Origin of the sequence: Bacillus sp. FJAT-28004, from assembly GCF_001280845.1 — a bacterium.
GTDB lineage: Bacteria > Bacillota > Bacilli > Paenibacillales > Paenibacillaceae > Pristimantibacillus.
In genome coordinates this window covers 1,047,178-1,131,658 of the sequence record NZ_LGHP01000001.1, presented here as the reverse complement: position 1 = coordinate 1,131,658, position 84,481 = coordinate 1,047,178, and the positions used below count along the sequence as shown (strand labels likewise).

74 protein-coding genes, 9 tRNA genes, 1 pseudogene and 1 riboswitch are annotated in these 84,481 nt (G+C 45.4%); of the genes and pseudogenes, 22 read left to right on the top strand and 62 right to left on the bottom strand.

Annotation, left to right across the window (positions count from 1 at the left end):
• Window positions 1–737, bottom strand: a pseudogene (locus tag AC787_RS34045) (hypothetical protein); the annotation flags it as partial.
• A 407-nt stretch (window positions 738–1,144) separates the two neighbouring features.
• Here AC787_RS34045 and AC787_RS04660 point away from each other — a divergent pair.
• Window positions 1,145–1,873, top strand: a complete 729-nt coding sequence (locus AC787_RS04660; RefSeq protein ID WP_054023711.1) for a hypothetical protein — start codon at window positions 1,145–1,147, stop codon at window positions 1,871–1,873.
• A gap of 83 nt (window positions 1,874–1,956) precedes the next feature.
• Here AC787_RS04660 and AC787_RS04655 read toward each other — a convergent pair whose 3' ends face one another.
• The 9 genes from AC787_RS04655 to AC787_RS04615 all read right to left on the bottom strand — a co-directional run bounded on the left by AC787_RS04655 (window position 1,957) and on the right by AC787_RS04615 (window position 10,501).
• Window positions 1,957–2,523, bottom strand: a complete 567-nt coding sequence (locus AC787_RS04655; protein ID WP_054023710.1) for a class I SAM-dependent methyltransferase — start codon at window positions 2,521–2,523, stop codon at window positions 1,957–1,959.
• A 26-nt stretch (window positions 2,524–2,549) separates the two neighbouring features.
• Window positions 2,550–4,091, bottom strand: a complete 1,542-nt coding sequence (locus AC787_RS04650; protein WP_054023709.1) for a UDP-N-acetylglucosamine 2-epimerase — start codon at window positions 4,089–4,091, stop codon at window positions 2,550–2,552.
• Between the two features lie 23 nt (window positions 4,092–4,114).
• Complete coding sequence (locus tag AC787_RS04645; RefSeq protein ID WP_054023708.1) at window positions 4,115–5,086, bottom strand: Gfo/Idh/MocA family oxidoreductase; 972 nt, start codon at window positions 5,084–5,086, stop codon at window positions 4,115–4,117.
• Window positions 5,071–6,051, bottom strand: a complete 981-nt coding sequence (locus AC787_RS04640) for a Gfo/Idh/MocA family oxidoreductase (protein ID WP_054023707.1) — start codon at window positions 6,049–6,051, stop codon at window positions 5,071–5,073. Before AC787_RS04640 ends, AC787_RS04645 begins: the two co-directional genes overlap by 16 nt.
• Window positions 6,052–6,064: 13 nt before the next feature.
• Window positions 6,065–6,889, bottom strand: a complete 825-nt coding sequence (locus AC787_RS04635) for an SDR family oxidoreductase (RefSeq protein WP_054023706.1) — start codon at window positions 6,887–6,889, stop codon at window positions 6,065–6,067.
• Window positions 6,873–7,790, bottom strand: coding sequence for a Gfo/Idh/MocA family protein (locus AC787_RS04630; protein WP_063847575.1), 918 nt, complete (start codon window positions 7,788–7,790; stop codon window positions 6,873–6,875). The genes AC787_RS04635 and AC787_RS04630 overlap by 17 nt, the downstream gene beginning before the upstream one ends.
• Window positions 7,790–8,584 (bottom strand): SDR family oxidoreductase, encoded by a 795-nt coding sequence (locus AC787_RS04625; RefSeq protein ID WP_054023704.1) that lies wholly within the window; start codon window positions 8,582–8,584, stop codon window positions 7,790–7,792. The genes AC787_RS04630 and AC787_RS04625 overlap by 1 nt, the downstream gene beginning before the upstream one ends.
• A complete protein-coding gene (locus tag AC787_RS04620; RefSeq protein WP_054023703.1) occupies window positions 8,577–9,290 on the bottom strand; it encodes a cytidylyltransferase domain-containing protein in 714 nt (237 codons plus the stop codon). The genes AC787_RS04625 and AC787_RS04620 overlap by 8 nt, the downstream gene beginning before the upstream one ends.
• Window positions 9,291–9,775: 485 nt before the next feature.
• Entirely contained in the window at window positions 9,776–10,501 is a 726-nt protein-coding gene (locus tag AC787_RS04615; protein ID WP_054023702.1) for a YhcN/YlaJ family sporulation lipoprotein, read from the bottom strand.
• A gap of 161 nt (window positions 10,502–10,662) precedes the next feature.
• Between AC787_RS04615 and AC787_RS04610 the strand changes: the two genes are divergently transcribed.
• Window positions 10,663–11,670, top strand: coding sequence for a ketoacyl-ACP synthase III (locus AC787_RS04610; protein ID WP_054026902.1), 1,008 nt, complete (start codon window positions 10,663–10,665; stop codon window positions 11,668–11,670).
• Window positions 11,671–11,752: 82 nt separating this feature from the next.
• Here the strand turns inward: AC787_RS04610 and AC787_RS34040 are convergent, their stop codons facing one another.
• From AC787_RS34040 to moaA, 17 genes are all read right to left on the bottom strand, one after another.
• Window positions 11,753–11,929 (bottom strand): hypothetical protein, encoded by a 177-nt coding sequence (locus AC787_RS34040; protein WP_161807514.1) that lies wholly within the window; start codon window positions 11,927–11,929, stop codon window positions 11,753–11,755.
• A 34-nt stretch (window positions 11,930–11,963) separates the two neighbouring features.
• On the bottom strand, window positions 11,964–13,349 hold the full coding sequence (locus tag AC787_RS04605) for a glycosyltransferase family 2 protein (RefSeq protein WP_054023701.1): 1,386 nt from the start codon (window positions 13,347–13,349) through the stop codon (window positions 11,964–11,966).
• A gap of 150 nt (window positions 13,350–13,499) precedes the next feature.
• Window positions 13,500–15,425 (bottom strand): hypothetical protein, encoded by a 1,926-nt coding sequence (locus AC787_RS04600; RefSeq protein ID WP_054023700.1) that lies wholly within the window; start codon window positions 15,423–15,425, stop codon window positions 13,500–13,502.
• 762 nt (window positions 15,426–16,187) lie between these two features.
• On the bottom strand, window positions 16,188–22,904 hold the full coding sequence (locus tag AC787_RS04595; RefSeq protein WP_054023699.1) for a WIAG-tail domain: 6,717 nt from the start codon (window positions 22,902–22,904) through the stop codon (window positions 16,188–16,190).
• A gap of 158 nt (window positions 22,905–23,062) precedes the next feature.
• Window positions 23,063–24,094: a FecCD family ABC transporter permease gene (locus tag AC787_RS04590; RefSeq protein ID WP_054023698.1), complete on the bottom strand. Its 1,032-nt coding sequence runs from the start codon at window positions 24,092–24,094 to the stop codon at window positions 23,063–23,065.
• Window positions 24,095–24,096: 2 nt separating this feature from the next.
• Entirely contained in the window at window positions 24,097–25,137 is a 1,041-nt protein-coding gene (locus AC787_RS04585) for a FecCD family ABC transporter permease (protein ID WP_054023697.1), read from the bottom strand.
• A gap of 182 nt (window positions 25,138–25,319) precedes the next feature.
• Entirely contained in the window at window positions 25,320–26,471 is a 1,152-nt protein-coding gene (thiO, locus tag AC787_RS04580; protein WP_054023696.1) for a glycine oxidase ThiO, read from the bottom strand.
• Complete coding sequence (locus AC787_RS04575; protein WP_054023695.1) at window positions 26,471–27,289, bottom strand: thiazole synthase; 819 nt, start codon at window positions 27,287–27,289, stop codon at window positions 26,471–26,473. The genes thiO and AC787_RS04575 overlap by 1 nt, the downstream gene beginning before the upstream one ends.
• A gap of 5 nt (window positions 27,290–27,294) precedes the next feature.
• On the bottom strand, window positions 27,295–28,149 hold the full coding sequence (gene thiE, locus AC787_RS04570; RefSeq protein ID WP_054023694.1) for a thiamine phosphate synthase: 855 nt from the start codon (window positions 28,147–28,149) through the stop codon (window positions 27,295–27,297).
• Between the two features lie 32 nt (window positions 28,150–28,181).
• The gene (locus AC787_RS04565; RefSeq protein WP_054023693.1) at window positions 28,182–29,261 is read right to left on the bottom strand and encodes a ThiF family adenylyltransferase; all 1,080 of its coding nucleotides are present in this window, start codon (window positions 29,259–29,261) and stop codon (window positions 28,182–28,184) included.
• Complete coding sequence (thiC, locus tag AC787_RS04560) at window positions 29,254–31,074, bottom strand: phosphomethylpyrimidine synthase ThiC (RefSeq protein WP_054023692.1); 1,821 nt, start codon at window positions 31,072–31,074, stop codon at window positions 29,254–29,256. The genes AC787_RS04565 and thiC overlap by 8 nt, the downstream gene beginning before the upstream one ends.
• A 266-nt stretch (window positions 31,075–31,340) precedes the next feature.
• A riboswitch (TPP riboswitch) is annotated at window positions 31,341–31,445 on the bottom strand.
• A 69-nt stretch (window positions 31,446–31,514) separates the two neighbouring features.
• Window positions 31,515–32,546 carry a sporulation integral membrane protein YtvI gene (gene ytvI, locus AC787_RS04550; RefSeq protein WP_054023690.1) on the bottom strand — a complete coding sequence of 344 codons (1,032 nt, stop codon included), beginning with the start codon at window positions 32,544–32,546 and terminating at the stop codon, window positions 31,515–31,517.
• 64 nt (window positions 32,547–32,610) lie between these two features.
• Window positions 32,611–33,750 (bottom strand): radical SAM/CxCxxxxC motif protein YfkAB, encoded by a 1,140-nt coding sequence (yfkAB, locus tag AC787_RS04545; protein ID WP_054023689.1) that lies wholly within the window; start codon window positions 33,748–33,750, stop codon window positions 32,611–32,613.
• Between the two features lie 123 nt (window positions 33,751–33,873).
• Window positions 33,874–34,992: an HD-GYP domain-containing protein gene (locus AC787_RS04540; RefSeq protein WP_054023688.1), complete on the bottom strand. Its 1,119-nt coding sequence runs from the start codon at window positions 34,990–34,992 to the stop codon at window positions 33,874–33,876.
• A 147-nt stretch (window positions 34,993–35,139) separates the two neighbouring features.
• Window positions 35,140–36,588: a bifunctional metallophosphatase/5'-nucleotidase gene (locus tag AC787_RS04535; protein WP_054023687.1), complete on the bottom strand. Its 1,449-nt coding sequence runs from the start codon at window positions 36,586–36,588 to the stop codon at window positions 35,140–35,142.
• Between the two features lie 42 nt (window positions 36,589–36,630).
• The gene (locus tag AC787_RS04530; protein ID WP_054023686.1) at window positions 36,631–37,104 is read right to left on the bottom strand and encodes a hypothetical protein; all 474 of its coding nucleotides are present in this window, start codon (window positions 37,102–37,104) and stop codon (window positions 36,631–36,633) included.
• A 10-nt stretch (window positions 37,105–37,114) separates the two neighbouring features.
• Complete coding sequence (moaA, locus tag AC787_RS04525; RefSeq protein WP_054023685.1) at window positions 37,115–38,116, bottom strand: GTP 3',8-cyclase MoaA; 1,002 nt, start codon at window positions 38,114–38,116, stop codon at window positions 37,115–37,117.
• Between the two features lie 102 nt (window positions 38,117–38,218).
• Here moaA and AC787_RS35155 point away from each other — a divergent pair, with 102 nt between their 5' ends.
• From AC787_RS35155 to AC787_RS04505, 4 genes are all read left to right on the top strand, one after another.
• Entirely contained in the window at window positions 38,219–38,953 is a 735-nt protein-coding gene (locus AC787_RS35155; RefSeq protein WP_054023684.1) for a molybdenum cofactor biosynthesis protein, read from the top strand.
• Window positions 38,954–39,009: 56 nt separating this feature from the next.
• Window positions 39,010–40,086 carry a ThiF family adenylyltransferase gene (locus AC787_RS04515; protein ID WP_235560899.1) on the top strand — a complete coding sequence of 359 codons (1,077 nt, stop codon included), beginning with the start codon at window positions 39,010–39,012 and terminating at the stop codon, window positions 40,084–40,086.
• A 92-nt stretch (window positions 40,087–40,178) separates the two neighbouring features.
• Entirely contained in the window at window positions 40,179–41,234 is a 1,056-nt protein-coding gene (locus tag AC787_RS04510; RefSeq protein WP_054023683.1) for an HD-GYP domain-containing protein, read from the top strand.
• A gap of 163 nt (window positions 41,235–41,397) precedes the next feature.
• Window positions 41,398–42,522, top strand: a complete 1,125-nt coding sequence (locus tag AC787_RS04505; RefSeq protein ID WP_054023682.1) for a hypothetical protein — start codon at window positions 41,398–41,400, stop codon at window positions 42,520–42,522.
• Between the two features lie 164 nt (window positions 42,523–42,686).
• Here AC787_RS04505 and AC787_RS04500 read toward each other — a convergent pair whose 3' ends face one another.
• Window positions 42,687–43,049, bottom strand: a complete 363-nt coding sequence (locus AC787_RS04500) for a YmaF family protein (protein ID WP_054023681.1) — start codon at window positions 43,047–43,049, stop codon at window positions 42,687–42,689.
• 252 nt (window positions 43,050–43,301) lie between these two features.
• Between AC787_RS04500 and AC787_RS35290 the strand changes: the two genes are divergently transcribed.
• On the top strand, window positions 43,302–43,814 hold the full coding sequence (locus AC787_RS35290; protein WP_414730932.1) for a CBO0543 family protein: 513 nt from the start codon (window positions 43,302–43,304) through the stop codon (window positions 43,812–43,814).
• Between the two features lie 129 nt (window positions 43,815–43,943).
• On the top strand, window positions 43,944–44,744 hold the full coding sequence (locus AC787_RS04490; RefSeq protein ID WP_414730931.1) for a DUF2935 domain-containing protein: 801 nt from the start codon (window positions 43,944–43,946) through the stop codon (window positions 44,742–44,744).
• A 371-nt stretch (window positions 44,745–45,115) separates the two neighbouring features.
• On the opposite strand, the gene AC787_RS33655 is transcribed toward AC787_RS04490, so the two are convergent.
• Window positions 45,116–45,334, bottom strand: a complete 219-nt coding sequence (locus AC787_RS33655) for an IS3 family transposase (protein WP_268760186.1) — start codon at window positions 45,332–45,334, stop codon at window positions 45,116–45,118.
• A gap of 54 nt (window positions 45,335–45,388) precedes the next feature.
• A complete protein-coding gene (locus tag AC787_RS33650) occupies window positions 45,389–45,874 on the bottom strand; it encodes an IS3 family transposase (protein ID WP_152970582.1) in 486 nt (161 codons plus the stop codon).
• Window positions 45,875–46,577: 703 nt separating this feature from the next.
• On the opposite strand from AC787_RS33650, the gene yjcZ reads away from it, so the two are divergent.
• The 5 genes from yjcZ to AC787_RS04465 all read left to right on the top strand — a co-directional run bounded on the left by yjcZ (window position 46,578) and on the right by AC787_RS04465 (window position 49,080).
• The gene (gene yjcZ / locus AC787_RS35020; protein ID WP_161807513.1) at window positions 46,578–46,670 is read left to right on the top strand and encodes a sporulation protein YjcZ; all 93 of its coding nucleotides are present in this window, start codon (window positions 46,578–46,580) and stop codon (window positions 46,668–46,670) included.
• Between the two features lie 68 nt (window positions 46,671–46,738).
• A complete protein-coding gene (locus AC787_RS34035; RefSeq protein ID WP_161807512.1) occupies window positions 46,739–46,900 on the top strand; it encodes a hypothetical protein in 162 nt (53 codons plus the stop codon).
• 487 nt (window positions 46,901–47,387) lie between these two features.
• Window positions 47,388–47,711, top strand: coding sequence for a WGxxGxxG family protein (locus AC787_RS33640; RefSeq protein WP_054023677.1), 324 nt, complete (start codon window positions 47,388–47,390; stop codon window positions 47,709–47,711).
• 204 nt (window positions 47,712–47,915) lie between these two features.
• Window positions 47,916–48,434, top strand: a complete 519-nt coding sequence (locus AC787_RS04470) for a DUF3231 family protein (protein ID WP_054023676.1) — start codon at window positions 47,916–47,918, stop codon at window positions 48,432–48,434.
• Window positions 48,435–48,921: 487 nt separating this feature from the next.
• Window positions 48,922–49,080 (top strand): hypothetical protein, encoded by a 159-nt coding sequence (locus tag AC787_RS04465; RefSeq protein WP_054023675.1) that lies wholly within the window; start codon window positions 48,922–48,924, stop codon window positions 49,078–49,080.
• Between the two features lie 227 nt (window positions 49,081–49,307).
• On the opposite strand, the gene AC787_RS04460 is transcribed toward AC787_RS04465, so the two are convergent.
• Together AC787_RS04460 and AC787_RS04455 are read right to left on the bottom strand one after the other, a co-directional pair.
• Complete coding sequence (locus tag AC787_RS04460; protein WP_054023674.1) at window positions 49,308–49,592, bottom strand: hypothetical protein; 285 nt, start codon at window positions 49,590–49,592, stop codon at window positions 49,308–49,310.
• 4 nt (window positions 49,593–49,596) lie between these two features.
• Window positions 49,597–50,562: a DnaD domain-containing protein gene (locus AC787_RS04455; protein ID WP_054023673.1), complete on the bottom strand. Its 966-nt coding sequence runs from the start codon at window positions 50,560–50,562 to the stop codon at window positions 49,597–49,599.
• 320 nt (window positions 50,563–50,882) lie between these two features.
• On the opposite strand from AC787_RS04455, the gene AC787_RS04450 reads away from it, so the two are divergent.
• The 3 genes from AC787_RS04450 to AC787_RS04440 all read left to right on the top strand — a co-directional run bounded on the left by AC787_RS04450 (window position 50,883) and on the right by AC787_RS04440 (window position 52,934).
• Window positions 50,883–51,524: an ImmA/IrrE family metallo-endopeptidase gene (locus tag AC787_RS04450; protein WP_054023672.1), complete on the top strand. Its 642-nt coding sequence runs from the start codon at window positions 50,883–50,885 to the stop codon at window positions 51,522–51,524.
• Window positions 51,499–51,813: a hypothetical protein gene (locus AC787_RS04445; RefSeq protein ID WP_054023671.1), complete on the top strand. Its 315-nt coding sequence runs from the start codon at window positions 51,499–51,501 to the stop codon at window positions 51,811–51,813. The genes AC787_RS04450 and AC787_RS04445 overlap by 26 nt, the downstream gene beginning before the upstream one ends.
• An 80-nt stretch (window positions 51,814–51,893) precedes the next feature.
• Complete coding sequence (locus tag AC787_RS04440; RefSeq protein ID WP_054023670.1) at window positions 51,894–52,934, top strand: tyrosine-type recombinase/integrase; 1,041 nt, start codon at window positions 51,894–51,896, stop codon at window positions 52,932–52,934.
• A gap of 66 nt (window positions 52,935–53,000) precedes the next feature.
• Here AC787_RS04440 and sufB read toward each other — a convergent pair whose 3' ends face one another.
• The 6 genes from sufB to AC787_RS04410 form a co-directional block, all read right to left on the bottom strand.
• On the bottom strand, window positions 53,001–54,398 hold the full coding sequence (gene sufB, locus AC787_RS04435) for a Fe-S cluster assembly protein SufB (RefSeq protein ID WP_054023669.1): 1,398 nt from the start codon (window positions 54,396–54,398) through the stop codon (window positions 53,001–53,003).
• 28 nt (window positions 54,399–54,426) lie between these two features.
• Complete coding sequence (gene sufU, locus AC787_RS04430; protein ID WP_054023668.1) at window positions 54,427–54,858, bottom strand: Fe-S cluster assembly sulfur transfer protein SufU; 432 nt, start codon at window positions 54,856–54,858, stop codon at window positions 54,427–54,429.
• Window positions 54,845–56,071 (bottom strand): cysteine desulfurase, encoded by a 1,227-nt coding sequence (locus AC787_RS04425; RefSeq protein ID WP_054023667.1) that lies wholly within the window; start codon window positions 56,069–56,071, stop codon window positions 54,845–54,847. The genes sufU and AC787_RS04425 overlap by 14 nt, the downstream gene beginning before the upstream one ends.
• Window positions 56,068–57,375: a Fe-S cluster assembly protein SufD gene (gene sufD / locus AC787_RS04420; protein WP_054023666.1), complete on the bottom strand. Its 1,308-nt coding sequence runs from the start codon at window positions 57,373–57,375 to the stop codon at window positions 56,068–56,070. The genes AC787_RS04425 and sufD overlap by 4 nt, the downstream gene beginning before the upstream one ends.
• 21 nt (window positions 57,376–57,396) lie before the next feature.
• Window positions 57,397–58,176 carry a Fe-S cluster assembly ATPase SufC gene (gene sufC, locus AC787_RS04415; RefSeq protein WP_054023665.1) on the bottom strand — a complete coding sequence of 260 codons (780 nt, stop codon included), beginning with the start codon at window positions 58,174–58,176 and terminating at the stop codon, window positions 57,397–57,399.
• A gap of 282 nt (window positions 58,177–58,458) precedes the next feature.
• Window positions 58,459–59,040 carry a DUF1802 family protein gene (locus tag AC787_RS04410; protein WP_054023664.1) on the bottom strand — a complete coding sequence of 194 codons (582 nt, stop codon included), beginning with the start codon at window positions 59,038–59,040 and terminating at the stop codon, window positions 58,459–58,461.
• Window positions 59,041–59,184: 144 nt separating this feature from the next.
• Between AC787_RS04410 and mtnK the strand changes: the two genes are divergently transcribed.
• Window positions 59,185–60,396: an S-methyl-5-thioribose kinase gene (gene mtnK / locus AC787_RS04405; protein WP_054023663.1), complete on the top strand. Its 1,212-nt coding sequence runs from the start codon at window positions 59,185–59,187 to the stop codon at window positions 60,394–60,396.
• Between the two features lie 25 nt (window positions 60,397–60,421).
• A complete protein-coding gene (mtnA, locus tag AC787_RS04400; protein ID WP_054023662.1) occupies window positions 60,422–61,474 on the top strand; it encodes an S-methyl-5-thioribose-1-phosphate isomerase in 1,053 nt (350 codons plus the stop codon).
• A gap of 79 nt (window positions 61,475–61,553) precedes the next feature.
• Here mtnA and AC787_RS04395 read toward each other — a convergent pair whose 3' ends face one another.
• Window positions 61,554–61,859 carry a YunC family protein gene (locus AC787_RS04395; RefSeq protein ID WP_054023661.1) on the bottom strand — a complete coding sequence of 102 codons (306 nt, stop codon included), beginning with the start codon at window positions 61,857–61,859 and terminating at the stop codon, window positions 61,554–61,556.
• A gap of 236 nt (window positions 61,860–62,095) precedes the next feature.
• Here AC787_RS04395 and AC787_RS04390 point away from each other — a divergent pair, with 236 nt between their 5' ends.
• Entirely contained in the window at window positions 62,096–62,587 is a 492-nt protein-coding gene (locus tag AC787_RS04390; RefSeq protein ID WP_054023660.1) for a hypothetical protein, read from the top strand.
• A 60-nt stretch (window positions 62,588–62,647) separates the two neighbouring features.
• Here AC787_RS04390 and AC787_RS04385 read toward each other — a convergent pair whose 3' ends face one another.
• Window positions 62,648–64,549 (bottom strand): putative bifunctional diguanylate cyclase/phosphodiesterase, encoded by a 1,902-nt coding sequence (locus AC787_RS04385; RefSeq protein ID WP_054023659.1) that lies wholly within the window; start codon window positions 64,547–64,549, stop codon window positions 62,648–62,650.
• A 152-nt stretch (window positions 64,550–64,701) separates the two neighbouring features.
• Window positions 64,702–65,082, bottom strand: coding sequence for a DUF423 domain-containing protein (locus AC787_RS04380; protein WP_054023658.1), 381 nt, complete (start codon window positions 65,080–65,082; stop codon window positions 64,702–64,704).
• A 63-nt stretch (window positions 65,083–65,145) separates the two neighbouring features.
• Here AC787_RS04380 and AC787_RS04375 point away from each other — a divergent pair, with 63 nt between their 5' ends.
• Window positions 65,146–65,643, top strand: coding sequence for a hypothetical protein (locus AC787_RS04375; protein ID WP_054023657.1), 498 nt, complete (start codon window positions 65,146–65,148; stop codon window positions 65,641–65,643).
• Between the two features lie 77 nt (window positions 65,644–65,720).
• Here AC787_RS04375 and AC787_RS04370 read toward each other — a convergent pair whose 3' ends face one another.
• Together AC787_RS04370 and AC787_RS04365 are read right to left on the bottom strand one after the other, a co-directional pair.
• Complete coding sequence (locus AC787_RS04370; RefSeq protein ID WP_054023656.1) at window positions 65,721–68,813, bottom strand: AAA family ATPase; 3,093 nt, start codon at window positions 68,811–68,813, stop codon at window positions 65,721–65,723.
• Window positions 68,810–69,976 (bottom strand): exonuclease SbcCD subunit D, encoded by a 1,167-nt coding sequence (locus AC787_RS04365; protein WP_054023655.1) that lies wholly within the window; start codon window positions 69,974–69,976, stop codon window positions 68,810–68,812. Before AC787_RS04365 ends, AC787_RS04370 begins: the two co-directional genes overlap by 4 nt.
• Window positions 69,977–70,191: 215 nt before the next feature.
• Between AC787_RS04365 and AC787_RS04360 the strand changes: the two genes are divergently transcribed.
• Entirely contained in the window at window positions 70,192–71,436 is a 1,245-nt protein-coding gene (locus tag AC787_RS04360) for an MFS transporter (RefSeq protein WP_054023654.1), read from the top strand.
• A 160-nt stretch (window positions 71,437–71,596) separates the two neighbouring features.
• Here AC787_RS04360 and AC787_RS04355 read toward each other — a convergent pair whose 3' ends face one another.
• The 6 genes from AC787_RS04355 to AC787_RS04330 are packed head-to-tail and all read right to left on the bottom strand — an operon-like array spanning window position 71,597 to window position 78,596.
• Window positions 71,597–71,809, bottom strand: a complete 213-nt coding sequence (locus AC787_RS04355; protein WP_054023653.1) for a hypothetical protein — start codon at window positions 71,807–71,809, stop codon at window positions 71,597–71,599.
• A gap of 19 nt (window positions 71,810–71,828) precedes the next feature.
• The gene (gene hydA, locus AC787_RS04350; protein ID WP_054023652.1) at window positions 71,829–73,268 is read right to left on the bottom strand and encodes a dihydropyrimidinase; all 1,440 of its coding nucleotides are present in this window, start codon (window positions 73,266–73,268) and stop codon (window positions 71,829–71,831) included.
• Between the two features lies 1 nt (window position 73,269).
• Window positions 73,270–74,574, bottom strand: coding sequence for an NAD-dependent dihydropyrimidine dehydrogenase subunit PreA (gene preA, locus AC787_RS04345; protein ID WP_054023651.1), 1,305 nt, complete (start codon window positions 74,572–74,574; stop codon window positions 73,270–73,272).
• Entirely contained in the window at window positions 74,567–75,940 is a 1,374-nt protein-coding gene (locus AC787_RS04340; protein ID WP_054023650.1) for an NAD(P)-dependent oxidoreductase, read from the bottom strand. The genes preA and AC787_RS04340 overlap by 8 nt, the downstream gene beginning before the upstream one ends.
• 32 nt (window positions 75,941–75,972) lie before the next feature.
• Complete coding sequence (locus AC787_RS04335; protein ID WP_054023649.1) at window positions 75,973–77,223, bottom strand: M20 family metallo-hydrolase; 1,251 nt, start codon at window positions 77,221–77,223, stop codon at window positions 75,973–75,975.
• 11 nt (window positions 77,224–77,234) lie between these two features.
• On the bottom strand, window positions 77,235–78,596 hold the full coding sequence (locus AC787_RS04330; protein WP_054023648.1) for an aspartate aminotransferase family protein: 1,362 nt from the start codon (window positions 78,594–78,596) through the stop codon (window positions 77,235–77,237).
• 258 nt (window positions 78,597–78,854) lie between these two features.
• Here AC787_RS04330 and yhbH point away from each other — a divergent pair, with 258 nt between their 5' ends.
• Window positions 78,855–80,009, top strand: a complete 1,155-nt coding sequence (gene yhbH, locus AC787_RS04325) for a sporulation protein YhbH (RefSeq protein ID WP_054023647.1) — start codon at window positions 78,855–78,857, stop codon at window positions 80,007–80,009.
• A gap of 79 nt (window positions 80,010–80,088) precedes the next feature.
• Here the strand turns inward: yhbH and AC787_RS04320 are convergent, their stop codons facing one another.
• The 13 genes from AC787_RS04320 to AC787_RS04260 form a co-directional block, all read right to left on the bottom strand.
• Window positions 80,089–81,330 (bottom strand): MFS transporter, encoded by a 1,242-nt coding sequence (locus tag AC787_RS04320; protein ID WP_054023646.1) that lies wholly within the window; start codon window positions 81,328–81,330, stop codon window positions 80,089–80,091.
• 302 nt (window positions 81,331–81,632) lie between these two features.
• On the bottom strand, window positions 81,633–81,947 hold the full coding sequence (locus AC787_RS04315) for a cupin domain-containing protein (RefSeq protein ID WP_054023645.1): 315 nt from the start codon (window positions 81,945–81,947) through the stop codon (window positions 81,633–81,635).
• A 13-nt stretch (window positions 81,948–81,960) separates the two neighbouring features.
• Window positions 81,961–82,149 (bottom strand): hypothetical protein, encoded by a 189-nt coding sequence (locus tag AC787_RS04310; RefSeq protein ID WP_054023644.1) that lies wholly within the window; start codon window positions 82,147–82,149, stop codon window positions 81,961–81,963.
• Window positions 82,150–82,439: 290 nt separating this feature from the next.
• On the bottom strand, window positions 82,440–83,198 hold the full coding sequence (gene pdaA, locus AC787_RS04305) for a delta-lactam-biosynthetic de-N-acetylase (RefSeq protein WP_054026900.1): 759 nt from the start codon (window positions 83,196–83,198) through the stop codon (window positions 82,440–82,442).
• A 178-nt stretch (window positions 83,199–83,376) separates the two neighbouring features.
• Window positions 83,377–83,453, bottom strand: a tRNA-Pro gene (locus AC787_RS04300).
• A gap of 8 nt (window positions 83,454–83,461) precedes the next feature.
• A tRNA-Thr gene (locus tag AC787_RS04295) sits at window positions 83,462–83,537 on the bottom strand.
• Between the two features lie 72 nt (window positions 83,538–83,609).
• Window positions 83,610–83,685 (bottom strand) — tRNA-Thr (locus AC787_RS04290).
• Window positions 83,686–83,759: 74 nt separating this feature from the next.
• Window positions 83,760–83,835: transfer RNA gene (locus AC787_RS04285), tRNA-Thr, on the bottom strand.
• A gap of 32 nt (window positions 83,836–83,867) precedes the next feature.
• Window positions 83,868–83,944: transfer RNA gene (locus tag AC787_RS04280), tRNA-Met, on the bottom strand.
• Between the two features lie 20 nt (window positions 83,945–83,964).
• Window positions 83,965–84,039: transfer RNA gene (locus tag AC787_RS04275), tRNA-Glu, on the bottom strand.
• Between the two features lie 14 nt (window positions 84,040–84,053).
• Window positions 84,054–84,141, bottom strand: a tRNA-Ser gene (locus AC787_RS04270).
• A gap of 5 nt (window positions 84,142–84,146) precedes the next feature.
• Window positions 84,147–84,222 (bottom strand) — tRNA-Asn (locus tag AC787_RS04265).
• Window positions 84,223–84,227: 5 nt separating this feature from the next.
• A tRNA-Ile gene (locus tag AC787_RS04260) sits at window positions 84,228–84,304 on the bottom strand.
• Window positions 84,305–84,481: the final 177 nt, after the last annotated feature.

Here is an 84,481-nt window from a genome sequence, read left to right as displayed (position 1 = left end):
TTCCCGAGGTTCGTATTGCCATTTACAGTCAAGTTGCCCGTGACCGTCTCGTTCCCTGTAACTGTTTCATTCCCGGATACAATCAAATCGGTGCCGACCGTTAGCGGACCGCTGGTGATGACGGTGTCGCCTGCAGCATTCCCGAGGTTTGTATTGCCATTTACAGTCAAGTTGCCCGTGACTGTTTCATTCCCGGATACAATCAAATCGGTGCCGACCGTTAGCGGACCGCTAGTGATTACGGTGTCGCCTGCATCATTCCCGAGGTTCGTATTGCCATTTACAGTCAAGTTGCCCGTGACTGTTTCATTCCCGGATACTATCAGATTGGTGCCAACAGATAGTGGACCGCTAGTGGTGACGGTGTCGCCTGCTGCGTTTCCAAGGGCCGTATTGCCATTTACAGTCAAATTTCCTGCTAGCGTCAAGTCTGGGCCTAACGTTAATCCGCCGTTGATGGTGATGTTGTTAACCGTCGTGTTGCCGCCGACAGCCAAATCACCCGTGATTGTTTCATCCCCCCCGATATTGACATTACCGGGCGCTGTTACCGTGTCAGCCGCCACATTCCCCAAGGTCGTGTTTCCATTCACAGTCACGTTGCCCGTGACCGCCAAATTCCTCCCGATGTTTGTATCGCCTGTAATCGTAGTGACATCGACTGACGAGTTCCCAAGCTTCGTATTCCCACGCACATCTAAAGTATTTGTAATTATTACATTGTCAAATGTAGCCAAACAATCAGCTCCTAACTAATATTATTTAAAATACATACTCGCGCTTCAACCCTTTCTTAAGAATGTATTACAAGTTAAATATACTCAAATATTTAAATAAGTTTACAGATAATTTCAATAATTATAAAAATATACTAGTGTTACTGATTAATGAATCTAGTATTTGGGTACAGCGCAGCATACGACCTAACACGCCTTTCCTTTACCCCATATTCGCCTGCAAGGCAACTGTAACAGGCAGAGCTTGTCTCAAATACACTCGATCCTTTACAGGTAAAAACATAAACCTCACAGAGTACATAAAAAGAGGCATTTCTTACTGGACGCCTCTCTATCACTAGCTGTACGACCCTTTCATATTATAAATAAAGAGGAAACAGCAGCTATGAAAACACAAAGGAGGATGAATGAGACAAATGAATATCCCAACTGGCATGAATGCAATATACAGTAACAGCGAAATCATTCAGGTTGAACTCAAAAAATGCAGGGACTGGCTTTCCTTTTCTTATACAGATGATGGTTGGCATTATCAGTCAGCGTTAATCAGACAGTATATAAACGATCCCACGCTTCAATATTCAAAGTCCATATTGAAACAATACTATGATAGGTTCCAACCCCATTGCTTGCAGGAAATACTATTTGAAAATAGGACGACGGATCTTCCTCCTATTCATAAAGCAGGACCGCCAATGCCTTGGCTCGCGAGCCCTCCTCGATTCGGAAAGATCTACCAACACTACGGGCCAAATACCGATTCTTTCATAAAAAACGAATTTTCCAGAACCATAGATATATTCGAACAATTAAATCAATCAAGCTATCAGCCTGAAAAATATCAGAATGGTTACATTAGAGGTTATTTTTTGAAAAATGGTTCCGATTACCGTTTTATAGTTACGAATGGTCATCACCGTATGGCTGCTCTTGCGATACTTAAGTATGAAACGATAAAAGTGATGATTGATCCAAAAATCTCGAGAGTATGCGATATTCAAGAGGTAAATGCTTGGATTAATGTCCGTAATGGCATTTACCCCCAAAAATTAGCTCTTGATATTTTTAATATACCGTTCACAAAAAATGGTAAAGAGAAGGCGCTATCACTTGGATTATATAGCAAAATATATTAGTTTTTAATCATTTGAACATAAGAAAGCGTTGCAAGGATTTCACTGCTGATCCTTCAGAGTTATCCTTGCGGCGCTTTCTTTGCTTAAGGTCTGTCAAAGACCATTAAAGGTCTCAACGGTCTTTGAATTGTTTCTTCTAACTTCGTATAGGTGAGAATCTGCGGCGATTTCAATTGGAGCATCTGATGAATGCCTTTCGTTCGGTGACCTCTTAATTTATTGCTTGTTTCTTCAATTGCAGGGGGCTCAATGAAAATAATGCGGCCAAGTTTAAAGATCGTATCAATAGCTTCTCTATATTCCTGAAAATGATGAACGATGCTCAATGCAAGCACGACGTCGTAATGTTGGTTGTTGGCCAGCTGCTTTAAATCGTTTGCATTCATAAGCCGTTGAATTAATGTAACATTTTTATTGTTGTTTTTTTCCATAATATCATGTATAAAATCGTTTGCTTCGATCATGGTTACCTTAGCATTGAAATCTTCAGCGATTCGATAGGAGAAATAACCTGCATTCGCCCCGATATCCAGCACAGTAAATGGCTGATCAAGCTTTTTCAAATACGATTTGATATGCTTATACCTATTAGCGCAATCTCTTAGTCCTTTATTCGTTAACCGTCCCTTTATCCAGATATCCTGATACATACCAATCTCCCTTCACTATCCCTATTTCATTTTCTTCTCCGACGTAATTTTCTTTTCCTCGTACGCTTTGGACGTACAGCGCTTGATGTAGAACTTTTTTGTGAAATCAAGTTACGAATCATTTTAAATGCTTCGTCTGCTGGACTTTTAGAAGTCTGAAGCGTATTGCTCAAAAACTGTTTCGATTGCTTCACTAATAGATTTCTGAGAGCTTCGCTGCGTATAAACTTGCTGACATAACTGCTCAATTGCTTGCTGTTTCTCGCAACCAATCCAGCTGAAGCTGTGACGAGATGTTGGTTGAAATCATTGTTGTGGTGATCGTAATTGTAAGGGATCGGTGGCTGCAGCACGATAATGGCTTTGTCCAGCATCGCTGCTTCTATGGCAGTGTTAGAGGATATCGTCATAACGATGTCGGCTGAGCTAAGGGCATCATACAAGCCTGCATCTTTAGAAAGCAGTTTCACCTGGGGAGAAGCGGTATATTTCGAATAGTCAACGGTATCGTTAGGATGAGGTTTTATTAGAAATGTAACAGGCTGCGAATGATTCGAAGCGCTAGAAATCCACCTCATGATTTCGTTGCTTACCGATGCTTCAAATGGCTGGGTCGTATAGAGGACAATTGTATGATTGGTCGGTACATTACTTCTGGCAAGAAATTTCTCTTTCGTGCTGGGCACCTCTTGCTTCGCGTGTTCAAACCTTAAATTACCCGTTATTATTATTTTCCCAGAATGAATGCCTCTCCTTTCAAGCCATTCTTTATAATTTTTACCCCATACAAAGTGATAAGAGGCCCTTGTCGGTATAAGGGAGCGGTCAGCGATTAGCAGTTGGGGAAAGTTTATAAAAGGGAGATTGAATTTATTCGCCAGTAACGCAAACGTCGTGCCGGGATTAACGATTTCCACATGATCGATTAAAACACCTACGGGCTTCTTGCGAATGAGATTTTCTAAAGCGTTGATCGTTTTTATTGACTTCACGGATTGTGCATACAGCCATTTTGAAAACTTCCGTGTTCCGAAAATAGGATGTCCACCGTTTTTAACGGTCAGTTGACGAATGCTGCGCTTTAACTTCCGAGTTATCTTAGGAGAAATTCTCTGTGCTCTAATCGCTTTAATATAATTGAATAGCTTAAAATTGCGAGGAAGTCTTTTCCCTTTTAAAGCCGCACGATCGTGTCGATCGGCAACAACGAGAATAACGGCCTGATTTACCATTTTATCGAGAGCAAAATCGATTAGCTTAGCCGGCATTATCGTTGTTGTACGGCGGCTTACCTTCGAAAGATCCCGTTGGATCTTTGGCTTTCGAAGCAGCGCGGATTGCACATCCCGCATTGTGACGAGCTTATGATTTCCTTTAATTTTGGCAACATATGAAGGACTTGTCATCTGTCCGTTTATAAATTTTTTAATGTAGACATGGAAAGGCCTGATTAAAGTGAGCGGAATCTCGATTCCTTTATGCCTAATCGCATGAAACTGCTCGAAAAACTCCTTCGTTAAACCGTATCTCAGCAAATTATGCGTATTAAGCTTCTCTTCTCCGTACATTTATACACCTTCCTTTCATCCGATTAATCTGAGTTTGCATTGATGATCAGCGAATATATACGTTCCCATCTATCGCATTGTTGTTCTATAGTGACCAAGGAAGCATGGTTGGAATTCTCGAGAAAGGCTTCTGTTTGCCGATAAAGTCCGGGTTTATACATAAGATCCAAATGATCCTCTAGAGAAGCTTGCTCGATAATCGCGCTTCCGATATGCTGAACCTGCAGCTGTTCTAATGGCCTCATGATCAATCGCCGCTCTCGGGTCATCAGCTCGACTCCCCAACGACCCGGTGATTCCCAGTTGGCATGGTACGAGAATAATGCTCCTTTATCCGTACAACCTGAACCGCTGAAAACAGAAGCCGCCGGATGCCAATCAAGACCTCCGGCCGTATAAGCATTCAATTGCCGCGGAATACCTCCTACATAGAATGCTAGATCTACCACATGAGTAGAATTGGCTAGGAACCAATTGTTTTTTACGGCAGGGGTTTTGTCTGACTGGGAAATAGCATGACTCCATTCCGAGAAATCGAAGTGGAACGAGCTTACTCCCTCGTCCTCCTGGATGAATTCAAGCACTTTAAGAGTAGAGGCATAGAACCTTCGGTTATAGCCCACATAAACATCCGCATTTCGCGCTTGAGCATCAATGCGAACCGCTTGCAGCTCGCTCCCATTCAAGCCGCCAGGTTTTTCAAGCAAAATTCTCCTCACTCCATAACTAAGCAGGAGATGCGCAGCAGATGCTAACTCCTCGACCGGGAGTACAACAATAGCCGTATTTGGAACATGTTCCGCATGGGCAAGCCATGTCTCAAATCCGCCGGTTATCGGTTGAATACCAGTCTCTTTCTCGAATTGCGAAGCGGACTGCTTTCCACGACCGATGACAACCATATTGCGACTCATTGCACGCAGAACATTCGCATAAGCTGCCCCCATCCTTCCGGTTCCAACAATTAAAATATCATTGGTCATGTGATTGGACATGTTGTCACCTCATCAGAAGTGATTGATTGATATTTTTCCAAGAGCGCCTTTATAAGTGGAAGATGAAGCTCAGAAGATTTGACGTATGTCGTTAATTCGCAGCTGCCCGTATCAAGAAGCTGCCTTACGACATGATGGGTAAGCTGACTCTGAAGCTTACTCGTGTAACTTAGTTCCTTTATTGCCCAGTTGCAGTCCTCATCTGCTATCCACGCCTTATGCTCAATTGGTCGGATCATGCAATGCATGCTTTCGGTCGAAATATGGATGTGCATGGGTGACTCTCCGGTTTCATAAGACGTCATGCTGATTCGAGCTTTAGCGGACTCTCCCGTTAAAGTTCCTGTAAACTCTATGAATCCGGATCGTTTACTTTCAATAACGTTATCACTTAGCTCATATCCGTTCAGAGAAAAGTGATAACAATTTGTCAAATACGCGAGCAGATCCAAATGATGAATCGCGTTCGAGCCAATGCCCAATTGCGTTCCGTTTACCCGATAATCAACCTTATGTGCCTTGTCTAGCTTTGTTTTTAATTGTTGGAAAAATGACATCATCCGCATCGGGCAATTCACCCAAGCCAAAACATTTTTTTCTCTTAATTTCTCTTCTATCTCTGCGTAATCGCACAGATTTTGGAATAACACTTTTTCTGAAATAATGTACTTCACTTTTTTTTCATTCAATAACTGCTCGATGATAGCTCTTCGTATATGGCTGTTGGTTGCAACGATAACAGCATCCAGTTCATAAGGCAGCTCCGTCATGCTCGTTAAATACTGTATTTCGTGAGCATGGATGGAATCCTTTACCAAATTCATTGATTGTTCAGCGCTCTGCAGTGATTGCAAGGATGGATCCACGACCCAAATCGAAAGCGCTCTGTCCATTAAGGCCAGCGCCTGCAAATGACGACTGCCGATTTGTCCGGCTCCGATGACAACAATGTTAGGATAATTCATACAAATCCCCCATTTACCAAGCGCTTAATCCACCATCGATGATAAAGTTCTGACCCGTGACATAGCTTGAAGCGTCGGATGCCAAGAAAATAAAGGCACCGACAATCTCATCCGGTTTTCCCATTCGGCCGAGAGGCGTCCTTGCTGCATACTTTTGCTGAAATGTTTCGTTTTGCCCGCTCGCGATGCCTCCGGGGGTAATAGCATTAACGCGAATGCCATGGCCTGCCCAATACGTAGCCAAATATCTTGTTAATCCGTATACGGCTGCTTTAGAAGCTGAATAAACGGCTGGAGAATTAATGGACCTCCCCAAAAAGAAAGATCCCTCGTAAATGCGATGGTCAGGTCCAAGCATTCCGTGGATCGAAGCCGTCTGAATAATGGAGCCCCCCGTTTTCTGTTGAATCATATATTTGCCCACCGCTTGCGCCACTAGAAACATCGCGTCAATATTTACGGACATAATTTGCCGCCATTGCTCCAAGGTATACTGCTCGAAAGGAGCAAAAAAGCTCTCCAAATCAGAAGATTTATTTGCTGCATTATTAAGAAGAATATCGATTGAGCCCATGCGATTAAAGATCGTGTCTACCATTCGTTTCACTTCATCCGGCGATGCAATATCACCGCCTAAGCCGATACAAACGGTACCGTAGGTTGCAGTCAACTCGTCTGCAAAAGATGAAGCAGCCTTCTCGTCTAAATCGATAACAGCCACGTTCGCACCGAACTCGGCCAAGCCCGAGCATATCCGTTTTCCAAGAATTCCGAGTCCACCTGTAACGATTGCCGTTTTCCCGTTTAATTCAAACATTGATTTATAATGAGAGTTCATCTAGCCTCACGCTTCTCCTTTCTTGGATGGATCTTCGTCCCGCCGCTAAAATTCGCATGATTGTTATGGTCGTTTCTGCGGGTACTGCCGGCTTCCTCGTTTCAACAGATCGAAAGAAATGCCATAACATCCGGCGGAACATCGAAAAGTTATCTCCGATATGAAATACGTCGTGCTTGCGGCTTCCGTAAACATCAATTTTGAATATCGGGGAAACATCTCCCAGACAGTCTATTTGCAGCAAGAGACCATTGTCGAAGGATACGGTCATTGAAAGATGACCGGCAGGCAGCGCCGTCACCTCATAAGGCGTCGTATCGATCAGCGGAAGAACAGCTTCAAGCATATGCACGCCGTATTTCTCCCAAGAACGAACCACTACGCATCGGATCAGCCTGATCTCCCCATAATCTGGAAGTAAGGCCCGAAGCCCGTCAAGCTCTTGTGCATACCGCATGCCCGAACAGGACATTAACAGTCCGCTCTCCAAATATGGTCGAAGCAGACGAAGTTGCTCCAAATTTGTGGTTAGCGGTTTGTCAACGAATACCGGGATTCCGTACTCCAGGAATGGCAACGCAAATTGATAATGCGATTCCTCGTCGTCTCTTGCTACGATAACCGCGTCTACCTTCCCGAGCATTTCGCGCCAATCGGCAAGACCATTCGGAATAAGACACGACTCGCACAAGCTTTGCGTAAGCTCTGCGTATTGCGACCAAGCATGAGTCACCTTTATGCCCTCAAAGCCGAATTCCGAAGCATCTCGTTTCGCAAGATAGTTATAGATCGGATCCCATCCGGCAGTTGCTAGCTTCGTAGGGTCATACCCATTCACGATAGCCGAGAAAGAGAAAGGATGTCCGTTACCTTCGGATAGTCCGATAACGCCAACCTTCATTACCACACTGTCCAACCCCCGTCGACGCAAACGTTTTGACCGGTCATGTAGCTGGAAGCATTCGAACATAGCAAGGCGACTGCACCTTTAATATCATCAGGGTCTCCGACACGATTCATCGGATTTTTCTCGGATAGGCTCCGAATGAAATCCATATGCTGCTGAGTAACCGGATGAGGGAATGCCCCGGGACTAAGACAGTTGACGCGAATACCGTAAGGAGACAGGAAGCTGGCTAAATATTTGGAAAACTGAATAACACCCGCTTTGGCAGCGCCGTAGCTAGGCGGGTTCGTGAAATGTACGCTGTCATAGATTCGATAATCAGGTGCAACGTGACCGTACATTGATGTGACATTCAAGATGACACCCTTCTTTGCTATTAATCCGGGGAGCGCTTCCTTCACGCATCTGAAGACTGAGGTCATGCTCATCTCAATGTCATACTGCCAATCCGCATCAGAAATCGATTCGAAGGAATTTTTGTTCCCGGACCAGGCATTATTGACGAGAATATCGACACCGTTGTAATCCGAGTTTATCTCTTGAAAGCATTGAATTATGGATTGTTTGTCCATTAAGTCTAACATCATTGCAGTAGCTTTAGCGCCCGTTATGCTGCTCTCGATTTCCTTGCATTTCTCTTCGCATTTCTTCAGATCTCTGCTCGCGATGATGACATGAGCGCCGAGCTCCGCCAGTGTTTCACAGATAGAAGTACCTAAATAACCAGCTCCTCCGGTCACAAGAGCGACTCTATCGCGAAGCGACAACAATTGATAAATGTCAGCCATTGATACTCCCTCTTTTCATGAGCAATTCGGCGAACAGAAAATCGATCTCGTCATCGATGTCAACAGAACGGCTCTTGGGCATCATGACGGCACCGCAACGATCTGACAGGACTGAAATGCTTGATCCTGAAATACTGTCTTTTGTAAATGCGTAAACTGCTCCATTCAATTGGCATGCTTCTGGAAGCTGCTGACGAGGCAGCCACGGAACGGCACCGTCAATGAACAGACTTGGCTTGCTCCCATCCATTTTCCAAGCGCGGAAAGGATGCAAGTCTGCCTCTTTGAATGTCGCGACGGAGCTTAGACCTTTCACCGGATTAGTCAATATAGATAAGCAGACACTAATATCCTCTGGCTTGCGTAGCGGGCAGGTTGGCTCCAAATAAACGATCAGCTCTGCCTGCTCTTTCTCGGCCTTCAATCTCTCCATGCAATATCGGATTACATCGATAGGCAAGGAATCATCCTGCGACAGACGATCCGGTCTCTGCATGACCTCTGCCCCATATTGATGAGCAACAGATGCGATGCTCGCATGATCCGTAGAGACAATCACACGATCGATCTCTTTTGTATCAAACGCTGTTTCGATGGTCCAAGCAATGAGAGGTTTTCCATTCATCATTTTAATATTTTTAAAAGGTATGCTTTTGCTTCCGCCACGGGCTGGAATAAGTGCGACGACTCTTTTATTATGAATCACTAGGCACGCTCCCTCCTTATACCATAAAATTCCAACAGACCTACTTTATAGTATGAGGTAAACGTAGAATGGTTATGGGATAACATCTATCTTTGAGAGTTTTCGTCGTATGAATATGAATTTATTAAAAATAGGACTAGGCATGAGTTCGGTTGCGAGCGGTACATAGGCTCTAGACTGCTATCCGTTCTTCATCTTGCATTGATTATCGTTCCTTGCAATTGGCTGGTACTTGAACGCTCCAAATATCATGATTCTCCGACCAGTCTATTTAAAGTATGTTACATTTTATGTTTGCCTATTTTAATGGGTAACCCCTATTTATGCCTAATTCAGGATACTTCTCATTTGCATAACCTATTGCTCTCTTTTAATAGATTGACAGTCAGATAGACAGATAGATAAGGCCGTCCTAGACATTAAAAAAAACCGGTTCAAGGAGTTGCAGCTCCCAAAACCGGTTTTCGTTTCACTTCATTACCAAATCAGTCGTAAATCATTCGTTTATCTTTGATGCTAAGGCTCTTAAGTTCCTTGTCGCCGGACTTCGCCGGAAATACTCGCTCGGCCATGGAATTAAATTCAGCAATAAAACCTTGGATTGGATGTCCAAGCTTCACATCGTTCATATAAGCATTCATGCGTCCGACAAAATCCGGATTGGCAGATACGTATACATGCTCCACGCTAGGTCTTAAACGCTTAACTTCACCAGCGATCTCATCTTTTATTTGAGCTGTAAGCATATGATGTCCCGTTGATAAGGTGCTCATTTGTCTACTCATTCGGACGCCTTCTTTGCCCATGTACCCGCTATTTGTACGACTCATCATTTTTGGGTTGCCTGTAGGCTTTTCTTCAACTAACGATACTGCGACATAAGCATTATGGTCGGTCAGCATGACATATGATGATTTAACCGTACCCATTTTTGTTATACTCTCGGCAATTTTTTCGCTCATTTCCATACGATAATTTTTATGCGACCCAATTATATTATTGCTGTTCAGCCTGCGGCCGTTCACACGGTTCTTTTCGTTCATCTGATCATCAGCAAAGCGCTTGTCCTTCAGTATATTACCATTTGCATCATACCTAATACTGTTTGAACGGATATTTTTATTGCCCACATCCCCTTGGTTTTCCATGCAGCCCGCAAGCATTGTGCTAAGCAACACGCCCGCAGACAATGCTATGATTCGTTTGCGCATTTAGCCATCCTCCATTTACGTTTGATTAGGCTTCAGATCCGTTCTTAGCGTTAGCCATTCGCATTCGAACTATTCATGACATTGACAAGATGGCAGCTATAAAGTAAATTAGGATCAGATACTAGTACTTGGTACTAATTTTGAAGGAGGTATTGAGGATGATGAACGATAGCATTCAATCCGTTATTAGCTCGAATGCCGCAATTACCGCTATCGGCACTTATGTTCCAGAACGAATTTTAACAAATGCCGATTTAGAGAAGCTTGTTGATACAAATGACGAGTGGATCGTGCAGCGTACCGGCATACAAGAGCGTCATATTGCGGCCGATGATCAATTTACGAGCCATCTTTGTTTCGCTGCTGTCCAAAATATGATTGAACGCTACAATATTAACGTGAACGATATCGATTATATTATTGTAGCTACGTCTACGCCTGATGCCGTATTTCCAAGTGTAGCTTCGCAGGTTCAGGCTCATTTTGGCATTGAAAACTGCGGAGCAGCAGACTTACAAGCCGCTTGCGCTGGATTTGCCGCTGCCATTCAGCTAGCTAACGGATTATTGCTTTCCGGTGCATATCGCAAAGTGTTGGTAATTGGAGCGGAGACATTATCCAAAATTACCGATTATTCAGACCGTTCCACATGTATATTATTTGGAGACGGAGCCGGAGCCTTCCTTATGGAATCATCGGATGACGGTGCAGGCGATGTGGTGTCTATGTATTCCAAAACAGATGGCGCACGCGGGCATCTGCTTTATCGTAGCAGTTTAGCTTCTGCCATAGGAGATCATGATATTCATACGAATGGAATGATCGTGCAAAATGGCCGTGAAGTATACCGATGGGCTGTAAGTCATGTAGCTGAAGGTGTAAAGCAGCTCATGGCAAGAAGCAACCTCTCAACAGAGGACATTGACTGGTTCATTCCTCACAGCGCGAATATGCGAATTATTGAAGCCCTTTGTGAGAGGACCGGCTTCTCGCTTGACCAAACTTTGTCCAGCATCAAACGGTTCGGTAATACTTCCGCCGCTTCTATTCCGCTCGCCATAGACGAAGCGGTCAAAGCAGGTACATTAAAGCAAGATCAGCTCATGCTTCTTTATGGGTTTGGAGGCGGCTTAACGCAAGCTGGGATCATTATTCGCTGGTCATTATAAGGATGGCGAACAGCCTTATTTCCTATCATGTATGCTCCAGACGAAACATAATAGGATATAAGGCTGTGCCCTGATTCGCTTTTTAATGCTGCTGCTCATATGCCAATCGGTGACCATTTTCAAAGCCTTTTGCAAACCCTTCATTATAACCATAGTTGAAAACCTGATCTAATGTTACTTGCTCGTTATTCTTCTTTCTAAGGCATTTCCTTTGTACTTTCTTTCTGCGCTGTAACGTCTTTTTTTTTCTCATTGCCATCAGTTTTGCCTCCAAGCCGTTGACGCATTGTAGATTACAATGCTTGCCGCAGATTGATCGGTACTATTATGGGTAGACCATCGGGAATATCAAGAAGCTCTGACACTGACAAGCTGACTTGCGGACGCATATTCATGTGCCATGCTTCAACTGCTAATGGACTAACGATTGCTCGCTTCATGCCATTTTCCATATAATACATATCGCCATTCGTCTTGACGCAAATAGATCCATGATGAATAGCAATTTTTCTGCCCCCTCGAACAAGATCCAATTTTAGCAGTGCTTCCTCCTCATTCAATTCTGGTCCAATGGTCCATTGCCTTAAAGCGATTTGAGACAACTGAATAACAGGTCCCTCCCATTTCCCTTTAATGGGCCTTCGAGAACAGTCCTCTATCCAATAAATCGTTTCAGTTAATCCTTTTACCGCAATCGATTGTGGATAAAACGCAGTTTCACCGAACCTTCGTTCATGTAATCTTATCGATCGACTAACGTCTGTCTGAATTAATAAGTTGTTGTTTGAAATGTCAGACAAAACCTTGTTCGGATTAATCCATTTATCCATATAGTAGAGCTGGGCTTCCTCTTTTGCTGCCTGTGCTTCACTGCTTGAAATCTCCTCATCTCTCGAAATGAGATGAACGAAAGCATCTCCTGCATAAACCAGCGAAAGTCCTTGAAGCCTTACTCTAATGCAATAGTCATTTTCATCGTATGGTCCTTCAAGGCAGCCTTCATCCAAAAAACCGACCTTCTCTAGCAGCTCGCGCCGAAACAACAAGCATTTTTTGGACAAATTCTCTGCAGTTCTCCATCTGGAAGGATCACTTATATTGTTCTTTGTTGCAAATTCCTGCATATCTTCCATGTTTCTGTAACTTGTCTCCATCCGTTGATCGCCGTTCATTCCATTCGACACCGCTCCTACCATTCCGATGCCAGGATTACTTTGCAAGGATATAAGCATATTGTCGAGCCAATTATCGGTACAGACTACATTGTTACTTAGCAGTAGCATCGTCGTTCCTTTGGCCATCATTAAGCCCCTGTTCGCCGCTCCTGCAAACCCATGATTATGCGATAAACTATGATATTTCACCATTCCGCCCTGCTGCTTCATATACTGCTCGATTCCATCTGATGAGTTGTTGTCGACGACGATGATTTCGTAGAACGAGTTTGTATAATTGATAATACTTTCAATGCATTGCTTAACGTTTTCGACCTCGTTATAGCACGGAATAATAATACTTGTTCCTTCAAAATTTGATTCGAAGCTTTTATAACCCGCATCTAATCCTTGTTGATAGCCTTCTTCCAAACCTTGTTTGTAACACTCAATGCTTTTGTTCACATTTATTTGCAAGCCACTTTTGTTATTGAGACGTTTGGCTTTCTTTTTAATTCGTCTCATCGGCGATCACCCCATTTCTGTCAAATGATCGATCAGTTAACAGAGGATTTTGACGCTTTTCGCGCACAAAATCCTCGTCTTGTTTCTATGCCTGCCGATTTAACCAGTCCCTGTCTTCTAACGGTATTTGTTGCTTGTTCGGCTGTTTTGTTAGATCCGATGCTTCCGCGTTCCAACTTTTCCCTTTTTCCGCTGACTGCTAGCGGCTGTTTTACTCCTGAGCCTCCGAGCGCCAGCTTCTCCCTCGTTACGCTGGCCGCTGACAGCTGCTCCTCGTGCCTTGTTACGCTCCTCACTGACAACTGCACAGATTAACGCTAGCACTTCTCCTGAAAGATGCTCTAACGTAATAGTCCCCTTACGAATGTGATTCCCTAGAATTGTATCTGCTTGCAAATGCTTGCCCGCTAACGACTCCAGCTGAACATGCTCGCCAATAACCGCACCGTGAACAAGCTTCGCTCCAGTTACTGCACCGTCCTGCAGTGCTATTTCGCCTACGCTCGCCGCTTCCATGTTTGCCGCTTGCACGGCATTTGGCTGCAGCTGCTTTGCACTAATTGACAGCTCGGCGATTTTGTCGGACGTAATCGCGCCTGCAGCTATATGCTCCGTCCCTACAGCTTCTGGCTTCAGTGCCGCAGCCCCAACAACACCGTTCTGCAGCTGTTTTTCACCTACGCTGTCTGCAGACAGCTTCTCTGATGTAATAGATTCATCCACCAAATGAGCGCTGCGTATGCTATTCTCGCACAAGTGGATACCAAGCACAGAACCACCCGCCAGCTTACTGCTTGAGACCGACTCATTGGCTAACTGCGCCATCCCTACTGCCCCATAACCAATATGTTCCTCACGAACCGCATGGGGCGCAAGCTTATCTTTATTAATAATTCCGTCATGCAAATGCTTGCTCTCAATGGCGTTCTTCGCAAGCTGCTTCGTTGATACCGAGTCTGCTGCCAAATGAGATTGGAGTACTTGCGCATCAGCGATTTTATCCGAAGTGACGCTGAAACGGCTAAGATGGCGGTTTAGCACCGCATCGTTTGACAGCTTCTGCGCATTCACGCTTTGGTCGGAAAGCTTCGCCGACGTTACCGACTGATCAGCGAGATGTTCACTTTTAACGGCCTCTTCCTGCAGGTGCGATGAAGAAACCGAGTTGACTGCTAATTTTTCCGAGTCGACTGCTCCCGGTTTCAAATGAACGGAATCTAACGCTTCCTTAGCAATCTTATCGCCTGTAACGGCTCCATCGCGCAGCTTCGACTGCGTAACAGCGCCGTCTGCGAGCTTCGAACTGTTAATAGCATCATTAGCTAAATTTTCCGCGCGAATCGCTCCGCTTCTTATTTTTCCCGATGTAATCGACTGTTCGGCCAACAGCTCCGAATTAATCACAAATAGCTTTAAATGCTTGGCGTCAATTGAGCCCTCTGCTATATTGTGCGCGCTAATCGTGCGGTCAGCGAGCTTCTCCGACGTAATGCTTCCATTCTGCAGCTTGCTTCCATTGATGGAGAGGTCCAAAATTTTATCTCCGGATATCGCGTTGTTCGTCAAATGGTCCCCGGTAATCGTCTGAATCGCAATTTTAGAAGAGTAAATGGCGCCATCCGCAATATGAATGCCTTCAACTGCATAATCGGCAATGGCGCCCGCTTGAACGCTTCCTGCTCCGAGCTTACTGCTGATGATCGCACCGGGAGCAATTTTGTCTGCGGAAACCGCAAAGTCAACCAAATCGTCCGTATAAATAAAAGGGATTGGCGCATCCAGGCTTTTCTTTCCCTCAACTCTTTCCAGCTTCTCTTCCAAGGTTGGTTGTATTACTCCTTCAACCATTTTCTGAGGCTCTCCTAGATTATCGAGAGCTTCAAGGCCTTCAAGATCTTCAAATTCAACCAAATCCGGATGCGCTTCTTTTGTCATTCGTATGGCTGCCGTTCTTTTCACAACTGTTTTCCTTTTGTTCAAATCATCTAGCCACTTTAACTCGGAATTATTCGAATTTTCAACATAAAAAAGCGGCTTCCGCCCCTTCGGGCTGTTCCCTTTTCTTCTTTTCTCCATTTTCTCCCCTTCTTCCTCCTGAAATGTCAATAGCTTCTCGGCATGTGCCGAGGCAAATGAGACAAGGGATTCCTCGTTCCATCCAACATACCTTCCTTTTGATGGAGGATTTTTTATTTCAACGGTTTCTCACCTGGAAGGCGTACCTCCAGGTACGTTTAACCGTCCTTTCGGATTAATACCCAGTACAAACAAGCCATTATCAATTATCGGGTCTAAAGAGTCACTTGAAACTAATTTTCCCTGATGATTACAGTTTTGGTTCAGCACATTCAGTTATCTTCCTCCTCCTAAGTAGTTATATGAGGAGGGACAATAGTCGGTATAGATAAATATCCATTAATAAAAGCCCATTTTATCATTGCTTGCGACATATGAGCAGGATTGAAAATAAGTTGTTTTTTAACAAGCCTGTTGATTTACCATTTTTCAGGTTGTTTTGGGTCGACAAATAGACGTGTTTATCCAACATTCTAGCAATAGTCAAGTAATCTTCTGAGAGAATGGGGAATATATTTGATGCTAGACTAAAAAATAGACACGGATTATGCTAGATTCAGAACATGAATCGGAGGAACTGTTGTGAATAAGCACTTTGGAACGGATTCCCGGTATTTTGATCCCACTGTAATTTGCTGAAACCGATGGATGAGGCAATGAAAGAATAGATTGCGAGTGCTAAACAAAAGATTTTTCCAAAAACCTGTTCCATGAAAAAAGAGGATTTTGACGCATTTCGCGCACAAAATCCTCTTTTTGTTTCTATGCCCTGCCGATTGCAATCCAGTTAATGTCTCCTCTGGGATCATGACTGATGCGCGTACGAATAACGGTAATAATTGCTTGTTCGGCCGTTTTGGATTGTATGACTGCATAACAAGCGGGATTATCAATCGTCGCTGTCAGTACGTAACGATCATCCGTGAAAGGCTCTTCGAAAGAAATGACGACTTGGATCTGCTCTTCTTGAGAAGTGAAGTTAAAGGGCGACAATCCGAACTGTTGCTTAGCGACTCCGCTCCTTGAAGTCGATATTACAGGAGCAAAACTTAATGCAGAAAGTTCAATCGGCTTTTGCTCCAGTGGCTGGATCGTTCCTTGGTCAAATATATACTCATACAGCAGGCCTGGCGCGAGTTTATCGGCTGTCACGCTGCCCGGGGCTAGTTGCTCTGACCCTACGCTACCAAGAGTCAATTGTTCGGAGCCTACGCTTCCGAGCGCAAGTTTTTCCGTCGTTACGCTGCCTTCCGACAGCTGCTCCGTTCCTACGCTTCCGAGCGCAAGCTTCTCCGTCGTTACGCTGCCTTCCGACAGCTGCTCCGTTCCTACGYTTCCGAACGCCAGCTTCTCCGTCGTTACGCTGCCTTCCGACAGCTGCTCCGTTCCTACGCTTCCGATCGCCAGCTTCTCCATCGTTACGCTGCCTTCCGACAGCTGCTCCGTTCCTACACTCCCAACTTCCAGCTTTGACGCGGTTACGCTGCCTTCCGACAGCTGCTCCGTTCCTACGCTTCCGAACGCCAGCTTCTTCGTCGTTACGCTGCCTTCCGACAGCTGCTCTTCGCCCACGCTTCCGAGCGCAAGCTTCTCTGTCGTTACGCTGCCAGCATCCAGATGCTCCGTTCCTACGCTTCTAAGCGCCAGCTTCTCCATCGTTACGCTACCTACCGACAGCTGCTCTTCCCCCACGCTTCCGAGCGCAAGCTTCTCCGTCGTTACGCTGCCAGCATCCAGATGCTCCGTTCCTACACTCCCAACTTCCAGCTTTGACGCAGTTACGCTGCCTGCCGACAATTGCTCCGTTCCTACGCTTCCGAGCGCAAGCTTCTCTGTCGTTACGCTGCCTTCCGACAGCTGCTCCGTTCCTACGCTTCTAAGCGCCAGCTTCTCCGTCGTTACGCTACCTACCGACAACTGCTCTTCGCCCACGCTTCCGAGCGCAAGCTTCTCCGTCGTTACGCTGCCAGCATCCAGATGCTCCGTTCCTACACTCCCAACTTCCAGCTTTGACGCGGTTACGCTGCCTGCCGACAATTGCTCCGTTCCTACGCTTCCGAGCGCAAGCTTCTCTGTCGTTACGCTGCCTTCCGTCAGTTGCTCTTCCCCTACGCTTTCCAGTGCCAGCTTTTCCTTCGTTATGCTGCCTTCCGACAGCTGCTCCGTTCCTACGCTTCCGAACGCCAGCTTCTCCGTCGTTACGCTGCCTTCCGTCAGTTGCTCCGTTCCTACGCTTCCGAATGCCAGCTTCTCGGTCGTTACGCTGCCTGTCGACAATTGCTCCGTTCCTACGCTTCCGAACGCCAGCTTCTCCGTCGTTACGCTGCCTACCGACAGCTGCTCTTCGCCCACGCTTCCGAGCGCAAGCTTCTCCGTCGTTACGCTGCCTGCGTCTAATTGCTCAGAGCCTATACTTCCAAGCGACAGTTTTTCTGTCGTTACACTGCCGTCTGATAACTGCTCCGTTCCTACGCTTCCGAACGCCAGCTTCTCCGTCGTTACGCTGCCTGCCGACAATTGCTCCGTTCCTACGCTTCCCAGTGCCAGCTTCTCCGTCGTAACGCTGCCTTCCGTCAGTTGCTCCATTCCAACGCTTCCCAAAGCCAGCTTCTCCGTTGTTACGCTGCCTGCAGACAGCTGTTCTTCCCCTACGCTTTGGGGCGCCAGCTTTTCCGTCGTTACGCTGCCCGCCGACAGTTGCTCTTCTCTTACGCTTCCCATCGCAAGATTTTCAGTCGATACACTGCCCGCTGAGAGTTGCTTCGATCCCACGCTTCCGAATGCCAGCTTCTCCGACGTTACGCTGCCTGCCGACAATTGCTTCGTTCCAACGCTTCCGAACGTTAGCTTATCAGATGTCACGCTGCCTGCCGAGAGCTGTTTCGATCCAATGCTTCCAAGCGCCAGCTTATCCGTCGTTACGCTGCCTGCCGACAACTGCTCCGTACCCACGCTTCCATGATCCATTTGTTCGGCTTTCACGCTTCCCAGCGCTAGCTTATCCGTCGTAACGCTTCCTGCTGAGAGTTGCTCATTTCCGACGCTTCCCTGTGCCAATTTCTCCATCGTTACACTGCCGGCTGACAGTTGCTCCTCGCCTACGCTTCCAAGTGCCAGCTTCTCCTTCGTTACACTGCCTGTCGACAGCTGCTCCTCACCTACGCTTTGGGGCGCCAGCTTCTCCGAAGTCACACTGCCCGTCGACAATTGCTCTGCTTTAACACTTCCGAATGCCAGCTTTTCCGTCGTTACACTGCCTGCCGACAGTTGCTCTTCCCCTACGCTTTCAAGCGCCAACTTTTCCGTCGTTACACTACCTGTTGCCAGCTTTTCCTCACTTATACAGCCAATTGCAAGCTTCTCCGTCGTTACGCTGCTTGCAGCAAGCTGATCCGAACCTACGCTTTCAAACGCCAGCTTTTCTGTCGTTACACTGCCTGCTAACAGCTTCTCCGTACTTACGCTCCCAAGCGCTAGTTTCTCTACAGACACGCTCCAGGGCGCTAGCTTCTCCTCCGTTACACTACCTGCGGACAGCTGCTCCTCGCCTACGCTTCTAAGCGCCAACTTCTCCGTCGTTATGCTGCCTGCCGTTAGCTGTTCCTCTCCTACGCTTCTGAGAGCAAGCTTCTCCATCGTTACGCTGCCGGCTTCTAATTGTTCTGCTCCAACACTTTCGAGCGCCAGCTTATCCGTCGTTACACTGCCTGTCGAGAGCTGCTCCGTACCTACGCTACCGATTGCCAGCTTCTCGGTCGTTACGCTGCAAGCTTCCAGTTGCTCTTCTCCTACGCTCCCGAGCGCGAGCTTCTCTTTCGTTACGCTGTCTTCCGCCAGCTGCTCTGTTCCGATTGCACCCGATTCGATTTGCTCACTGCCGACCGCTGCCGCGAACAACTTCTCACGCGTTACAGCCCCTGAAGTCAGCTGATCCTCTCCTACACTGTTATCGGCTAATTGCTTCTGGCTAACCGTTCCTTGCCTAACCTTGCTGCCGGGAATCGTATCATCCGATATTTTCTCGAACGCAAGCACTTCGTCTGAAAGATGCCCAAGCGTAATCGTACCCTTACGAATGTGATACCCTTGAATCGAATCGGCCTTAAAATGTTTACCTGCTAACGATTCCAGCTGCACGTGCTCTGCCGACACTGCCCCGAAATCAATCTTCACTCCAGTTACACTGCCGGCTGACAGTTGCTCCTCGCCTACGCTTCCAAGTGCCAGCTTCTCCTTCGTTACACTACCTGGCGCCAGCTGCTCCTCACCTACGCTTTGGGGCGCTAGCTTCTCCGAAGTCACACTGCCCGTCGACAGTTGCTCTGCTTTAACACTTCCGAATGCCAGCTTTTCCGTCGTTACACTGCCTGCCGACAGTTGCTCTTCCCCTACGCTTTCAAGCGCCAACTTTTCCGTCGTTACGCTGCCTGTTGCCAGCTTTTCCTCACTTATACAGCCAATTGCAAGCTTCTCCGTCGTTACGCTGCCTGCTGCAAGCTGATCCGAACCTACGCTTTCAAACGCCAGCTTTTCTGTCGTTACACTGCCTGCTAACAGCTTCTCCATACTCACGCTTCCAAGCGCTAGTTTCTCTACAGATACGCTCCCTGGTGCTAGCTTCTCCTCCGTTACACTACCTTCGGACAGCTGCTCCTCGCCTACACTGTTATCGGCTAATTGCTTCCGGCTAACCGTTCCTTGCCTAACCTTGCTGCCGGGAATCGTATTATCCGATATTTTTTCAAACTCAATCACTTCGTCTGCAAGATGCCCAAGCGTAATCGTACCCTTACGAATGTGATACCCTTGAATCGTATCGGCTTTAAAATGTTTACCCGCTAACGATTCCAGCTGCACATGCTCTGCCGACACTGCCCCGAAATCAATCTTTACTCCAGTTACTGCTCCATCCTGCAGGGCCGACTCACTTACGCTCGCCGCTTCCAAATTCGCCGCCTTCACAGCAGCTGGCTGTAACTGCTTCGAGCTGATTGACAGTTCCGCTATTTTATCAGAGGTAATCGCACCGTCCGCCACATGCGCTGTGCTTACAGCGCCTTGCTGCAATGCCGCAGCCCCGACAGAGCCGATCTGCAGCTGTTTTTTTCCTACGCTGTCTAGAGACAGCTTCTCTTCTGTAATCGATTCATCCACAATATGGGTACTGTGCACACTATTGTCACTTAAATGTATACCGAGCACCGAAGCATTGGCCAAATGACGACTCAGCACGGCTTCATCCCCAATTTGTTTGGACTGGACAGAGCCGGCTGATAACTTTTCAACCTTTATCAATCCATCCTGCAGCGCATCTGTTCCAATCGAGTGGGCAATCAGATGATTCGCTCCAATGATACGATTCTGTAAATGCGATGAATCAATCGCACCAAGCCCGATATGCCGAGTCATCACAGCTCCATCTGAAAAATGCTCAGATTGAACCGTATTCGGCGCAATTTTTGCACTTATTACGCTTCCATCCGCAAGCTTCGAAGCTAATACACTTAAATCAGCCAGCTTATCTGTAGTTACAGATTCTGGGGACAGCTTGAGTGAATTGACGATATGATCGGCCAAATGATGTGAAAATACGACTCCTGGTCCGATATAACGCTCCGTCACTGAACCATAAGCCAGCTTACTGCTCGTTACCGATCCGTCCTGCAGATTCTCCGTATCAACCGCGTCATTCGCCAGATGGCGATTGTCTATGAGACCAAGCTGCAGGTGCTCCCCGCTCACAGCTTTCGGCGAAATGGACTCTTCCGTTACAGCACCAGCCGAAAAATGATACGCCCTTAGCGTTTCCGGAGCTATTTTCTGAAACGTAATACTATCATCCTTCAAATGTCTCGACTCCACTGATCCATTCGCCAAAATGGACGCCGTCACCGCACCTTCGGTTAACTTACTCTTCGTAACGGACTCATCGGCTAATTGCGTCATGCCGACAGCGCCATAACCGATATGTTCCTTCTTAACAGCATGAAGAGCAAGCTTATCTTCATTAATAATTCCATCTTGCACATGCTCTCTCAAAATGGCGTTCGGGGCGAGCTGCTCCATCGACACGGAATCTGCTGCCAGATGCCACTGCAGCACTTGAGCTTCAGCGATTTTGTCTGAAGTGACGCTGAAACGTCCCAGATGACGGGTAAGTACTGCATCATTTGACAGCTTTTGCGCGTTCACACTTTGGTCGGACAACTTTGATAAAGTAATCGAATGATCGACAATTTTGATCGTCGATACCGATTGATCAGCAAGCTTCGTGGATGTAACAGACTGGTCAGCAAGATTTCCGCTTTGGATTTGTTCCGCTCCGACATGGCCGCTTCTAACGGCTCCTGCTTGTAGGTGTTCCGAAGTTACCGACCCTGCCGTTAAATGCTTGGCTTTGACGGTGTCCGCCTGCAGTTCTCTTGTACCAATTGCTCCCTCAACCAGATGCTCGGCTGTAATTTCGCCTGGGGACAAATGTTTTCCTTGAATGGCACCAGCCGCAACGTGCTCTGCAAGTATTAAGCCAGGTCTCAAATGAACAGCGTCAATCGCTCCCGGCGCGATCTTCTCTCCTGTTACAGCCTCATCGCGCAGCTTGGAGCGAGTAACGGCACCTTCACCCAGTTTGGAGTTGTTAATGATTTCATTAGACAAATTTTCAGTACGAATCGCTCCGCTTTTTATTTTATCCGACGTAATCGACTGGTCTGCCAGCAGCTCTGAATTAATAATAAACGATTTTAAATGTCTGGATTCGATCGAGCTTTCTGCTAATTTGTGTGAGCTTATCGTGCGATCTGCTAACTTCTCTGACGAAATGCTCCCGTCCTTCAGCTTGCTTCCGTAGATGGAGTGATCCAAAATTTTATCGCCGGATATCGAATTGTTAGTCAAATGGTTCCCCGTTATCGACTCCAGCGCGATTTTAGAGGATTTTATGGCGCCGTCCGCAATATGGATACTATCTACCGCGTAATCTGCAATTACGTCTGAATTGACACTTCCCGCTCCGAGCTTACTGTTTTCGATTGCACCTGATGCAATTTTTTCGGTGGTAACTGCGAAGTCGACCAAATCATCCGTATAAATAAACGGAACAGACGATTCCGGGCTTTTCTTTTCCGCAAGTTTCTCCATCTTCTCTTCTCGGCTAACTTCTTCATAATCAATGACTTCAAATATTTCTACTAGTTCAGACTCTTCAATCTCGATCACATCCGGCTGTGCATTGTCTAACAATTCTTCTTCAATTGTTTCTATTTCTGATACCAAAGGAGCAGAAACCGCATTAATATTCAAAGTCGGTTGATTGACTTCCACTACTTCTTTTACCGTTCGTTTGGCTACCGAATTTTGCACAGCGGCCTTCTTCCTGTTCAAATCATCTAGCCACTTTAACTCGGAAGCATTCGGATTATCAACATAAAAAAGCGGCTTTCGCCCCTTCGGGCTTTTCCCTTTTCTGTTTTTTGTCATAGTCCTCTCCTTCTTCCACCTGAAATGTCATAGGTAATATATGCAGGTACCCATGGGCTGGCTACTAAGAGTGAAGACAAATTCGGATATATGACTTTCCACAAAAGAAAACCGCGGGAGCATCCTGCTCGCCGCGGTTTTCTTTTGGCATACGCCGATTATTTCGATCTCGACAATAAATATAAGAAATAAGGAGCTCCAATAACAGCAACAACAATGCCTGTTGGAATCTCATTTGGCTGGAATGCCCATCTGGCAAGTGTATCTGCCACAATAACGAGCAGCGCCCCTACAAATGCCGAAGCTGGCAATAACACTTGATGCTGAGGACCGACAAGTCTTCTTGCCAAATGAGGTGCTATGAGTCCGACGAACCCAATGCCCCCGCCGACAGCGACGCAAGAGCCTGCAAGACCTACTGCTGCTGCAAGCAACCATGCCCTCTCTTTGTTCACTTGAGCTCCGAGGCCTACTGCCAACTGATCGCCTAAATTTAAAGCATTCAACGATTTCGCCTTAAATAGCACAAACGGAAAAATAACGATCAGCCATGGAAGCAGTGCGAGAACATACTTCCAGTTCGTTCCCCATATGCTGCCTGCCATCCAAACAGCGAAAAACTGATATTTCTCCGGCGTAAGGCGCAAAATCAAAAGCTGCATCGCTGCGCTAATGCCCGCGGCCACAGCGATACCAACTAAGATCATCCGTGTCGGCAATAATCCGCGATGTCTTTTATACGAAAGCACGAAGATAACCAATGCTGTTAATGACGCTCCGATCAGTGCAAGAAACGGCATCAAAAAAATAGAGCCTTTTTCCGTCGTCGGATAAAAAGAAATAAATAAAATGACAGCAAGCCCAGCACCTGCATTTATGCCAAGCAGCCCTGGATCAGAAAGCGGATTACGGGATAATCCTTGAATAATGCAGCCGGAAACAGCGAAGCCTGCTCCAATCAGAATCGAAATGACAATCCGAGGCAAGCGAAAACTAAATAGAATAAGCTCCTGCTTCGCCGTGCCTGCTCCAAATAACGTTTTGAATACATCGATTGGCGCTAATCGGATAAAACCTGTGTTCATACTAATGATAACGGATAGGACAATAAGTACGCTAAGCACCGTCATTACTAGAATCGCGCGTTTTCTTCTGCGCTGCTCAGTTGCTGAAATAAAATAGGTATCCATGCTTATTCTCCCTTCATTCTTGTTACAAGATAGAGGAAGAATGGAACGCCTATCACCGCGATTATAATGCCGATGGCTACTTCCTGAGGTGGGTTAATAAGTCTTCCCCCAATGTCCGCCAACACCATAAGTAAACTTCCCAAAACAGCCGAGCAAGGAATGATCCACCTGTAGTCGACGCCAACAAGGAATCGTGAGATATGAGGAATAATCAAGCCTACAAAACCGATAGAGCCTACCGCTGAAACAGCTGAACCTGCCAGCAATAAGACAATGATGACACCTGCTGCCTTCACTAGGCCAGTTCGTTGTCCAAGGCCTGCAGCGACATCATCGCCTAAGCTTAGTAACGTAATTGATCGCGATAACACTATGGCCCCAAGCAGTCCACCTATTACCCATGGTGATACAATTTGAATTTGCAGCCATTTGGTTCCTGCTACCCCGCCAGCGTACCAGAAAGCCAAATCCTGACCAATTTTATAATAAATCGCTATGCCTTCCGTAATAGCAAGCAGCAACGCCCCTACAGCCGCACCTGCTAGCGTAAGCCGCACAGGTGTTAAACCGCCCTTCGCTAATGAGCCGATTCCGTATACGAGTCCCATAGCAACAGCTGCACCTGCAAAGCAAACAAACATAAGGCCTAGATAGGATATCGAAGGGAAAAAAGCGAAGCAAAGCGCCAGCATAAAACCTGCTCCTGCGTTAATTCCGAGCAAGCTTGAGTCTGCTAACGGATTTCTAGTCATGCCTTGCATGACTGAACCTGCGACAGCAAATGCTGCTCCTACCAAGGCGGCTGCTAACGCACGCGGCATACGAAGTTCTTTAATAATTTGATGTTGAATATTTTCCTCATTGAAGTGGAATACGCCTTCCCACACCGTAGAGAGACTGATATCTGCTGCACCGACCGAGATTGATAATGCCAACGATAATAGGAGTGCTGCAATTCCGCCAAATAAAATAATCGTAGCCACTAGCGGCCGTGTGCGCAGCTTTGTTCCTGCCAGCGCTTTCTTGCTTGATAGAGAAGACATTGAAAACTACCCTTCTGTATGTATACTTTTGTTGAAAATATGCTTCACAAAGGAAGATCTGTTTCCAGACATAAAAAAAAAATCCACTCAACTGATAACGATTCTCGTTTTCAATATAGCAGATTTTTCAATTGTTTTCAATGCAATAATTAAGATTATTCAAGTCCCCTTAAAGCTGCTTCCTAGGAAGAGGAAAGTCTACCCTTTTGAGCAATAGTCATAAAGCGATTTGGCGAGAATCTGCTGATCGACTGTTTTTCCTGCTTTTCTTCCAATATATCAGCGACAATATGAGCGGTTATCGGACTTAACAAAATACCATTACGATAATGTCCTGCTGCCATAATAACAGCTGGCATTCCCTCCACTTGCCCAAGCAGCGGAAGCCCGTCTCGTGTTGCGGGACGCAAGCCTGCCCATCGATGTGCGGTTTCTTTGCCTTCAAGAAATGGAAAAAGCTTATTGCTGCTCCGAATTAAACGGGCGATGCCCCGCTCGGTCACACTGGTTTCGAAACCTGCAACATCCTCTGAAGCTCCGCATACGAGACGAGCATTTCTTTTTCCGACCCAATAGGCTTGACTGGAAAATACCATATGACGCACCTCAGATGCCTGATGCTCATATGAACATATTTGTCCGCGAATAGGGTGGATTGGAATAGATAATCCGAACCATCGTTCATATTCACCTGACCAAGCGCCCGCACTTACGACAAGCCGGTCTCCGTGAATAGGCTTCGCGATAGCTTCTGCATAGACTGAAACACCGCCGCTCTGATGTACCACTACCTCTTCAATCTTCCCGGCATGCGGTAGGATGACGACTCCGAGCGTGCGGCATGCTTCTTCAAGCGCTGCAACGAGCTTTGGCGCGTACACATGGCTCTCCTTCTGTGTAAATACACCAGCAATCGCCGATTGTGCAATCATCGGCTCGAGCTTCCTGAGCTGAGCTCCATCAATAAACTGCGCTTCCGCGCCCCATTTATTTTGCCATTGCAATCTGGACTGAATAGGGAGCGCATCGGCTTCATGCATGAATACATTGATGCTGCCGCTTTGGACCCACTCTGCAGACATGCCGGATTGTTCTTCTATCGCTTTTATCCATGCTGGATAACTGTGAAGACTGTTTAAACACAGATGAAAAAATGCATCGGGCTGCTCCGTATTTTCTGAAAACGGGGCAAGCATCCCTGCCGCTGCGCCAGATGCTTGCCCTCCAAGTGCGCTTGGCTCAATAAGAGTCACGTTCATTCCCCTTCTTGCCGCCTCGAAAGCACAGGACAAACCGATAATGCCGCCTCCGAGTATGATTACCGATTGGGACATTATTGCTCCCCTCCTGTGCTCACTCCTGTTTCAAATAAAGATCCTGCCCAATCACTGCTTGCAGATGCATAACGTTTCTTCGGAATGCGGCCAGCCTGCCACGCTAATCGGCCTGCTTCTATTGCTAAGCGAAACGCGCGAGCCATCAAAACCGGGTCCTGCGCCTTAGCGATCGGCGTATTAGCCAAAATACCATCCGCGCCCAGCTCCATCGCTTCCGCAGCGTCCTTCGCTGATCCAATGCCCGCATCTATAATAACCGGAACACTTGACTGCTCCGCAATAAGCCCAAGGTTATAAGGATTGAGCAATCCAAGTCCAGATCCAATTGGCGATCCGCCAGGCATAATTGCGGATGCACCTGCTTCTTCTAGCCTCCGACATAAGATAGGGTCATCAGATGTATAAGGAAGTACAATAAAACCTTCGTTTGCAAGCTGCTCCGTAGCTCGCAGCGTCTCAATTGGATCAGGCAGAAGCGTTCGATGATCTCCGCTGATTTCAACCTTGATCCAATTGCCAAGCCCAGCTTCCCTTGCCAGCCTTGCGATTCGGACGGCCTCCTCAGCAGTTCTCGCACCTGATGTATTCGGCAAATATTGCATTTGTCTGTCTTCAACGTGCTGAAGTACCGAATCATCCTCCACACTCTCCAGATTGACCCGTCTAACTGCGAACGTAATGACCTCCGAACCCGATGCAACAAGCGCTTGCTGCAGTATGGCCGGACTTGGAAACCGTCCCGTACCGAACAGAAATCGCGATCGCAGCACCTGCCCTCCAATTAGGAGTGAATCTTCATTTACCCAATCTTTCAAACGGTTCAGCCCCCTCCGACAAAATGTACAAGTTCAATGGAACTCCCGCTAAGCAATTCGGTTTCTGCCCAAAGCGCACGCTGTACGATCATTCCGTCAAGCTCAATGACGAGCTTCTTATTTTGCTGTCCAAGCTGGATAACCAGCTCTTCGACCGTTCTTGCACTTATCTGCTCTTCGCGACCGTTAATCTTCACTGTTTTTACTGGAAGAACATTCTCGGAATGGCGCGTTTCGATCTTCTTTAAGAAAGCCCGGCAAACGCTTGCCGGATCATCATTGCCAACAATTGCTGAAACCGCGCATATACGCGATGCCCCAGCCGCAAGCACAGCATCAACATTCCCGAGGGTAATGCCGCCTATAGCCACGAACGGTATGGTTACATGATGAGCCGCCTCCGCTACATAGCTTGTCGTAACAGCGGTACGGCCCGGCTTCGTTTCGGTTGGATATACTGGCCCGACTCCGATATAGTCAGCTCCCTCCTGCTCAGCAGCTAACGCCTGCAGCAGGTTATGGGTGGATATTCCAATTATGCGATCAGGACCAAGCAATTCTCTTGCTTTGGCAATTGGCATATCATCTTGCCCCAAATGAACGCCGTCAGCATCCGTCTCAAGAACAATATCGGGATAATCATTGATGATGAAAGGAACATTATATCGCCGCGTGAGTATACGAAGGGCTTTGGCCTCTTCAAGCACCTCTTCCCTCGTGCCCGTTTTGTTGCGAAGCTGGACAATTTGAGCTCCTCCGATCAACGCCTGTTCCATCACTTCAACGACCGATTTTCCAGGGTGATTGGATTTCGCCGTAATGGCGTAGAGCTGGAAATCTCGCCAGTCTGGTCTACTCATTCACGAACACATCCTTCCTTCATCGAAATTATTTATTTTCCATCTATTAAGTAAGTTTTGCAGAGCCTAATTGCGTTCTCCGCATCAGCGGTTCCTTGCACTAGTACCCTTCCATCAGGGAAGAGGATTAACTGCTCGCCGCTAGGGAGCACCGCTTTTACTAAATATCGATTTACCGTGAGCTTGCAGCCAAGCTCTTTCAATGATTTCTCTAATTCTTTTAAATCGATCGGTTTGTCTAACGTAACCTGCACCGTGTCTCTTCCGCATAATACAGTTGAACTTATGGAGGAGACTTCTCCTCTATCATTTTCACAAATGTCTTTGTCTTCCCTTGCTCCATCTGGCTTATGACCGCAGTATGGACACTCGACTCTGCATGAGGGCAGCTCCGATTCCCGAATTCGGAATGACCATAAATCAACGCTTAACCATGTTTTACGCAGCGCCTCTTGATTGCCTGTAAGCCACTTTATCGCTTCTGCCGCCTGCATAGATGCAATAAATTCAACCGCTGGGGCGAGTACGCCAATCGTATCGCAAGTGTCTACCTCCTGCTCCGAATCATCGGCGCCAATCAAGCAGCGCAAGCAAGACGTCTCCCCAGGAATGAATGTTGCTTGCATACCCTGCGCCCCAGCCACACCGCCATAAACAAATGGGATTCTCTGCTTAAAGCATAAATCGCTGAGCAGCAGCCTTGTCGCTGCATTGTCCGTCCCATCTAGAACGAGCTCTACTCCTCCTGCTAGCAAACCGATGTTCGATGCATTCACATCCGCTACCGTCGATACGATGTTTACACTGCTGTTAATTTGGCGGAGCCGATTGGAAGCGGCAACCGCTTTGGGCATCACAGCCAGCGCATCCGCTTCGTCAAAAAGCATCTGCCGCTGCAAATTGCTCGGCTCGACAAAGTCCCTGTCTACCAGCCTTACCTCCCCGACACCTGCCCGTACCATATGCTGCGCAAGCGAAGCGCCTAATGCGCCAACACCGACGATAAGCACCGAGGCTACGGCCAGCTTTCGCTGGCCTTCCTCTCCGATCAAAGCAAATCTCGTTTGTCTGGAATAACGATCTGCAAAGGCAGAATGAACAGAATCATCCATAAATCTTGCTCCCTGCCGCCTTGAATGCGACCGACTTTTCCTTCATGCCCGCTTCAATGGCCTCCGTTGTTTCCATATCGTTTTGCGCGGCATACTCCCTTATGTCTTGGGTGATACGCATGCTGCAAAACTTCGGTCCGCACATAGAGCAGAAATGAGCAGATTTGGCTGCATCTGCCGGAAGAGTCTCATCGTGATAAGCCATCGCACGCTCCGGATCAAGCGACAGATGGAATTGATCGCGCCAACGAAATTCAAATCGCGCTTTGGACAATGCATCATCACGCAGCTTCGCTCCCAGGTGTCCCTTCGCCAAATCTGCCGCATGAGCTGCGATTTTGTACGTAATAACGCCTTCCTTCACGTCCTCCTTATTCGGGAGGCCAAGATGCTCCTTAGGTGTTACATAACAAAGCATCGCCGTGCCGAACCACCCAATCATCGCTGCTCCTATAGCCGAAGTTATATGATCATATCCTGGTGCGATATCGGTTGTTAGCGGACCTAAAGTATAGAAAGGCGCTTCATCGCACACCGCCAGCTGACGATCCATATTTTCTTTGATCAGATGCATGGGTACATGGCCTGGACCTTCAATCATCACTTGAACATCATGTTTCCACGCAATCTTTGTCAGCTCGCCCAGCGTATCCAGCTCTGCAAACTGAGCAGCATCATTCGCATCAGCAATCGATCCTGGTCTCAGCCCGTCACCAAGCGAGAATGACACGTCGTATGCTTTCATGATTTCACATATTTCTTCAAAATGCGTGTAAAGGAAGTTTTCCTTATGGTGTGCAAGGCACCAAGCTGCCATAACGGATCCGCCTCGTGAGACGATACCCGTAACGCGTTTAGCCGTGAGAGGTATGTAACGCAGCAGTACGCCTGCATGAATCGTGAAATAGTCGACGCCCTGCTCGGCTTGTTCAATAAGCGTATCGCGGAATACTTCCCAGCAAAGGTCCTCTGCTTTGCCATTCACCTTCTCCAGCGCTTGATAAATCGGTACTGTGCCAACTGGAACTGGTGAATTTCGCACGATCCACTCCCGCGTCGTATGGATGTTTTTCCCCGTAGACAAGTCCATAATCGTATCGGCTCCCCAGCGAGTCGCCCAAGTCATCTTCTCAACTTCCTCTTCAATCGAAGACGCTACAGCAGAGTTGCCGATATTGGCATTGATTTTAACGTGGAACTGACGCCCAATAATCATCGGTTCACTTTCAGGATGGTTGATGTTCGTCGGAATAATGGCACGGCCAGCTGCGATCTCGCTGCGAACAAATTCCGCACTCAATCCTTCGCGAATAGCGATGTATTCCATCTCCGAGGTAATCATCCCTTTGCGGGCGTAATGCAGCTGCGTAACATTTTGTCCTGCTTTGGCCCGGAGCGGTTTTCTCGCTAATCCTGGGAATCGTTCAGCACCTCGCTGCTCCGCTCTTTCTGTCGTAATAAATCCATTGTCCTCCGGCTTTATTTCCCTGCCCTCATAGGGCTCTACGTCGCCGCGTTCCAAGATCCATTCGTTGCGAATATCCGGCAAGCCGCGTCGCACATCTGCCTCATACCCTTCATCGGTATAAGGACCGCTTGCATCATAAACTCTTACAGCTTCATTCGGCAGCTCTTCACCATTTCTGCCTGTACTAGCCTCGAGTGCAATTTCTCTCATCGGAACACGGATGTTTTCTTTAGAACCCTCGATGTACACCTTGCGACTGCCCGGAAGCGGTGTTGAAAAAATAGACATAACAAAAAACCTCCCAATGGAATGAATAGAATTCCTCCTGGAGGCATACGCAAGCATATTAGAAAGTTTAAGGCACCGCTGCTATACATGCAGCTAGGTCGCTGCATGAGCTGCAATCGCTGGAGCGAGCATGGTCGTATCGAAGCATTTCTGACGAAAAGCTTCAATAGGAGCCAAACAAAAAAACCGCTCCAGCGAAGGAGCGGTCGAAGAGTGTCGTCATGCGTATGTTATCATGCCAAGGTCTCCCCAAAGCAGATAAAGTTATGCCGCACAAGCTGAGGCTTCAGCTTATTCCGGCAGAGCTTTCACACGCAAAGCATAAACGCACAATCCCACTTTCCTACGCTGGCATAACCCAGATCAGGTTCAAAGGGACCAAAGCGTTTCGCTTTATCTCAGCCATGACGGCGCCCCTAGTGGATTTCCTTGTTTGACTATACCGTTTAGTAAAGAAGGGTGTCAACCCTCTATTTTCCATGCCACTGCAAAATTGGCTATAACTTAAATTTCATTTGGAATAAACCAGCTCTACGAGCAGCCATGTAAATGATAACGACTAGCGGCCCGATGAATACACCGATAACGCCGACCAACTTGAAACCGACATATAAGCTTACAAGTGCAGACAATGAACCGATACCTACAGAATCACCGAGAATTTTAGGCTCTACGATGCGGCGGAATACAGTAATGACTACAAATAAAACGATAAGCCCTACGCCAACATAAACATTACCCGTCAGCAACAAATAACTGCCCCATGGTACCAGTACCGAGCCTGTTCCAAGAATCGGCATAATATCAACAATGATAATTAGCAGCGCGATGGCAAGCGGATATTTGACATGAAGTATCAGCAGACCAATTAACGAAATGATGTAGGTTAGAGCACTCAAAATAAACTGTGAGCGCAAGAAACCAAAAATCGACTTTTTAAGATTGTTCAGCAAATCATTGACCTGGGGCTGCGATTTCACTTCAAACAATGACAGCACCGTTGCCTTCATCGTATTTAAGCTGAAGCTCATCATGTATACCGCTACCAAAAAGACGATAAAGAAGATGAACATGCCCGGGATACTTGAGGCGAAGGCGATAACTGTGTTCGATAAAGTGCCCACCATTTTCGTTAAAGTACTCGTTAGCTCCATTAGCCATTTCTCTAGCGTTTCAATCGCATCGGGAGGGAAATTTTGATATAACGATTGTGCCTGAAACATGAGATCGTCTACCATCCCATTGGCATCTTCGAAGTATTGAGGCACTTTTTTGAAAAAAGCTATCAATTCGGCTACAATTTTCACGCCAAGCAACGCGATTAGACCTATGAGAATAACCGTAAATAGGCTGCTTGATATCGTGGCTGCCAAAAGCCGATTCATTCGAAATTTTTTCATAAACAGCTGATTAAGCGGCTCTAGAAAGATAGCCACAACAAGCGCAAGCAAGAAAGGAGCACCTACCGTAAAAAACAAATAGAGCAACAGCAACCCTAAAGCGATAAATACGATTGTCTTAATAGACACAGCTTATCCTCCTCTCTATTCTTTTATATGCACTTTAAGCCACTCTTAAACCAGCTCTTTCATACTAATCAAGTATTGCGCTGCGCTCATGGAAATTAACATTTTTATAGTACATATCTTTGACAAGGAGATTAGGACCGCAGCATGAGGCAACCGGACAATGACAATTCACGCTTTGCGCAAGGGAATGATCCAGCCATTTATCAAATAAATCTTCCAATTTGGATGAGCCGATGTTGCCAAAAGCGGGTACATCTGAAAAATCTGTGACAAATACATCGCCTGTAAACAAGTTGACGTTTAGTCGATTGCGGCCATCAGGATCATTACGTACGGTTACATTTGGCTCCTTCGCCAATCTTCGCAGCAGTTCACGCTCTGATGTGCTATCGCTGCATGGATAAAAGGGAAGCGTGCCGAACAGCATCCATACGGATTGGTCTCGTGCCCGCAACAATCGTTCAATAGCCTCCAGCATTTGTTCCCTTGTGAGCACCGGCAAGTCCTTCGCGAAGGAGCTTGGATACATCGGATGCACCTCATGCCTCTGACAGCCCATATCCACGATCAGCTTATGAATCTCATCGATTTTGTCATACGTTTTGTAATTAATCATTGACTCCGCGGATACAAGTACACCTGTCTCGCTAAGCCTACGCGTATTTTCTATCATTCGTTCATAAAGCTTGGTCGCAGCTTCGAGCGATACATGGTGATTGGCTTTCGCAAATCCAATTTGGTGAAAATCTTCAGGAGACGTGTAGTTAAACGAAATGTGCATGACATCTAAATAAGGAGCCAGCTGCTCATAACGGCTATAAGGCAGAGTCACGTTTGAATTAATTTGGGAGCGAATGCCGCGACTGCGGGCGTATTGAAGCAACGGCACCATGTAATCACGAACCGTTCGATCGGAGAAGGATGGCTCGCCGCCTGTGATGCTTATCGTTTCGAGATGCTCCACTTCATCCAGTCGGTCCAGCATCTGCTTAAGCGGCAGCTTGGCGGGCTCTGTCATTACGAGTGTGTCTCCAACGGCGCAATGCTCACATCGCATATTGCATAGGTTGGACACGGTCATTTCGACGCTTGTTAATCGATGTCTTCCATATTGCTGCAATGAACGAATGGGATCCCACGGATCATTCATTGGCGAAAGTGTGGATAATGGTCTACTTGATTGTTGAAATGGTATTGTGTTCATTTTTTTCAGCACCTGACTTATGTTCTGGAATGAATCATTCTGTTTTTATTGTAATGCGCGACTGCGAAGGAAGCAAATAAAACGGCGAAAAAGGAGCCTCGACGGCTCCCAATCTGTAAATCTTTAAATGCCCGAGGCAAACTGCACTTCACTCGCATCATCGTTCACGCTTACGATCATCATCGTGAGCTGCTTCGACAAATCGATCTCGTATGGTGCTTTCAGTTCCTCGCCCGCTTCATTATATAGTACACGGATAATAGGTCGATGTGGGTAAGAGTGATTAAGATCTGCCACAATACCCGACTCTCCTGTTTGCAACTTTACCGTTATTCCAATGGGATAAATAGCAACCTTATCGCGGAACAGCTGCAGCATTCGTTGCTCATATAGTGTTCCCGTTCCCGCATATAACCGCTCAATCGCGTGATGCGGAAGCATCGGAGCGCTATATACGCGGTTTGTTGTCATGGCGTCATACGAATCGACCAAGCCGATCCACTTCGCATAATCATGAATTTCATTGCCTTTTATGCCGCGCGGATAACCGCTTCCGTCAATTCGCTCATGATGCTGGAATGCACAGTGAGCAACAAGCAGCGGCAAGTTAGGCTCATCCTTAAGAAGCTCATAACCAATTCTGGCATGCTGCTTCATTGCTTCGAACTCCTCTTTCGAGAGGGAACCTGGCTTTCTTAATACATCGATCGCAATTTGAGTTTTACCGATATCATGAAGAAGAGCACCCATGCCAAGCGTCGTAAGCTCTTCCTTCGAATAACCATTCGACATGCCTAACAGTGTCGTGTATACGCAGACGTTTAAGGAATGCTGGAACAAATAATGATCTACTGAGCTCATGTCCATCAACATGATCATCGCATCTTTATGACCGGAGAGATCATCGATAATCATATTCATCATATTTTTAAAAGGCTGTGCGATATAAGGGTAGGTCACGCCTTTTTTACGTTTCGGTCGATCCATCATCTCGCGGAAATTCGTTCGAATTTCCTTCAACGCGATCTGCATCGTTTCCTCTCTAATTAAAGAAGGCAGCACAATATCATCCGTCTTCGGATCTGATATATAAACATATTGAATCCCACACTGATCCAAGCGGGAAATTAATCTCTCAGTCAGTTCCATGTTTTCGCCAAGAAGAACGATACCTTCTTGAGAAAATATTTTTTTAGCCAGTTTCATTCCCGGCTTACATTTCACTATTGGCAACAACCGCATTTTCTCGATCCTTCCCCACTAAATGTCAGCTAACTATTACATCGGAAAAAATCGTTCGTAATGTTAATGTACGGGATATACGAGAAAACCGCAACCATTTTATACTATTTTTTCGACATGAAATGTCGATATTTTTCATATTCTTTGTCAAATCGAAACATTTTGCCACCTGAGCTGACAACATTCCGTAATTTCAGACGAATTTTGCAGTTGAGCTTCAATGACGTCTCGTATGAACTCAGGCAAATAATAATTGACTTGTACGGCATTAGCGAGCGACTCATAACCTGCTTTAAAACTGAACATATCAATCGTTCCTAGCTTATATAGACGTTCGTCATCCAGCGTCTCTCCATTGACTGTTACCTTAATGAGCCGATCCATCGGCAATCTATTCGAATCATAGGTAACGGACAAACCGTCAATAGCGAGCGTTCCAAGCACTTCACCGCGAAAGCCGTAACCCTTAATCGGCTTATGAATGAATTCTGGCAGCAGCGCTTGCTCCAGCGCTGTCCTTATATCCGTGCCTGCGATAAGCATCAGGCACGGATTAATTGGCGACGGACAGAGGGCGTGCAATTCGCCCGCTGTCACGTCCCCTTGTGCGAGGCCGCCGAGCAGCTGTCCAGCGTTGACGATGCCGATCTCGGCATCGGTCCAGCGGCGCAAGCCAGCGGCCAGCAGGTTGCCGAGCGGTGATTCCCGCTCGGCTCTGGCGGGCAGCGGCGTGGTGAGCCGGGCGATAACCCGGCTCAGGCGCTGCTGTCCCGCCTTCAGGTAGCTGCCGATTATGGCGGCAGCTTCGGGGTGCTCTGCCATTGCGGCCGTAGGTATGCAGGCAGCACGAAACACTGGGCGTGAAGTAACGTCATCCATTCCGATTTCTACTCGCCCGATATACTCGCCGAATTTCCCGGCTGCACAAATCGTCGTTTCACCGATGACAATCGGTTCTTCCAATAAATGATGGGTATGAGCTCCCAGAATAAGATCGATGCCCTCAAGCTTCTCCGCCATTTGCTTATCCAAGAAGATCCCTAGATGGGACATCACCACCAGCACATCTACCTTTTCTCGCAGCTTGGCTGCCTGCTCTTGTACCGCCGTCAATGGTTCCGACACTTGCCAACCAAGCAATGAATAAAAATCAGAGAAAGCTGCTGTGACGCCTATGATGCCGATTCGAAGTCCATTTTTATCAATGATGGTGCTTGGAAGCAGCCACCCGGGCTGCTCTCCTGTAGCAGTATCGTGCATATTTGCACAAACGACCGCAAAATGGGCGCGATCCGTATACGCCTCTGAAATCGTTTTGAAGGAATAAGTAAGTCCTTCATTATTGCCAAGCGTTATCACTTCATAGCCAGCCTGATTTAGCAGCTCTACATTAACAATCCCATCGCTGCCTTCCGTTTCTACCCGCATTCGGTCCATATGGTCGCCACAGTCAACGGCCAGCACCCGCTCATTACCGTAGCTTCGTCTTTCCTCCGAGATGAATGACGCTATCTTGGCGGCATGCTCCAGACGACTATGTATATCATTGCTATGAAGAAGCACTACTCGTGTACGAAAACTGTCCGTCAAATTCATGCACGCCTCCTTATTGCCTTTCCTCAGCGACACAAAACCAATCTACTTGTTATTACGCAAATCGTCCATCGAAAATGTATGCTTAAATCCATATGCCGCCTCAACCTGAGTATTTTGCAGATCGCGTCCAATCTTGAGTTTGACAATGTTTTTTACATTTAAGCACTTGCTGCTCCCGTTAGGCACATAAAGCCGGATAGGCCCGGCCTTCTGCAACGGCAAACCATTCATTCGGTACAGCACAGCAGCCTGCTCAAGCTGCTCCCATGGAATAGTAGCCTCGAAAGTATCCGCTGCTTCAACGATCAGATAGGAGGGCTTCATTAATTTTGCAGCTTTATCAGGATTCTTATCCCTCAGCCATGCAGCGTACCATAATAGCCAATCAAATGCTTCTCCATCCGCTTCAGGCACTCTCTCAGAAATTGGGAAACCTGCTCCCGTAAGCTTTGCCATCTCCTCTGGAGTCGTAACGGAAGCACCAAGCTCAAAATGCTCAATCTTGATCTCATGCATCAGCTGTTCGTTAGCCTCCAATTTGCGACATGCGCCGTTCTGTGGGAATGTGAGTTTGTGCACTATCCGCCAGCTTAGCCGCCATTTCATGATTTTCCGGCTTAATGTCCATCGCTCGCAGCAACAATTGCTGCATTTCTTCTGGATGCCCGAATGCTTCTCTTACATTCAGCTCATCTACCCAATATAAGCAAGGTTTAATGGACCCGTCCGCTGTTAAGCGCAGCCGGTTGCAATTGCTGCAGAAGTGATCGCTTATCGGATGTATAAGTCCGAATGAGCCGCGTCCACCCTTCATTTGATAGTCTTCTGAGGGGCCATTTCCATGTACGTTTGGTCCTCGGCTTATGTCATAACCCTCTTGCTCAGCTACTTCCAGAACACGGGACAATGGCAAGTAATGCTTTTTCCAATTCTCATCGGCGTGGCCGATAGGCATATATTCAATAAATCTAACATGCATCGGCTGCTCGTATGCGAGCTTAAGAAATGCAGCAATTTCATCTTCATTCACTTCTTTTAAGAGTACACAATTCAGCTTAATCGGATCGAAGCCTACAGCTGCAGCCGCTTCGATTCCCTCCATAACACGTTTCAATTCCCCGCTTCGTGCGATAAATCGAAACCTCGCTGAGTCCAGTGTATCTAAACTTATATTCACTCGGTTCAATCCTGCAGCTCGAAGCGATTCGGCTTGTTTGGCTAGAAAAATACCATTAGTCGTTAATGCTATATCCTTAATGCCTGCTATAGCAGACAATCTTTTAATTAACCCATCGAGACCTGGCCTTATAAGCGGCTCGCCACCTGTAATGCGCAGTTTCGTAATGCCAAGAGCAGCGCCAGCTTCTACTACCTCGACAATTTGATCATAGGAAAGTAAATTTTCTGATTCTGTGAATTCCATACCTTCCTCAGGCATGCAATATAAGCATCGCAAATTACAACGATCCGTTACTGAAATTCGCAAATAATCATGAACCCGTCCAAAACGATCCGTCAATGTCGGCATGACTTCCACTCCCTTTCTGCCTAGGTATAAGCATAACATTTTTTCTCGAATTATGGTATTCTATAAACAGCTTCAAGCCCAAACGATGAGAGGTTTTATAACATGAAATATGACTGGTTAATCAAACTATTTGCAGGGCTTCCTGAGCGACTTGGGTCCCCTTCCATAAATCTACAATCCGAAGTGGAGCAAATGAGCGTAACTGAGCTGAAGGCCGCCATTTCTGCCGAGTACCCCGATCATCAAGCATTAATACAGATCGCATTTATCGCACGCAACCATGTTTACGCAGCCGAGGATACGATCTTGCATGCCTCTGACGAGCTTGCGCTGCTTCCGCCTGTATCCGGAGGAGAACAGAAACAAGAGCTTGCCAAAGAGCCTATAGAACGCTATATCGTAACATCTGAAGTCATTAGCTCCGATGCTGTGCTTGCAAAAGTTATCGTACCGGAGAATGGTGCTTCTATTGCATTTGTTGGAACAACGCGAGAATGGACACATGGCCAGCGAACGGTAAAGCTAGAATATGAAGCCTATGCACCGATGGCCGTTGCAACCATGCAGCAAATCGGCAATGAAATTGCCGAACGCTGGCACGGGGCCTTATGTGCCATCAGCCATAGAATTGGCGTTGTTGGCCTCGCGGAGACAAGTGTCGTTATCGCGGTGTCCTCCCCCCATCGTGACAGCTGTTACGAGGCGAGCCGATATGCCATTGAACGTCTTAAACAAATCGTCCCCATTTGGAAGAAAGAAATTTGGGAGGACGGATCAGAATGGAAGGGGCATCAGCTTGGACCTTGGAATCCTACTGAACAGCTTAAGGATTTTTAATACTCCCACGATGTGGGATGCAAGGCTTCATGATGCTTTTAAGGAGATTATCAAAAATGAACAAACCAATCACACAAATTAACGCAGCGCCTGAAACAACCACCATGGGGCAAGGTCGCTATGCCAGACAAGTCCGTTTTTCTCCTGTCGGAGAGAATGGACAGCAGCTCCTTGCAGGCAGTCGCGCAGCGGTCGTTGGCATGGGTGCGCTTGGTTCTGTCATCGCTCAGCATCTTGTCAGATCCGGCGTTGGATATGTACGTATAATTGACCGAGATATTATTGAATGGAGCAATTTACAGCGGCAAATGCTTTATACCGAACAGGATGTATTATCTCTTCTGCCAAAGGCACAAGCCGCTGCTGCTCACTTGCACGCCATGAACAGCTCTGTTTTCATTGATCCGATCGTTGCTGATTTAACAGCAATGAATGCCGAGGATTTGCTGGCTGATGTCGATCTTATTGTTGATGGCAGCGATAACTTCTCTGTAAGATATCTAATTAATGATTATAGTGTTAAGCACAGCATCCCTTGGATTTATGGCGGAGCAGTCGGCGCTTCGGGCATGACTATGACGATTATACCAGGTGAATCCCCATGCTACCGATGCTTGTTCAATGAACCGCCTCCTCCTGGAACAACGGATACCTGTGAAACCGCAGGAGTCATCTCGCCAATCGTTGACATTATTGGCTCACTTCAAGCGACAGAAGCCATTAAGCTGCTCTCCAGCAATAGGAAGGCACTTCACGGTACGTTATTTCAAGTAGATCTTTGGAATCATGCTTGGCTCCCAATTTCTGTTGCCCATTCGAAGCGCAGCAATTGTATCTGTTGTGGTGATGCGCGATTTGAATTTTTGGATGATCAAGTGTCGGGGTCTGCTGCTGCACTTTGTGGCCGTCATTCCGTTCAAGTATCACCGAGCCATAATGTTATGCTTAATTTGGATGAGTTAGCTGAACGATTGAAATCGGTCGGTAATGTAACAAGCAACCGTTTTTTATTGCGAATTGAGTTGGGGGCTGACCTGACCTTTGTCCTGTTCCAAGATGGCAGGGCTATCGTCCAAGGAACCGATCAATTGACAAAAGCAAGGTCGATTTATGCTGAATTATTAGGTAATTAGTCGCTATTATATTACCATCATATTGCCAATATGATCTATCATTGCTACTATTGTAGGTATATCTCTTCTACTACTATCAATGAGGTGTCACGATGAGGGTTCATATTACAGAATTAATAAATGGAGACCGTTTAAGCAATGACACTTTTAATAATTTCGGACTTCATGTACTCTCCAAAGGAACAGTACTCAATAACCAAGATATATCAAGACTATTTCAACATCAAATGGACTATATTGATATAGATGAACGAACTAGCGAAGAAACGGAAGGTCGAACACTTGAATCTACTGTAAATCCCAAGTGGCTTCCTACTGTTCAACCTCTTTACGAAAACGCTGTCAAAAGCTTTGAGGGCCTATTCACAAAAGCAAATCAGCAAGGGAAAATCGACGTCGACGAAGTAACGTCCATTCTTCAGCCTCTACTGAGCAATCTTCAAATGGAACGCGATGTCGTATCTATGCTTCTTCTCCTCAATTCAAAGGATGACTATACCTACCAGCATTCCGTACAGGTCGGCATGTTATCCTATTATCTTGCTAATTGGACCGGATACTCCAATGAAGAGTCCGTTCAGATTGGCAATGCTGGATTCCTGCATGATATCGGAAAGTGTAGAATTGAAGAAAGCATCTTGAATAAGCCTGGTCGGCTTACCGATGAAGAATATGAAGAAGTGAAGAGACACACCGTGTATGGCCATGAAATTATTTCAAGCTCACTGGATGAACCGTTTGTAGCCATTGGAGCGCTTCAACATCATGAGCGGAACGATGGCACAGGGTATCCTCACGGACTGAAGGGCGATGAAATTCATCCCGTTTCCAAAATTATAGCCGTAGTCGACATCTATAGTGCGATGATCTCCGAGCGCGTCTATCAGCAGAAACGCGACCTGCTTTACGTCTTAAAGGAACTTTACCAGCTAAGCTTCAAAGAGCTTGATCCTCATACAACTCACACCTTTATTAAGCATATGATGCCTAATTTCATAGGTAAACGAATCGAGCTTGTAAGTGGTGAAATCGGAATAATTGTCATGACCCACCCTACCGAGTTTTTCCGGCCACTTATTCAAATTGGTGAAGAGTTCATCGATATGACGATTGAGCGTGAATACGAAATTGGGCAGGTATACATTTAAGTATTTATATAATAACTCTCAACGCCGATCATATCTGCGATTGAGGGTTATTTTTTTATTGTTATGCTGCGATATAGATCTACGCTCGCAACATATCCAACGTTTTCGTCGTTGTTATTGTAAATGTTACCAAATGTGAAAAAAAAAGACTAGAGGTGATTGGTTGAAAAGCATTTCGGGGATAATCATGATCGTTATAATGATGACAGGATGCAAATCCGCAGAAATAAACAATAAACCAACTGTTCAGCCAAGTGTGCTAGCAAGCATTGAACCAACTCAGCAACCCACTCATACGAGTGAAAAAGTCATTATTTATAATCTCAAAAACGGTGATAACAGTTCTGAAAAAACCGATAACATTTTTCAGACCATAACGGAATCTGATCTCATTGATGTGTTTAAAAAAGCTTTTGAAGAAGCTGAACCATTAAAAGGTATCGTGAAAATGGCGCCTCCAACTTATAAAGTTTTAATCGGCAGCTCCGAATATTATCTTTTGATTGGTGATGATAAAACAGATTCAATCGTTAATTTAGATGACTCGCATACGATGTTTAGACTATCTCCTTCTGCAACGATTAAGATTCGGGAAATCCTATCATGGTCAGAGCCTGAGAAAGTTGTACAAGGTCTTGTTATGGATAAAAAAATCATTGCTCAAAATGAATCGTACCGAGCTTTAGTCGCGACAAATTGGTCTGAACAAGAGAAAAACAGATATACGATGGATGAATGGATCGATAAAGCAGTGAATAATCGCGAGCTAGCGTGGTATGAAATGGACAAAGAAGTTTATTCGAAGCTGCATATTGGCCAACCTATTGCAGTCAGAGCAGCAAATATTCAGCTGGATTCTTTTCCACCGATTCGATTCGCAATTACCGTCCAAATCATTGAACCAGCAGTAGAGGAGTCCTCCCTATACTTAGATTTAATTGAAGAAGAATTAAGCAACCAACAACTGCTTTTGACTCCTATCAGCTTAGATAAGGATTGGGTATTGGATGGTATTAAGCCAAGCAGATATACGGTCAGTCTTATTAACAAAGAAACGGATTCCACCCGCCTAGAGCAGCTTTCCATTTATATATTCGATTCTGAACAACAGATAGAGGAAGGTCTAAAGGATTTTCAAAAGCAAACCGAAATGATTAATATGCTGTACCCTCGAATTTATAAATTAAAAAATGCGATGATCTTTTATTGGGCACATAGCAACATGGATGAACCAGCTAAGCTTGGCAGCTATTTCGATAAAGCAGTTGAGCTCTTAATGGCAAAATAAAAAGAATTGTCCTCAATGTCATTCTTGATCAAGACCATGTTTAATAGTAATTTCTATTCATGGAAAAGGAGCTGCCCTAAAGTAGAAAGTTCTACTTTGGGACAGCTCCTTTTTACTTTTGGCTTATCGTTAACCGATGGAACCTTCCAAATAGCTTTTATTAATTAAACAAGAGGTGCTTGAATCAATGTTGCGAATTTAAATGGGTGAACATGACCATCATTTAATGTCGTTTGGCCTGTTACAAAATGAACGTGTTTGCCATTTCCCACTGCAATAGCCGGTCCTGTTACAATCTTTTTCAGTTTATGAAAATGGTCTAAGAAATCCGTGTTCGTAAGATCAATTTCATGGACATGACTTTTTCCTACTCGAATCGCTTGGCCTGTAACGCCTGCAAAGCGATGATTATGTCGATCATCGCCTTCTTCAGCCAGTTTTGTACTACCTTCAAACTCATGTACGTGGCGCTGTACCTTTTTACAAGATCTAGTTCTCTTTATTATTTTAGCTTTTTTCCTCTGCATTCGTCGCATGCCTCCTAATGATTACGTGACCCATAACTGATTATGTGGCTCACAACATCCTATTAAGGCAAACAAATGTATGTGTTAGGCAATTATCAACGATTCTAATAATAATTTACGCAGGCTTGCTTGGATTATGGTATATCATTCGTAACGCTTCATTTGCACCTTAAAAATTTCTTAGGTTAATCCTCCAATGTTCTTCAATATTCAGACTTGAATATAAAGTTAATTGAATATCTACTCGCTTTTATGACGAAACTTAATATAAAACACTTTAATTACGGAGTGAAACTAAAAATGCTTATCAATATTATTTTTGGCTTCATAATTCCTTGGGTTTTAGCATCGTTCATGGTTCGGAAACAACCGATCTTATTTATTGTCATTAGTCCTGTAACCATAGTAATTTCATTGTTAATAAATACAATAGGCATCTATTTTGGCTTTTGGAACTTTAAACCTTATTTCGAGAAAATTGAAACTATTTCCGCATTACCATTTGATTTTGGCCTATACGCTGTTCTAGGTTCTCTATTAATTTACACACTTTCAAAAAGACCTTTTCGACTCCATCCAGTCATCATTATTTTGATTTTCAGCATAATCACTACTGTCCTTGAATATATGGCCTTTCTATTTGGATTCTTAACATACGGAAACGGATGGAATATAGGTTGGACATTCATTTCCTACTCAATTGCGTATCTATGTGTTACAACAGCATGGATAATTGCTAAAGTGCATATTAAAGTAGTGAAGTAATACAATATTCATTCCGCCCTCCAATCAACAGGAGGTTTTTTTTACATTCACAGAAACCTAGGTAGGGAATAGTACAAACTCTCCTTTCATACAGTACTTAAAGATTAAGCTACGAGGGAGATGCTGCCATTGTTAGATCAGTTATTTGTATCTCGTTCTTTAGAAGAAGTTAGGTTTTGGTCTCGAATTATGAAAGAGCATTCTCTTTTTCTTAAATTGGGTTTCCGTTGTGAGGATACCCAATTAATTAATGAGGCAAATCATTTCTATGCCATTTTTGAAGCAATCGAAAATAGAGCTAATGCATTTACTGTTGGAACTGATCCCACTGTAATTAAAAGATTCAATGAAGAGGTGCATACTGCTGTTTCTTATATTTGGGCTTTCAAAAGAAAAGTGCTCGGTTTAATACTGACATGCCAACTTCCAGGTGCAAACAACTTTCCATTGTTAGTTGATCATGTGAGTAGAGAAGCGAATTATTTCAGAAATCGCTTGTCAGAATTAAATTTGGGTCGGTTGGAGCCGCTGCCTGATGCTATTATCGACGAGAATGTTTTCTTTCTAAGAATCATGGCTGATCACGCCAAATTCATTAGTCACTTGCTTGATCCTTCTGAGCGACAGCTAGTGGAACAAGCAAATAACTTCAGTCAAGAATTTGACACCTTACTGTTTCAAGCAAAGGACTTGGAATCTATGCGTCCTCAATCGCAAACTGTTCCACTACTTGACCAATTTCTTGATCAAAATAGAGTGTCAGTTAAATCGCTTCGTGACTTTAAGAGAACAGCTCGAGACCTTATTGAAGCTTGCCGTATAAAAAGTATCATTCATCCGTTATTGGCGGATCATGTATTCCGCGAAGCAGAACATTTCCTCGTTATAATCGATATGTTTGAAAACAGTCTGACAGGTAAGCCAGCTTAATCTGCTGAAAACTCAATTACCTCTGGAATATCAAATACCCAATCAAACCTATTAATCTATGAATATACTAGATTAACTTGAGGAAAAGGAGTTGATTGGCATGGGATTCGGAGATGCTTGCAGAGAGAAAGAGATTAAAGTTATTTTTGTTAAACCTGGTCAAAAAGTTCTTATTATCGGCAAGAAGCACAGAAGAAAAAAACACCATTGCTAACTTTGTGGAGCGCTTGCTTATACAAGCGCTCTTACATACTCTTATATTTATTTTGTTTCTTGTAAATCAATAAACTGCTTCACCATTTTCAGCATAATCATAAAAACCCTTCGTGGATTGGTCAAGACCCCAGATAGCGGACACTGAATAAAAGACCCTACCTAACAAGCTGGAGCCGGTATTGAACCGGAGCCAGCTTGTTTAGTTTTCTTTGCGGACGCTTGTTGTTGTAAAAGTGTATATATTCTTCAATTCGGCTTTGTGCTTCTTCTACCGATCGAATATCATAAGGATAGAGCGCTTCTGTCTTCAAATGCGAGAAGAAGCTCTCCATTGAGGCATTGTCGTTACAATTGCCTCGTCGAGTCATGCTGATTTGGGTGCCAACCTTTGTCAGATTGTCGTGGTAATCGTAGGACGTGTACTGGGATCATTGATCGCTGTGAACGATCAGCCCCGTCACGTCCTTTTCCTTTTCAAACGCCTTAGAGAACGTCTGCAGAACAAGTTGCTTGTCATTGTGAAGACTAGTTTGGTAAGCGATAATTTCGTTCTGGCACAAGTCTTTAATGGCAGATAGATATAGCCAAACATCACCAATTCTAGACTGTGTGACCTCAGTTACCCACTTTTGATTGGGCGCTTCAGCTTGAAACTTGCGTTCCAGGATATTCTTAGTAACGCGGTCACTGATGTTCCAGTTTCGTGAACTGTGATGGTACTTACAACGTACTCTAGAGCACAGCTCCATTTCTTGCATTAGCCGGAAAACCTTCTTGTGGTTCATCCACACGCCATGATCTTGGTACAAGAATAATTGAGTCTGGCGGTACCCATACACGCCTCTATAATATTCAAAAGTGCCACGAATCAGCTGCTTATCCTGCTTATCCTTATCTGTGTGCAATCGTTTCACGTAGACGCCGGAGGATTTTTTATTTGATTAAATTCATTTCATTTATTATTTAATTGCGTAACCTCCTTTCGTTAACTTATAAAATCGCATTAATAAGAAGGCCCATTCTATGGGCTTTCTTTTTCCAATGAAGCTTAATATTCAGACAGTGTTCATTCCAATCACTTAGACGAATGCACTGACAAGTTACATTCCCCAAACTTACAATCTAAGATCTTAAAATTCAGGAGGCCTTAATGATTAGCATGAAAAAGAAATCAAAGAAATTAAAATCATACGTTCGCTTGCACGGAGAACGCATTGAAAGTTCATTTAATGAGCTTGATCATTTGGAACCCCGTCAAAGTACAAATTCTAAGATTCTGTTTCAGCAGATCCTTAATTCCTTATCACATGAGTACTCAAAAATAAAATGATAGCCATTTTATAGGGCTGTCTGGGATAAAATATTGCATCATAACTTCCCAGCTGCCCTATTAGGAAGCACAATGCATGTGGTTTGAGAAACGACGTCTTCAATTATGATTTTCTCTTGCATCCATGATCTTCAATATTCATTCAATATTGTCTCAGCAAATCGTCCACACTTTTGTCCTATCCTTTTATATAAGGCTAGTATCATACCGGAACAAACATCCAATCACTAAATTCTATCAATACATACTCTACATGGTAGTCAAAACACAGGGAGGTGAATTGAATAGTGCACAATAACCTTGGTACGATTCTGGTGCTTTTCATTTTATTAGTGATTATCGCTTGTAGTTGCAACCGCCGCCACCATGACAATTACTAATCCCATAGACTTAAACTGTGTACGCTAACTTTTATAATTCACTAAGACTTAAGGAGGTAAATTGAATAATGAACAATAACCTTGGTACGATTCTGGTGCTTTTCATTCTATTAGTGATTATTGCTTGTAGTGTTGGCGTCCTCGGCCGCAACGAGAGAAGAGAAGAAAGAAGAGAAGACAGAAAAGATGAAAGAAGAGTTGAAGGTATCAGCACAGGCTGCAACTTCTGAGACTATTAATTTTGCAGCTCGATTTCAACTTTTACCTTCTTACAAAATATAGAATTATTCGAACAAGATCTATTCAGAAGACCCATTCTATGGGTCTTTTGCGTTCTAATAATTCATATCAAAATCTTCAATATCCAATCTGGTCACTCATCACTGCAGAGCAAACGTCCAATCCCAAATTGTCATCCGTATATAATCTGCATAGCGTATTAAATATTGGGAGGTGAGTATTTGATGGGTGAATTTGTTGGTGGTTCTAATATCGTTATTATCCTGTTATTATTCACTTTGTTGGTGATTATTGCTTTCATTTCAGTAATCAGACGGTGTTTATAAATTCAGATCTTTCAAATACAATTCGATAACTTCCCAAGCTACTTAATATTCATTTTGTTACTTTAACGTATCTTAGCGAACAGAATATTTTATTTTCAATAAGGGTAACTTATAAACGTAAAAAATTTGAACACAAGGAGAATTAGTAAAAATGAAAAAAATTTACTCGTTGCTATTTGCCTTTACAATCCTATCTTCCGCACTATGCTTCCCTGCCTTCGCGGAACAATCAAATCAAGTAGATAGGATGACAACAGATAACAATCGTATGAACAGTTATGGAACAAACAACACAACCACTAATCAAATAAACGGCTATGGAGATGGCTATGGAGCAAATAACACTGGTATGAATGCAAACAACTATCGGACAAATGCGACAACAGACGATAGAAGAAATAATTGGGGCTGGCTTGGTTTGCTTGGCTTAACGGGCTTAATCGGATTAAGAAGCCGAGATCGGGAACGTACTTAAGCAAGAATAGAGAATCGTTTTTCATGAACCCCTGCATTTATTGGGGGGTTCATTTGAGTGCAAAATAGCTTCGTTCATTTTTCCCGCCTAATTCGAAGTGTTTCCAAGTATTTTTGTGAATTTCAGCCTTGCTCGTATTATTTATGTGTAGTTAAGCATATTAAGTCAGTTCAAAAAATTAATGAATCAAAAGGAGCAAATCGAATGGGAATTTTAAGCGGTAATCCAAAGGATGAACCAATGCACTACGGTGAAATATTTAGTGTTTGGCAGGCTTCAACTGTAGCAAAAGGCGCCGTATCCTGTTACCAAGCATACTTAAATCACGCTGGAGACAAAGACTTAAAAAAAATACTGGACGCCCTCATTGATCAAGCAAAGATGGAGATTAAAGAATGTGATACATTGCTTACTGATAACGGAATTGCTTCCGTACCTATGATGCCTGAAAGACCCCCTGTTAAACTCGAAGACATCCCTGTAGGTGCAAGATTCACTGATCCTGAAATCGCTGCTAAAATTGCCGCTGACACATCACTTGGACTAGTTGCTTGTAGCCAAGTTATGGGTCAGTCTATTAGAGAAGATATTGGAGCTTTATTTGCGAAATATCATCTTACTAAAACTGTACTAGGCGTTAAAATACTCGAACTGAGCAAAGAAAAAGGTTGGCTTATACCTCCTCCACTTCAAGTTAAGCGACCAGAGACTGCTAACGCATAAATATTAATTAATCCTGCCCCTCGGGCGGGATTTTTTTAGCATTTTCCCATGTTCTTCAATATTAATTAACATATTTTATAAAAAGTTCATATAATTTAGAGGACAACTCAACTCCATATACCCTCCAAAATTAATGGGGGGTATTTTTTTGTTCAGAAAGATACTAAATATTCAGGTCTGTTCCTGCTCAGGTCGTACGAATGGGTGACTGTTTATGTGAATGTACCCAAATACGCAAAGAATCTACAAGGAAAAATAATGCGTCATATTTTTGATAAGACCATCCACTGTGTTACGATTTAAGAAAGGTCCAATAAGTCGATAGCCGGTATTACTTCAGTCTGTTGTACAGGAACACTATTCATCGTCCCTCCCTCCTCTCATGCTCTTCGGTATTCAGTCGGTTCTTTCCCCAATTTGGATTAAAAAAGTAGTTTTGAAACATAATAAAATGTCTTGCTAAACAAAACCAAAAGGGGTGCTGTATATGCGCGAAGGTTTGATTCCTGCCGTTCTTGGAACTGTGGTATCTGCTTCTGGTGCTACACTGCTTAAAAGCAAGTACAAACTTGTTGGTACTGGTGTTCTAGGTTTTGGACTTGCCCATCTTATTCTTGGTGCAATCGACTTGGTAGAACACCGGTAGGTTTGGCGAGATTAGCAGGGAGGTTCGTTCTTGCCTCCCTCATTTTGTTATTTCAATTACCTTTGAGTGAATAGTAAAAATATGGTATGTTTATCTTGATCATATTAAAGGAGGCGAACCTAATGGCTTTCAAAACAGTAGGAGTTATTCTAGTCGCTCTATTATCAATTTATTTCACAGTAAAATACCGTTTATGGAAGCGCCTTTAATGTACACCGCTTATTCATTCAGAAGCGACCTACCATATTAGTCCTTACACTCAAATTTCTGCGGCTTGTTATATACCTTTCCCCCCACCAATCTCCTAACATTGCTGCTAATTCGGTTTCCTGCAAGATGTCTGATAATGCGACAAGATTCTCTTTACGAGGACGACGGAAGTATTTAGCCATTTGTTGAATGGAATAGTCTTCACTACGCAGTCTTAACAAGTCATCTAATTGCTCACTTTTCCATGTAAGATTGAACCCATCACAGACTATAGTTTTACGCTCTTTCTTATCTGCTGGCATTGAATCACTCCTTTCTTGCTGTTCGGATAAAATCAAGATAATCAGCTTCGGTAGCTTGTGGAAGACCATCTGCCTTCCTACTTAAATCACATAACTCTCGAAGAGTTTCATCCGTAACAACTGCTTTAGGTCTGTTGTCAGAGACAATCTCAATCCTTGGTTTGCCTGAACGGGAAGATGATTGATTAGTGCTGGAAGATTTCCGCTCGACATTCCATGGTTCGTCCACTCCCTCTGCTTTGTATCGCTTAAGTATTCCGTTGACGTAGGTCAGATTTCTTTTACCAGCGACAGTTGCAGTTTTCATAGCCTCACATACCCATCGCTCACCATAATCCTTTATAAAATCATTAATTTTATCAGCGGTTATAGAGCTGATCGTTCCGAATCCTTCTGCTTCGTAAAGACGAAAAGGATTATAAACAGGATTAATGCTACCAGCAGCAGGCGGTGTTGCCGCTTGTTTTGGTTGGGTACTGGTATGGTTGGGTATGGTTCTGTTGGGTTCTGTTGGGTTCTGTTGGGTTCTTTCTGTAGCCCCGTGACCGCGCTTGTCGTCACTCTGCGTCACACTTGTGTCACGCGTGACAACGCTGTGACTTGCTTCGCTTTCCCCTTGCTTGGCGCGTGACTTCCGTTTCCTTTGCTTGTTTTGTTCGCGCTTGTCCACTAGCCGTCCCGCATAATCAAACCAGTCATGTACAGTGACATTATCTGTTTTATCAATAAATCCTGAATCGATAAGTGCGGTCATAAGCATGTCCGCAGTTTCTATAGGCCAATTCACTGCCTCCGCTATATCTTCTGACTCGTAGGCTGTTATATCGCCGCCTGGGGCATAATCAAGTGCCCACCACCAAAGCATATGTAGATGACCGATTGCTGTCGGTACATTAACCCCTAATCGCCGTGATAGACGCTTCGTTTTCGGATGCCTTGCTAGTTCTTGATGACTCTCTATCCATGCCAAAAACGCCCCCTCCTTTCTTGACCCTCTTGATTTCTCTTCAAAACCTCTGAAACATCTGATAAAAAACATAGGGATATATTTACTGTCTGAATCACGCCTAAAGCTCATAAAGGTTCGTGCGTGACCCCTAAATATACAGAAGAAGAATTAGATCTCGCTCGAGCTGCTGCTAAAGCTGCTGTTGAAGCTTATAGGAAGGCTCAACGTAAAAAGGACGAGAATCAATCGTAATTTCGTTAATACACAATTTATAGCCTTTTCTTAGGCTATATTTTTTACCCATAAATACGAACATACGTTCCTGATTAGAGAAGTCATACATGCGCACCTTGGATTTTCATCTTTATAGGTCAACTGATATTGAAATATGGTTAACAAATCTATACAAGTATCATGGTATTTTTTCACCATCAGACTTAACTATTAAATCTGTTTCGGAGATATTCAATATCGCTGTGAATTTTTATAGTGGCCCTTGCTTTGCCGAATGGGAAGAAGGCGGCTACTCACTCATTTTTATTAATAATAAAATGTCTGATGAAGAACAGAGGATGGAGTTTTTCCATGAGTTATGTCATCCATTAAGACACACAGGAATTCAAGGTAACATGCCAATAATGTTCCAAGAGCTTCAAGAAGCTCAAGCATCACAGTTTCAATTGGTTGCTTCAATGCCTATCTACCTACTATCTGAAATACAGCCCGAAAGACACTGGCAAGATTACATCCATTCGATTGCCGAAGCCTTTCATTACCCAGTCGACTTTGTTGAAAGTAGGTTGCAGCAGGTAATTGCAAGGATTGAGCAAGAACGACGTGATCGCAGTATTCGAATCAAACAAACTAATAAACCAAGCATCTGCAACTATTCTGATGAAACAATGAAAATTTTAGATAGATTAAGTAATCAAGTTGCTGAGAGGAAGTTGAACTATAGTGTTAAACGTCAAAGTAATTTATGAAGATTCAGGCGAGGATAACCTTTTGATACCAATATGGATGATCATTGATAGCCCATATTTTGATTGGGGAATGACGTTATTTATTAATATTAAAGTTCCATTTGAACGAACAACCTTTGAAGATATTGATCCAGAATGTGCCGCCGTCACTGTCCCGAGTACGGCATATACAAGACATATTGATAATGATCAATTAATTGGAATATCACTACCTATCGTATGGGATTCAGCTTTAAAACATTTGATGAAAAACCATCATTTTACGATCCGACAAGCATACAACGTTTAGTGCTTCAACTCAGCGACATTGAAGAAACATTGCAGTATTCGTTAAAAGATAATTTATGAAGATGAAGGGAAATATCGAATATGCCAGTCTATAAGGACGAAGAACGCAAAACTTGGTATTTCAAAGTTCGTTATAAGGATCTCTATGGAAGATATAAACAAGCAATGAGAAGAGGATTCGCCAAGAGGAGCGAGGCAATAATTGCCGAGGCTGATTTTCTATCCAGTATTAAAGACTTATATGCGGAGGATGTTACCTTTGACGAAATATTTGAACATAACATTAAACATACAAAACTCAAGGACAAAACAATTCGTAGGCGCCGAAACGAGTATAATTTGCATATCAATCCGCGATTCGGTCATATGAAAGTAAAGGATGCCAATATCCAACATGCCATGGATTTTAAGACGCATCTGGAGAATAACTTTGTTTCTCTTAATAGCGCCAGGACCGTGTACAGCAATTTCAAAATACTAGTAAACCACGCTATAAAATTCTTTGGCCTTAAGATTGATCCTACATTAGCTGCTGGTGCGATTCAAAGAGTGAAACCAAAGATAAACTTTATTATACGGGAAGAATTTGAACAGAGTGTTATGAGCTTAACCAGCAATAAATATCAGGAACTAACTAGATTGTTACTTTACACAGGGCTTCGAGTAGGAGAAGCTTTCGCTCTAACATGGGCTGATATAGACCTGCAAAAGCAGCAGTTATTTGTTAATAAAACATTAGATCAAAAGACACGAACGCCAACGACTCCAAAAACTGCCGGCAGCGTGGGATATGTTCCATTTCCCGCTTTTATTGCAGATATGCTTAGAGAAATAAAAAAAGAATCCGCAGAAAAAATCTACGGATTCAACGATTCGTTATATGTGTTCGGTGGATTAGCACCCTACCATTATTCGCACTTTCACAAGCGCTATAAAATGGTGTTTCCGGAATTGCGTATTCATGACCTTCGTCACAGCTATGCTTCATATCTCATCAACAAGGGAGTGGATATCTACCTTGTTAAAGAGCTCTTACGTCATGATGATATTCAGCAAACTGCCAACACTTACGGTCACTTATACACGGAAAGAAAGCACGAAGTAATGAGCGTATTTGACTAAACGGTATCAAAACGGTATCATACGATATTTTGAAACCGTTTAGCCCTTGATACGACTACGTTTTTATTAACCGATGGAACCTTCCATCTCGAACTTGATCAAACGGTTCATCTCTACCGCATATTCCATCGGCAGCTCTTTCGTGAACGGTTCGATGAAGCCCATTACGATCATTTGCGTTGCTTCCGCTTCGCTTAGACCACGGCTCATCAGGTAGAACAGTTGATCTTCAGAAACCTTCGACACCGTTGCTTCATGCTCAAGTGTAATGTTATCGTTCATGATCTCGTTGTAAGGAATCGTATCTGACGTTGATTCATTATCGAGAATGAGCGTATCACATTTGATATTCGCTTTAGCGCCGTCGGAGTTGCGTCCGAAGGATGCAAGACCACGGTAAGTTACTTTACCGCCATGCTTACTGATTGACTTCGAGATGATCGTCGAGCTAGTGTCTGGTGCAAGGTGAGTCATTTTAGCCCCTGCGTCCTGATGCTGACCTTTGCCGGCAACGGCAATGGACAATACCATGCCTTTTGCGCCGCGACCGCGAAGAACAACTGCTGGGTACTTCATCGTCAGCTTAGAGCCGATGTTTCCGTCTACCCACTCCATTGTTGCATTCTCATCTGCTACTGCACGTTTAGTAACAAGGTTATAAATATTCGGTGCCCAGTTTTGAATCGTTGTGTAACGAACGCGGGCATTTTTCTTAACCAAAATTTCAACTACCGCACTATGCAAAGAGTTCGTGCTGTATACGGGAGCCGTACAGCCTTCAACGTAGTGAACAGAGCTGTCTTCATCGGCAATAATAAGCGTACGCTCGAATTGACCCATGTTCTCGGAGTTAATACGGAAGTATGCTTGCAAAGGCACTTCACATTTAACGCCTTTTGGCACGTAGATAAAGCTTCCGCCTGACCATACCGCACTGTTCAAAGCTGCAAATTTATTGTCATTCGGAGGAATAATCGTTCCGAAATATTCTTTCATAAGCTCAGGGTACTCACGAAGCGCTGTATCTGTATCTGTGAAGATAACACCTTGCTTCTCAAGATCCTCTTGCATGCTGTGGTAAACGACCTCGGACTCATATTGAGCCGATACGCCGGCAAGAAACTTTTGCTCAGCTTCAGGAATACCCAGCTTGTCGAACGTTTCTTTAATTTCGGAAGGAACTTCCTCCCATGTTTTTCCTTGCTTATCGGAAGCACGAACATAATATTGGATGTCGTCAAAATCAAGCTCATCCATGTTGCCGCCCCATTTAGGCATCGGCATTTTGAAAAATTGCTCAAGTGATTTCAAGCGGAAATCCAGCATCCACTCCGGCTCGCCTTTAATATCCGAAATCGTGCGAACGATTTCCTCTGTTAAACCTTTGCCTGATTCGAATACGGCTTTGTGCTCGTCACGGAAACCATACTTATAATCTTCCATTTCCGGCATTGATTTAGCCATGGTCATTCACGCTCCTCATAAATCTAGTTTAATGTGATTCTTGCTGCTGCTCGATTCCTTTGCGCAAGGCGTTCCACGCAAGTGTAGCGCACTTGATTCTTGCAGGAAATTTGTTTACGCCCGAAAGTGCATCCAATTCCTCATATTCATCAAATTCGACTGGTTCGCCCTTCATTAAGGCTGAGAATTTCTCAGCCATTGCAAGCGCCTCGTCAAATGTTTTTCCTTTTATCGCCTCTGTCATCATCGATGCAGAGCTCATGCTGATTGAACAGCCTTCACCACTGAACTTAGCGTCTGTTACTTTGCCGTCTACAATCTGGAGCTGTAGCGAAATGCGATCGCCGCAGGTAGGATTGTTCAGGTTGATCGTAACCGATTCTTCATTCATCGTGCCGCGATTTCGAGGGTTTTTATAATGATCCATAATGACTCTACGATATAAATCATCCAATTGCATGACCGAAGAACTCCTTTGTTTGTAGTAACGCATCGGCTAGGCGGTCAATTTCATCTTCAGTATTATATAAATAAAAGCTTGCTCTTGCCGTTGCCGATACGTTCAGCCAACGCATTAGCGGCTGGCAGCAGTGATGGCCTGCACGAATCGCAATGCCTTTGGAATCAAGCACGGTCGCAACATCATGAGGATGTACTTCCTCCAAATTGAAGGTTACGAGTCCTACACGATTTTGCTTCGGACCGTATAACGTGATGCCTTCCAGCGAAGATAGCTTCTCGTAAGCATATGTGGCTAAACGTCTCTCATGCTGATCGATTTCTTCAAGCCCAATTTCTTGTAGAAAGTCAATTGCTGCGCCTAGTCCAACTGCACCCGCAATAATTGGCGTGCCGCCTTCAAAGCGGTACGGAATCTCTTTCCACGTAGACTCGTAAAGATCAACAAAATCAATCATCTCGCCGCCGTACTCAATCGGTTCCATCTTGTTAAGCAGCGCCTTCTTGCCATATAATGCGCCGATACCGGTAGGACCACACATTTTATGACCAGAAAAAGCATAAAAATCAACATCCAAATCTTGGAGATCGATTTTCATATGCGGCGTGCTTTGCGCACCGTCCACAACCATGATGGCACCATTTCGATGAGCAATTTGTGTAATTTCCTTAATTGGATTAATAAGTCCGAGCACGTTTGAGACGTAGGTGACGGAAACTACCTTCGTTTGCGAAGTGATCGTCTTCTCAATGTCCTCAAGAGAAATTGTACCATCTGGCTGCATCGGGATATATTTCAAAGTTGCACCAGTGGCCTTAGCCACCTGCTGCCACGGAATTAAGTTGCTGTGATGCTCCATGGGTGTGATGACAATTTCATCACCTTCACCGCACACCTCGCGTGCATAGCTAGAAGCAACCAAATTTAATGCTGTCGTTGTACCGCGTGTGAAAATAATTTGCTCCGGCGCTCCCGCATTTAGAAACTTCGCTACCTTCTCGCGCGCTCCCTCATAGGCATCAGTCGCCCTGGAACCAAGTGTATGCACACCGCGATGAACGTTCGCGTTATCCAGCTCATAGTACCGATTAACCGCATCAATGACGGAGCGCGGCTTCTGCGAAGATGCCGCGCTGTCCAGATAAACGAGCGGGTGCCCGTTTATTTCTTGATGCAATATCGGGAACTGCTCCCGAATCGCATTTATATTCATCCCTCTAGCTTCCTTTCGAGTAAACGCTGAAGCTGACCGCGTACCGCCTCGACTGGAATTTCCGATACGACCGGTGCCAAAAAGCCGTAAATAATTAGACGTTCAGCGTCCTGCTTAGATATACCGCGTGACATTAGGTAATATACCTGCTCTGGGTTTACTTGCCCCACGCTTGCTGCGTGGCCAGCTGTTACATCATCTTCATCTATAAGCAAAATCGGATTGGCGTCGCCGCGCGCTTTAGGGCTCAGCATGAGCACCTTCTCGGTTTGTACACCGTTCGCTTTCGTCGCACCTTTCTCGATTTTTGTAATTCCGTTAATGATCGCTGAAGCGGAATCCTTCATTACTGCGCGTGTTACCATGTTGCTGTCGGAGCTTTTGCCGAAATGAACGGCCTGTGTCGTCAAGCTGTTTTGTTGAGCGTTTTTGCCCACGCTGATAACTTTTGCATCAGAAGTAGAACCCGTGCCCTTCAGTATGGATTTAGTGTCAGACAACGTATTGCCGTCATTCAAATCACCGATAATCCATTCCATTTGACCGTCATTTTCAATAACTGAACGACGAAGCGACATATCAACACCAGTCTCGCCCATATGATGGATGGAGCTGAAACGAACGTGAGCACCTGGCTTCACGAACACTTCAACAACAGAAGGATGTACGAAAGGAGCACTGCTTGCTCCCGGTTCGGATACAACACAATCCACATATGTCACGCGGCTGTTATTGTCCGCAACGATAAGGATATGCGGAGCAAACGTAGCTTCAGCATTGTCGTTGTAGAAAATCGCTTGCAGCGGCAGCTCGACTTCAACATTTTTAGGAACATAGATGAATACGCCGCCGTTCCAAAGTGTTGCATGAAGAGCTGTAAGCTTATCTTCGTCTTTCGCTACTGCTTGGAACAAATATTTCTGAACGAGCTCGCCATGCTCTTTGCACGCGGTCTCCAAATCTGTGAAAATAACGCCTTTGCTAGCTAATTCGCTTGAAAACTGATTCCATACGATGCCGGAATTGCGTTGTACAAGCAAATTTTCAGTTCCTTCTGTTACCAATTCACGAACAGCTTGAGGAAGTTCGCTAATTGCCCCTACTGCTGACGGTTGCTCGTAGTTGCCTACTGCCGTCAAATTCCACCGTTCAATACGAACCTTCTCAGGCTTTGGCCATCCGAGTGTTCCGGCAAGATCTGCCGCTTCTCCGCGCAGTTCAACAAGCCAGTTAGGCTCGCCTTTACTGCGTGCCAGTGCTTCAGCAGCTTGACGGTTGGCCTGCGTTGATAGTTGTGTACTCATCCGTTTTGCCCCCTTCTCTGCTTAAGCCTGGCCGACCGTTTCATCTTCGATGCCAAGTTCTTCTTTTACCCAATCATAACCTTCGTTTTCCAGACGCTCTGCAAGCTCAGGACCACCCGATTTAACGATGCGGCCTTGCATCATAACATGTACGTAGTCTGGAGTAATATAGTTAAGCAAACGCTGATAGTGAGTAATGATAAGGAAACCGCGATCTTCCGAACGCATAGCGTTTACGCCTTGCGATACGATACGAAGAGCATCGATGTCAAGACCCGAATCGATTTCATCAAGAACGACGATTTTTGGATCAAGAAGCATCATTTGCAAAATTTCGTTACGTTTTTTCTCGCCGCCAGAGAAACCTTCGTTAAGGTAACGGTGAGCGAATTCAGCATTCATTTCAAGTTCTTTCATTTTGCTTTCCATTTTGCGAATGAATTTAATCAACGAGATCTCATTGCCTTCGCCAAGACGTGCATTGAGTGCACTGCGTAGAAAGTCAGAGTTCGTTACGCCTGGAATTTCACTCGGATATTGCATTGCAAGAAATAATCCAGCAAGCGCGCGCTCGTCAACGCCCATTTCAAGAATGTCAGCGCCGTCTAGTACTGCTGTACCTTCTGTTACTTCATATTTAGGATGTCCCATCAAAGCAGATGCCAGTGTGGATTTACCGGTACCGTTTGGGCCCATGATCGCGTGAATTTCTCCACCTTTAATTTCTAGGTTGATACCTTTCAAAATCTCTTTTCCTTCGATAGCCGCTTTCAGGCCTTCGATGACAAAATGCGTTGCCATAATATGCTGATCCCTCCAAGGTTGGTTTAATTCGCTCAGTCACTTCTATAAACAATAGACTTTCTATTATAGAGTGATTCTCAATGATTCTCAATAATCATTTTAATATAGTTTTTGTTATAAATCAATGAAGGATGTCCTTGTATCGTTGATAATGTCCTTTTGTTGTAGATATAAAACGATAAGTTATCACTTCATTTTCGCTTATAATTCTCCTATTTCACCTTAAATCGACAACCAGGCGCATTTCAGCACATGATCCTTTTTTTAAAAATAAATCTTTTATGCCAATGCGTTTTTGATTTTTTGAACTTCTAAATCAAATTCATCTTCATCCAGTACAGGTATCATCTTGAGAGAAGGTATTTCATCTTCCATTCTTACCCAAGATTTGCATCCATTATAAGCAGGACGCATCGATATTTCGAAAGGCGCCTCTAGTCGGTATACTCGAAGCACCAAAACATGCAGTGGTTTTGTTTTTTTCCAGCGCAATCTTTCCTCTGCAAATGTATCTGTCCATATATGCAAATCGCGCAAACGATTGAGTGTCTCCTGATCTGTTACTTCAATATCTTCTACGACCTCGGCATAGGTTTCCAGCTTGATCGTTTCCATGTCCAACGACCAATCAGCTAACGTTTCATCCAAGCCGTCTATGAATTGTTCTTTTAAGAGATGTTTTTTCTGGTGCTCGTAAGCGGGCATTAAATAGAAGCTTGGGCTAATAAGCTGAAAATCACGGGTTTCCTCAATAATACCGCCTTTGCGCATGACTATAATTTGCTGCCCCTCTGCGAGCGCTTTTACACTGACAGCCCACTCTTTCAAAGCGATCGACTGTTGTTCTTTTTTTGCAGTCACTATACTTCCTCCATCCAACTTGTCTATAATTGATAACATTATATCAAATGAGGGTATTCCAAGGCGAAATAATATACATTATACTATGTTGAGATGAATACTGGGCATTGCTGCCCAACTACTATAAACCGGAGGTGGACAGCCGTGTCTGCATATCATCCATTATCAGAACAAGAAGCCATTCAAATAGCTCTATCGCTTGACGGTTTTTTCCCAGAGGGTGCAAGTCTAACAAGCCGAGAAATTGGAGACGGCAATTTAAACTTGGTATTTCACATCATTGACTCTGGAAGTGGCAAGAGCTTAATTATGAAACAGGCACTTCCTTATGCTAAAGTTGTAGGTGAGTCTTGGCCGCTTACTCTTGATCGCGCCCGCATCGAGAGCGATAAACTTATTTTGGAGGGCGAACTTGCTCCCGGACTTGTTCCAAACGTTTATAAGTATGACCCTGAGCTTTATCTCACCATTATGGAAGATCTCAGCGATCATATTATCATGCGGCAAGGGTTGATTGGCGGAATTCGCTATCCTAAATTCGCGGACGATATTTCCACATTTATTGCGCGAACCTTATTTTTCACCTCTGATCTCGGAATGAACCAACAGGAAAAGAAGCAACGCGTAAAAGCTTTTATTAATCCGGAACTATGCAAAATCACAGAGGATCTTATATTCGACGATCCTTATACCAATTCGCCTAACAACAGCTTCGATCCAGCCATTCAGGATGCTGCTGAAGCGCTCTGGCAGGATTCCGAGCTTCACCTCGAAGTGGCTATACTTCGTGACAAGTTTTTGACAAATGCACAAGCTCTGTTACATGGAGATCTTCATACGGGCAGTGTATTCGTAACGCCTGATTCTACAAAGGTCATCGATCCTGAATTCGCATATTACGGGCCAATTGGCTTCGATATCGGTGCTGTTATCGCGAATCTGCTTCTCAACTTTGCAGGGCAAGAGCATTGGAGCCTGGATTCAGACCAAAGAAGTGACTTCCGCCGTTATTTAACCGATTCGGTTCGCGATGTTTGGAATTTGTTTGACCAAAAATTCCGTGCGCTGTGGAATGAGCATGGTTCGGATCGCATTGCTTCTTCAACACCCGGATATCAGGACTATTATATGAATCGTTTGCTGCAGGACGCAGTAGGTTTTGCAGGCTGCAAAATCGTGCGTCGTATCGTCGGCTTGTCTCATGTAGTCGATATCGATCGTATACCGGACGCAGCGACTAAAGAAAAAGCTCAACGTCTAGCTCTTGCTATTGGAACATCGCTCATTCGCAATAACCGCAATACGCAATCCATCGAGGAAGTTATCGACGTTGCACTATCACTTGCAAATAAATGATTGAACACAGAGAGGAAATGACATCATGACAACAAATTATGCTGGCTTGCAATCGGTTATCTGGACCGAAGACAGGCTTGATCTACTTGACCAACGGCTTTTACCTGAAGAAATCGTTTATTTGCCTTTAACGACGGCAGAGGATGTATGGGAAGCGATTCGACACTTAAAAGTACGCGGAGCACCAGCAATCGGTATTTCCGCTGCCTATGGGGTAGTTCTAGGCAGTCGTGACGAGCAAACCACTGAAGCATGGCTCGCACAAGTCGTCAAACAAGCGGAATATCTCGCTACTTCAAGACCAACTGCAGTTAACCTGTTCTGGGCTCTTGATCGTATGAAAGCCGCAGCCGCTTCTTTCATCGAACAAGGCTTGTCGCTTGAAGCAAGCAAAGCTGCATTGCTAACGGAAGCAATCGCGATTCAAAGCGAAGATGAAGAAACGAACAGAATGATTGGTGAACATGCATTGTCATTGTTCAAGGATGATATGGGCGTGCTGACGCACTGCAATGCTGGCGGCTTAGCTACAGCCAAATACGGCACAGCGCTTGCGCCTTTCTACTTAGCACTAGAACGTGGTATTACACTGCGTGTATATGCTGATGAGACGCGTCCTGTTCTTCAAGGCGCTCGCTTAACTGCATTCGAACTGCAGCAGGCAGGCGTTGATGTCACGCTCATTTGTGACAACATGGCAGGTATGATTATGGCTAAAGGCTGGGTTGATGCTGTAATCGTAGGTACTGACCGCGTTGCCGCAAATGGCGATGTTGCTAACAAAATCGGAACTTATAGCGTTGCAGTACTAGCCAAAGCTCATGGCATTCCTTTTTATGTAGCAAGTCCACTTTCGACGATTGATTTGAATACGCCAACAGGCTCTGAAATTCCAATTGAAGAGCGTAATGCGGAAGAAATTACAGAAGGCTTCGGTAAGCGTACAGCTCCTCAAGGCATCAAAGTGTACAATCCGGCGTTTGACGTAACACCAAATGAATATGTAACAGCAATTATTACGGAAAAAGGCATCGTCCAAGCACCTTACGATGTTAACCTGCGCAAGCTATTCGAATAATCACTAGATAATAAAGCCCTAATCGGTTGTTCGCGGTTTAAACGCGTTCCGTTCGATTAGGGCTCTTTATTTGCTTTTTTCAAAGCATCAATTGGAGCGCGTCCGAACCCTTCATGCCTACGACAACACCCTTTGTCTCTGCTGTTAAAGTAACGGACTCCAAAGGGGCTTCCATCAACTCTTCCAACGTTTTTACACCGACAGCCCTGCCAGCTATAATTTCCCGGTCTTTGAGACGCTCGTTAAGCAGAGCAACATCTAACGCACCGCACATAATATATCCTTTGTCCGTCATGATGGCGAGCAATGTTGTTTTGGGCAGCTTCACTTCAACACCAAGTACGGTTTCTCCATTCTCCAGTGTGAAAGGAACCATCCGCATCATATAGGATCCACCCCCTTCTTTTACATAATGTAAGAGGCAATACACTGCAACATCAGTATATGCAAAAATCGGTTTACAGTGTTGAATGTTTGCTTATTTATACTCCTATATTCTTCTAAAAAAATGCTTGCCTCTAACTTCTCTCGACAGGCTCACTCGTTTTATCCTTGTTTACTACTACATGAAAAATCGATTTAGTGGTATATTAGTGCTATATCACATCGTCCGGAGGTCCTATGGAAAAACACAGCTCTTCCCAAGACCGAGCATCCTTTATTTTTAATATTGAGGTGCTTGTTGAAGGGAAAAACAACGCTGCAGCGCTTGAGCAATTGCTTCACTCGCTAAATGGTTCTGACTTTGTTGATTTCCGTATATTGTCCGGTATCCAACTTGGAGAGCAAATCGATCATCGCAAGAACAATACAAGTTCACCTCAAGAAATTCCTTTGCCGTCTAATCTAACTAAAAATGCTAATGCAATACAACCTGACAAACCTGATGCAGATGATCTAGAAGCTTTAAGTTATTTCGACAAAATAAGAGCGATTATGAAAAACAATACCTTAGTTCGTTTAATCGTAAATAAAGGTTTAGGTATTAAGCTCAGTATTCCTTGCCGTATCATTAATATGAATGAGGCCGAGAATATTATTACCGTTTACCATGTTGACGAGAAACAAGTATATACGTTTCGAATGAATGAAATTGAAGACTTCTCCTACTAATCCACGCTTAAAAGTAAAAAAAACCGTTCCAATGACTTTTATCAGTCATAGAACGGTTTTTTATGCATAGCCCGGAGATAACATCTGTTCAATGTTGTCGCTAGTCACCGGAGGACTCCAGAAGAAACCCTGCATTTCATCGCATTTATGCTTACGAAGAAACTCCATTTGCCCTTCCGTCTCCACGCCTTCTGCAATAACTTGAATATTAAGGTTATGGGCCATTGCGATAATAGCTGCAACGATTTCTGCATCGCTTGGGTCCTGTTGGATATCACGTACGAAGGAACGGTCAATTTTTAACCGATCGATCGGGAAATTTTTTAAATAATGAAACGAACTATAACCAGTGCCAAAATCATCGACGCTAATATTGACGCCTAGTTCCGTTAAATCGAGCAAGCATCGAGACACATGGCTAACATCCATCGTCATCGACTCCGTAATTTCCAGATCCAAGAATTTGGGATCAAGACCCGTTTTCTTGAGTACGGCATCTACCTTGCTTGCCAGATCAGTTTGGACGAATTGTCTAATCGACAAATTGACGGATACCGGCATTAAGGGCAACCCTGCATCTTGCCATGCTTTGTTTTGACGGCATGCCTCTTCCAGCACCCAATCACCAATTTGGACAATCATACCGCTCTCCTCAGCCAAAGGGATGAAGCTTCCTGGCGGTATCATGCCTTTAATTGGATGATTCCATCGCACAAGCGCCTCCACACCAACCATCGTACCTGAGCTCAAATCATATTGCGGCTGATAATGTAAAATAAATTCCTCACGCTGAATCGCTCGGTACATCTCATGCTGCAGCGTAAGCCGCTCGAGCGATGAATTGCTCCAGCTCTCCGAATAAAGCAGGCAATCATTTTTTCCGCTTTCTTTTACTTTGACGAGCGCCATATCTGCTTTCTTGATCAGAGAATAACTATCGTCATCCTCGCTCTTGTTTGTAACTAAACCAATGCTCGCTGTAATATGTAACGGGAAGCCGCTTAGCTCATAGGGCTCTTCAATCGACTTGACGAGATTCCTACACAGCTCAAGCAAATGCTCCTCCGACTGTAAATTGCAAAATAATAAAGCAAATTCATCGCCTTCCATACGAGCTGCAAAGTCGTTATCGGCAAGATCTCGGTTCAGTCTCTCTGCAACCTGCATGAGAAGAATATCACCAAATTCGCGTCCAAAGGATGCGTTAACCAGCTTAAAACGATCTAGATCCAAATAACAGATACCAACGATACGGTTTTCTTCCTTCGCCCTTGTCAACGTCTCCGTCAGTTTCATTTGAAACAAAGTGCGATTCGGTAGCCCAGTCATATCATCGTGATATGCCATGTAGCGAATCCGTTCAACATTGCGTTTGCGATCACTTAAATCCTGACTTATTAATACCGTTCCGATAACTTCCTCTTCTTGGATCATAGGAGAGCAAACAACTTGAAGCTCTAGCGGAAAGCCGGAACCATGCGTAATGTTAATATTGATCTGTTTCGTTTCACCGTGTAGAGCATGCTCGAATGTTTCTTGCAGCAATTGCCGACTGCCTGGCTCGACTAATCGTAAAATAGATTCTCCTAAAAGCTCGTTCCGATCATAACCAAGCGTCCGGCCGGAAGCTTCGTTCAACTCTATGACAATACCGGTTTTATCCAATATCGCAAGTGGAACAGCCTCTGAACGAAGCAAGGTCTCTACAATTGCCGTATGATAATTCTGGAAACTAAATGACTTATTTCGTTTTATATAAACAATTACTGCGGTTACGATTAACGATGAAGCGATGGCCAAAGCTGTCCATTTGTACATCGTGTTAGATATTAATATAAATGATACGATAATCCAGACCAACCCGAGTGCTATTAACAAACAGCTAATAACCAACGATCCATCCAATGATTGCTTGAGGAGTTGTCGCTTTCTTTCAGGAAAACCATCTATCCGTTTCGTCACGCACAAACGTCCTTCCTCTATTTCGAGTCAAGTCAGTGTTCGCTTTATTATAAACGATGTATGCGCTCCGGTATAGAAATATTTACTAAAGCAACTTGTTTTATTGTTATAATACAAAAAAATATGTCGTCAAATCTATATTTATTTCTAAACTAATTACTTTCTTTCTTAAATGCTGCAGTAATAATACATATCCAACCAGCAATAATAGCAACACCGCCAAAAGGTGTAATGATGCCAAGCTTACTGAAGCTCGTAAGCGCTAATACATACAAACTTCCGCTAAATAGAATCGTACCTGTTAAAATTAGCCGGCCTCCATTTAAAACAAGTTTGCTCGCACCGATTTGTTTAGCGAACAAGGAAATAAGCATTAAACCGAGAGCGCTATACATATGATATCTAACTCCTGTTTCGAAAACCTCTAAATAATGATCAGTCAGTTGTTTTTCTAATCCATGTGCTCCGAAAGCACCTAAAGCAATGGCTAATGCAGCGTTTATAGCACCTATTGCAAAATATTTTGGAAACATTTGTTTTCATTCCTCTCGTATTTGTGTATAATTTTACCGTAATTAGTAAAGGAGCTGATATAAATGGAAAATGAAACCAATAACAATGAAAAACAACCTTCCAGCAACGAGCCTTATGCATCAAGACCTGTTTTCTCAAACGAACAACCTATCAATGAAGGTCCTAAGAAACATTCAGGAATTGGCATTACATCCTTCATCATTGGTTTGCTTGCAGTCGTATTACTTATTATTGCTTTCGTCTCGGGCTCCACATTCGCTGATCAGATCGCAAATACCGACATTACTATAGCAGATCCTTCTGATACCGCAGCTTTTCAAGCTTCTATCGAAGCGCTTGGTCAAGAGGTTCTAGTTTCTATGATGCTAGCCATCGTTTGCATCTTCGGAGCAGGATTGCTCTCACTTGCAGGTCTTGTATTAGCAATTATCGGTGCCGTCTCCAGCAAACGCCGTAAAACATTTGGCGTTATTGGTATTGTACTGAACATTCTTGTATTTGTAGGCGGTATCGGCTTATTTTTCGCTGGTTCTGCAGCTATAGCATCATCCGTTGCATAATTAATATCCGCCTTGTAAAGAAAGTCTGCCTCAGCCTCAGTGGAGCGCTTGAAGCAGGCTTTTCTTTTTCATACCTCTTATCTCACTGATAATTTCGTCCGACTAAACCCTTCCTTCGTCTTATTAACCTCAAGGCAAGCCGGGAATGCATCCTTAAGCTCCTGAACATGAGATATAACGCCAATCATCCTTCCTGATTTCTGCAAATCAACGAGCGCTGTAATTGCTTTCTGCAACGATTCCTCATCAAGCGAACCAAAGCCCTCATCAATGAACATCATTTCAATCGTCACGCCACCCATATGAGATTGAATAACATCTGTCATTCCTAGTGCAAGACATAATGAGGCGTTAAATTTCTCACCCCCGGACAATGTCTTCACATCACGATTTTGACCCGTATATGCATCATAGACATCAAGACCAAGACCACTTTGCTTTCCACGATTTTCAAGGCGATCACTTCTTTGCAACGAAAACTGCCCGTTCGATAAATCATGCAAACGCGTATTAGCAGCAAAGAGAATTTGCTCCAAAAACTCGATTAAAATATATCGCTCAAACGATACCTTGAGAGCATTATCCCCTTTCAGCATATGGAATACATCCATAACCTCTTCAAGTTTAGCCTCAAGCTCGCCCACATGCTCATTAGCTCTTCCAATCGAGGCAGCTAGCCGCTGTACAACTTGACCGGTCCGCAGTGCAGTTTGAGCGGCGGCAATGATTTGCTCCTGTTGCTGCTTCAAGGCAGCAAGCTGTTCCTGAAGATGTGCCAAATCGGCTTTAGGCTTGCCCGCAAGCTCTCCTTGGAGCTCCACCAGCTGCTGCATAAGCGATGCTACTGCAGCTTGATATTCAGCAATTTCCTTTCTCAGCTGTTCTCTGCCAGCGTCTGGCAAAGCTGCCGCTCGATATTGCTGAACAGTGTCAAAACCCGCCTTCACAAGCTCATCCATCAGCCGCTGCTCAGCAAGCTGCATATTTTTTTCCGTTTCCAGCTGCTGTTGCTCTGATTGCACGGCATAGGCTTTTTGTTCCGCTAGCTTCGCGGTCATTTTTTGCTGCAGCTCTTGAACGGACTTCCAAGCTGCTGACATTCGGTCATAAACGATCTGCTGCTCATTAAGCTTTGCAGTCAGCTTCTCTGGCGTACGCAGTGCTTCTGGAATGCGTACCAGTTCCTGCTGCAGCGCCGATTGCTGTGATGTTCTCTCAACGATTAAGCGCTGCTGCTCCTGCTGCAGCTGTTCCTTTATAAGTCGATGCTTCTCGAGCTGCTGATCCTGACGTTCGATCAACTGTTTGAGCTCAGGGAGCTGCTTCACTTTCAACAGGAGCTTGTCCGTTTCTTCCTTGAGCCCGCGCCAAAGCTGCAGCAACTGCGCTCTTTGCTCCTCCAGCATCACGGCTTGCAAACCGAATTCCGCTAGCTCTCTGGCACCATCCTCGCGTGTTGCTCGTGCTGCAGCTGCTTGCGCCCGCGCTTCAAGCCATTCCCGCTCCACTGCTGCTAAATGTAATTTCGCTTCTTGTAGTCGTTCACGTGAAGGAATCTCTGCATGAATGACCGACTTTGCTGGATGCTCCTCGCTGCCACACACAGGACAAGGCATGCCCGCCTGCAAATGAGCAGCCAACAGTGAGGCTTGCCCTCCGAGCCATGTAGCCTCAAGCTGATCATGGTTGTCTTTTGCTTTGTTGAATGATTGAGCGAATTCTTTCTCTAGCAGAGCGATTCGCGTCATTTCCTTCTCTAAGTCAACTAATCGCTTTAATTGTTTCCCTTGCTGCTCAATAAGACGCAGCTTGTCCAGTTTATCCGTCAGCTCTGCCGTTTCAAGCTCCGTTTCTTTCACTTGCGCATTTGCAGCAAGCTTCGCTTCCCTGAGTTGTATGAGCTCTGCTTCCGATGCCGCAAGCTTATTCGCGCAGTCCTTCTCCGCTTGCACCAGCTTGTCGATCGCTTGCTGCTGACTAGCGAGCGTTCTTACGATTGGAGCCATCTCTAGCAATCTGTTCAGCTCACGCTCCGCTTCACGTCGCTCCTCGCCGCGCTGCTCTTCTATTGCATATCGTTCAACAACAAGATTATAGTCACGCTCAGCGGTTTCCAGTTCAGCTCGCCTTATAACTAATTGGTCCCGCTTCGTCTTCGCATCAGCAACGGTTCGTTCAGCATGCTCCTGATAAGGGGCCAAATGTGCAGCTTTCTCTGCAAGCGCAAGCCGCTGCTCCTTCATCGCATAATCCGGCTTCTGTCCATCCAGCTGCTCAAACTGCGACCGCTTCCTAGCATGTTCCTCATACTTGCTATTAAGCGTCATGGCAAGTCTCAGCTGCACTTCCGCTGCTTCAAGCTTATCCGCTAATACTCCCTTTTGCTCTTCAGCCTCTCCAGCAAGCTGCTTATAAAATTCGTACTCTAGCGCCAGTGCGTCGGTCACTTGCGTCGCACTATACACTTCCTGCTTGAAGGTTTCCGCTAGCTGGCTTTCCGCTCGGTCTGGCAGTGCTTCCTGCACTTGCTTCATATAAGCATTAAGTGTCGCCTTCGCTTCCTTCAGTTGATCCTGCAGTGCACGATTTTTTTGCTGAAATCGACTCTCCAAGCGCTCATATAACTCCGTTCGAAAAATTCGACGTAAAATCTCTTCCTTATTGTCAGTATCGGAAGTTAGCAGCTTGCGAAATTCTCCTTGAGGAAGCATGACAATCTGACTAAATTGCTCCTTGGTCAAACCGATGATCTGCTCGAGCTTAGCATTTACGTCAGACACGATAAAGCGGTCGACCGCTGGGACCGGTTCCCCGCTAGTCGTCTCGTACAGCTCACATTTACCGCCTGTTTCACTTTTGTTTCCGCCCTTGCGATGAGGCATCTGTCTAATGACCAAGTAGCTTCTGCGACCGATAGCAAAATCGAAATGTACCGCGGTGTGCGTTTCCTCAGCTGCAAAATGACTGCGCAGCATGCGAGGATCAGCTCTATCCTCACCGCTTGCCGTTCCATAAATAGCGAAACAAATCGCATCAAAAATCGATGTTTTCCCTGCGCCTGTATTACCTGAAATAACGAACAGTCGCCGATGCTCCAGCAAGCTAAAATCAATAGCCTCTGTGTCCCGATAGGAGCCAAACGCTGTCATCGTTAGTTTGATCGGCCTCATAGTATACCTCCTTCCTCACGCAGCAGCTCTGCATAAGTATTCGCAAACAACTGTTTTTTCGCTTCAGAGAGCGGTTGTTGCTTTACCTCTTGATAGAAAGCTGCAAACAGCTCGATTGGATCCGCTTCGCGTCGTCCTTTAACATCCAAGCTGCTTCCATCACCAGCATTACTGCTGGATGACAATGGCCTGCGCTCCACATGAAGCGCATTCGGATAAACCGCACGCACCTTTTCCATCGGAAACAACACGGGATTATCATTCAAAAGGGTGATAAAAACATAATCCTCGTTTATTTCATGTTTCGTTATTTCTTCAATTGGAGCAGCGATGCGGCGCATATTTCGAAGCGGCAGCAGCTCACGCTTCTCGATCTCCACTTCGCCAGATTCATTAAGCTCAATTACGAAATAACCCTTCGCATGGTTTTCCTCAGAAATCGAATATTTTAGCGGGGAACCCGCATACCTTATTTTGTGATTGCGAACGAAATGGGCCTGATGCAAATGCCCGAGCGCTGTATAATGGAATTGCTCAAAATAAGCTGCACTCACATGTTCAGCCCCGCCAACCGCCAATGGCCGTTCAGAGTCGCTCGTATTAAGCTCTGGCTCTCCTGTTGCCGTAACGAAAGCGTGCCCGACAAACACATGTCGAGCTTCTGATTTCATAGACGCAGCAATTGTTGCTGTAACTGCCCGCATCGCATCGTCATGCGTCTTAATCGATTCGTCGCCAAACTCGTAGCGTACTTGCGCCGGATCGGCGTACGGCACGAGATGGAAGTGAACCTCACCGAATTCATCGTTCAGAATGATCGGCTGAAGTGTTTTGCGAAGCTGTCCTGCCAGATATAAACCGCGATTCTCCATCATTTTTGTCCCAAAATTGATACGATCTGGACTGTCGTGATTTCCGGATATCGCAAGCACTGGCGTACCCAAATCAATGACGATACGGCTGAGCAGCTCATCTAGCAGTTCTACCGCTTCCGTAGGCGGTACAGCACGATCATAGAGATCTCCAGCAATAATTACCGCATCCGGCCGTTCTATTTCTATCGCTTGCAGCAGCTGCATCAGCACGTAACGCTGATCTTCTGTCATATATACGCCTTGAACGAGCTTGCCCAAATGCCAGTCCGCAGTATGAAATAGCTTCATTCGTCCCAAACATCCCTTCCTTGCAATTCTATCTATCTTAACACGATATTGCTCTATCATTTATTTTAACATCCGTATCCTCATATCGCATAGTAAAGCCAATATTGCCTGCCGTTTACCCTTGCGCATCATATAAATACACGTTAAAGTTAGACACGGCATACGTTTATCAAACACTATTACTATTATAAATACAACGATGGAGGACTTCAAAATTGTCTCGTTTTAATGCTTCTTTATCCAAAAACTACATACTGCTTCTTACTGTTGTGTTCGGAGGCTTTCTCATTTTTGGTTTTTCTGAAAATATTAAAGGACCTGCACTTCCTAGAATGCAGGGCGATTTGAAGCTTGACGAGCTGCAAGTCGGTATTTTGCTAGCTTTTAACTCTCTCGGCTATTTGCTTGCATGCAGCTTTACCGGCTGGCTTACTCGCAAAGCCGGAATGAAGCTCACATTGGCGCTATCTTTCGGCTCTATGGCGATATCGGGTGTTTGCATCTATTTTGCGGCCAACTACACCTCTATATCTTCCGCATATTTCCTCATGTACGTCGGGAACGGCATGCTCGAAATTGCACTCGCCATACTCGCTGCACGAATTTTCATCAAAAACACAGGCACGATGATGAATCTCGCACACTTTTTTTACGGGCTAAGCTCAACCTTTGCACCGATCATCGCTGCATCGCTGATGGGTGTAAATGTATTTGGCTCTGCGCTTGGCTGGCGGGGAATGTACATGCTTATGCTTCTGCTTTCGATTTTGCCCATGCTCCCAGGACTATTCGCAAAATATGCTGGTGATGAACAAAAACACGAGGAGCGGATATCCTTAAAGGAATTTGCCCAAGACAAGATCGCTTGGCTCATTGTAGTGGTGCTATCTTTCGGAGTTATTTCGGAGCTTGCTGTTGGCGGATGGCTCGTAAACTTTTTGGAGAAGGCTTATGGCTGGAGCGGTGATGCATCGGCTAAAATGTTGTCTGCCTTTTTCTTCTGCTTCATGCTGGCACGGCTCGTTCTTGGGCCCGTCACCGACAAAATCGGCTATACGAAGTCGCTCATTTTGCTATCTGCTTTTTCCGGTTTGTGCTCAATCGCTGCTATTATCATCGGCGAACCCGGGGCATTTCTTTTTGCTCTTGCAGGAGTCGGAATCGCTCCAATATATCCAACCGTAATGGCCTTGCTTGCAAAACGTTATCCGAATAACGCCGATACCGCCATTACATTTACCGTAACCTTGATGGGCATTGCGAGCGTAATCGGCAACCTCGCAATCGGCGCTATTACGGAATGGACGAAGCAGCTGTTTGCCGGAAGCGAAAATTCGCATGCTAGCCTCGTTGCAGGCTTACAAGGCGGTTATTTATTTATCGGCGCTTGTGCGCTTGCCTGCTCGGTCACATCGATCATTCTCTATCGCATGCTGAGGAATAGGAATGCCATATTGTAAATAGGAATGCCCCTGCATACGCTGAAATTCAGCATACCGCAGGAGCATTTTTTTATTCTGAGCAGCCTCGTTAAAATATCTCGAATTCGTACCTTCCAGTAACAGCTCCGAATTACTATCACCTTTTGATGAGCTGAGCCGAATTTTTTTTCGCATCCTTTTATTTGACAGCTGCTTGTTTGAGGAGTACATTCACATAATATTTGCGAGCATCAGCCGTCTCAATAAGCAGCGAAGCTTCATCCCCTCCGGGATGCCTCAGCTCAAGCCAATCGCCGCTCAATCCTTCGCGTACACCTGTAATGACATACTCCTGCTTCAGATACGCGTCAATTTTGATCTTCTCATCAATAAATTGTTTATATGTGGACATGCCACTCCCTCCTCTGGTACTATTGCTTCATTTTGTCCTTCGTGCCGAGTGGCGCATAATGAGTAGGAGCACCAGCTGCCTTGTAAGGAGCTCGCTTCACATATCGCCCTGCTCCAAGAGAGCCAACATATTGACGATCCTCAATAACAAATTCACCGCGTGAAAGTACGCTTACTGGTAAACCTGTCACCTGCATCCCTTCAAACGGGTTATAATCCACGTTCATATGATGCGTTTCAGCTGATAGTGTACGCTCTGCTAGTGGATCAAAGATTACGATATCCGCATCGCTGCCAACCGCAATCGTCCCCTTCTGTGGAAAAAGGCCAAACAGCTTGGCGCTGCGCGTCGAAACGATGTCTACAAATTGATTAAGCGTAATACGCCCTTGATGAACGCCCTCCGAGTAAAACAGCGAGTAACGATCCTCTATGACGGGGCCGCCATTTGGAATTTTACTAAAATCTCCCCGCCCCAAGTCCTTTTGTCCATCAAAATTAAAGGAGCAGTGGTCAGAACCCAGCGTTTGCAATTGGCCGCTCTTAAGTGCATTCCAGAGCACCTCTTGATGGAATGTTTCACGAAGAGGAGGCGACCATACGTATTTTGCCCCTTCAAAATCCGGCTTCTCAAGCTGCGCCTGGTCGAGCACCAAATACTGCGGGCAGGTTTCGCCCCAAATATCCACGCCTTGATTACGAGCCTCTGCGATTTGCTTGACGGCTTCTTCACAGGTCACATGCACGACATACAACCTTGCACCAGCAAGCTCCGCCAGCTTTGCTGCCCGTCCAGTTGCCTCTCCTTCAATAATAGAGGGTCTCGTAAGCGCATGATAGATGGGATCAGTATGACCTTCCTCCAACGCTTTTTTGATGAGAAAATCGATGACGTCGCCATTTTCGGCATGCACCATCACCATCGCTCCAAGCTCCTTGGCAGCGAGCATTGTCCGAAATAATGTGCCATCATCGGCTTGAAACACGTTTTTGTACGCCATAAATACCTTCAAAGACGTGATTCCCTCTTCCTTAATAATCAATGGAAGCTCAGCAAGCACCTCTTCGTTTATTTCACTAATCATGAGATGAAAGCCGTAATCGATGACGGCTTTTCCATCCGCTTTTTGGTGCCATGCCGCAATGGAATCCTTAAGTGGCTTCCCCTTCGTCGTTAAGCAAAAGTCAACAATGGTTGTCGTTCCTCCGAAAGCTGCAGCTTTTGTGCCGGTCTCAAAATCATCTGCCGTAACCGTGCCGCCGAACGGCATGTCAAGATGGGTATGCGGATCAATGCCGCCGGGAAATACATATTTGCCTGAAGCATCGATGATCTCATCAGCTTCCGATTCGAGGTCAATCCCGATTTTGGCGATTATGCCCTCTTTAATCAGCACATCGGCTTTATACGTATCGGCTGCCGTTACAATAATCCCATTTTTAATGAGCCTCACCGTCATCCTATACAGCCTCCTTCTTATTGCCATCGTCAGAATCATTTCCTTTTCCTAGTGACGCGATTGCTGCTTGCCGCTGATTCCAGCTTAGAGACGGCTCTGTAGAAGGTACTTCTATCATCGTAATGGCACCTTCAACCGGACAAACAATCGAACAGAGATTGCAGCCTACACAATCTTCCTCGCGAACCTTAAGGTACGCGGCACCATTGTCATCAGTATGCCGCTCAATACACTGATGCGAGGTGTCCTCGCAAGCAATATGGCATTTATTGCAAACGATGCACGTATCCTGTTCAATTCTTGCGACTACCGCATAATTAAGATCAAGGTCTCCCCAATCCGAATACCGCTCTACCGATTTGCCGATCAGTTCATTGACCGATTTCAAGCCCTTTTCATCTAAATAATTGTTCAGACCATCGATCATATCCTCTACGATACTGAAGCCATGATGCATCGCAGCCGTACATACCTGAACTCCGGTCGAGCCCATCAATATAAATTCAACCGCGTCCCGCCAGTTCGATACACCGCCTATGCCAGAGATTGGCACGCCAACTAAAGGATTACGGGCGCATTCCGCGACCATATTAAGCGCAATTGGCTTAACAGCAGGCCCGCAGTAACCGCCATGGGCACCTTTTCCGCCAACATGCGGAATCGTATTCCATGTATCGATATCAACTCCAGCAAGAGAGTTAATCGTATTGATCAGCGAGATCGCATCCGCTCCCCCACGAACGGCCGCTTTGGCGGTGGCGGTAATGTCTGTAATATTCGGCGTAAGCTTGACAATGACTGGCGTCCTCGCTGCTTCCTTGACCCACATCGTCTGCATTTCAACCAAATCCGGCTGTTGTCCGGAAGCAGCGCCCATTCCCCGCTCAGCCATGCCATGAGGACATCCAAAATTCAATTCCAGCCCATCGACACCGATGGCTTCAACCTTTTTTACAATTTCATGCCATTTCTCGCGTTTTGGCTCCACCATCAACGATACGACAAGCGCATGTTCCGGGAACCTCCTCTTTGTCTCGTAGATTTCCTTTAAGTTGACCTCAAGCGGCCGATCCGAAATCAGCTCAATATTATTGAATCCTGCTACTCGTTGTCCGTTGAAATGAATAGCTGCAAATCGAGATGAAGTATTAATGATTGGATCGCCCAGCGTCTTCCACACAGCTCCACCCCAGCCCGCTTCGAATGCTCGCTGTACTTGATAGCCGGTATTCGTTGGGGGCGCTGATGCGAGCCAAAAAGGATTAGGCGAAGATATACCTGCTAACTGTATGCGCAGATCAGCCATCATTTTCACTCCTCGCTATAAGCGTTTTGTAAATCGAATTGGCTGCCAGCTTGCCTTGCTGCGCTGCTGCTACCACCATCGCATCACCTTGGCCTTCGCCGAAAATAACGTCGCCAGCAGCATAAATACGAGGATTGGAGGTCTGATAGGTTTCCGTATTCACCATCACAATCCCCCGTTTATGATTCAAGCCAAGATGCTCAATAAGTGGCAAATGACGTGTCTGTCCAATCGCCTTAATTACGACATCAACATCAAGCAGGAAAGAAGAGCCTTCTATCGGAATCGCCCTCTTTCTTCCGCCTTGTTCGTCCTCTTCAAGCTGCATTCTCATGCATTCCAGCGCCTCGACATTTCCTTCAGCATCTCCGATAATCCGGCTTGGAGCGCTTAGCCATTCAAATTCGACTCCGTCCTGCTTAGCGAATTCAAATTCAAAATCGTATGCGGTCATTTCCTCTCTCGTTCGGCGATAAACCATCTTCACATTCGCTGCTCCGAGCCTCACCGAACAGGTTGCAGCATCAACGGCTGTGTTGCCCGCCCCGATGACGGCTACACGTTTACCGATAAAGTCTGTTGTAAGCTCCGTTTTGGTCGCTTCGACAAAATCAATGGCATCATAAACACCTGATAATTGTTCGCCTTCGATGCTAAGATAAGGCACCTTGGACATCCCAATCGCAAGCACAATAGCGTCAAATTGTTCAAGCAGCGCATCCACGCTAACGTCAGTACCGATTTTTGCGCTCGTCCGAATATCAACGCCCAGCTCTTTTACCTGCTCGACCTCCCAAAGCGAGATGCTCTGCGGCAAGCGGAACGAAACGATGCCATACGTATCCAGACCGCCCGCCTGCTCTTTCGCTTCAAAGATCGTAACGGCGAAGCCAAATCTCGCAAGCTCGCGTGCCGTAGAAAGCCCCGCCGGACCTCCGCCTATTATTGCGACCGATTTGCCATTACTTTGACCAGCTGCAAATAGATTTTGCTTGTTCTTAATCGCCCAATCTGTCGCATAGCGCTGCAGGCTGCCAATCATGATAGGCTTAGAAGAATGGTTCATTACACAAGCTCCCTCGCACAGCTCTTCTGTGGGACAAACCCGAGCGCAGGTTGCCCCGACCGGGTTCGCATCCATAATGGTGCGAGCTGATCCTTTCATATTGCCGGAAGCAATTTTTTTTATGAATGAAGGGATGTTAATACCTGTCGGACACGCCTTTATACAAGGAGCATCATAGCAGTATAAACAGCGGTTCGATTCCTCTATGGCCTCCTTTGGCCGCATCCCTGCCTTCACCTCAGCAAAATTCCGCCGCAGTGATTCAACAGGAATAAACACCGCATTTCCCGTCGCGCTCATGCCCGTCTCCTCCTTATAAACTTACTTCACATCTATTCACTTAATCTGCGGGCCGTCCGGTAAAGGAGCTCCACCCCGAGCTCAATATCTTCCGGTGATGAATACTCTTTCGGATTATGGCTGATCCCGTCCTTGCAACGAACAAAAATCATCCCGTACTTGCATACATAAGACATCGTTAACGAATCATGGAAGGGACCGCTCATCAGCCCTGGCGGCTGAAGACCCATCTCTGCTGCTTCCTCCTGCATAATCTCCCTAAGCTCAGGCGCACAGTAGCGGGGATCACTCTTCGTATCCTCACGAATGGTGTACGTCAAGCCATGTTCTAAACAAACAGCATCGATTCTTGCGAGAAGCTGCTCCTCCAGCATATTCCTGCGCGCTAGATCAATATCGCGGAAATCGACGGTGAAGCTTACTTTCTCAGCAATAATGTTGCGGGAGTCCGGAAATACAGACAGCGAACCAACCGTACCAACAGTCGGTGCGCCAGGCTCCCGGCTAGCTAATTCGTGGAGTGCTATAATAACCTTGGCGCTGCCAACCAGTGCATCTTGCCGCATAGACATTGGCACGGAGCCCGCATGACCTGCGAAGCCAGTCATTTCAACCGTCCACCATACGGGACCGGATATGCCACTGACGATACCAATCGGTTCACTGAGCGACTCCAGCACCGGACCTTGCTCAATATGCAGCTCTAGAAAAGCAGCTATCCGTCCTTCCTCAAAGACATATCCTTTAAACGCAGCGGGATCACACCCAAATTCCATCAGCGCTTCCCTGCGGGTCACACCATTTTTATCCGCGCGATCCAGCTCTCCATCCTCGAGCCTCCCTGTCATTCCTCTTACGCCAAATAACCCTTTGTTAAATCTGCAGCCTTCTTCATCACAAAAAGCCACAACCTCGATGTTCCTAGTTGGTCGCAAGCCTTTTTCAACCATCGTATGGACCGCTTCGATAGCTCCTAGCACGCCAATAACGCCATCGAACCGCCCGCCGTACGGCTGCGAATCAATATGGGAGCCAAGCATTAATACCGGTGACGCTGGATCAGCTCCCTTTAGCACGCCAATCAAATTGCCGAACGGATCAATCCGCGCCTCCATCCCTGCTTCAATCATCCAATTCCTCACCAGCTCTACACCTGCCAGATCTTCCTTCGACAGCGCGAGGCGGCAAACGCCTGTATCACCGATTTTCCCGATCTGCGCAAGCTCATATATATGTTTGTGCAGCCTCTTGGCATCAATGTTAAAGCCTTTCTCCATCTTCATCTCCACCTCACTCAGACATTGAAAACCTGAAGCAGCGTTTCGGCGATAAATACTATTTCATCATCCGTCGTCGATAATGGAGGACTCAGCGTCAAAATATTCATAAAACCCGGTACCGTATCGCCATTTTTGCTGATGAGCAATCCTTTTTGCTTGCATCCCGCAATAATAGCGGTAACTCTAGCAGCGGAGGCTGGCTCCTTCGTTTGTTTATCCTCTACCAGTTCAATACCGATAGCAGAGCCGAAAATTCGGAGTTCACCAACATGCTGATGTGATTCTAGTGACTTTATCCGGCTAAACAGCTCTTTGCCAATATAAGCAGAACGGCTGACTAAATTTTCGCGCTCGATGATTTCAATATTTTTTAGTGCAACCGCGCAGGAAACAGGATTGCCTCCGAAGGTGTTCACATGGCGGAAATGATTGTCCGCACCGATCTCTTTGAAGCTCTCATACATCTCAGCCGACACAGCCGTTGCAGATAAAGGAGAATATGCGCTTGTCAGCCCTTTCGCCATCGTCACCATATCTGGCTTGACCCCGAAGTTCTGATGCCCAAACTTCTCTCCTGAGCGGCCGAAACCGCAAATAACCTCATCGACGATAAGCAGTACATCATGTTTATCGCAAATCGCTCGCAGCCTTGCCAAGTATGGATCAGGCGGCACGATCATTCCTCCGCCTGTAATAACGGGCTCGACGATAATGCCAGCGACCGAATCCGCACCCTCCCAGATGATTGCATCCTCGTAGGCTTGAGCGCATTGCATTTTGCAGGTGTCCTTTGTTTGCCCGAAAGGACAACGATAGCAATATGGTGGAGGCACATGAGAAAAACCAACACCAAGCGGCTCATATTTCAGCTTGCGCTGCGCTTGACCCGTAGCGCTAAGTGCGCCCATAGAATTACCGTGATAGGCGCGATGGCGCGAAATATACTTGTATTTAGAGCCCTTCCCTCGTTGATGATGATACTGACGACCGATTTTGAAGGCGACCTCATTGGCATCAGAACCTGAGTTCGAGAAGAAAAATCGATAATCACCTTCAAGCCATTCATTCAACTTCGCAGCAAGCTCAATTGCAGGAATATGTGATTGAATGAGTGTCGAGTACGCTACCGTCTTCATCTGCTCCGCAGCCGCTTCAGCAATTTCGACCCGGCCATGACCCACATTGACGCACCACATCCCAGACATGCCGTCGAAATAGCGGTTCCCGTCCATATCCGTTATCCAGCTTCCCTCACCTGACACGATAACCATTGGATTCTCATTATGAGGAGAAATATGATGCCATAAGTATTTGCGATCCTTCTCTAACAGCGCTGCTTTCGCTTCCTGATCCATTGCTGCCTCGTTCACGCCCATGCCTGCATTCCTCCTTTACGGCTGAAGCTTCTATATTAGAATAGACCGTGGATGAGACCATCTGCGATCCTTACAGACTAGCTTATGCGGCTGCTTCGCCGCATCTTCCAAAATTGTTTTTTAATAGCTGCTATAACATTTTCCTTCACATAACCACTCTGCTCTTGAATATATTGAGTAACAGACAAGAATTACGCGATCAGCATCTCAGGCTTTTTTCAATCAGCAATGTTAACTTAGTGGAATGAGGTGAGGGAATTGGAGTCAGAGCCGCTATTTATTGTTTCAAGGGAAGATTGGTCGCTCCACCGCAAAGGTCATGAGGATCAAGCACGACATCAGGAGAAGGTGCACGAAGCCATTAAGCAAAACCTTCCCGATCTGGTTTCCGACGAAAGCATCGTATTATCCGATGGAAGACGAACAATCAAGGTCCCTATTAAAAGTCTCGACGAGTCCCACTTTATATACAACTACAACAAGAAGCAGCACGTCGGACAAGGCGATGGCGACTCACAGGTTGGCGATGTGCTCGGCGTTGACCCACAAGCCGCTAAGGGGCCAGGCAAAGGTCAGGATGCAGGCGATCAGCCCGGTGAGGACGTTGTGGATACCGAGATAAGCATCGATCAATTGGAGGATATGTTGTTCGAGGAGCTGGAGCTTCCTAATCTGGAGCAAAAGCAGAAGGATCAGCTGCAAACGACAGAAATCGTTTTTCACGATATCCGCAAAAAAGGCATCATGTCCAATATCGATAAGAAGCGTACGTTAATTGAAAATCTGCGCCGCAACGCCAATGCGGGCAAGTCTGGCATTGGAGGCATTTCACCTGATGATCTTCGTTACAAAACATGGAATGAAGTCATCAAACCCCAATCCAACGCGGTCATTCTTGCACTCATGGACACGTCAGGAAGCATGGGGTCGTTCGAGAAATATTGCGCGCGCAGCTTTTTCTTCTGGATGACTCGCTTCCTAAGGCGCAAATATGAGCATGTGGAAATTGTGTTTATTGCACATCATACGGAAGCCAAGGAGGTTACAGAAGAGGAGTTTTTCAACCGTGGTGAAAGCGGTGGCACCATCTGTTCGTCCGCTTATCAGAAAGCGATCGACATCATCGATAGCCGGTACCCGACGCCAAATTGGAATATATACCCCTTCCACTTCTCCGATGGCGACAACCTAACATCAGATAACGAACGCTGCGTGAAGCTAATTGGTCAGCTGATGGAGCGAAGCAATATGTTCGGATACGGAGAGGTCAATCAATACAATAGAAGCAGCACATTGATGTCCGCGTATAAGCATATTAACCATAAAAAGTTTATGTATTCGGTGATTAAGGAGAAAGGCGAAGTGTACAAAGCACTTAAAACCTTTTTCTCTAAGCAAGTGAGCGGCGCCTAATAAAAGCACAGAAGAAAGCCGTCCCGATGGGTTCTACCCCATTCTGGACGGCTTATTTGCATTTTGAATAAACATCCCTTCAACTTGAAAGAGCAGAATCAGAGCCCTCTTTATCCGGATCGATCCCTTTCGTTTCTTTGCCAAAAAATAATACCGTTAGCGCTCCTATGACAATCGTTACAAAAAAGATCATAAAAATAGATGGAATCGCAACTTGTTTGGCAACGAGCATACCAACAAGATATGGCCCAATAATGCCGCCGACACGGCCGAATGAGGCGGCAAAGCCGACGCCAGTTCCACGAACAGAGGCTGGATACAGCTCCGGCGTATAGGCGTACATGCCTCCCCATGCTCCAAGGTTAAAGAAGGAGAGACAAATACCCGAAGCCAGCAATACCCCTTCAGTCTCCGCGTTGCCGAACCAAAGGGCACTGCCTGCGGTTAGCAGCAAATAAACCACCAGCACAAATTTTCGCCCGAATTTCTCGATAAAGTAAGCAGCGGTGAAATAACCCGGCAGTTGGGCGAGTGTCATAATCAGAACATATTGGAAGCTCTTCACCAAATCGAAGCCTTTGAGCACCATGACGGAAGGCAGCCACAGGAACATGCCGTAATAGGAAAAAACGACTGTGAACCATAAGATCCACAACGTTACTGTTGCTTTTCGGTAGCGTAAAGACCATATGGATTTGATTCTGTCACCTAGACTCAGCTTACGGCTCTGCTGCGCATTGAAGCTGGGCGAGTCTTTAATGGCTCTTCTCAAATATAAAGCAAAAAGTGCAGGAACAGCACCAATGGCGAACGCCATCCTCCATCCGTAATCCGGAATAATGAAGTAAGCGATCAAAGCCGCAGCAATCCAACCGATCGCCCAGAAGCTCTCCAATAGGACGACTGCCCGGCCCCGCTCCTTGGCAGGCACAGATTCCGATACAAGCGTCGACGCGACTGGCAGCTCCCCGCCGAGCCCAAAACCGGCTATGAAACGCAGTGCGCATAAGACGATAAAACTCGTTGCCAGAGCCGACAGACCGCTCGCAATTGAGAAAATCAGTAGTGTCCAGAGCAGGATAGCCCTGCGTCCGTATCGATCGGCCATCAAACCGGATACAGCGGCTCCTACAGCCATACCGATCGAATTAATTGCCATCAGTAAGCCAACCTGTTGTGAACCAAGCTGCCATTCTGCGGCCAAAGCAGCAACGATAAAGGAGATCATTCCGACCTCCATCGCATCAAAAAGCCAGCTAAGCCCCGCGCTAAACAACAGTTTCCGCTGTTTCGGCTCGCGCAGCAATTCCATTTTCCTCATATGAAGACCCCTTACCCTATGCTCAAGCTCTATTGACTAGGCGGCATTTTCTATTTGTGTGGATATGCTACTCTATATTAACACGTTTTCAAAGTTTCTAATGGTTAAAGCCCCTGCTTCTAGTGTTGCCAACTCGGCGGAACTATAGTTCCTCTGTAAACAAACATTCAAGCACCCTAAGACTGCAGCAACGAATATCCCCTCTACAATGGTCGATAACCATCACATTCAAAAAAAAGAAGAGCAACCCATGGTTGCTCTTCCGTGGAATCGCTCTTCTTTCTATAACCGTATCATCACCCTTACTTAATCAAATCATCACGCAGCGGCGTGAAGGAATCGAGCAGCGCCGAGGCTTCCAGTGCGGTTACCCCGTGCCTAGCCCCGCTTGGTATGACGATGGACTCTCCTTCCCGGATCACTTGTTTCTCGCCGTCAATCGTAAACTCAATGGCCCCTTTCAAGCAATAGCTCAGCTGCTCATGCGGGTGAGCATGCTCATAACCAACCGCACCAGGCTCAAAATGAACCTCCATCAGCATCAGCGTTTTGCCCGGCTGCAAAATTTTACGTGTAACCCCAGGCTCCGCATTTTCCCACACTCCGATATTGCTCATCCAATTTCCTCCTTTAGCTTTTACCATCCCATTTATCTAGAAGTGCTCCGCCATCCGCCCACACCAGCGAGTACTCATCTCTGACTCTATCTGTTTTGATTGTCATTGTGTAGCTCTGATCCGACATTTCTTTAATCTCTAAAGTTTCCGTTTTCACTATCATCTCAATTCCGAATAGATCTCCACTGGCTAGGCGCTCCACAGATGCTGCCTCAAGCTCCCATTCTCCATATTATAGCAAAAAGATAGCGTTCCTCCGGAAACTCCTGCAGCTGCAAGCCTGTTTTTATGCTTAAACCATTTCTGATCAAGCCTGTTTAAGCATACATCTGTCGAATATAAAGGAAGTTAAAAAAGCTAAACATGCGGCAAAGCAAGGGATGAGGGCAGAATTTTAAAGGTCTTTGCGCCGCTATTGCAACGTAAATGGGTTCAAAATAGCAAAAAAACCTCAACCCCTGTAATGAGGTTAAGGCTTTTGCCCATACTTTACTAGATATTTAAATCAATGCCCAGCTGATCCAGGCTTTTGAAGAGATATCCTTGCCGGCGGGCCTCGTCTATAATTCTGCCGAGCGCCTCGGTGTTGTCTTTGGAAACGGAATGCAGCAGGATGATCGCACCGGGGTGGAGCTGTTTAACAACCTCGTTATACGCATATTGTGAGCCTCTTTGCGCATTCACATCCCAGTCCTTGTATGCCACTGACCAAAATACATTCGTATAGCCGAATTGCTTGCTCGCCGCAAGTACCCGTTCGCTGAATATGCCTCTTGGAGGCCGTAGATATTTCATTTCCTTCTGACCAGTCAAAGTTTCTACGTGCTCCTTGACCTTATCGAGTTCCGTTTTGATGCTCGATTCCGAGAGGGTCGACATATCTGGATGACTCCATGAATGGTTACCTACGATATGGCCTTCCTGCACCATCCGCTTTAATAGGTCCGGCTGATCTTTGACATAATGACCCGTTACAAAAAAGACCGCTGGTACCTGCTTATCTTTTAATACATCTAGGATACGCGGTGTGTAGCCATTTTCGTAACCGTTATCGAAAGTAAGATATAGCTCCTTTTGCGTCGTATCCCCCAGAAACAAAGCTCCGTGCTTGGTTACGATCTCTTTAAAGCCCTCCTCATCGATCGAAGGCAGACGCCCCTCCACACTTTTCTTAAACCCGAAGTGGAATACCCCTGGCTGCCCATATGCAGCTGAAGGGCTTATTAAGCCCCATAAGATCGCAATAAGCATGACAGCGACTCTAACCCTTTGCCTCAACAGTAAAGCCTCCTTATTCAATGAAGTGATTGCACTTCATCGGCATATTGCGTTTATATTTCCCCATAAGCGCATAAAAAAACCGCTATTCCCATAAGTCCAGCGGACTTTGAGAATAGCGGTTTATGTAGTCGTTCATTCACTTGAAAAATGGTCGGGACGACACGATTTGAACATGCGACCCCCTGGTCCCAAACCAGGTGCTCTACCAAGCTGAGCTACGTCCCGAGAAAAGATGGTGCCGTCGAGAGGACTTGAACCCCCAACCTACTGATTACAAGTCAGTTGCTCTACCAGTTGAGCTACAACGGCACATCGATTATGTCCACCAATGCTGGTGGTTTTTGATGCTTGCCTGGCATAACCAGAAGCATCTTAAGAAAATGGTGCCGTCGAGAGGACTTGAACCCCCAACCTACTGATTACAAGTCAGTTGCTCTACCAGTTGAGCTACAACGGCGTATCGGTTATGTCTACCATTGCAGGTAGTTTTGATGCTTGCCTGGCAATAACCAAGGAACATCATAAGAAAAATGGTGCCGTCGAGAGGACTTGAACCCCCAACCTACTGATTACAAGTCAGTTGCTCTACCAGTTGAGCTACAACGGCATATGGATTTTTTGCACCATTTAAAGGTGATTTGGTTGCGGGGGCAGGATTTGAACCTGCGGCCTTCGGGTTATGAGCCCGACGAGCTACCGGGCTGCTCCACCCCGCGTCATTTTGAAAGAAAAAATATGGTGACCCGTAGGGGACTCGAACCCCTGTTACCTCCGTGAAAGGGAGGTGTCTTAACCACTTGACCAACGGGCCTTGAAAAATTGGAACGGAGAGAGAGGGATTCGAACCCTCGCACCACTTACGCAGTCTAACCCCTTAGCAGAGGGTCCCCTTGAGCCACTTGGGTATCTCTCCAAACTTGGCTCCCCGAACAGGACTCGAACCTGTGACAACTCGATTAACAGTCGAGTGCTCTACCAACTGAGCTATCAGGGAAAATATGGTGGGCCTTAGTGGACTCGAACCACCGACCTCACCCTTATCAGGGGTGCGCTCTAACCAGCTGAGCTAAAGGCCCTAAGCATAAACATAAATCTTATGTAAGATCAATTGTTTATAATCAGGTATTCAAGTTGCGCCCTGAAAACTGGATACGAAAGTTAGGCTTGCTGAAGCCTTAATGCTGCTGTCTACCGGATGTATGGGTCACGGTAAACGTGTTTAGGATAAGCCCTCGACCGATTAGTATTCGTCA

Excerpts from the sequence above, each read along its gene's own strand:
- AC787_RS04660 (WP_054023711.1), top strand. The coding sequence starts at position 1,145 with ATGAGACAAATGAATATCCCAACTGGCATGAATGCAATATACAGTAAC.
- AC787_RS04655 (WP_054023710.1), bottom strand. The coding sequence starts at position 2,523 with ATGTATCAGGATATCTGGATAAAGGGACGGTTAACGAATAAAGGACTA.
- AC787_RS04650 (WP_054023709.1), bottom strand. The coding sequence starts at position 4,091 with ATGTACGGAGAAGAGAAGCTTAATACGCATAATTTGCTGAGATACGGT.
- AC787_RS04645 (WP_054023708.1), bottom strand. The coding sequence starts at position 5,086 with ATGTCCAATCACATGACCAATGATATTTTAATTGTTGGAACCGGAAGG.
- AC787_RS04640 (WP_054023707.1), bottom strand. The coding sequence starts at position 6,051 with ATGAATTATCCTAACATTGTTGTCATCGGAGCCGGACAAATCGGCAGT.
- AC787_RS04635 (WP_054023706.1), bottom strand. The coding sequence starts at position 6,889 with ATGAACTCTCATTATAAATCAATGTTTGAATTAAACGGGAAAACGGCA.
- AC787_RS04630 (WP_063847575.1), bottom strand. The coding sequence starts at position 7,790 with ATGAAGGTTGGCGTTATCGGACTATCCGAAGGTAACGGACATCCTTTC.
- AC787_RS04625 (WP_054023704.1), bottom strand. The coding sequence starts at position 8,584 with ATGGCTGACATTTATCAATTGTTGTCGCTTCGCGATAGAGTCGCTCTT.
- AC787_RS04615 (WP_054023702.1), bottom strand. The coding sequence starts at position 10,501 with ATGCGCAAACGAATCATAGCATTGTCTGCGGGCGTGTTGCTTAGCACA.
- AC787_RS04610 (WP_054026902.1), top strand. The coding sequence starts at position 10,663 with ATGAACGATAGCATTCAATCCGTTATTAGCTCGAATGCCGCAATTACC.
- AC787_RS34040 (WP_161807514.1), bottom strand. The coding sequence starts at position 11,929 with ATGGCAATGAGAAAAAAAAAGACGTTACAGCGCAGAAAGAAAGTACAA.
- AC787_RS04605 (WP_054023701.1), bottom strand. The coding sequence starts at position 13,349 with ATGAGACGAATTAAAAAGAAAGCCAAACGTCTCAATAACAAAAGTGGC.
- AC787_RS04600 (WP_054023700.1), bottom strand. The coding sequence starts at position 15,425 with ATGGAGAAAAGAAGAAAAGGGAACAGCCCGAAGGGGCGGAAGCCGCTT.
- AC787_RS04590 (WP_054023698.1), bottom strand. The coding sequence starts at position 24,094 with ATGGATACCTATTTTATTTCAGCAACTGAGCAGCGCAGAAGAAAACGC.
- AC787_RS04585 (WP_054023697.1), bottom strand. The coding sequence starts at position 25,137 with ATGTCTTCTCTATCAAGCAAGAAAGCGCTGGCAGGAACAAAGCTGCGC.
- thiO (WP_054023696.1), bottom strand. The coding sequence starts at position 26,471 with ATGTCCCAATCGGTAATCATACTCGGAGGCGGCATTATCGGTTTGTCC.
- thiE (WP_054023694.1), bottom strand. The coding sequence starts at position 28,149 with ATGAGTAGACCAGACTGGCGAGATTTCCAGCTCTACGCCATTACGGCG.
- AC787_RS04565 (WP_054023693.1), bottom strand. The coding sequence starts at position 29,261 with ATGGATGATTCTGTTCATTCTGCCTTTGCAGATCGTTATTCCAGACAA.
- thiC (WP_054023692.1), bottom strand. The coding sequence starts at position 31,074 with ATGCTTGCGTATGCCTCCAGGAGGAATTCTATTCATTCCATTGGGAGG.
- yfkAB (WP_054023689.1), bottom strand. The coding sequence starts at position 33,750 with ATGAACACAATACCATTTCAACAATCAAGTAGACCATTATCCACACTT.
- AC787_RS04540 (WP_054023688.1), bottom strand. The coding sequence starts at position 34,992 with ATGCGGTTGTTGCCAATAGTGAAATGTAAGCCGGGAATGAAACTGGCT.
- AC787_RS04535 (WP_054023687.1), bottom strand. The coding sequence starts at position 36,588 with ATGAATTTGACGGACAGTTTTCGTACACGAGTAGTGCTTCTTCATAGC.
- AC787_RS04530 (WP_054023686.1), bottom strand. The coding sequence starts at position 37,104 with ATGCATGAGATCAAGATTGAGCATTTTGAGCTTGGTGCTTCCGTTACG.
- moaA (WP_054023685.1), bottom strand. The coding sequence starts at position 38,116 with ATGCCGACATTGACGGATCGTTTTGGACGGGTTCATGATTATTTGCGA.
- AC787_RS35155 (WP_054023684.1), top strand. The coding sequence starts at position 38,219 with ATGAAATATGACTGGTTAATCAAACTATTTGCAGGGCTTCCTGAGCGA.
- AC787_RS04515 (WP_235560899.1), top strand. The coding sequence starts at position 39,010 with ATGAACAAACCAATCACACAAATTAACGCAGCGCCTGAAACAACCACC.
- AC787_RS04510 (WP_054023683.1), top strand. The coding sequence starts at position 40,179 with ATGAGGGTTCATATTACAGAATTAATAAATGGAGACCGTTTAAGCAAT.
- AC787_RS04500 (WP_054023681.1), bottom strand. The coding sequence starts at position 43,049 with ATGCAGAGGAAAAAAGCTAAAATAATAAAGAGAACTAGATCTTGTAAA.
- AC787_RS35290 (WP_414730932.1), top strand. The coding sequence starts at position 43,302 with ATGACGAAACTTAATATAAAACACTTTAATTACGGAGTGAAACTAAAA.
- AC787_RS34035 (WP_161807512.1), top strand. The coding sequence starts at position 46,739 with ATGAACAATAACCTTGGTACGATTCTGGTGCTTTTCATTCTATTAGTG.
- AC787_RS33640 (WP_054023677.1), top strand. The coding sequence starts at position 47,388 with ATGAAAAAAATTTACTCGTTGCTATTTGCCTTTACAATCCTATCTTCC.
- AC787_RS04470 (WP_054023676.1), top strand. The coding sequence starts at position 47,916 with ATGGGAATTTTAAGCGGTAATCCAAAGGATGAACCAATGCACTACGGT.
- AC787_RS04465 (WP_054023675.1), top strand. The coding sequence starts at position 48,922 with ATGCGCGAAGGTTTGATTCCTGCCGTTCTTGGAACTGTGGTATCTGCT.
- AC787_RS04460 (WP_054023674.1), bottom strand. The coding sequence starts at position 49,592 with ATGCCAGCAGATAAGAAAGAGCGTAAAACTATAGTCTGTGATGGGTTC.
- AC787_RS04450 (WP_054023672.1), top strand. The coding sequence starts at position 50,883 with ATGCGCACCTTGGATTTTCATCTTTATAGGTCAACTGATATTGAAATA.
- AC787_RS04440 (WP_054023670.1), top strand. The coding sequence starts at position 51,894 with ATGCCAGTCTATAAGGACGAAGAACGCAAAACTTGGTATTTCAAAGTT.
- sufB (WP_054023669.1), bottom strand. The coding sequence starts at position 54,398 with ATGGCTAAATCAATGCCGGAAATGGAAGATTATAAGTATGGTTTCCGT.
- sufU (WP_054023668.1), bottom strand. The coding sequence starts at position 54,858 with ATGCAATTGGATGATTTATATCGTAGAGTCATTATGGATCATTATAAA.
- AC787_RS04425 (WP_054023667.1), bottom strand. The coding sequence starts at position 56,071 with ATGAATATAAATGCGATTCGGGAGCAGTTCCCGATATTGCATCAAGAA.
- sufD (WP_054023666.1), bottom strand. The coding sequence starts at position 57,375 with ATGAGTACACAACTATCAACGCAGGCCAACCGTCAAGCTGCTGAAGCA.
- sufC (WP_054023665.1), bottom strand. The coding sequence starts at position 58,176 with ATGGCAACGCATTTTGTCATCGAAGGCCTGAAAGCGGCTATCGAAGGA.
- mtnA (WP_054023662.1), top strand. The coding sequence starts at position 60,422 with ATGACAACAAATTATGCTGGCTTGCAATCGGTTATCTGGACCGAAGAC.
- AC787_RS04395 (WP_054023661.1), bottom strand. The coding sequence starts at position 61,859 with ATGATGCGGATGGTTCCTTTCACACTGGAGAATGGAGAAACCGTACTT.
- AC787_RS04390 (WP_054023660.1), top strand. The coding sequence starts at position 62,096 with ATGGAAAAACACAGCTCTTCCCAAGACCGAGCATCCTTTATTTTTAAT.
- AC787_RS04380 (WP_054023658.1), bottom strand. The coding sequence starts at position 65,082 with ATGTTTCCAAAATATTTTGCAATAGGTGCTATAAACGCTGCATTAGCC.
- AC787_RS04375 (WP_054023657.1), top strand. The coding sequence starts at position 65,146 with ATGGAAAATGAAACCAATAACAATGAAAAACAACCTTCCAGCAACGAG.
- AC787_RS04370 (WP_054023656.1), bottom strand. The coding sequence starts at position 68,813 with ATGAGGCCGATCAAACTAACGATGACAGCGTTTGGCTCCTATCGGGAC.
- AC787_RS04365 (WP_054023655.1), bottom strand. The coding sequence starts at position 69,976 with ATGAAGCTATTTCATACTGCGGACTGGCATTTGGGCAAGCTCGTTCAA.
- AC787_RS04355 (WP_054023653.1), bottom strand. The coding sequence starts at position 71,809 with ATGTCCACATATAAACAATTTATTGATGAGAAGATCAAAATTGACGCG.
- hydA (WP_054023652.1), bottom strand. The coding sequence starts at position 73,268 with ATGACGGTGAGGCTCATTAAAAATGGGATTATTGTAACGGCAGCCGAT.
- preA (WP_054023651.1), bottom strand. The coding sequence starts at position 74,574 with ATGGCTGATCTGCGCATACAGTTAGCAGGTATATCTTCGCCTAATCCT.
- AC787_RS04340 (WP_054023650.1), bottom strand. The coding sequence starts at position 75,940 with ATGAGCGCGACGGGAAATGCGGTGTTTATTCCTGTTGAATCACTGCGG.
- AC787_RS04335 (WP_054023649.1), bottom strand. The coding sequence starts at position 77,223 with ATGAAGATGGAGAAAGGCTTTAACATTGATGCCAAGAGGCTGCACAAA.
- AC787_RS04330 (WP_054023648.1), bottom strand. The coding sequence starts at position 78,596 with ATGGGCGTGAACGAGGCAGCAATGGATCAGGAAGCGAAAGCAGCGCTG.
- AC787_RS04320 (WP_054023646.1), bottom strand. The coding sequence starts at position 81,330 with ATGAGGAAAATGGAATTGCTGCGCGAGCCGAAACAGCGGAAACTGTTG.
- AC787_RS04315 (WP_054023645.1), bottom strand. The coding sequence starts at position 81,947 with ATGAGCAATATCGGAGTGTGGGAAAATGCGGAGCCTGGGGTTACACGT.
- pdaA (WP_054026900.1), bottom strand. The coding sequence starts at position 83,198 with ATGCTTATTGCGATCTTATGGGGCTTAATAAGCCCTTCAGCTGCATAT.